Origin of the sequence: Chromohalobacter beijerinckii (genome assembly GCF_023061185.1) — a bacterium.
GTDB lineage: Bacteria > Pseudomonadota > Gammaproteobacteria > Pseudomonadales > Halomonadaceae > Chromohalobacter > Chromohalobacter beijerinckii.
Map to the genome: position 1 here is coordinate 57,672 of NZ_JAKGAK010000002.1, position 113,149 is coordinate 170,820.

Below are 113,149 nucleotides of genomic sequence, written 5' to 3' on the forward strand. Positions count from 1 at the left end.
ACCTGGGGCGTGGCCAGAACCGCCTCGGTGGTTCAGCATTGGCGCAGGTGTATGGGCAAGTCGGTGATGTGTGTCCCGATCTCGAGGATGCCGAGGACCTCAAGGCCTTCTTCGCCGTCATTCAGGGTCTCAATGCCGATGGCAAGCTGCTCGCCTACCACGACCGCAGCGACGGCGGCTTGCTGGTGACCTTGCTGGAAATGGCCTTTGCGGCGCGCGGCGGGTTAGAGATCAAGCTCGATTGGCTGATCGACGACTCCTACGAGGCCTTCGACGCTTTGTTCGCCGAGGAGCTGGGCGCGGTGATTCAGGTCAACCGTCGCGATACCGAGTTCGTGCTTGCCCAACTGGCCGCGGCCGGTCTCGAGACCTGCGGTGTGGTGGCGCGGCCGCGCTACGACGATCAGGTGCGCGTCACACTCTTCGAAGAGCCGCTTCTCGAAACCACGCGGGCCATCGCGCAGCGTACCTGGACCGAGACCAGCTACCGCATGCAGGCGTTGCGTGATAATCCGGATTGCGCGAAGTCCGAATTCGACGCCTTGCTCGACCTGCGCGATCCGGGGCTTTCGGCGCAGCCTAGCTTCGATGTCGACGAGGACATTACTGCGCCCTATGTCGGGCGTGGCGAGAAGCCACGCGTGGCGGTGCTGCGCGAGCAGGGTGTCAACGGCCATGTCGAGATGGCGGCGGCCTTCGACCGCGCCGGTTTCGCGGCCATCGACGTGCATATGAGCGACATCCTCGAGGGTCGCGTCGATCTGGAAGACATGAAAGGGCTGGTCGCCTGTGGCGGCTTCTCCTACGGCGACGTGCTCGGCGCCGGCGGTGGCTGGGCCAAGTCAGTGCTTTTCAATAGCCGCGCCCGCGATGCCTTTGAAGGTTTCTTCCAGCGTGATGACAGCTTCTCGCTAGGTGTGTGCAACGGTTGCCAGATGCTTTCGCAGCTCAAATCGTTGATTCCCGGTGCCGAGAACTGGCCGCGTTTCGTGCGCAACGAGTCCGAGCAGTTCGAGGCGCGTGTGAGCATGGTCCAGGTCGAGAAGAGTCCCTCGATTCTGCTGGCCGGGATGGAAGGCTCGCGCCTGCCGATCGCCGTGGCGCACGGCGAGGGCCGCGCCGAATTCCGTGACAGTGGTCACTTGCGTGGCATGCAGACCAGCGATCAGATCGCCATGCGCTATGTGGACAACTACGGCCAGGTAACGACGCGTTATCCCGCCAATCCCAATGGCTCTTCCGCGGGCATCACGGGGCTGACCACGCCGGATGGCCGCGTGACGATCATGATGCCGCACCCCGAGCGCGTGGCCCGTGCGGTCACCAACTCCTGGCGTCCGCCGGAGTGGACGCAGGACGGCGCGTGGATGCGGATGTTCCGCAATGCCCGCGTCTGGGTTGGTTGATGTAGGGATTGACGCCAGCGTCGTGGCGTGACGATGAAAGCCGGCTTGCCCCATGTTCTATACGACGGGGCAAGCCGTTTTTTATACGGGGGAGTCACTTTTACTGGGTATATCTGCCAGGGTTTCGCGATTTCAGGCGTGAAAAAGGGAGAGCGTTAAGCCCTCTCTTCAGATCGTGCGTAGGACGGTAAGGCCATCAACAGTAGTGTCCTTGCTGAGCTCGTCGTGACCACCTTTCAGGTTTCCGGATAAAGCGACCAATATCTCGTCCGAATCCTGTCGAGACAGAGTCTGAGCTCGCCATCCAACGCACGATCTTCGACCACCGGGGCGAAGCCTTCGCGCAGGGTGTCGACCATGGCGGCGAGCGGGACGGGAAGGGGGTCGCCGCGCAGATGAACGCCTTGGAGTCCGGCGAGCAGCGCGGCGGCGGCGACCTGTTCGGTGAGTTCGAGCACGCGCAGGGCGTCGCGGGCGGCGATGGTGCCCATGCTCACCTTGTCCTGGTTGTGGCACTCGGTGGAGCGCGAGAAGACGCTGGCGGGCATGGTGCCCTTGAGCGCTTCGGCGGCCCAGGCGGAGGCGCCGATCTGGACGGCCTTGAAGCCGTGATTGATCATCGCGCGTTCGGCCGGGGCGCCGGAGAGGTTGTTCGGCAGGCCGTGGTTGTAGCGGGTGTCGACCAGCAGCGCCAACTGGCGGTCGAGCAGGTCGGCGACATTGGCGGTCAGCGTCTTGAGACTATCCATAGCGAAGGCAATATGGCCGCCGTAGAAATGGCCGCCATGCATGACGTCTCCCGCATCCGGATCGATCAACGGGTTGTCGTTGGCGCTGTTGAGTTCGGTCTCGATGAAGCCGCGCAGCCAGCCGAGGCTGTCCGCTAGCACGCCCAGCACATGCGGGGCGCAGCGCAGCGAATAGCGATCCTGCAGGCGCTGCTGCGGTGGCAGGCTTGCCACGTCCAGATCCGCTCTCAGCCATGCGGCGACACGGGCTTGGCCGGGGTGCGGTTTGGCCGCGAACAGCCGCGCCTCGAAATGATTGGGATTGCCGCGCAAGGCCGCCACGTTGAGCGCGGTGATACGGGTGGCGAGTTTCAGCAGGTATTCGGCGCGGCCGAAAGCCTGACACGCCAGCGCGGTCATCACCGCGGTGCCGTTCATCAGCGCCAGTGCTTCCTTGGGGCGCAGCGTGAGCGGTTCCCAGCCCAGTTCGGCGTGCGCCTCGGCTGCTGTTCGCACTTCCCCCTGCCAGATCACCTCACGTTCGCCACACAGCATGGCGGCCACGTAGGAGAGCGGCGTCAGGTCGCCGCTGGCGCCAACCGAACCTTCTTCGGGAATGCGGGGCAGCAAGTCTTCCTGGAGGCAGGCATGAAGACGATCGAGCAGCGCGAAGCGTACGCCGGAAACGCCCTGGCAGAGCGACTGCAGGCGAGCGGCGAGCACCGCGCGCGCCGATTCGGAGTCGAGAAAACGGCCTAGTCCGCAGCCATGGAATGTATATAGCTGACGTGGCAACGTCTCGACTTGGGAAAGCGGAATCGCGGTGACACAGGAGTCTCCGTAGCCGGTGGTGATACCGTAGATTTGCCCTTCGCGATCGAGCATACCGTCGACGATCGCCGCTCCCTGATCGATTCGCTTGCGCCAGAGCGGATCGGTGTCGAGTTTGGATTCCACGCGGCGCTCGGCGAGGGTGATGATCGAATCGATGGATAGCGGCTCGGGGCCGAAAACGACAGGGGAGACGGAGATTGGCATGGAAACGACATCCGAGGAGAAGAAGATCGCCGAGTCTAGCTTGGTGATCCGGTCGTGAACCAGCGGATGCCGTTGGACAAAGGTGGAATATGGCGATTATTCCGACCTCAAGTTGGTCTTACCGCCGTATAGAAAAAGCGTACCGATGGCTCGTCAGCGAGCAGCGGTGCACTGCCTTCCTTGAAGGGTGCGTAGTGGGGCATCTGCATGTGGTGCTCGAAGGCGTCGCGGTCGCGATAGACTTCGTGGAGTACGACGAGATTGTCACTGCCTTCCGGCGTCAGCACGTCGAAGGCCAGGCAGCCTTCCTCATTGGCCAGGGATTCGTTGGCGTCGTTGTGCGCCAAGGCGAGAAATGCGGGTATTTGGCCTTCTTTAATACGGAACTCGGCGAACACTACGAAATGGGATTGAGTCGAGGACATGAAGGATCTCCGAATAACGGATGTCAGTGAAAAGTACCGATAACAATCTCAGATGTCTCGTGGCGCGTTGTCCGAGGTTCCGAGATGGGCTTCCAGCTCGTCGAGCAGATGACGGTAGTCGGCGACGAGATGGTCGTAGCGCCCGAAATCATGGTCGCATTTTTTGCAAAAGACATGATATTGACCCTCGCGACCGGGAGGGAAACGCTTGGCGCGACTACCGCATTCAGGACAATCGGGACTGCTTGGTGCTTGCATAGGGCCTCCTGGCTGGGAACATTAATGCGATACGGGTGGTCGTGGGCATCCGCGCCTCAATCATGACGTCGGGGCGCGGGGGAGCGAGATCAAGGTCTGTATTGCCATCTAGCCGATCTTGTCGCCGGTGGTAGGATGCGCTTTTTTGATTCGATTGGAAGTTTGCCATGAGCGCGCCCTCGCTTCGTCCTTATCAGCAACAGGCCGTGTCCCGGGTCGTTGAGCACTTTCGCGAGAGTGACGATCCGGCCGTGGTGGTGTTGCCGACCGGTAGTGGCAAGTCGTTGGTGATCGCCGAGTTGGCGCGTCTGGCTCGGGGGCGCGTACTAGTGCTGGCCCACGTGCGCGAGCTGGTCGAGCAGAACCATGCCAAGTACCTGGCTTACGGCCTGGAGGCGGATTTATTCAGCGCTGGCTTAGGGCGTAAGGAGAGCGAGCGTCAGGTGGTCTTTGGCTCGGTGCAGTCCGTGATCAATAGCCTGGCGCGTTTCGAGGCACATGACGAGTGGGGCGCGTTCACCCTGTTGGTCATCGACGAATGTCACCGCATTCCCCCGCCTGTCAGTGACGACGCCCGCCCGAGTAAGGCGCCGTCGAGCTATCATCGCGTGATCGCGCATCTGCGCAAGCACAATCCGCGTCTCAAGGTGCTGGGGCTGACCGCGACGCCGTATCGCCTGGGGCAAGGCTTCATCTATCACCGCCATCATCATGGCATGGTGCGTGGCGACGCCGAGAGCTTCTTTCAGGATTGTGTGTTCGAGCAGCCGCTGCGGCTGATGGTCAAACAGGGCTATCTGGTCGCGCCCAAGCGCGTGGATGCAGCGCTCTACGCCGAGGATGGTCGGCAGACCCGTTACGATTTCTCGCGCCTGGTACCGGGACGCGATGGCGGCTTCGAGGAAGCCGAGTTGAATCGCGTCGTTCAGGGGCATCGAGCGACGCCGGGCATAATCGCCGAGGTTATCGAGCAGGCGCGCGAGCGGTGTGGCGTGATGATCTTCGCGGCCACCGTGGCTCACGCCGAGGAAATCGTCGGTTACCTGCCGGCCGAGCAGGCGGCGTTGATCGTCGGCTCGACGCCGACGAAGGAGCGCGAGCGCTTGATTGCGGCCTTCAAGGCGCGTGAGATCAAGTATCTCGTCAACGTGGCGGTGCTGACCACCGGATTCGACGCGCCGCACGTGGATTTGATCGCCATCCTGCGACCCACGGAGTCCGTCAGTCTGTATCAACAAATCGTCGGGCGTGGGTTGCGCTTGTCCCCTGGCAAGGAAGACTGTCTGATCCTCGATTACGCGGGCAATCCCTGGGATTTATATGCGCCGGAAGTCGGCGAACCGCGCCCCGATTCAGACTCTGAACCGGTTCAGGTGGAATGCCCGGCGTGCGGGCACGCCAATCTGTTCTGGGGCAAGCGTGATGGCGATCTGGTCATCGAACATCACGGCCGCCGCTGCCAAGGTCTGGTGGAGGACGCGGATGGCCAGCGCCATCAGTGCGACTTTCGCTACCGCTTCAAGGTATGCGATCAGTGCGGCGCGGAAAACGACATCGCCGCGCGGGCTTGCCATCAATGCGGTGAGCGCATGGTCGATCCCGATGACAAACTCAAGGCGGCCTTACGACTCAAGGAAGCAAAGGTGCTGCGCGTGTCGGGCATGCAGCTGCAATCGGTGCTCAACGGGCGAGGGCTACCACGCTTGAAAGTGACCTATCACGATGAGGACGGCGCCACGCTTGATGAATGGTTCGCGCTGGAAACGCCCGCGCAGCGTCGCGCCTTCACGCTGGCGTTCTTGCGCTACCACCTGCGCGCCCCGGGCAGCGATTGGCAGCCACGCTCGGCGGATGAGGTCATCGCCGACGAGCATCGACTCAAGGCCCCGGATTTCGTCGTGGGACGCAAGGTAGGCCGCCATTGGCAGATCCGCGACAAGCTTTTCGACTATGTGGGGCGCTATCGTAAGGCTGATGGGTGATGCGTCATCAATATGCGCATTCTTTGTAATTGCTAATGCGATAGTGCTATCAAGGGGTTATGATGAAAGGGCAAACCCACTAGCGGAGAAACGACATGACTTGGACCACTCCGGCAGTCAAAGAGATCTGCATCGCGCTGGAAATCAACGATTACATGCCCGCCGAATTCTGAGGCGGCGTTGTATATTCATGTACTCGGGGCGGCCGCCGGTGGCGGCCTCCCTCAGTGGAACTGTCGTTGCGATGTATGCCGGCTGGCGTGGGCGGGCGACCCGCGCGTCACGCCGCGAACCCAATCTTCTCTGGCCGTGAGCGCCGATGGCCGCTCGTGGGCCTTGATCAATTGCGCCCCCGAGGTGCTGACCCAGATACGCCGGACCCCTGCGCTGTTTCCGCGGCAGGGGCGGCGTGACACTCCGATAGCCTCGATCTTGCTGACCAACGGCGACGTCGACCATGTCGGCGGTCTGCTGAGCCTGCGTGAAAGTTCGCCCTATCGCCTTTATGCCACGTCGGAAATTCATGCCGCGTTGCGCGACAGCCCGATCTTTAACGTCCTCAATCCTGATCATGTCGAACGCGTTGGCGTCGACCTGGAGCAGACCCTGACGCTCGCCGAGGGGCTCGAGGCGCGCATATTCGCGGTGCCCGGCAAGGCGGCGCTGTACCTGGAGGGCGAGGACCCCGACATTGGCAGCGAAGGCGAGGCCACCGTGGGCGTGGAGTTTCGCGTCGGCGCGCGGCGTGCCTATTACATTCCCGGTTGCGCCGCGCTGAACGAACGCCTGGCGGCACGTCTCGAGGGCGCCGATCTGGTGCTGTTCGACGGCACACTATGGCGTGATGACGAGATGATTCGCGCCGGTGTCGGCCACAAGACGGGGAGCCGCATGGGGCACATGTCGATGGCCGGCGAGTCGGGCAGTATGGCCGCGTTGTCGTCGCTGAACATCGGACGACGTGTCTTCGTTCATATCAATAACACCAATCCGGTCTTGATCGACGATTCCCCGGAGCGCCGGGAGGCCACGCGTCACGGGTGGGAGATCGCCCACGACGGCATGGAACTGGAATGCTGATGAGTGATATTGAAACCCCGATCCACGAGGCGCTGAGCGCGGACGAACTGGAAGCACGTTTACGAGCGATCGGCGAGCAGCGTTACCATCATCGCCACCCCTTTCAGCTCATGTTGCAAAACGGCGAACTGAATCGCCGCCAGGTACAGGCGTGGGCCCTCAATCGCTATTACTATCAGTCGATGATTCCGCTCAAGGATGCCTCGCTGATCGCGCGCCTCGACGACCCGGCGCTGCGCCGCGCGTGGCGCGCCCGGCTGGTGGATCACGACGGTGAAGCCGAGGGCGAGGGCGGTATCGCGCGCTGGCTGAAGCTCACCGACGGGCTGGGGCTGGATCGTGAGATGGTGGTCTCGACCCGGCGGATTCTGCCGGCCACGCGCTTTGCGGTGGAGGCCTATCTGCATTTCGTGCGCGAGCGCAGCGTACTGGAGGCCATCGCCTCGTCGTTGACCGAGCTATTTTCACCGCTGGTGATCGGCCAGCGGGTCAGTGGCATGCTCGAGCACTACGACTTCGTCTCTGCCGAGACTCTGGCCTATTTCGAGCCACGTCTGACTCAGGCGCCGCGAGATGCGGAAATGGCTCTCGATTACGTCAAGCTACATGCCCGCCGACCGGATCAGCAGCAGGCGGTGCTCGACGCGCTGATCTTCAAGTGTCAGGTGCTGTGGACACAACTGGACGCCTTGCATCACGCCTATGTCGCGCCCGGCCATGTGCCACCCGGGGCCTGGGATGGCGAAGCGCAAACAGAGGCGTTATGACGGCAATTCAGGAAAGCGACATCGTGCGCCTGCCGCGCGGCGTCAGGCTGCGTGAAGATAAGCAGCGGGGTGGCTGGGTATTGCTGGCGCCCGAGCGTGTCTTTCAGCTCGATGGCATTGCGCAAACCGTGGTCAGCCAGGTGGACGGCGAGTGCAGCGTAGGCACGATTATCGATCGGCTGTGCGAGACCTATCAGGCGCCGCGTGAGCGTATCGCCGAGGACGTGACGGCCATGTTCGCTGGGTTGGTCGAGAAACGTGTCCTGGAGGTCGCATGACACATTCGCAAGCGTATGACGTGCAGCCGCCTATGGGGATGCTGGCGGAGTTGACGCACCGTTGCCCGCTGCAGTGCCCGTACTGCTCCAACCCAGTGGCGCTGGAACGCCGTCGCCAAGAGCTGGATACCGCGACCTGGCAACGCGTCTTCGCCGAAGCCGCCGAGCTTGGCGTGCTGCAAGTCCATCTCTCGGGCGGCGAGCCCGCGCTGCGCCCCGACTTGCCCGAGCTGGTGACGGCCTGCGTTGACGCGGGCTTGTATTCCAATCTGATCACGGCCGGCGTCAACATCGACCGCCCCCGGCTGGAGACCCTGGCGGACGCGGGCCTCGATCACGTTCAACTGTCGTTTCAGGGCGCCACGCCCGAGGTAACCGATCACGTCGCCAACATGACCGGCGCCCATGCGCGCAAGCGTGCCTTCGCCGCCGAGGTGACGGACATCGGGTTGCCGTTGACGTTGAACGCGGTGATTCACCGCGCCAACCTGCATCAGATCGATGAATTCGTGGATCTGGCCGTGGAATTGGGTGCGCGGCGTCTGGAGATTGCCCATGCGCAGTACTATGGTTGGGCGCTGGTCAATCGCGCGGCCCTGATGCCGAGTCGCGAGCAGGTCATGGAAGCTGTCGAGCGAGTGGAGGCCGCGCGTGAGCGCCTGCAAGGGCGTCTGGTCATCGACGCCGTGGTCCCGGATTACCATGCGCGGCTGCCCAAGCCCTGCATGAATGGCTGGGGACGCCAGTCCCTCAACGTGACGCCCTCGGGCAAGGTGCTGCCGTGCCATGCGGCGGAGACGATCCCGCACCTGGAGTTCTGGAATGTCGCGGATCATGGGCTGCGGGAAATCTGGTACGACAGCCCGGCCTTCAACGCCTATCGCGGTACGGATTGGATGCCCGAGACTTGCCAGAGCTGCGAGCGCAAGGAAATCGACTGGGGCGGCTGCCGTTGTCAGGCGCTGATGCTCACCGGCGATGCAACACAGATGGACCCGGTGTGCGAAAAGTCTCCGTATCACGACGAGGTCCAAACCTTGGCGGTGCGCGATGCCTCGGGTGCGTCCGAGTTCACTTATCGGCGCTTTGCGCGGACGACCGAGAGCGCCTGACGGCCCATCGACACGTCTTGCATGACGCGGGCGTGTTCGCCTCCCGGCAGCCTTGCTACACTGCGCGTTTGTCGAAGGTCGCGCCGTGAGGCGCAATCGAGGAGAGCGTCACGCGTGAGTGATACCGCCGAGCCCGTCAGTGCCGATACCGCCTTGGCCGCGTCCCAAGCGGCGGTATTGGCGCGCCTGCACGATCAGCCCATCACCGAGCTGCCGGAAGATCTCTACATTCCGCCCGAGGCGTTGCGTGTCTTTCTCGAAACCTTCGAAGGGCCGCTCGATTTATTGCTGTACCTGATCCGGCGTCAGAACCTCGACATCCTGGGTATCGACGTAGCGGCGATCACGCATCAGTACATCGAATACGTCGAGCTGATGCGTGCGCTGGAGATCGACCTGGCCGGCGAGTATTTGCTGATGGCGGCGATGCTGGCGGAGATCAAGTCGCGCACGTTGTTACCGCGTCCACCCAAGGGGGAGGACGAAGACGCCGAAGACCCGCGCGCCGAACTGATCCGCCGCCTGCAGGAATACGAGCAGTTGAAGCTGGCCGCCGAGGGATTGGATGAATTGCCGCGCGAAGGGCGTGATTGGGTAACGGCGCAGGCTGCACTGCCCACGCTCGAGACCCGCGTGGTTCATCCCCAGGTCGAGCTGGATGAGCTTCTGCACGCCCTGTCGGGACTGCTCAAGCGGGCCGAGTTTCAGCAGTCTCACCAGATCAGCCGCGAGGTACTATCCACCCGCGAGCGTATGCTACGTGTCATGGAACAGTTGGACGGCCAACGTTATACCCCGTTCGAGGCGTTGTTCACGCTCGAGGAGGGGCGCGCGGGCGTGGTGGTGACTTTCATGGCGATTCTCGAGCTGGCCAAAGAGGCGATGATCGAGATCGCGCAGAACGCGCCGCTGTCGCCGATTCATGTGCGTGCCCGGCTGGTGGCTGAAGCGGTCGACGACAGCCCCGCGACGGACGATGACGATGGCGGAGAAAGCGCCTTCGCCAATGCCGAAGAGGATCCCTGATGAACGAGGCGACGACGTCTCTCGACGAAGTCTGCGAAGCGGCGTTGTTGGCCGCCGGCGAACCGCTGACTTCCGAACGCCTGGAGAGCCTGTTCGATGAGCGTGAGCGCCCATCGCGTGGTGAGCTGCGCGATGCCTTGGCGCGTCTCGGCGAGCGCCTAGAGCATAGCGCTCTGGAACTCATCGAGACCGCCTCGGGGTTTCAAGTCCGCATTCGTGCACGTTTTTCGCCTTGGATATCGCGGCTGTGGGATGAAAAGCCGCAGCGTTATTCGCGCGCGTTGCTGGAGACCTTGGCGCTGATCGCCTATCGTCAACCCGTCACCCGTGGCGATATCGAGGAAGTTCGCGGGGTCTCGGTGAGCAGCTCGATCATGCGTACCCTGACCGAGCGGGGATGGATCCGCGTCGTGGGGCAGCGTGACGTACCGGGTCGGCCCTCGGTCTATGCTACCACGCGTGCTTTTCTCGACGACTTCGGCCTCAAGACCCTCGATGCTCTGCCGCCGATGCACGAGCTCAAGGAATTCGAGACACGTTTCGAGGAAGCTCTGGGACACGATAAGGAGGCGCTGGGGCACGATGATGCGGATCATTCATCGGCGCGTGACAGTCACGCCGACAACGTCGAGAATACGACACCGGTAGAGGATGCGTCGCAGGCAACGTCGTCATCCGAGGCCGAGCTAGATACGACAGATACGACGACGGCCGGGATGGCCGACGATCAGCACGCCGGGACGGCGTCCGAGCGGTCGGGAGTGAGTTTCGCCGAACTCGAAGCTCGCCTGGCCGAACGCGCCCGCCGACGGGAAGAGGAAGCCGGAGCATCGCCTGCTGAGGGTGACGCCAACACTTCCGACGTGGCGGACGCGGAACATTCAACAGACGAGACAACGTTCGATTCATGAACACGCCTACCGAAAAATTGCAGAAGGTGCTGGCCCGCGCAGGCTTCGGCTCGCGCCGTGAGATGGAAACCGCCATCGCCGATGGCCGCGTCAAGGTCAATGGCCAGGTCGCCACACTGGGCGATCGCATCGAGACGCGTGACCGGGTCACCCTCGACGATCGCCCCGTCAGCCTGCGCGATGCCGAGGAAGTGCCGCGGCGCGTCATCATGTACAACAAGCCCGAGGGCGAGCTTTGCACGCGCCGCGATCCCGAGGGGCGTCGGACTGTCTTCGATCGCTTGCCACGTCTCAAAGGGGAGCGTTGGATCGCCATCGGTCGCCTGGATATCAACACCAGCGGTCTGTTGCTATTCACCACCGACGGTGAGCTTGCCAACCGCTTGATGCATCCCTCCACGCAGGTCGAGCGCGAATACGCGGTACGCGTGATGGGCGGCGTTCGCCCGGAGAACGTGACTGCCATGACCGAGGGCGTGATGCTCGAGGATGGTCCGGCGCGTTTCACCGATGTTCAGGAGTTCGGCGGCGAGGGCATCAATACGTGGTTCCACGTGGTGATTCTCGAGGGGCGCAATCGCGAGGTGAGGCGTCTCTGGGAGTCTCAAGAGCTCACGGTGAGCCGTCTCAAGCGAGTTCGTTACGGCAACATCTTCCTCGATAAGCGCGCCAAGGCGGGTGAATGGGTCGAACTTTCCCAGGAAGAGGTGGACGACCTGGCGCAACTGGCAGGTCTGTCGGCGCGCAAGGTACCCGCGTTGACGCCCGACGAGCAGAACCGTTGGAGCCGTGATAAGAACAAGCGTCGCCCGGTCAATGCGATGCGCAAGCCGAAGAGCTCGCGGCGCTCGCGGTGAGCGGCTTTTCAGCAAAAAAATCTTGTCAATGTCGAGTGTTATCAGTACTATGTGCGCCCTATCGGGACGGGTCGTTAGCTCAGTGGTAGAGCAGTTGGCTTTTAACCAATTGGTCGTAGGTTCGAATCCTACACGACCCACCATCGGCAATCGCCTTTGAATGGCGTGGTGCGATGACACGTTTCGAAGACCCGGCGGCGGGTCGTTAGCTCAGTGGTAGAGCAGTTGGCTTTTAACCAATTGGTCGTAGGTTCGAATCCTACACGACCCACCATTGCCGCCGACAACTGTCTGAAAGGACAGGTTATGGGTCGTTAGCTCAGTGGTAGAGCAGTTGGCTTTTAACCAATTGGTCGTAGGTTCGAATCCTACACGACCCACCAGCATTCAACCCCGTCTCGCATGAGTCGGGGTTTTTGCGTTCTGGGCGCTTGTGGCGGTGGCGACATTCGTGTGAGCACGATGCTGGCAAGCCGGCATCGACGGGCAGTATCATGAAATCGGGTGCGGTGTGTCCGCGAAGAGATCGCGGCGCGACGCTTCTCGTTATGCAGGGGGAGCCCCTGCCAGTCACAGTGGTAGACACGATGACGATCATGACACCGAAAGCGCCTGAGGCAGCCTCGTCGCTGGCCCGTGCGTACTGCCCGGTCACGCCGAGTGCACAGGCGCGTGCGCAGACCGAAACGATCAAGCGTTTGTTGAGCGAGCGTAATGCCACCTTGGTGGCGCATTACTACACCGACGATGCCATTCAGCAACTGGCCGAGGAAAGCGGCGGCTGCGTGGCCGATTCCTTGGAGATGGCGCGCTTCGGCGCCCGACATCCGGCCACGACCTTGGTGGTGGCCGGCGTTCGCTTCATGGGCGAGACCGCCAAGATCCTGTCCCCCGAAAAGCACGTGCTGATGCCTACGCTAGAGGCGACTTGCTCGCTGGACGACGGCTGTCCAGCGGATGAGTTCGCGGCGTTCTGCGATGCGCATCCCGAGCGCACGGTCGTGGTCTATGCCAATACCTCGGCGGCGGTCAAGGCGCGCGCGGATTGGGTGGTGACCTCGTCGATCGCGGTCGAGGTCATCGAGCATCTCCACGCCCGTGGCGAAAAGATCTTGTGGGCGCCGGACAAGCACCTGGGACGTTATATCCGCGAGCGTACTGGTGCCGACATGCTGCTCTGGGATGGCGCCTGCATCGTGCACGAGGAGTTCAAGGCTCAGGGCGTGCTGGATCTCAAGAAGGTCTATCCCGATGCCGCCTTGCTGGTGCATCCCGAGTCGCCGCTGGGGGTGGTCGAACTGGCCGACGTGGTGGGCTCGACCTCGCAGTTGATCAAGGCCGCGCGCGAACTCGACCAGCAACGCCTGATCGTGGCCACCGACCGCGGTATTTTCTACAAGATGCAGCAGGCGGTGCCGGACAAAACGCTGTTCGAGGCGCCCACGGCGGGCAATGGCGCGACTTGCCGGAGTTGCGCGCATTGCCCGTGGATGGCAATGAATGACCTGGATCGCCTTGAGCGCGCCCTCAGCGAAGGCGGTGGCGAGATTTATATCGAGTCAGCGCTACGTCAGCGTGCCCTCAAACCCTTGGAGCGGATGCTGGACTTCGGACGCTGACACGCTGGCGCCGCCGTCGCGAGTAGTCAGCGTGTCTCGGTATGGACCACGCGCATCGATAGATCGACGGCCTTGACGTCCTTGGTCAGCGCGCCGATGGAGATGCAGTCGACACCGGTTTCGGCGATCTCGCGCAAGGTCGCCTCGCTGACATTGCCGGAGGCTTCCAGGCGGCTGCGTCCGGCATTGCGGGCGACCGCTTCGCGCAGCGTCTCGAGGTCGAAGTTGTCGAGCATGACGGTATCGGCCCCGGCTTCCAACGCGGCGTCTAGCTCGTCGAGCGTTTCCACTTCTACCTCCACTGGCAAGTCGCTGGCGATGCGGCGTGCGGCCGTCACCGCTGCGGTGATGCCGCCACAAGCGGCGATGTGATTTTCCTTGATCAGGAAGGCGTCGTGCAGGCCCAGGCGATGATTGTGGCCGCCGCCGCAGGTGACGGCGTACTTTTGCGCCAGACGCAGGCCGGGCAGGGTCTTGCGGGTGTCGAGCAGTGCCACGCCGGTGCCGGCGACCCGTGCGGTATAGTCACGCGTGCGCGTCGCCGTGCCAGACAGTGTCTGCAGCAGATTGAGGGCCGCGCGTTCACCGGTCATCAGGCTGCGTGCGGGGCCTTCCAGTTCGAGAAAGACCTGATCCGGCGCGAGGGCGTCGCCATCGGCGGCGTGCCAAGTGAGCTTGACGCTTGGGTCGAGACGCCGATAAAGCTCGTCGACCCAGGCCACTCCGCACAACACCGCATCCTCGCGGGCCACGACGCGTGCCCAGGCCCACTGCTTGGCGGGGATCAACTGCGCAGTGATGTCGCCGGGGCCGACGTCTTCGGCCAGCAGGCGGGCGGCACTGGTGCGGATGTCCTCCGCGAGAGCTTCGCGATATTGCATGTCGGGCGCCTTCCTTTGATGTGCGACAATATGTGCATTATATCGGGATCACGACGGTTCGGTCATGGGCGCGTTGACCATCTGGGTTCTTGACGCCGGAGACATCCCGAAAGACGCGTCTCGAGAAGACAGGAGCAGGTATGCGGGTCGACAATCACTGGCTGATCCCGGCGCGACACGTCGTCTCGCCCAATCACAACGCGCGCCCCGAGGGCGAAGTGTCGGCAGTTGTCCTGCACTCCATCAGCCTACCGCCGGGATGCTTCGGTGGCGAGGCCATCGAGCGTTTGTTCACCAACCGTCTCGATCCTGCCGCGCATCCCTACTTTGCCACGATTCACGCCTTGCGAGTCTCGGCGCATGTGCTGATCCGCCGCGATGGCGAAGCGGTACAGTTCGTGGGCTTCGACCGCCGTGCCTGGCATGCCGGACGCTCGCGCTGGTGGGACGGGCATCGCGAACGTCGCGAGCTCAACGATTTCAGCATCGGCATCGAGTTGGAAGGCGACGATATTCATGCCTATCGCGACGCACAATATCGCTGTCTGGTGCGCGTATTCACCGCCTTGCGAGCACAATATCCTGCTTTGAGTGTCGAGCGGATGACCAGTCACGCGCATATTGCGCCGTTGCGCAAGACCGACCCCGGCCCGGCCTTTGACTGGGCCTATTTTCATCGTTGTCTCGAGGAGATGGTGGACACAGCGTCCTGCTGAACTGCATGCGTGTAAATTCACTACATCGTGTAAGACTTTGTTGTACCCCTGCGATGTCTCCTAAACGGGCATGGTCAATAAGCATTTTGCAAGTCGCTTGCGGCCTATCGAATTGGCAGCAGACGGCGTTTGCGGTATCGTCGTGCCCTGAATTCGTGCGTCTTGCACGCCCCTCTGTAAGGAAATTACAGAAAGTTTTCTCGGAGACACGACCCAAAGAAGGTCGCGCCCGCACTGAAGAGCGCCACAGGCCCCATCGCGATGCGTAGACGGGCCATGACCGACATACAATCTTCATTCGGAGAGACGTCTATGAGTCTGGAGGCAAGAAACGATCTCGATCCGATCGAAACCACGGAATGGCTGGATTCCTTGGCCTCGGTCATCGAGCATGAGGGCGAAGAGCGCGCTCGGTACATCATGAGCCGCTTGGCGGATCGTCTGCGTCGCGATGGCTCTTCACCCCCCTTTTCCGGGACCACGCCGCATCGCAATACCATTCCGATGCATCGTGAAGCCAAGATGCCCGGTGACATGTTCATCGAGCGCAAGATTCGCTCGGCCATCCGCTGGAATGCGATGGTGCAAGTGTTACGCGCCAATAAAAAGCACAAGGGCCTGGGCGGTCACATCGCCAGCTATCAGTCCAGTGCCACGCTCTATGAAGTGGGTTTCAATCACTTCTTCCGTGCTGACAATGGCGACCACAAGGGCGATTTGCTGTATATCCAGGGGCACGTCACGCCGGGCATCTATGCGCGTTCGTTCCTGGAAGGCCGTCTGACGCAGGAGCAGATGGATAACTTCCGTCAGGAAGTCGATGGCGAAGCGCTGCCTTCTTACCCCCACCCGTACCTGATGCCGGATTACTGGCAGTTCCCTACGGTCTCCATGGGACTGGGGCCGATCCAGGCGATCTATCAGGCCCACGTGATGAAGTACCTGCATTCGCGTGAGCTCGAGGATATGAAGGACCGCAAGGTCTGGGCCTTCCTCGGTGACGGCGAGTGCGATGAGCCGGAATCGCTGGGTGCGCTGCATCTGGCCAGCCGTGAGAAGCTCGACAACCTGATCTTCGTCATCAACTGCAACCTGCAGCGTCTCGACGGGCCGGTGCGCGGCAACTCGCGCGTCATCGATGAGCTCGAAGGGGTCTTCCGTGGCGCCGGTTGGAACGTGATCAAGGTCGTCTGGGGCGGCCAGTGGGACCCGCTGTTCGAACAAGACACCAAGGGCATGCTGCAAAAGCGCATGGACGAGGCGGTCGACGGCGAGTACCAGAACTACAAAGCCCAGGGTGGCAAGTACACCCGCGATCATTTCTTCGGCAAATACGATGAAACGGCGGAGATGGTCAAGGACTACTCCGACGAGCAGATCTTCCGTCTCAATCGTGGCGGCCACGATCCGCAGAAGGTCTACGCGGCCTACCATGAAGCGGTCAACAACGCCGGCAATCGTCCCACCGTGATCCTGGCGCACACCGTCAAGGGCTATGGCATGGGCGGCGGCAGCGGCGAGGCCGACATGGAAGCTCACCAGATCAAGTCGATGGATACCGACGCGCTCAAGACGTTTCGTGACCGTTTCGGCGTGCCGATCTCTGATGAGCAGATCGAAAGCGGTGACATCCCGTATTACAAGCCCGACGACGATAGCCCGGAGATGAAATACCTGCATCTCCAGCGCGAGAAGCTGGGTGGCTTTTTGCCGGCGCGCAAGAACGATTTCGAGGCACTCGAGATCCCCGGGCTCGACGATAAGATGTTCGCCAGTCAGCTCAAGGGCTCCGGCGACCGCGAAGTCTCCAGCACCATGTCCTTTGTGCGTGTGCTCAACGGCTTGGTCAAGAACAAGCAACTGGGCTCGCGCGTGGTGCCGATCATTCCCGATGAAGCGCGTACCTTCGGGATGGAAGGCATGTTCCGTCAGCTCGGCATCTACGCCGCCGAAGGCCAGAAATACGAGCCGATGGATGCCGGCCAGATCATGTACTACCGCGAGGACCAGAAGGGTCAGATCCTCGAGGAAGGCATCACCGAAGCCGGTTCCATCTCTGCGTGGATCGCGGCGGCGACGGCGTATGCCAACCACCATCTGCCGTTGATTCCGTTCTACGTCTATTACTCGATGTTCGGCTTTCAGCGTGTCGGTGATCTGGTCTGGGCCGCCGGCGACCTGCAGGCGCGCGGCTTCATGATCGGCGGTACCGCCGGGCGCACGACCATCAATGGCGAGGGGCTGCAGCACCAGGACGGCCACAGCCATATCCTGATGTCGACCGTGCCATCGTGCCGTGCCTACGACCCGTGCTATGGCCACGAGGTCGCGGTGATCCTGCAAGATGGCCTGAAGCGCATGTTCCAGGACAAGGAAAACTGCTTCTACTATCTGACCGTGATGAACGAGAACTACCCGCACCCGGAGATGCCGAAGGGCAGCGAGGAAGGCATCGTTCGCGGCATGTACCTGCTTCAGGAAGGCAAGAAGGACGGTCGCAAGAAGCAACCACGCGTGCAGCTCATGGGCAGCGGGACGATCCTGCGCGAAGTCGAAGCCGCCGCCGAGATGCTGGCGGAAGAGCACGACGTCGTCGCCGATGTGTGGAGTGTGACCAGCTTCAACGAGTTGCGCCGCGAAGCGCTCGAATACGACCGGCTGCAGTTCCTCGACTACGATGAAAAGCGTGAGAAGCCGTGGGTGTCACAGCAGCTGAAAGATGTCGAGGGGCCGGTCATCGCCTCGACCGACTACATGAAGCTCTACGCTGATCAGATTCGTGCCTGGGTACCGAGTGACTTCCATGTGCTGGGGACCGATGGTTTCGGGCGTTCCGACACGCGTGAAGCGTTGCGTCGTTTCTTCGAAGTCGACCGCTACTACGTGACCATTCAAGCGCTGCGCGCGCTGGCCAACCGCGGTGAGATCGACGCCAAGGTCGTCAATGATGCCATGAAGAAATATGGCATCGACCCCGCCAAGCCCAGCCCGCTGGTGTCTTGAGCCCCGTTGATGTCTTGGACCTAAGGGTCCCATCAAGGTGCCGTCACCGCCTGAGTGCGGTGGCGGCCATGGCCAGATTGCCTGGCCTGGTCGCGTCACCCGGTCGGTATCGAGGACCGGAGCGATCAGGCCACCAGAATGGAAAGGAGCGCGACCTTGAGTAGCGAAATCATCAAAGTTCCCGATATCGGCGGTAGTGAAGGCGTCGAAATCATCGAGGTGGCGGTATCTGAGGGCGATGTCATCGCGCCCGAGGACACCATGATCACGCTGGAATCCGACAAGGCCAGCATGGATGTCCCTGCGCCCAAGGGCGGCAAGGTCGTCAAAGTGCTGGTCAAAGAAGGCGACAGCGTCTCCGAGGGCGACGATATTCTCGAGCTCGAAGCGGAAGGCGGTGGCGACGATGCCGGTGACACGTCCTCGCAGGACGAGGATCAGTCACAGGACGAGAGCGCCGAGAAGCAGGAAACGGCTGAGCCCGAAAAGGCGGCACCGAAGAAGAAATCTACCGGTGGCGGCAAACGCACCGTCGAGATCAAGGTGCCGGATATCGGCGGCAGCGAAGGCGTCGAAATCATCGAGGTTCCGGTCAGTGAAGGCGATGAGGTCAGCGCGGAAGACTCGCTGATCACGCTGGAATCCGACAAGGCATCGATGGACGTGCCGAGCCCCTACAGTGGCAAACTCGTCTCGCTGGCGGTCAAGGAGGGCGACAGCGTCTCCGAAGGTGACCTGATCGGCAGCATGGAGATCGCTGGCGAAGGTGACGACGAAGACGACGATACCGACGAAGCGCCGGCGGAAGGCGACTCTGACAGTGCCGAGTCGGACGCGGACACCGAGGATCAAGACGCCGGCGAGGATACCGAAGAAGGCGGCGACGAGGGAGGCCGCAAGGAACTCCGCGTCCCGGATATCGGTGGCAGCGAGAACGTGCCGATCATCGAATTGGCGATCAGTGAAGGCGACGAGATCGACGCGGAAGACACGCTGATCACGCTGGAATCCGACAAGGCCTCCATGGACGTGCCCAGCCCCTACAAGGGCAAGGTAGTCGAGGTCTCGGTCAAGGAAGGCGATAGCGTCTCCGAGGGCGACCTGATCGGCTATATTGAGGCGGCCGGCGCTCCGGGGGTCGGTAGCAAAAAGCCGGCCAAGAAAGCCGATGCCGGTAAGAAGGCCGACGCTAGCAAAGCGGACCAGAAGGCTGACTCCAGTCAGCAAGCGTCTAGCGCCTCCAAGTCGACGCCGTCTACCAAGCAATCCACGGGCGAGCCGAGTCCCGAGGCGCGTCACAAGCAAGGCGACGACAAGACGGCGGGTGCTCATGTGCATGCCGGGCCGGCGGTGCGCATGCTGGCGCGCGAGCTGGGCGTCGACCTGGCCCAGGTCACACCCACCGGGCCCAAGAATCGTGTGCTGAAGGAAGACGTGCAAGGTTACGTCAAGAACGCCCTGCAGCAGCGTTCCAGCGGGGCCGGAAGCTCGGCCGCGCCGAGTGGCGGTGCGGGTATCCCGGCGGTGCCGGACATCGACTTCAGCCAGTTTGGCGAGGTCGAGGAAAAGCCCATGGGCCGACTGATGAAGGCGGGCGCGGCCAACCTGCATCGCAGCTGGCTCAATGTGCCGCACGTCACCCAGTTCGACGAAGCGGACATCACCGAACTCGAAGCCTTCCGTAAGTCGATGAAGGACGAGGCTGCCAAGCAGGACGCCAAGCTCACGCCGCTGCCGTTCATGATCAAGGCCTGTGCCTACGCCTTGCAGAAGTTCCCGCAGTTCAACGTCAGCCTGAAGAGCGACGGCGAAACGCTGGTGCAGAAGCATTACGTGCACATCGGCATCGCCGTGGATACGCCGGACGGCCTGATGGTGCCGGTAATCCGTAACGCCGACCAGAAATCGCTGATCGAGCTGGCCAAGGAATCGGTCGAACTGGCCGGCAAGGCGCAGTCGAAGAAGCTCAAGCGCGAGGAGATGAGCGGTGGCTGCTTCACCATCTCCAGTTTGGGCTCCATCGGCGGCACCGCCTTCACGCCCATCGTCAACGCCCCGGAAGTCGCCATCCTCGGCGTTTCCAAGGCGCAGACGAAACCGGTGTGGGACGGCGCGGAGTTTGCCCCAAGGCTGATGATGCCGCTGTCGCTGTCCTACGACCACCGAGCGGTCAACGGCGCCGACGCGGCTCGCTTCACGGCCTTCTTGGCCCAAGCGTTGAGTGATATTCGTCGCCTGCTGATGTGACCCAGTCGCGTCGACGATGTGACAAAAGCGGCCCTTGCGGGGGCCGCTTTTTTTATATCGCGATAAACGGTGACGTCTGTGACGCGCGCGACGAAAGTACAATGCTTCAGGCAACTCCATGAAAAAAGCGAATTATGGCGCCTAGAGCAGGTCTAGCCCGGGGCGGGCGTGCTTGTGCCGCTTGAGCCGTGCAGGTATCGTCATGGGCCATTCCCAAGGCGATGGCGTGTGCTTCATGGAGCATGCCATAGCTAATAACGAACATGTGATGACTCGTTCAAGGAGCACTATCGATGCGTTTGATCTTGTTGGGCGCCCCGGGCGCAGGCAAGGGCACCCAGGCCCAATTCATCTGCGAGCATTTCGACATTCCGCAGATCTCTACCGGCGACATGTTGCGTGCGGCGGTCAAGGAGGAAAGTGAACTGGGACTCAAGGTCAAAGAGATCATGAACAGCGGTGGTCTGGTGTCCGACGATATCATCATCTCGCTGGTCAAGGAGCGTATCGCCCAGCCGGATTGCGCCAACGGTTTCTTGTTCGATGGTTTCCCACGCACGATCCCCCAGGCCGATGCCATGAAAGATGCCGACGTAAAACTCGACCATGTGCTGGAAGTGGCCGTGGATGACGAGGAAATCGTCAAGCGCCTGGCCGGCCGTCGGGTTCACCCGGGCTCGGGACGTGTCTATCACGTCGAGTACCAGCCGCCCCAGGAAGAGGGCAAGGATGACGTGACGGGTGAAGCGATCGTGCTGCGCGACGACGATCAGGAATCGACCGTGCGCAATCGTTTGTCCGTCTATCATGAGCAGACCGAGCCGCTGGTGAAGTATTACCGCGAATGGGCGCAGCAAGACCCGCAAAGCGCGCCAACCTACCACCGCGTGGAAGGTACTGGCAGCGTCGAGTCGATCCGCCAGCAGGTGCTCACAGCGCTCGAGGGATAAGTTTCTCCCCGCCGTGCGGCTTTTCAGTGGGAGAGAACTTGTTCCCGATAGGGGGCTGCCAGCTTCCATCGTGAATAAATTTACTCCCACTACGTCATGTCCTGGCTAGAATCTGAAAGAAGCTAGCCATGACGCCAAGGCGTTTCGACATGCCTGCGGGCATCATAGAGTCACGCTCTGGGCCAGACCCTGGCCCTTTACCGTCTCGTTGACGACCTGCGTCAAGATTGCATCGGGCGGTGCGCCGGGCGTTTTGCCAATGACTGATGGCACGTTTATAGTGCGTGCTCACCCGCTGCTCAATGATCGCCGATGCCTACTCTGTTGGCCCTGGATGCCTCTACTAGCGCCTGTTCTTGCGCCCTGTGGCGCGATGGCCATGTCATCTCCCGTTATCGTGACGCCCCGCGTCAACACACCCAACTGCTGATGCCGATGGTCGATGACGTGCTGGCCGAGGCAGGCGTCGGTCTCTCCGATCTCGATGCGTTGGCTTACGGTCGTGGGCCGGGCTCGTTCACCGGCTTGCGTATCGCTGCCGGGACGGCGCAGGGGCTGGCTTTCGCACTCGAGTGTCCCTTGATCGGTGTATCTACTTTGGAAGCCCTGGCGCTTGCTGCGCATCGGCGTCTCCATGCGCGCTATGTGGTGGCGGCAATGGACGCGCGCATGGACGAGATATACGCCGCTGCCTATCGTTGCCACGACGGCACGCTCGAGCCACTCGTGGAGGAAGCCGTGTTGATACCGGAGCGGTTGCGCCTGCCTGCGGCCTTTCACGATGTCGACTGGGTTGGCATCGGCTCGGGCTGGACCTTACGCGAGCGTATGCCCGTCGAGGTGCAATCGGCGCTCGGCCAATGCCTGAGTGAGCCGCAGCCTGCCGCCGAAGACATGGTGCGACTGGCGGCACAGGCCTGGGAGGCGGGGGAGCGTCCCGCCGCCGACGAGGCGGTCCCGGTGTATTTGCGCAATGAAGTGGCGTGGAAACGCGCCTAAGCGTTTCTTAAGCTCCCGAGAATAATAATGGCGTGCTCGCACGCTCGTACGCAGCGTCATTTTTTCGTTGCTTCAAGGACATTTCATGGATTGGTTGCACGTCGTTGCGCTGGCCATCATTCAAGGCCTTACCGAATTCCTGCCCATTTCGTCATCCGCTCACCTGATTCTCCCGTCGCAGTTGCTGGGCTGGCCCGATCAAGGATTGGCCTTCGATGTGGCTGTACATGTCGGCTCGCTCGCCGCGGTGATGCTGGTCTTCCACCGTGAAGTGACTCGAATCGTGCGTGATTGGGTGTCGCAGTGTCGCGGCGGGCCGGCAACGCCGGAAAGCCGCCTGGGCTGGGCGGTGATTATCGGGACGCTGCCGGCCGTGGTCATCGGTTTCTTGCTGGAAAACGTCATCGAGTCGTACCTGCGTGCCTCGTTGGTGATCGCTATCACCACGCTGCTCTTCGGTTTGCTGCTGTGGTGGGCGGATGTACGCGGTAGCCGCCGCCATGCGTTGACCGCGATGTCGCTGCGCAATGCGCTGATCATCGGGCTCGCTCAGGCTTTGGCATTGATACCTGGGACGTCGCGGTCGGGGATTACCATTACCGCCGCCTTGCTGTTGGGCTTTACCCGCCAGGCCGCCGCGCGTTTCTCGTTCTTGTTGTCGATCCCACTGATTCTCGCCGCTGGTTCGCTCAAGGGCATTGAGCTTGTCGAAGCGGGCGAGGGTGTGGCCTGGGGTACGATCATCGCGGGGACGCTGATGTCATTCGTCGCGGCGTGGCTGTGCATCAAGTTGTTTCTCGCCGCGCTGGATCGCATCGGCATGTTGCCGTTCGTCATCTACCGTCTGATTCTGGGCATCGTTCTGTTGGTGTGGGTTGCATGAACGAATCCGTCGTCGCCATGGGCGAGCCATTGCGCGACCTGGCCGCGCGGCTGGGGCTGCCCTGGCAAGCCGAGGGTGACGCCACCGCTGCCTTGCGATTGGTGATGACGCCTGAAGGATTGGCGCTATCGGGTGAGGCGCGGCGCTACGGTGCGCCGATTCGGGTCGACTTCACCGCCGGCAAAGTCGCGCACCGGCGCCGCTTCGGCGGTGGGCGTGGGCAACTGATCGCCAAAGCATGCGGACTGGCGCACGGTGTGACGCCGAGCATCGTCGATGCCACGGCGGGGCTGGGGCGTGATGCCTTCGTGCTGGCGAGTCTCGGCGCCGAGATTTTATTGATCGAGCGCGTGGCGGCGATATACGCCCTGCTCGAAGATGGCGTGCGGCGTGCCCGAGCGGATGAAGAGGCCGCCGAGATCGTGGCGCGCATGCGGGTGGCGAATGGCGATGCCGCGCGTGAGCTGGCGACGCTGGTGGCGCTTCACGACGTTGCGCCGCAGGTGGTGCATCTCGACCCCATGTTCCCACACCGTGACAAGAGCGCGTTGGTCAAGAAGGAGATGCGCGTCTTCCGCGAACTGGCCGGTGACGATGACGACGCGTCACGTTTGCTGGAGGCTGCCCTGGACGTTGCTACGCACCGGGTAGTGGTCAAGCGCCCCCGCCGCGCGCCGCCGCTTGAGGGCCCGGCACCTGATCACGTGCTCGAGGGCAAGACCAGTCGCTACGATCTCTACGTGCATCGCAGCCTGAAATCCGCGTGACGATAATTTTCACGCACCTGATACTACGATGACCGGCGATTACTACGATGACCGGCGATGTACCAACTGGGTCAGGCGGTGGTGCAGGCTGGGATCGAAGAGTGCTTGCCCGCGACGCTGAGCGTTTTCGAGCGAGCTGTCATAGCATAGTTTGTCGTTTTCCTGCCATAACCAGCCCTGAGACTCGAGGGTGTCGAGCAAGCCGCTGAACAGGCGTTTGTCGAAGAACTCCGGTGCGTTGAGCCCGGAGAGCAGGGTGAGGCGTTCAGCCAACTGACGGCTTTGTTCCTCTAGCGCCTCGCGGGTCAGGGTGCCGCTTCCTTCGCGTAGCAACACGGCCAACAGCAGATAACCGCGCTCCAGGGTTGGCTGTACCAGCCGACCTAGCAGGCGTAGATGCTCGCTGCTGGCCAGGTGCCCCGCCGGGCGCTCCCAACCGTGATCGGTCTCAATCAGCAGGTCTTCGGATGCGAGTGCCGCCAAGGCGCGTTCCAGCCGCGTTGCAAAGGCATCGACGGGCAGGTGAAACTCATGCGCGAGTACCGGCCACGCGGGCCCCAAGAGAGTCAGCAGCTCCTCGGTATTGAAGCGTGCGTTATGCCGATACGCGAAGGCGACCAGTGCCATGTCGATGTACAAGTGCAAGACGTTGTTGCGATACCACGTCAATAAAGTGGCCTGTTCTGGCGTGGCGAGTACGAGTTCGCCGAGTGCCTGCTGGCGGCGTTCGATGAACTCCAATTGAGCGGTATGGGCGATCCAGTCCCGAGGCTCGCCTTCGGGCAGAGTGATTCGCTCACCGCCCGGGAGATGCTGCCTCAAATCCACTAGCAAGCGCATATGACGCTCGAGCAGGTCGGCCTCGATGGCGTGGTGCGAATTGGCCAGAAGCCCCAGGGCGACCAACGAAACCGGCGTGATGGCTGCTGCCGCGTTGATGCGCTGGCCCAGGCTGGCGCCCAGCGCGGGCACGGCCTGGTTCAGCCAGTCGGGGCGTGTTTGGCGGCGGTTGTCTCGCCAATCGGGTACCTGGCGGTCGAGAAAGCCGCTGAGCATGAGCGGCTCGCCGACATTGACCGTGACATGCCCGTATGACTGTCGCAGCCGGCGTACGATGCGCAACAGGTCGAAGGGCGACTCCTTCTTCTTGTGCCCGCCACGCAACTCCTTGAGGTAGCTACCGCTTTCCAGCACCTTCTCGTATCCCACGTAGACGGGAACGAAGGCGACCTCGCGGCGGGGGTCGCGGGCGAAGGAGCGCAGGGTCATGGCGAGCATGCCAGGGCGCGGCGCCAGCATGCGCCCGGTGCGCGAGCGTCCGCCCTCGATGAAGTATTCCAGTGGGTGCCCGCGCGAAATCAGACGATGCACGTATTCGTTGAATACCGCTGCGTAGAGGCGATTGTCACGAAAGCTGCGGCGCAGGAAGAACGCCCCTCCTCGACGTAGCAGCGCGCCGATTACCGGCATGTCGAGGTTGCGGCCTGCCGCGATGTGCGGCGGCATCAATCCCTCGCGAAATAGTGCGTAGGACAACAAGAGATAGTCGATATGGCTGCGATGACAGGGCACGTAGATCAATTCGTGATCGCCGGCCAGCGCCTTGACGTCATCGAGCCCGTTGACGGTGACGCCGTCGTAGAGACGGTTCCAGAGCCTGCGCAGCAGTTGGTAGAGGAAGCGCAGTACCGGGTAGGAGGTGTTGGAAGCGATCTCGCGGCCATAACGCAGTGCCCGGCGTGTTTCACGCTCGGGGCTGGTGCCACGGGCGGTGGCCGCGTCGGAGATCGCCTGGCGCACTTGTGGGCTGTCGACCACGCCGCGGATCAACGTATTGCGATGCGAGAGATCGGGACCCAGCACACGGGCGCGTACACGACGAAAGTGAACGCGCAGCACGCGTGCCGTCTTGCGCTGGGCGACCGGTAACGGACGTGTCTCGATCAACGTGCGTAGTTGCAACGGGGCGCCGATATGTACCTGCACGTGCTTGCCATTGACCGCCATCGACAAGAGTCGGCGCAGGCGTCCGCTCCACTGCCAGCTATCCGCCGCGAGCAGTTTCCAGAAGCCGAAGTCCTTGCCCGGGGCGCGTCCCCAGAACACGCTTACCGGTACTAGCTGGACATCTCGATCGGGCGCGTCGGCTAGCTCTGCCAGCAAGGTGTCGAGGTGCAGCGAGCGTCGTCCGTGTACCTGCGTCAGCCCGCGACTGAGCCGGGGTAGGGCGATACAAGCGGGAAGGCGTGTCTCGCCGAGCACGACACTGCCTCGGGCACTGGGAAGGCCCTCGCGGCGTGTCATCAGTTCGAGTGCCAGCCTGTCCGAGAAGGCGGGGTGCGGCAACACGTAGAGTGTGGGCCGCATGGCATCGAGTGTGGGCTGCTGCGCTTCGACATGATGGTAGTCGAGCCAGTGGTCGAGCAGCCTGCGGCACAGGGCGCGCAAGGGAGCGAGGAACGTGCGTAGAACAGCCATCCATTAGCCTTGAAGGAACGCGATGAAGCAGTATAGCCAGTCAGGCCGGGTAGGCCCAAGGCTGGCGCTTTTCAGCGACGTTGCAAACATGCGTCAATGGTGCATGATCAAGCCGCCGCGCAGGCGGCGAATTCAAGGAGACACCATGCGCGGACGTTGGCAGGTAGGCAATCGTTTCACCTTGTTGCCGGAAGGCAAACGCTTTCTTCCCGCCTTGTTTACAGCCATCGATGAAGCGCGCGCCACGCTTTATCTCGAATTGTACCTGATGGAATCGGGAACGCTCGCCACACGCGTGATCGATGCCTTGTGTGCAGCGGCCGGGCGCGGTGTCACGGTGCTGGTACTGCTCGATGGGTATGGTTCGATGAAGCTCGCGCATGCTGACCGCGAGCGTTTGCGTCAGGCCGGCGTGGCGCTACGTTTCTTCAATCCGCTGGCCTGGCATCAACTGGGCAAGAATCTGTCGCGCGATCATCGCAAGCTGCTGATCGTCGACGAGAAGCTGGCTTTTACCGGTGGTTTCGGCGCCGTCGATTCCTTCGTCGAGGCGTGGTATGAAGTCGCCGTACGTATCGAGGGGCCGGTCGTCGCGGATTGGGTCGGCCTGTTCGCGCAACTCTGGGAGTCGCCATTGACGCGCCGCAAGGCGGCGCCGCGTCACTGGCCTACCTCGCGCTCCATCGCACCACTCACGGAGAATATGCGCGGACGGATGATCAGCGGGCGTGGGCATCGTTACCAGGCGATCCGGCATTCGCTGCATCAGCGTATTGCCACTGCCGAGCGGCGGTTGTGGCTGTGCACGCCCTACTTCGTGCCGACCTTCAGCCTGCGCCGGCGCCTGATCCGCGCCGCGCGCCTGGGCCTTGACGTGCGGCTATTGCTGCCGGGCTCGCGCCACGACCATCCGAGCATTCGCTATGCCGGGCAACGTTTCTACGCGCGACTTTTGCGGGCCGGGGTACGCATCTACGAGTTTCAGCCGACCTTCATTCACGCCAAGTTCGTGCTGGTCGACGATTGGGCGTCGATCGGCTCGTGCAACTTCGATCACTGGAGCCTGCAGTGGAATCTCGAGGCTAACCAGGAAGTCGAGGATACGAGATTCGCCCGCGACGTGGCGGCTCTGTTCGAGCGTAACTTCGCCGCCAGCGAGGAAATCCATTGGGAGCAGTGGCGCTATCGCCCCTGGACTCAGCGCTGCCGTGAGTGGGTTTTCGGCACCCTCAACGGGTGGATGACGCGGTTGCGCTGAACGCGTGCCTAGCGGCGACCCTTACTGCCTGGGCGCCCGGCGGGTTTCTTCTTGCGCGGCGTGGGCTTGGGTTTTTCCTCGGGAACACGGTAGTGCAGATAGAGATCCAGGATCAGCTCGGGTAGCTGCTTGACGAGTGCTTCGGCCCGGGCGTCGTCGGTGATCAGTTCGTGCATGTCGGGTTCGTCTTCGAAGAGGCCCGATAGCGCCATGAAGGGGAGCAACAGCTCCGCGACGCGGGCTTCGTCGTGCTCGAACCAGGCGCCTTCATGGAGAAACACACCTTCCATGAAGCCAGCGCACCAGTCGCCGATGGGCGTTTCTTCGGGCGGCAGGCCGTCGAGTTCCAGGTCGAAGGGCAGCTCCGGCAGGTGACCATGCTCGAGCGCATCGATGGCGTTTTGCTTGAGCGCTTCGCACAGGCCGAGCATCTGTTCGCGCTGCGCGGCGTCGGTGAATTGCGGCTCGCCGTGAAAGAGTTCGGCGATCCAGGTGGCCGCCGGGGTTTCGACCGGCGCGATCGCCAGGGCGACGAGGAATCCGTGTGCGCCAATCAAGTCGAGCGCTTCGGGATCGACGTGATCGGATTCCAGGAAATCGTCGAGGGTCTCGAGCGCTGTGTCGTCGAGCAGTGGCATGGGGGGCGACGTCTCGGACATGAAAAGCCTCTTGAAAGGGAGCGGTCGGTGAGTGGTGGACGCCTGTCGCGTTGCGCGGCATTCTAGCATCCCATGATGTCTGTCACCTTGCCCTCTCCCGATAATGATTGGTTAGTGTCGCTCGATGAGCCGGCCCTCCACGAAGCGTTATATGAGCGCGTCGAGGCGGCTTGGCGCGTCGCTCTCGATGTTCATCCTTCCCTGCCGCGCCCCGCCGTGTGGTTGGACCTGCGTGGCAAAGGGGCTGGCCAGGCGCATTTTTCGCGCGGAGGTCTACGCTTCAATCCGGTCCTGCTGCGCGAGAATCGCCAGGCGTTCATGGAAGACGTCGTGCCGCACGAGATGGCGCACTGGCTGGTCTTTCATCTCGATGGACCGCCCACCCGTCCGCATGGTCATGAATGGCGGACCGTCATGCAGCAGCTCTACGGTTTGCCGCCACGTACCACGCACCGTTTCGATGTCTCCCGGGCGAGTCCCGCACCTTATCGTTATCGTTGTGGCTGCGACACCGAGCATCATTTTTCCGCGCGACGCCACGCTCGGGCTCGACGTGGAACGGCGTACCACTGCCGATATTGTCGACAGCGACTTCGCTTCGTTGCGCAAAACGCTTGTGACAATGACGTAACTCAATGAATTAAAAAGAAAAATCGGTAATACCAAGGTCTGATAGGGAGCCAGGGGGGCTAGGGGTATATGCTGGTGACACATTCTTGGACGGTCACGTTGGCAAGCGTGTGGCCGATCATCCATTTCTCGACCTTTGCGAGGAAGCCATGACCGAACAGCAGAAAGTCTACCCGGTGGCGGAGGATTTCGCCGCCAATGCTTGGGCGGATAACGAGACGTATCTGAGCCTTTATCAGCGCTCCGTCGACGATCCCGAAGGCTTCTGGGCGGAACAGGCCGAGTCTCTGGATTGGTTCAAGGCGCCGACCAAGATCAAGAATACTTCATTCGCTTCCTCCAACGTGGATATTCGCTGGTTCGAGGATGGCGAGCTCAACGCCGCCTACAATTGTCTTGATCGCCATCTCGAGACCCGCGGCGATCAGCCAGCGATCATCTGGGAAGGCGACGATCCGGGGCAAGACAAGACCATTACCTACCGCGAGCTGCATGCTGAGGTGTGCCGCTTGAGCAACGCACTCAAGGAAATGGGCGTCACCAAGGGCGATACCGTGACGCTCTACATGCCGATGATCCCCGAGGCATCGGTGGCGATGCTGGCGTGCGCGCGTATCGGTGCGGTGCACTCGGTGGTCTTCGGCGGCTTTTCGCCGGATGCCTTGGCACAGCGCGTGGTCGATGCCCAATCGCGTGTGGTAATCACCGCCGACGAGTCGGTGCGCGGTGGCAAGCATGTGCCGCTCAAGGACAACGTCGATGCTGCCATGACCCGCGACGGCACCGATATCGTCGACAAAGTGCTGGTGGTGCGCCGCACCGGCGGCGAGATCGAATGGCACGACGACCGCGACGTCTGGTACCACGAGTGGGTCGAGCGCCAGTCCAGCGAATGCGAGGCGGAGAAGATGAACGCCGAGGATGCGCTGTTCATCCTCTACACCTCTGGCTCCACTGGGCGTCCCAAGGGGCTCAAGCACACCACCGGCGGCTATCTGCTCTATGCGGCGCTGACGCATCGCTATGTATTCGATTACCACGAAGGGGAAGTGTACTGGTGTAGCGCCGATGTGGGCTGGGTCACCGGACATAGCTACATCGTCTATGGCCCGCTGGCCAACGGCGCGACTACGTTGATGTTCGAGGGCGTGCCAAGCTATCCCTCGCATGGTCGCCTCGGCGAAATCATCGACAAGCACCAGGTATCGATCCTTTACACCTCCCCGACCGCGATCCGCGCGTTGATGGCGCATGGCGAGAACATCATGGATTCCAGCCAGCGTGACAGCCTGCGTGTGCTGGGATCGGTGGGCGAGCCGATCAACCCCGAGGCCTGGAGTTGGTTCCATCGTGTGATCGGTAACTCGCGCTGCCCAATCGTCGACACCTGGTGGCAGACCGAGACCGGCGGGATCATGATCACGCCGCTGCCGGGGGCCACCGATCTCAAGCCGGGCTCCGCCACGCGGCCGTTCTTCGGCGTGCGCCCGGCGCTGCTCGACAATGATGGCAATGTGCTCGAAGGCGCTACTTCGGGCAACCTGGTGCTCCTCGATTCTTGGCCCGGTCAGGCGCGCACCATCTGGAACGATCACGAACGCTTCGTGCAGACGTACTTCTCCGCCTATGAAGGCGTCTATTTCACGGGTGACGGCTGCCGCCGCGACGAGGATGGCTACTACTGGATCACGGGCCGCATCGACGACGTGCTCAACGTCTCCGGGCACCGCATGGGCACCGCAGAGATCGAATCCTCGCTGGTGGCACACAGCGCCGTGGCTGAAGCCGCTGTGGTGGGGTATCCCCACGACATCAAGGGGCAGGGCATTTACATTTACGTGACCCTGGGTGACGACGTCGAACCTAGTGAGGAGCTACGCAAGGAATTGACGCAATGGGTGCGCAAGGATATCGGGCCGATCGCGACGCCCGATGTCATTCAGTGGGCGCCAGGGCTGCCGAAGACCCGTTCCGGCAAGATTATGCGGCGTATCTTGCGTAAGATAGCCGCTAACGAGTGCGAGGGCTTGGGTGATACCAGTACGCTGGCTGACCCGAGCGTGGTCGATGAGTTGATCGAGCACCGCGCCAATCGTTGATACGCGTTGGGGTGGGTATCTAGCGTCGGTTCGTTCGACACGGGGCGGCACGCCAGCTCGCCTCGGGTGCCCGCCCGACTTTCGCCGGCCGATGGCCGGCTTTTTCGTGCCACCAGGAACGTTCGGGGGTGCGTCGACGCAAGGCTTGGGTATTGTCTACAGCATGGGGTAACATGCTGAAAACAAGAAGTGAACCTGATGCTTGCCGATGACAATCGCGGCACGACCGTTCGCTCCAGGGGGATCCGGAGGAGACACAATGGCTTTTGCCCAGAAATTCATCGTCGCCGATGACCACCCGCTATTTCGTGCCGCGCTCAACCAGGCGTTGCGCCAAGTAGCGCCACAGGCGGAGATCGTCGAAGCCGATACCATGGAGGCGACGTCCGACATGGTGATGCGCCATCCCGATGCCGACCTGATCTTGCTCGACTTGCACATGCCGGGCGCACATGGCTTTTCGGGACTGATCCAACTGCGCGGTCAGTCGCCCGAGGTGCCCGTGGTCGTCATTTCGGGCAGTGAGGAGCCGCCGGTAGTGCGTCGCGCCATCGACTATGGTGCCTCGGGTTTCATTCCCAAGTCCTCGTCACTGGATGTTATCGCCGAGGCGATCCGCCAAGTGCTCGAAGGGGAGGTCTGGTTGCCCGAGGAGATGGCCGATGTTCTCGGGGAGTCGAACGAAGATGAAGCGCGCTTCGCCGAGGCCATCGCCTCGCTGACGCCGCAACAGTTTCGTGTGCTCAACATGTTGAACGAAGGCTTGCTCAACAAACAGATCGCCTATGAGCTCAATGTCTCAGAGGCGACCATCAAGGCGCACGTTACGGCGATACTCCGTAAATTGGGGGTGCATTCGCGCACGCAGGCGGTCATCGCCGCACAGAAACTCGAGGTCGAACCGCCCAAGGTCGAGTCCTAGAGCGCCTTAGCGGCAGCATACGAGGCCGTGTGAGAGACAAGAAGCCGTTCCCTTGGTTTTTAAGGGAACGGCTTCTTCGTATCTGTGCGCGCTCTCAGGGCATGCAAGACAGCCTATGAAGGCGGCTGGCGGCCCAGGAAATCGCGCATGGCGTTCACGGTTTCTTCACTGCAGTGATGCTCGATGCCTTCGGAGTCGGCACGTGCGACTTCTTCGGGCACACCGAGTGCCCGCAAGGCATCGAGTACCACCCGGTGGCGTGCCATGACGCGCTTGGCGAGCGCGTCCCCCTCATCGGTCAGGAATATCCCGCGATAGGGGCGAGCGACAGCAAGCCCGTCGCGTTTCAAGCGTGCGATGACTTTCGACACCGCCGCCGCGCTGACGCCGAAACACTCGGCCAGATCGCTGGCACGTGCTTCGCCCAGTTGCGTATGCAGATGCGCGATTTCCTCGACATAATCCTCGACCAATTCGGTCTGATGATCCTGCCGGACGCGTTTGAAATATTCGTGCTTGGGCTGAGACTTCATGCAACCCCTGCTTTCAGTGTCCCGTGAACGTAGAAAATAGCACGTACGCGTTGAGGGCGACGATCAACGTGCACACAATACCGCCCACCACGGTTACCGATTTGTGATTGACCAGGTTGCCCATGATACGGCGATTGGCGGTGAAAAAAAGCAGTGGGATGAGTGCGAACGGAATTCCGAAGCTAAGAATCACCTGACTGGCGACCAAGGCCTTCTGCTCGGACACGCCGAGCATGATGATCACCAGCGCCGGCAGCATGGTCACTAGACGGCGTAGCCACAGGGGGATCGTAAAGGCCATGAAGCCTTGCATGATCACCTGTCCCGAGAGCGTACCGACGATGGACGACGATAGACCAGCGAGTAGTAGGGCGGCGCCGAAAACATGGCTGGCCGTGACCTGGCCGAGCATCGGTGCCAGTAGTTTATAGCTGTCACTAATGGTGGCGACATCAAGATGGCCATTGGCATGAAAGGCAGCCGCCGCCATGGCCAACATGCTGAGGTTGATCATGCCGGCGATGGCCATGCCGATGATGACATCCAGGCGGTAGTAACGCATCAAGCGTATGCGATGGGCGTCGTCTTTCACCTGAATCCGTTGCTGCGACAGTGCCGAGTGCAGGTAGATGACATGCGGCATGACCGTAGCGCCGAGTATGCCCGCTGCCAGATAGAGCGAATAGCTATCCGGGAAGCCGGGAATGAGCAGACCCTCGAGCAGCGGCGTCGGTTGCGGCCGGCTGAGCACCAGCTCGAGAATGAAACCGCCCGCCACGGCCAGGATCATGGCGCCGATGACGATTTCCATGAGTCGGAAGCCGTAGCGGTAGAGATGCAGCGCCAGATAGGTGATCGCCCCGGTGAGCAATGCGCCTTCCATCAATGACAGCCCAAACAGCAGGTTGAAGGCCAGCGCTGCGCCGAGAAACTCGGCGAGGTCGGTGGCGATGGCTACGACCTCTGCTTGTATCCAATAGGACCAGACCACGGGGCGTGGATAGCGTGCGCGAATCACCTGGGGCAGGTTGCGCCCGGTGGCGAGTCCCAGACGTGCTGACAGGGTCTGGATCAGCATGGCCATCAGGTTGGCGACGAGCACTACCCACAGCAGTGTATAGCCGTAGCGCGATCCCGCTTCGATATTGGTAGCGAAGTTGCCGGGGTCGATATAGGCCACCGCCGCGATTAGTGCAGGACCGAAGAAGGCCGTCCATCCCCAGCGTTGTGCCTTGCCGTTGAGTGTCGATGCCGCTTGCGCGCGTATTGCGCTGTCAGAAATTGTACTCAGCATGGTAGCAACTCTAAGTTAACCATGGTTAATCGAATGTCTGAAGGTTAACTTAGAGACCCAGGGTTGGCCAATAGCGGTTGGGTCGAGAACCGATTGAGTTTGACTATTACCGATACTCGGCCCTGAGCGTCCGCGCTAGCGATCCTGACGAGCGGCACGATTGGCTTGCAGAGTGCGTGTCAAAAGTGCCCGCAAGGCGGCGGGGCGCACCGGTTTGAGCAGCAATTGATAGCCATTGCGGCGAATCTCCTCGGCGACCTCGTCGGTACGGTCGGCGGTGATCACGATACCGGGAACGGGGCCCTCGCAGAGCTCCTCGAGCGCTTCCAAGGCCATCAAACCAGTGACCTCGTTGTCCAGGTGGTAATCGGCGAGAATAGCCTCGGGATCGCTGTCCAGATGGCGCAGAACCGACTTGGCCCCACCGATGGACGTGGCGGTGAAGACTTCGCACTCCCAGCCCTCGAGCATCGCTTTCATGCCTTCGAGAATCAGGGTCTCGTTGTCGATGCATAGGACTCTAGCGCCCGCGAGTTTGTTGCCAGGACGCCGCGTAGGCGTGTCCTCGGTACTTTTTTCCTGCTGGCGTCCCTCGACGCGAGGCACCGACACAGAGAATACGGTGCCGATATTTTCCCACGAACGAATCTTGATGGGATGCTCGAGCACTCGGCTCATACGGTCGGCGATGGACAACCCGAGCCCCAGGCCTTTCTCGCTTTCCTTGTGACGCGAGGCCTGATCGAGGCGCCGAAATTCCTGGAAGATTTCCGTCTGCTTGGCCTCGGGAATGCCCGGACCGGTATCCCAGACCTCGATGCTCAATTGCTCGCCCTGGCGCCGGCAACCCAGCAGCACCCGTCCCTGCTGTGTATAGCGCAGCGCGTTGGAGAGGAAGTTCTGCACGATGCGCCGCAACATCTGGGCGTCGCTGTCCACCCAGGTCCCGGTGGCAACGACATCCAGGTCGAGCCCGCGATCCGTAGCCATGACTTCGAACTCGGCACGCAGCGGCCGCAGGATGTCGGTCAGCGGGAACTGCGTACGGCGAGGTGTCAGGGCGCCGGCATCGAGTTTGGAGATGTCGAGCAACGTGCTCAAAAGCTCCTCGGCGGCCTGTAGCGAATTGTCGATATGGCCGATGGTATGACGCAGCTCCTCGGCCTCGACCTGCTGCCCCAGTGCGGAGGTGAACAGGCGCGCGGCGTTGAGCGGTTGGAGCAGGTCATGACTGGCGGCGGCCAGAAAACGTGTCTTCGAGGCGTTGGCCTCCTCGGCGACCTGCTTGGCTTGGCGCAGCGCCGACTCGGCCTCGGCACGCACGCGGTTTTCCTGGCGCAGGGCCGCGTTGGCTTCCGATAGCGCCTGGGTTCGCTCGCGGACGCGTTCCTCGAGATTTTCGTTGGTTTCGCGTAGGGCGATTTCTGCCAGACGCCGCTCGGTAATGTCCTGATAGAGAGCGAAGAACCCGAGCACGCTCTCGCCCTCGCCGAAGTGGGGCGTGTAGGTCACCAGCATGTAACGCACACCGCCGTCGCCGTCGTCCTGTGAGATTTCGAAGCTCACCCGCTCACCGGCCAGAACACGATGCATCCACGGCGAACGTTCGCGGATGACCTGGGCGGGCATGACGTGGTCGAAGCGTTCGCCGATCGCTTCGTTGCGGTCGATGCCCATCGCCGCTTCATAGGCACGGTTGGTGAAGAGGTAGCGGCATTCCTTGTCGAAATAGGCGATCAGCGCCGGCACATTGTCGGTGTAGATGCGAATGTTGTTCTCGGAGCGAATCAGCGCCTCTTCGGTGCGTTTTTGCTGAGTAATGTCCTGGTAGGTGTAGACGAAGCCGCCGCCTGGCATGGGGTTGCCTTGAACCTCGAGCACCGTGCCGTCCTGGCGGTAACGCACGTAGCGGTGAGGTTGCCCCTGGCGGATGTTGTCCATCAACAGCTCGACGTGCTCCTCAGGGTCGCCAGGGCCGTATTCGCCGTTATGCGCGTTGTAGCGCAGAATCTTGTCGAACGGCGCGTTGACCCGGATCAAACTGTCGGGGAAACGAAACAGCTCCAGATAACGCTGGTTCCATACCACCAGACGCGCGTTCTGATCAATCACGCTGATGCCCTGGTTGATGTTCTCGATGGTCGCTTGCAGCAGGGCGCGGTTGAACTCCAGCACCTGCGAGGCTTCGTCGACGATCGAGATGACATCGGAGATGCCAATGCCCCTTCCTTGCAGCGCCGAATTGACCACGATGCGTGCCGAGGACGCCCCGAGTACCGAGGACAATAGCCGTTCGGTGAACTGAATGACGTCGATCGAGGCGCGGGTATTGTCATCCACAGACTGGCCGCCACGGCGTGAATAGTCCTCGAAGGCGCGCTGTACTTGGCTGGTCCCCAGGAAGCGCTCGCAGAGAACCTTGAGATCGCCCACCGTGGTGGCCCCGGTCCAGGGGCGGTTGACCGAGGTCTGGCGGGTTTCGACGCTATCGACGAATAGTGAGGCTTGGATGCGCTCGACGACGCGCTGTGGGGTGATCTGAGAAACAAAGATGTAGCAGAACAGGTTGAGACCCAGCGAGAGCATCACGCCATGGGTGAAGCTGTCACCCACGTTGAGCCCGAACAGATGCGTCGGTGCCAGCCAGTCGAGCCCCAAGGGACCGCTAGTCAGCCAGGTCATCGGCAGCAATTCGGCTTGCACCAGCGCCGGTAGCAATAGTGTGTAGGCCCACACCGCGAAACCAACGTTCATGCCGGCAATGACACCGAGGCGGTTGCCACGTTTCCAGTAAAGCCCGCCCAGCAAGGCAGGCGCGAATTGGGCGGCCGCGGCGAATGACAGCATGCCCGTCGAGGCCAGGGTGCTGTATTCGGCGATCAGGCGATAAAAGATGTAGGCTAGCAGCAGGATGACGACGATGGTCGCGCGTCGCGCACGTAGTACCAGCTTGGCGTAGTCGCCTTCGGTGACGAACCAGCGTAGACGGAACAGTACCGGGATGATGATCTCGTTGGAGATCATGATCGACACCGCTACGGCGGCCATGATGACCATGCCGGTCGCTGCCGAGAGCCCGCCGATGAAGGTGAGCAGTCCCAGCCATTCGCTACCGCCGGCCATGGGCAGCGCCAGCATGAAGGTATCGGGATTGACGTCGCCATCGGGAAACATCGTCAGGCCCGCTGCAGCGATGGGTAGCACGAAGAAGCCGATGGCGGCCAGGTACACCGGAAATAGCCAGCGGGCACGCTTGGCGTCATCCGTATGAGTGTTTTCCACCACGGCGAGGTGGAACTGGCGCGGCAGGCAAAAGATGGCCAGCATTGCCAGCAGCGTCTGTGCCCAGAAGCCGTGGCCGAAATCCTGCTCGGTCAGTTGGCGTTGCAACTCCAGATAGGTATCGGCGCGGCCGAAGAGGTCGCCGAGGCCGTCGAACATGCCCCAGGTGACATAGGCGCCGAGGACCAGAAATGCGAGTAGCTTGACCACCGATTCGAAGGCGATGGCGTGAATCAGCCCCTCGTGATGCTCGGTGGCATCGGTATGTCGCGTGCCGAAGAGAATGGCGAACAGCGCCATGACGGCTGCGATATAGAAGGCCGTATCGCCGAATACAGGGGCACGAGTCAGGTCGGCGCTGTCGGTCAGCACAGTGAACGCCGAGGCCACGGCCTTCAGTTGCAAGGCGATGTAGGGCAGCGTGCCGATCAAGGCCACTAGACTGGCGAACGCTGCCAAGGACTGGGTCTTGCCGTAGCGCGAAGCGATGAAGTCGGCTATCGAGGTCACGTTCTGGCGTTTAGCGACGCGGATCATCTTGGCTAACACAGGCCAGAACAGCAGGAAGGTCAGAATCGGGCCGACAAAGATGCTGGCGAATGACCAGCCTGACGTAGCGGCCTCGCCGACAGCGCCGTAGAACGTCCACGACGTACAGTAGACCGCCAGCGCGAGGCTGTAGACGATGGGGCGCCGTCTGCCCGGTCCATGGCGCTTGGCCTGGCTGTCGCCACGCCAGGCGATGGCAAACAATACGGCAATGTAGATCAGCGATACGACGATCAGTAGCCAGCCAGCAAACATGCTCTCTCCCCTATGTTTGCGGCCATTCTAGGGTAATCCGCTGGCGCGCGTCAGTCGTCCGTATGATCAGGAGGTTTCACATAGGACCTGGTAAAGCGGGGTGTCGGTGCCAATGTCATGCAGCGCGGAGGCATCTGGTTGACGCTCATCGCCGACCAGCGGCACCCATTCCCGTTCACCGCAGTTCATCAGGTAGGCCTGATGGGTCACGCGGTCCGTGACCTGTTTCTCGAAACGATAGAGGATGAATTCCACCATGTGTTGGCCGTTGGCCTCGGTGGTGCGTAAATGATCGCGATCGATTACCTCGAAGGCGACGGGTAAAGGGAAAAAATACGTCCAGGGGCGCCAGAACATTGAATCGTATTTGACGTCGACGACCTCGGCGGAGTCGGGCAGTTGCTGCTGCTTGGAGGCTAGCCAACTGTATTCATAGTAGATCTGATAGCTGATCATTCCTACGCCTGCTAGTGCCGGCACGATCCAGCGGGGTAAGCGCTTGCCGCTAAGTTGTCGCAGGATCAATCCGATCCCCGCCGCGCCGAGGCCGGCAAATATCACCGCGATCAATTGCCAAATCATAATGTCTCCCTGCAACGAAATCGGGCTTCCCCGTGGGAAGCCCGATGATGTGACCCCATGGCCCGGGCCCGCCGAGCCAGTGGGTATTATGGCTTAGTGGTTGACGGCACCACCAGCACCTTTGGGATAGCGCACGCTTTCCACCAGTTCCTGAATCTCCCGAGGCGGTTCCTCGGACGACTTGGAAACGAGGTAGGCCACTGCGAAGTTGATGATCGCACCCACCGCGCCGATGGAGAGCGGTGAAATGCCGAGTACCCAATTTTCAGGCGTGTCCGCCAGATTATTGGTGCCGGGGATGAAGAACCAGCCTTTGTAGATGAAGATGTAGACCAAGGTGAAGGTCAGCCCTGACAACATCCCCGCGATGGCTCCCTTATTATTCACCCGCTTGGAGAAGATCCCCATCATCAGCACCGGGAACAGCGAGGCAGCGGCGATGCCGAAGGCCAATGCCACGACCTGTGCCGCGAATCCTGGGGGATTGGCACCGAGGTAAGTGGCAACCACGATGGCGATCGACATCGAAATACGAGCCGCTTTTAACTCCCCTCGTTCCGTTATGCCTGGGTTTATGGCCCCTTTTATCAAGTCATGACTAATCGCCGAGGAAATGGCCAGTAGTAGCCCGGCAGCGGTAGAGAGTGCCGCCGCCAGACCGCCGGCGGCGATCAGCCCGATGACCCAGGAGGGCAGGTTAGCGATCTCCGGGTTGGCGAGTACAAGAATATCGTTGTTGACGGTTAACTCGTTGCCTTCCCAACCACGGTCCTCGAAATCGGCACCATCGTTGTAGAACTGAATGTTACCGTCGTTATTCTTGTCCTCGAAGGTGATCAGCCCTGTTTCTTCCCAGGTCCTAATCCAATCGGGACGATCGCCGTAGGCGATGGCGTTGGAGGCGGCGGCGTCGTAGTTCTCGACCTGACCGGCCATGTCGGGATAGATGGTCGTCATCAGGTTCAAGCGTGCCATGGAGGCCACCGCCGGCGCGGTCAGGTAGAGCAAGCCGATGAATACCAGGGCCCAGCCGGCTGACCAGCGCGCATCCGCCACCTTGGGAACGGTGAAGAAGCGCATGATGACGTGTGGCAGGCCGGCCGTTCCGATCATCAGCGAAAGCGTGAACAACACCATGTTGAGCTTGTTGTCCACCATCGCCGTATAAGCATCGAAGCCCAGTGCGGTCACCACTTCGTTGAGCTTGGACAGTAGCGGTTCGCCCGAAGCACTATGATCGGAGAACAGGCCTAGCGGCGGAAGCGGGTTGCCAGTCAGTTCCAGCGAGATAAACACTGCCGGAATGGTATAGGCGACGATCAGGACGATGTATTGAGCCACCTGAGTGTAAGTGATGCCTTTCATGCCACCCAGCACGGAATAGAAGAATACCACGACGGCGGCAATGATCAGGCCGGTAGTCGCATCGACCTCAAGAAAGCGTGAAAAAGCGACGCCAGCGCCGGCCATTTGACCGATGACGTAGGTCAGGGACGCCACGATTAGGCAGACGACGGCAACCATGCGTGCCGTGCGGCTGTAGAAGCGGTCGCCGATGAATTCGGGCACCGTGAACTTGCCGAATTTCCTCAGGTAAGGCGCCAATAGCAAGGCCAACAGCACATAGCCACCGGTCCAGCCCATTAGAAAGGTGGAGTTGGCATAGCCACCAGCAGCAATGAGACCCGCCATGGAAATAAAGGAGGCGGCCGACATCCAGTCAGCCCCGATCGCCATGCCGTTGGTGATCGGGTGTACGCCGCCACCGGCCACATAGAAATCCTTGGTTGAGCCCGCCTTGGCCCAGATGGCGATGCCAATGTATAGAGCGAAAGAAGCGCCGACGAATAGGATATTGATGGCAAATTGACTCATGCTGGCTTACTCCTCGAGTCCGTATTGCTTGTCCAGCCGGTTCATCTTCCAGGCATAGAAGAAGATCAGGCCAATGAACGCCAGAATGGAACCCTGTTGAGCAAACCAGAAGCCCAAGTCAGTGCCACCGACGGGAATGCTGGATAGCAGCGGACGCAGCAGGATCGCGCACCCGTAAGAAACGAGTGCCCACACGATCAGACAGCCGGTTATTAGACGCACGTTGGCTTTCCAGTAAGCTTCGGCATTGGATTTTTCATCTGCCATGGTGTCGCTCTCCACTGGTAGGGATATGTTGGTGTTGTGATGAGAGTGTGCGAGACGCTTCAAAGCAATCGCAGGTATAGAACACTCTGTAGGGTAACGTCATTGATACGATAGTGGCGCTAGACTTTTATCGATAATGACTGTGCTGTCCGTCGAGTGTTAACTACCTGGGATTGCCTTGAATAGCCATACTGATGATAGTGGCCAATGACGGCGAAAAAAGAACTCCATACTTTGGTATCAAGCCATTAGTTTAAAGAGTCATTTTTTGAATTATCATGTTTTTCATGAGGTTGTGATAGGGAGTGAGGATTTGTAGCAGGCTTATAAAAAAGGCGTAAGTGAGCCTGGTGGAGCATAAGTCAATGGCGGTTTTTGGGATGCGATATCAGCGTAGAACGATAGTCTATGTGTCGTAATAAAAGTCAGCTTTGCTACTCTTGATCACGTAATATGGTAAGCAATCTTTCGGCCGTGTTACCGAAAAGTATAAGGAACATGAAGCGGTAATGATGACACCAAGTCGTGCCAGGGTCGGCACAGGACGAGGGTACTACCATGGTCGACATCAACCTCTCGCAACCACCTTTCAGCTTGCTCGATGAAAAAGGGCGGCAGCGTGTCCGGGACGGAGTCGATCTCGCCTATTTCAATGAGGGCGAGGTCATACTCGATGCCGGCCAACCCGGCGAGCATGTATTCCTGATTCACAAAGGTGAAGTGGCGGAGCTCGATCTCAACGCTAGCGAGAGGGAGCGGCGTATCGGCCACTACACGGCGGGCGATCTGTTTGGGGCGATCAGTATCCTCAACGGTACGAGCCGTTATAGATTCCAGGCCGAGCAGGAAAGCCTGTGCTATTTGCTACCCCGCCGGCTTTTCGAAGATATTTGTACCGCGTACCCCGCCTTCGATGACTACTTCCGCCAGCACTTGGCCGAAAAGGCGCGCCATGTGCTCGAGCGGCGGGCGGAAGGGGGCATGAGCATGGCACGCTTCATGCTGGCACGGGTGGCGGAATGCATGCGCGAACCCGTCGTGGTCGACGGGCATACCACGATTGCCGAGGCCGTCACGCACTTGCGCGAGCGTCATGCCGATAGCTTGCTGGTCAGCCATGCGGGGCGCTGCGGTATGGTCACCAAGACCGATCTTCTCGATGCGTTGGTTCAGCAAGGCTTGCCGCATTCCGCCGAAGTGGGCGGCATCGCGCATTTCACGCTGATCACCTCGCATGCCGACGACTATCTCTTTACCGCGTTGGTGAGCATGACGCGCCATGAGGTGGCGCGTGTCGTGGTCATGGAGGGCGCGCAGGCGGTGGGCGTCGTCGAGTTGACCGATGTGCTGGGGTATTTTTCGAGCCGCGCCCATGCCGTTAGCCTGCAGATCGAGCAGGCGGAGGATATCGAGGCGTTAGCGCGTGCCAGCGCGCGTCTGCCTCAGTTGATTCAGACATTGACGGCGCAAGGCGTGAAGTTGCGCTTCGCCATGGAGCTGCTGGCGGCGCTCAACGGTCGGATCATCCACAAGGCGTTCCGGTTCTTGATGCCTGAGGATCGTCAGTCTCAGTCATGCCTGCTTGTCATGGGCAGCGAGGGGCGCGGTGAGCAGATTCTCAAGACCGACCAGGACAACGCTTTGATCCTGGCCGACGGTAGCGACTGGCCGGGGATCGAGGCGGCGATGCAAGGGTTGACCGATACGCTGGGCAGGCTCGGCTATCCGCCTTGCCCGGGCAATATCATGGTCTCCAATCCGCAGTGGGTAGCGAGCGAGTCGGCATGGCGCGGCAAAATCGCCCGCTGGGCTTCGAGTCGCGATCCGGATGCATTGATGAATCTCGCCATCATGCTCGACGCCCATGCCATCGCCGGTAACGCGAGCTTGCTCGAAGGTCTTCGTGAGCACTTATTCGCACGCGGCTCCCACGATGAGTTGCTGCTGTCGTACTTCGCGCGGGGCGTATTGCGTTACTCCACGCCGCTGACCTTGTTCGGCACTCTCAAGCGCCCGGAGCATGGCATCGACATCAAGAAAGGAGGAATTTTTCCCATCGTGCATGGCGTGCGCACGCTGGCGCTGGAACGCCGGGTCGCCGCTACCTCGACGTTTGCGCGTCTCGATGCATTGGTCGATGACGGTCGCCTCGACCGGCCTTTCGCTGACGATCTGGGCGAAGCCATGGCACTGTTTTCCGAGCTGCGCCTGCGTCAGCAGTTGGAAAGCCTGGAGGGCAACGACGCGTCGCAGGAGCCCAATCGCGTGGTCGTTCAGCGTCTCAGCGGCTTCGAGCGTGACTTGCTGCGCGAGGCGTTGCATACGGTCAAGGAATTCAAACAACGCTTGTCACAGCGTTTTCATCTTGAATATTGAGGTGCTCGTCAGGCAAGGGCCGCGAGTGGGTCGAGTCAAACCCCGCGGACCATCGTCAGAGGCATACGGGAGGTTGCGATGATAAAAGCATTGCGTCGTGCCGGTGATCGGCGCCGCCAACTGGGCGGGCACCACGCCTGGCGTTTCGAGCCGTATTGCGGCAGCGAAGTCATTGCTCTGGATTGCGAGACCACCGATCTTGACCCGCGGCGTGCGGAATTAGTGGCGCTGGCGGCGGTCAAGGTGCGCGATGGACGTGTTCTGACCAGCGAGTCGTTGGACTTGCGCCTGCAGCGGCCGGAGAGCTTGTCGGGCGACTCCATCCGCATTCATGGCTTGCGCGGTGTCGATCTATGGGGCGGCGAGGCGTTGGGCGATGCACTCGACCGTTTGCTCGATTTCATCGGCAATCGCCCGTTGGTCGGCTGGTGCATCGATTACGATGTGGCAGTCATCAATCGTCACCTGCGTCCGCGTACGGGATTCGATCTACCCAATCGGACGCTGGATGTCTGTCGGCTGTATGTGCGTGAACGTCGGCGCGTGCAGCCAGACATCGAGCCGGATGTGCGTTTCGAGGCTATGAGCGAGGCCTTGGGCGTGCCGGTCATGGGGCGCCATACAGCGTTGGGCGATGCCGTGACCACGGCACTGATGTATCTGCGCCTGTGTCACGGGCGCGCGATCAGCGCCTGAGCGGCTGGGCCCGATACTTCGTCGTAGTAGCCTGCGGTGATAACATGGGGTGCTTCACTCACCACGGCAGGCCAAAGCGCTATCGTCATGCATGCACTCAACGGCCAAGACAAACTGGCATTCAATAAGTTGCAAAAACGCCTGCGGCGCCAGGTGGGGAACGCCATCGTCGACTACGGGATGATTCGAGACGGCGACAAGGTCATGGTATGCCTCTCCGGCGGAAAGGATTCCTACACCATGTTGGATATCCTCATGAACCTGCAGCGTAACGCACCCGTTTCGTTCGAGCTGGTGGCCGTCAACCTCGACCAGAAACAGCCAGGGTTCCCCGAGCACGTGTTGCCCGAATACCTGGACGGCGTGGGCGTGCCTTATCACATCGTCGAGCGCGATACCTATTCGGTGGTCAAGGAGAAAACCCCGGAAGGCAAGACTACCTGCGCGCTTTGCTCGCGCTTGCGGCGTGGCACGCTCTATGGCTTCGCCGAAGAGATTGGGGCCAACAAGATCGCGCTGGGCCATCACCGCGAGGACATGCTGGAGACATTGTTCCTCAACATGTTCTTCGGCGGCACACTCAAGTCGATGCCCCCCAAGCTACTCTCCGACGACAATAAGAATGTCGTCATTAGGCCCTTGGCGTATTGCCGTGAGGCCGATATCGCCGAGTACGCCGAGTGGCGCGAGTTTCCGATCATTCCCTGCAATCTGTGCGGTTCGCAGCCCAATCTTCAGCGCCAGGTGGTCAAGGAGATGCTCGCGGAGTGGGAAGAGAAACACCCAGGGCGCCTGGAGGCGATGTTCAAGTCGATCACCAATGTGGCGCCGTCGCAGTTGGCCGACCGCGACCTCTTCGATTTCGTGGGGCTGGAAGACAAGCAACGCGAGTTCCAGAGCAAGCGCATCGAGGCACTCGACGTGCTGACTCGCGAGGCTTGATGCTCACTCGCGAAGCGACGTCTCGCCGCGCGCTAAGGCAGCGAGGCGCTCGCCTTCGAGCAGCGTAATCTCGCGGCGCGCTACTTGGATCAATCCGGCCTGCTGAAAACGACTCATTAGACGGCTGATGGTTTCCACTGCCAGGCCTAGATGATTGCCGATATCGGCACGTGCCATGGGCAGGCGAAAACGAATAGGGGAGAAACCGCAGCGCTTAAAGCGGTGTGATACGTCGATGATGAAGCTGGCGAGGCGTGCCTCCGCCGTGTGGCCGGCGAGCCGGCAAAGCCAATGCCGGTCGTCGTGAAGCTCGCGGCTCATGCTGCGGTAGAGCGCATGGCGCAGCTCGGGTAGATCAACGGAGAGGCGGTCCAGTTGATCGAAGGGAATCGCGCATACGGCAGTGGTTTCGAGCGCTTCGACGAGCCCCGGATGACCACCGCTGGCGAGGCCATCCAGACCGACGAGTTCTCCGGGCAGGTAAAAGTGCGTGATGCGCTCCTCGCCGTGGGCTTGCGCGACGCTTTGCTTGAGGCTGCCGCAGCGTACCGCGAAGAGGTGCGTGAAAGGCGTCGTGGCGTCGAAGAGCGTGTCACCGCGCTTGAGGGGCGCACGTCGTCGGATGATGGCGTCGAAGTCGTCAAGATCGTCGAGCCCCAGTGCCAGTGGAAGACACAACGAGTTGAGCCGGCATGTCTGACAATGGGCATGCATCGGCGAGGCCGGAATGGCGTTGTCGTCGGTCATGGCGTTTTCTCCTAGGGCGAACCTACCTTAGGTTAGCGCGTGTACCCCGTCAAAGCCGCATAGTGACGCACCCTACCACCCAATGAGACACGGCTGATATGAGCTTCGAAAATGCCTATGCCGCGACGCCACGCTCGCTGACGTCGCTGCACGCGAGCGGCGTTTCGTCCACCATCGCGGCGCAGCATTATTACCTGGACGGCCTGGGCCCTCTGGAAGTGCGTGGCATGCCGTGTGTGGGACGTTTGTTGCTGACCCATGGCGCTGGTGCAGGGCAGACGTCGCGCTTCATGCAGCGCTTGCGAGAGTCGCTGGCGCTGCATGGTGTGCAGGTTTGGGCCATCGACTTCGCCTACATGCAGCGGGTATGGCATGAAAATCGTCGGCGTCCGCCGCCGCGTGTCGAGAGCCTGGTCGACGAACTGGCCGCATGGCGAGACGCGTTGACGTCGCTTGCCGGCGAAGCGCCATCGCCGCTGTGGCTGGGGGGCAAGTCGATGGGCGGGCGCGTGTCGAGTTTGCTGGCGGCGCGTGACGAGGCGCCGGGCTTGGCGTTATTCGGTTATCCGTTTCATCCCCCCGGCAAGCCCGAGCGCACGCGGTTGGCGCATTGGCCGAACCTGACCTGTCCCACCTGGGTATTGCAAGGCACGCGGGACCCGTTCGGGACGGAGGGCGAAGTTCGTGAATATGCCTTGCCGGCGACGGCGCATGTACATTTTCTCGACGATGGCGATCATGATTGGCAGCCGCGACGGCGGGCTGGGCATGATCAGGCGGCGTTGATTGAGGAAGCAGCGCGTGTCGTGGTCGCCGCCATGTCAGCAAGTGAATGAATCAGATGAATGTAATCGGTTGACTTTCCACAGCCTCTCTGTAGAATGCAGCGCCACGTGACCAGGGGTGGTTAGCTCAGTTGGAAGAGCACCAGCCTTACAAGCTGGGGGTCACTGGTTCGAGCCCAGTACCACCCACCATCGCGTGAAATGCGTTTCAAGTGATGGGGACACGTAAAGAAGAATATAGCGGACCGGTAGTTCAGTTGGTTAGAATGCCGGCCTGTCACGCCGGAGGTCGCGGGTTCGAGTCCCGTCCGGTCCGCCAGTTCTTCATCGGAAATCTGACAATGTGTGGTTAGCGTTGTATTCAGCGGACCGGTAGTTCAGTTGGTTAGAATGCCGGCCTGTCACGCCGGAGGTCGCGGGTTCGAGTCCCGTCCGGTCCGCCACGATTTCCTCGCCTAAGCGTCATTGACGATACGGCATGCAGCAGCAATAGCAGTACCTAGTATTATGCGATCCGGGTGGTTAGCTCAGCTGGTTAGAGCACCAGCCTCACATGCTGGGGGTCACAGGTTCGAGTCCTGTACCACCCACCAATCCGATTCAAATCGGACAATGCGGACCGGTAGTTCAGTTGGTTAGAATGCCGGCCTGTCACGCCGGAGGTCGCGGGTTCGAGTCCCGTCCGGTCCGCCACGATCGCCATCGGCCAACCCCGAGTCATTGACTTGGGGTTTTGTCGTTTGGGCCTTTCTTTTTCATGCGCGGATGCTCCTGTCGCGCTGCTTCCTAAGCGTCTTCCTCGACCGAGATCGCGTCGTTCTGATGTGCCTGGCACCAGGCGAGGGCCTGCGGATAGACGTCTTTCACGGCATCGGGGTGCGTCAGCATGTCCAGGTGGCCGTAATCTCGCCCCTGACCGTTCTCGCGTCCCAGTACACGTAATACATGCCGATGCGGGCCGCATTCCTCAACGAAGCGTGCCACGTCTCGCGGGTGCCCCAGCGCCCGGTCGCGATGCCCGGCCAAATGCAGCGTAGGTGGCAACCCGCCCTGGGCCAGGGCGGCAACGTAATCGAAGTCATCCTCGGGGTCCCGCCACGCCGTCTCGCGCACCCAGGCGACGCTGTCTGCGTGGCTGGCCGCGTATTCGTCGTCGCTGCCCCAGCGTAGCGAGCGTGCCGGCAGATAACCGCACACACGGCGTGCCAGCGGCGCGAGCCCTTTCCAGATCAGGTCGATATAGAGCCATTTGCTGGGGTTCTGGACCCGCACTCGACGCTTGGTGCCGAAATAAACCTGGCTGGCGATACGCTCGCGACTGCCGGGGAAGCGCGCCAGGTGCGCAGCGATCAAGACGCCACCCCAGGAATGCGCCATGACATGGCAGCGCGATTGCCCGCTCAGGTTCAGACAGGCGGCCAGTGCGGCGGCGACTTCGTCGATGACGACCTCGCGCTGCGAGAACGATACGCCGCGTGCCGGACGCGGCGAGGCGCTGCTGCGACCGCGTTGATCGATCACCATGACCTCGTGGCCCTGCTGGGCGAGCCAGGGTGCCATTCCCTTGCCGCTACGGCTGTGGAAGATGCGCCCCGACTCGATGGCGCCATGCCAGCACAGGATGGGCAGGCCGTGTATGCGCTCTGGCTGAAAGCGGATGAGATTCAGCTCACCGCCAGTGGCGATGGGAATGCGGTGTTGAGAGCTTTGATAGTCCATTCGGGGCTCGCTTGTCTCGCGTGAGAAGGCAGTAATGCCTGCGCCCTTGGTCGGGATTGTCTCCCGTGGCGCCTTCGCTACACTGTTCATACAGTTGTTTGAAAATGTATGGTGGTTTAAAACCGAGTGCAAGCGAGGACGCGCCGTGACTCAGTATCCGCATCTCTTCCGCCCATTGACCGTGGGGCCCGTGACGCTCGATAACCGCATCCTGATGGGCTCGATGCATACCAATCTGGAGGAAGCTCCGGATGGCTTCGCGCGCCTGGCGGCGTTCTATGCCGAGCGGGCACGAGCGGGCGTTTCGTTGATCGTCACTGGCGGTATTGCACCGACTCCCGAGGGTGCGGTGTTCGAAGGCGCTGCTAAATTGAGCGAGCCGCAAGAAGTCGAGGCGCACCGGCAGGTGACCCAGGCGGTGCACGCCGAGGGCGGCCATATCTGCCTGCAGATCCTGCACGCCGGACGTTATGCTTATTCGCCTGCGCTGGTGGCGCCCTCGGCGCTCAAGGCACCGATCAACCCGTTCACGCCCCGTGCGTTGAGCGGCGACGAGGTGACAGAGCAGGTCGAGGCCTACGTCAATTGCGCCAAACTGGCTCGCGAGGCGGGATACGACGGCGTCGAAGTCATGGGATCGGAAGGTTATCTGATCAATCAGTTTCTGTGTCAGCGCACCAATCACCGCGACGACGAGTGGGGCGGAGCGTTCGAGAACCGCATGCGCTTCGCGGTGGAAATCGTGCAGCGCATTCGCCGGACACTGGGCGATGACTTTTTGATCATCTTTCGCCTGTCGATGATCGATCTGGTCGAGGACGGTAGCAGTCATGATGAGGTCGTGGCCTTGGGGCGCGCGATCGAGACGGCGGGCGCCAACCTGATCAATACCGGGATCGGCTGGCACGAGGCGCGGGTGCCGACCATCGTCACCAGCGTGCCTCGGGCGGCGTTCACGGAGGTGACGCGACGGCTGCGTGAGGTCCTCACGGTGCCGCTCATTGCCACCAATCGCATCAATATGCCCGAGGTCGCCGAGCGCGTGCTGGCCGAGGGGCATGCCGACATGGTCTCGATGGCTCGCCCCTTTCTCGCCGATCCTGAATGGGTGACCAAGGCGCGCGAGGGGCACGAGGCGTTCATCAATACTTGTATTGCCTGCAACCAGGCCTGCTTGGATCATACTTTTCAGGGCAAGTTGACCTCGTGTCTGGTCAATCCGCGCGCCTGTCACGAGACCGAATTGACGCTCGCGCCCGTGGCGATGCCGCGTGACATTGCAGTGGTCGGCGCTGGACCGGCGGGTCTGGCGACCGCCGTGTCGGCGGCGCAGCGCGGTCATCGCGTCACGCTTTTCGAACGTGAGGCCGAACTCGGTGGTCAATTTCGCTATGCGCAGCGTATTCCCGGCAAGGAAGAGTTCCGCGAGACACTGCGTTACTACCGCAGCATGCTTGAGTCACTGGACGTGACGGTGTGCCTGAATACCTTGGCTAAGGTGGAGCGCTTGCAGGACTTCGATGTCGTGGTGCTGGCATCGGGGGTCGCGCCGCGGGCGTTATCGTTGCCCGGTAGCGAGGACCCGCGCGTGATGGACTATCCCACGGCGATCATGCACCCCGAGCGTGTCGGCACGCGCGTGGCGATCATAGGCGCCGGAGGGATCGGCTTCGATGTCGCGGAGCTCTTGACCCATGCCGAGCACCCTGCGTTGGACCGCGATGCGTGGTGTGCCGAGTGGGGCGTCGACTTATCGTTGGCGGCGCGAGGCGGCCTCGTTACACCGCAAGCGCCGAGTGTGCCCCGCGAGGTAACCCTGCTCCAGCGCAAGACCAGCAAGCCTGGCAAAGGGCTGGGCACGACCACTGGCTGGGTACATCGCGCCGCGCTGCGCCAGCGTGGGGTGCGCATGCGCAGTGGCTGCGAATATCTCGGCATCGACGCTGCAGGGCTGCATATCGTGCGTGACGGACAACAAGAATGCCTCGATGTGGAGACGGTCGTGGTGTGTGCCGGCCAGGTATCGGTGACGGATCTCGAGGCGCCGCTGTCGGCAGTCGGCTGCGAGGTGCATGTCATCGGCGGTGCGCAGGAGGCGGCGGAGCTCGATGCCAAGCGAGCCATCGATCAGGGAACTCGCCTGGCGGCACGCCTATAAGAGGGTGTTTACAAAAGGACTGCGCTCGCCCGTTTTGTAACTCCCCCTCTAAGAAAAGTACGTGGGTAAGAAGGCGCGTGCTGGCAGGCTTCCGGTGAGAGGCGGCGATGAGTAGACTGGATCGGGACGCAATTTTTTGCAGGATAACGGCAGGCGTTGGCACCCGGCGCCTGGCGTTGCGTTTCAAGCGTCTCTCCTTCTCGCCACATATGAGGACAACAAGGCATGGAATCCGACTGTACGCCGCGTTTTCTGGCCAGCGACAATACCTCCGGCATCTGTCCCGAGGCGCTCGACTATCTGTTGCGCGCCAACGCTAGCGATGATCTTGCTTATGGTAATGATGCCTGGACCCAGAAAGCTGCTGACCGCTTTCGTCGTTTCTTCGACTATGACTGCGACGTTTTTTTCGTCTTTAACGGCACCGCCGCCAACTCGCTGACGCTTGCCTCGATGGGGCAGAGCTATCACAGCGTCATCTGCCATGAATTGGCGCATATCGAAACTGACGAGTGCGGCGGGCCGGAGTTCTTCTCCAACGGTGCCAAGCTACTGACATGCTCCGGTGCGGATGGCAAGTTGACGCCCGAGGGAATCGAGTCGTTGGTAACGCGGCGTAGCGACATCCATTACCCCAAGCCGCGCACGATCTCGCTGACTCAGGCCACCGAGGTGGGCACCGTGTATACCCGCGATGAGTTGATGGCGATTCGTGCCATGGCGGATAAACATGGTCTGCACGTGCATATGGACGGGGCGCGCTTCGCCAATGCCTGTGCCTCGCTCGAGGCCACACCGGCGGAGCTCACCTGGCAGGCTGGCGTCGATGCGTTGTGCTTTTCGGGGACCAAGAATGGCTTGCCGATGGGCGAGGCAGTGGTGTTTTTCAATCACGCTCTGGCGGAAGATTTCGGTTACCGCTGCAAGCAAGCGGGGCAACTGTCCTCCAAGATGCGCTTCATCACTGCACCTTGGCTGGGGCTGCTGGAAAGCGGCGCCTGGTTGCGTAACGCTGAGCATGCCAATGGCATGGCACGTTATCTCGCGGAGGGCTTCGCTGCTTTGCCGGGAGCTGAGTTGATGTTTCCCGCCCAGGCTAACAGTGTCTTCGTGACGTTGCCCGTCGCAGTCCTCGAAACACTGCGCCAGCGCGGTTGGACGTTTTACACCTTCATTGGCGCGGGCGGCGCGCGTTTCGTCTGTGCCTGGAATACCACTCAAGCATTGCTCGATAGGCTGCTCGACGATGCGCGCGACGCATTGTCGGCCGCCTAATCGACACGCCAGGGCGAGGGCATTGATGTGCTCTCGCCTTGCCTGCCTTTTTCGGATTTCAACGAACCAATGGCCGTTTGTGGGCTCTCATGTCCAGGGCCGTGCCGCTTCGTTGAAAGGAAATGCGTTTCGTACCGCCCCTTTCTTCTTCATCCGTCTACGCTGATACATAGACAGTCCAGAATCCGATGAGCGACCCCGCGTCGTGAAAGGAGGCGTTTGATGAGTATCTTCGATCATGTTCAGAACCGTTACGAGCGCGTTCAGCAAGAGGAGATGAGTCTTCAGGAGTATCTGGAACTCTGCCGTCGGGAGCCCAGTGTCTATGCGAGCGCGCCGGAGCGCATGCTCGAGGCGATCGGCGAGCCAGAGGTCATCGACACCGCCAAGGATTCGCGGCTGTCACGTATCTTCAGTAACAAGGTCATCCGTCGTTACCCGGCGTTTTCCGAATTTTACGGCATGGAAGAGGCCATCGAGCAGATCGTGGCGTATTTCCGACACGCTGCGCAGGGGCTGGAAGAGAAGAAACAGATTCTGTATCTGCTGGGGCCGGTAGGCGGTGGCAAATCTTCGCTGGCCGAAAGGCTTAAGCTGTTGATGGAGCATGTACCGTTCTATGCCATCAAGGGCTCGCCGGTCTTCGAGTCGCCGCTGGGGCTGTTCTCGCCGGAGGAAGACGGCGAATTGCTGGAGAAGGAATATGGTATCGCACGGCGCCACTTGCGGGCGGTGATGTCGCCATGGGCCGCCAAGCGCTTGCAAGAATACGGCGGTGATATCTCTCAGTTTCGTGTCGTGCGGCTCTATCCGTCGCGTCTTAACCAAATTGCCGTCTCCAAGACCGAGCCTGGCGACGAGAATAACCAGGATATTTCCTCGCTGGTGGGCAAGGTCGACATTCGCCAGCTCGAGCTCTATTCCCAAGACGACCCGGATGCCTACAGCTTCTCCGGTGGCTTGTGCAAGGCCAACCAGGGGCTGATGGAATTCGTCGAAATGTTCAAGGCGCCGATCAAGGTCTTGCATCCGTTGCTGACGGCGACGCAGGAGGGTAACTACAACCCCACCGAGGGCATGGGGGCGATTCCTTTCGATGGCGTTGTCCTGGCGCACTCCAACGAAAGCGAATGGCAGACGTTTCGCAACAACCGCAACAACGAGGCCTTCCTGGATCGCGTCTACATCGTCAAGGTGCCGTACTGCCTGCGTGTTTCCGAAGAAATCAACATCTACAAGAAGCTGCTCGAACATTCGTCACTGAATGCCGCGCCCTGTGCACCGGACACGCTGCGCATGCTGGCGCAATTCTCGGTACTTTCACGCCTCAAGGAGCCTGAGAATTCGAGCATCTATTCCAAGATGCGGGTCTATGATGGCGCGAACTTGAAGGACACCGATCCCAAGGCCAAGTCGCTACAGGAGTATCGCGATGCGGCCGGCGTCGACGAGGGGATGGAAGGTCTGTCGACGCGTTTCGCCTTCAAGATTCTCTCCAAGGTCTTCAATTTCGATACCCATGAAGTTGCTGCCAATCCAGTGCATTTGTTGTATGTGCTGGAGCAGCGACTCGAACAGGAACAATTGCCCAAGGAAACCTTCGAGCGCTATCTGCGTTTCATCAAAGAGTACCTGGCGCCGCGTTACGTCGATTTCATCGGCAAGGAAATCCAGACCGCCTACCTCGAGTCGTACAGTGAGTATGGGCAGAACATCTTCGATCGCTACGTGACCTACGCCGACTTCTGGATTCAGGACCAGGAATATCGCGACCCCGAGACTGGTGAATTGTTCGATCGACAGGCGCTCAACGAAGATCTGGAGAAGATCGAGAAGCCGGCCGGTATCTCCAATCCCAAGGATTTTCGCCACGAGGTGGTCAACTTCGTATTACGCGCACGTGCCCAGAACAACGGCATGAATCCCAGTTGGCAGTCCTACGAGAAGCTCAAGGGCGTGATCGAGAAGAAGATGTTCGCCAACACCGAAGAGCTTTTGCCGGTGATCTCCTTCAACGCCAAGGCCTCGACCTCGGATCAGAAGAAACACGAGGACTTCGTGGCGCGCATGGTCGATAGGGGATATACCGAGAAGCAGGTACGCTTGCTGTCGGAGTGGTATTTGCGGGTTCGTAAGTCGCATTAATCGCCCGGATGTGCCGGGCATTCACTGGCGTCGGCCCGGTCTTGCCATCGCCGGCGATTGGACAAGAGGAGGTCGCCATGACCTACTTCATTGATCGACGCGCCAATGCCAAGCACAAGAGTGCCGTGAACCGGCAGCGTTTCCTGCAGCGCTACCGCAGTCATATCAAGCGCTCGGTGGAGGAAGCGGTCAATCGGCGCTCGATCACCGACATGGAGCGAGGCGAGAAGGTTTCGATCCCTGCCAAGGATATTTCCGAGCCGGTGTTTCAGCACGGCCCCGGTGGCTCACGCACGATTGTCAGCCCTGGCAACAAGGAATTCGTCGAAGGGGATCGGCTGCGGCGTCCGGGCGGTGCTGGGGAGGGCGGTGCGGGGGAAGGCGGTGCGTCCAATCAAGGCGAGGGCATGGACGAATTCGCGTTTTCCTTGAGCCGCGAGGAATTTCTTGATTTCGTCTTCGACGGTCTGGCGCTTCCGCATCTGGAGCGTAAGCAACTGCGGGATCTCGACGAGGTGCGACCGGTACGGGCCGGGGTTACCCGCGATGGCGTGCCGTCGCGGATCAACATCGTGCGGTCGATGCGCGAGGCGCAGGCCCGGCGTATCGGCATGCGGGCGCCTATCAAGCGTGCCTTGCGTGAAGCCGAGGAAGCGCTTCAAGAAGAGGAACGCAAGGACCCGGTACTACGCAATCCGACGCGCATTCACGAGCTCAAAGCCGAAATCGAGCGTCTTGAAAAGCGCTTGGAGGCGGTGCCGTTCATCGATACCTACGATTTGCGCTACAACAACCTCGTCGACCAACCCCAGCCCACCAACAAGGCAGTGATGTTCTGTGTCATGGATGTCTCCGGCTCCATGACACAAGGCCACAAGGACATCGCCAAGCGTTTCTTTTTGCTGCTGTATCTCTTTCTGGAGCGCAACTACGAGAAGGTCGAGCTGGTGTTCATTCGTCACCACACCGCGGCCAAGGAAGTCGACGAGGAGGAATTCTTCTATTCCCGGGAAACCGGGGGGACCATCGTCTCCAGCGCGTTGACCCTCGTCGATGAGATCATCACCCAGCGTTATTCGCCCGCGCAGTGGAATCTCTACGTCGCTCAAGCCTCCGACGGCGACAACTGGGACGATGACTCGACGACCTGTCGAGACCTACTCATGTCGTCGTTGATGGCCAAACTGCAGTACTACACCTATGTGGAAATCACGCCGCATTCGCACCAGGCGCTGTGGGAGGAATACGACCGCGTGCAGGCGCACCACCCTGAGCGCTTCGCGATGCAGCAGATCGTCGAGCCAGGCGATATTTATCCGGTCTTTCGCAAGCTGTTCCGCAAGCGTATAGCGCAATGAGGCACCGCGCCGAGGAGGTGACATGAGTACCGTATCGACCCCCATTGCCACCGGTTCGGATTGGAATTTCGAGATTCTGACGGCCTATGAACGCGAAATCGCCCGGTTCGCCAAGGAATATCGCCTGGATATTTACCCCAATCAGATCGAGATCATTACCTCCGAGCAGATGATGGATGCCTACGCCAGCGTGGGCATGCCGGTGGGTTACCATCACTGGTCTTTCGGCAAGCAGTTCCTGTCCGTCGAACAGGCTTATCGGCGCGGTCAGATGGGGTTGGCCTACGAGCTGGTCATCAACTCCGACCCCTGTATCGCCTATCTCATGGAAGAGAACACCTTGATGATGCAGATCCTGGTCATGGCGCATGCGTGCTACGGCCACAACTCGTTCTTCAAGGGCAATTATCTGTTTCGCACCTGGACCGATGCCTCGGCGATCGTCGATTACCTGGTGTTCGCCCGCAAGTACATCGCCGAATGCGAACAGCGTCACGGCGTCACGGCGGTGGAACAGCTCCTGGATGCCTGTCATGCCCTGCAGAACTACGGGGTCGATCGTTACAAGCGCCCCTCGCCGATCTCCTCGGAGGAAGAGGCGCGCCGCCAGCAGGAACGTGAAGCCTATCTCCAGGCGCAGGTGAACGCCCTGTGGCGCACGATTCCGGGGAAAGCGCCAAGCGATGAGTCGCAGGCGTTCGTGGAAGATGGCGACGATCCGCTGGGACTCCATCAATACGGGCATTATCCTCCCGAGCCGCAGGAAAACCTGTTGTACTTTCTGGAAAAGAACGCGCCGCTTCTCGAATCGTGGCAGCGGGAAATAGTACGCATTGTGCGTAAGCTGGCGCAGTATTTTTATCCACAACGCCAGACCCAGGTGATGAACGAGGGGTGGGCGACGTTCTGGCACTATACGTTGATGAACCGGCTCTACGATGAGGGGCTGATCGACGAGGGTACGATCCTCGAGTTTCTGCATTCGCATACCGCCGTCGTGCAGCAGCCGGGGTTCGATAGTCCGCATTTCAACGGTATCAACCCCTATGCTCTGGGGTTTGCGATGTTTTCAGACATCCGACGGATCTGCGAGGCACCCGACGAAGAAGACCGCGAGTGGTTCCCGGAGATCGCCGGCAGCGACTGGCTGGAGACGGTGCATTTCGCGATGCGCAACTTCAAGGACGAGTCGTTCATTCAGCAGTTCCTGTCCCCCAAGGTGATTCGCGATCTCAAGCTATTCAGCCTCGACGACGACGATCGCGATGAGATGCTCACCATCAGCGCCATTCACGATGAGCGTGGCTATCAGCGCGTGCGCGAGGCGCTTTCCACGCAATATGCCTTGTCGCTGCGTGAGCCCAATATTCAGGTCTGGGAGGCCGATATTCGTGGCGATCGTTCGCTGACCTTGCGTCACGTCCAGGATGCACGCCGGCCATTGGGCAAGACTCTGTATCCGGTCTTGCGCCACCTGCATCAACTGTGGGGGTTTGCGGTCAAGCTGGAATCGGTTGAGGACGACGAGGTCGTGCGCCGCTATCAGTGGCCGCTCCCCGGTGACGCGCGAGACAGTGGCTGAAACGCGTCGCTAGCCGCGGCGCGCAGGGCTGATATACTGGCGCTCGCGCCGTCGGCGAAGTGTCGTGCCGGTGCGTCTTTGAGCGTGCCGGCCGTAGGCTGGCGCGACGCCCCGAGTGCAGTAGGCAGTGTAGGAGAGTGTCATGCAAAGCGCGGTGATTTTGATCGACGTGGAAAAGGGCCAGATCAATGCGGTTGCCCAACGGTTGGCCGAGCTGGAGGGTATCAGCGAGGTGTTTTCCACTTGTGGCCGTTATGACCTGGTGGCCATCGCCCGCACGCGCGACTTCGAGTCGCTGGCGCAGCTCGTGACCGAGCGCCTGATGGAGGTCAAGGGCATTCGTGAAACGGAGACACTCAACGCCATGCAGGTGCATTCGCGTCACGATCTCGAAACCATGTTCTCGTTGGGTTGGTAGCGGCGTCCTCGTCGTCTAGGGTAATCGCTCACTTCACGTTTCGTTTTCGCAGGACAAGGATACGTCGCCGGCATGATCGCCGTTATTTCCTATCAGTTTCGGCGCTTAGTGCGTGGCGCGGGCATTTCCTTAATCTTCGCCGTGGTGGGATCCGGCCTTTGGTATTGGCAGGAGCGCGATGTTCGCGACCGGCTTAGCTGGATGGGCGTGCCCGAGTGGCAAACCACCAGTTGGCAGGGGTTCAATCGGGTGCTGCGCAGTGACGCCTTCCTGGTAGGGTGGTCGGATATTCGGGTCAGCCCTTTATGGGTCAGTTATGCGCTCCATGAAACGCCTGATGCGCCGATCGGTGATCGTCCGCACGGTTTTGCGCGGGACTGGCGCTCGTTGTGGCCGGTCATCTCTGACCAGTACACGCACAGCGGCTACGACCGTGGCCACCTGGCCCCTAACTATGCCATTGCACGCGTACATGGGCGTGCGGCCCAGCTCGACACCTTCCAGATGACCAATATTACGCCGCAGCGCCCCGATTTGAATCGGCGCGTTTGGCAACGTCTCGAAGAGGTCGTGATGGATGATTTTCTGCCACGCTTCGAGCAACTTCGCGTGGTTACCGGTCCGGTCTTCGATGGACGCTTCATGCATCGGGTGGGGTTCACCCAGGTGCCATCGGCGTTTTACAAAATCATCGTGGTGCCTGGAGAGCACCCGCGGGCATTGGCGTTTTTGATTCCGCAGACGGTGAGTGGCGACGAGCCGCTCGACCGCTTTCTGGTCAGTATCGACGAGCTCGAAGCAAGAACGCGGCTCGATTTCTTCCCGCGTTTGCCGGAAGGCGTCGAAACGCCCTTGGAAGCGAATATCGAGACAAAGGGGTGGGCATTGCAACGCGTCGCACGGCGGCCCGGGCGTTACCAATAGCAGTCGTTATCAATAAATAATAGAGGTATTACAGAGAGGGGCGTTCACAGAAAGGGGAGTACGACACTTCGTAAAGCAGCATGCACGGTGGTGCCCAGGAGAGGACTTGAACCTCCACGTCCATACGGACACTAGCACCTGAAGCTAGCGCGTCTACCAATTCCGCCACCTGGGCGTGACATGCACTTTACTGATGTTTCTGATGGTGCCCGGAAGAGGACTTGAACCTCCACGTCCATACGGACACTAGCACCTGAAGCTAGCGCGTCTACCAATTCCGCCATCCGGGCGTTGCCTCGCATCGGTCTGGCGGGAGATCGATGGTGCCCAGGAGAGGACTTGAACCTCCACGTCCATACGGACACTAGCACCTGAAGCTAGCGCGTCTACCAATTCCGCCACCTGGGCAAGGCGCGGTGTATATTACCCATTTTGAGCGTGAATGCAAGCCACGAAACCATGCTCCATGCCTTGTTTCGTGAAAGGCAGGTAGCCGCCATGGTTGGGTCGACTGGCTGTGCCCGCTATACTGGCGGCATGATTGAATTTCATAACAACGCCATCGGCGCACGACGTTTACTTGCCACCTCGCCTGTAAGGAAGTCATTACCATGAATCATTGGAAGCTCAGTGACGATCCGCATGCGGAACGTGAAGCGAGTAAATACGATAATCCGGTCCCTAGCCGCGAATACTTGTTCGCTCGCCTGGAAGAATACGGTAAGCCCATCACACCCGAAGATCTCAGTCGCATGCTGGCGGTGGACGACGAAGAACGTCTGGAAGGCGTGCGTCGGCGGCTTGCCGCGATGGAGCGTGAAGGTCAGATACTCCGCAATCGGCGCGGAGCCTTCGCGCTGATCGATAAGCTCGATCTTATCAAGGGGCGGGTACAAGGCCACCGTGACGGCATGGGCTTCTTGATCCGAGAAGACGGCAAGAAGCCCGATCTGGTGATGCCGCCACGTCAAATGCGACGTGTCTTCGACGGCGACCAGGTGCTGGTGCGTGTCAGTGGCCGCGACCGGCGCGGGCGCGACGAAGCGACCATCGTCGAGGTCATTGCCCGCAACACGCAGTCGCTGGTGGGTGTCTACCGCCAGAATACCGCCGAATTCGGCGTGCTGATTCCCGAGAAATCGCGCATCACCCAGGAAGTCATCATCCCGCATAGTGTCAGCGGCGGTGCGCGTGACGGACAGATTGTCTCGGCCCGTATTACCCAACAACCGGCGACGCGCGTACAACCGGTGGGCGAGGTCACGGAGGTGCTCGGCGAGCGCATGGATCCCGGGATGGAAATCGACATTGCCATCCGCAGTTACGAGATTCCTGCCGAATTTCCGCCCGACGTGCATGCCGAGATAGCGGATATGTCGACGTCCGTGGACGAGGCCGACAAGCAGCACCGCATCGACTTGCGCGACGTGCCGTTGGTAACCATCGACGACGAGTCCGCCAAGGACTTCGACGATGCCGTCTGTGCTTGGAAGACCAAGTCCGGGAGCTGGAAGCTGCTGGTGGCGATCGCCGACGTGTCACACTATGTTCGCCCGGGCAGTGCGCTGGATCAGGAAGCGATCACGCGCGGTACCTCGGTCTACTTCCCCGGCCAGGTCGTGCCGATGCTGCCGGAGTTGCTCTCGAATGGGTTGTGCTCGCTCAATCCCGAGGTCGACCGTCTGGCGCTGGTCTGCGAGATGAACATTTCGCCGAATGGGGCGATCAGCCGTTATCGTTTCTACGAAGCGGTCTTTCAGTCCCACGCGCGCCTGACTTACAACAAGGTCGCCGGGATCCTAGATGATGAAGGCCCTGAAGGCGATGCACTGCGTGAGCAGTATCGCGATCTCGTGCCGTCGCTCAAGAACCTCAAGAGCCTCTACACGGTCTTGAGGGAAGCCCGTGAAGCACGTGGCGCCATCGACTTCGAGACGACCGAGACGGAGATCGTCTTCAACGATGCGCGCAAGATCGAGAAGATCGTGCCGCGTTCGCGCAACGACGCACACAAGATCATCGAAGAATGCATGCTGGCCGCTAACGTGGCGACGGCGCGTTTTCTCGACAAGCATGATCTGCCGGCGCTGTACCGCATCCACGAGAAGCCCTCGCCGGAACGCCTGGATAAGTTACGTCTGTTCCTTAACGAGCTGGGGTTGTCTCTGGGTGGCGGCGACGATCCCTCGCCGCAGGACTATCGAGACCTCGCCGAGACGATCAAGGGCCGCCCTGACGCTGACGTCATCCAGACGGTGATGCTGCGTTCGATGAGTCGCGCGGTCTACTCGCCGCAGAACGATGGTCACTTCGGTCTGGCGTATCCCGCTTATGCGCACTTCACTTCGCCGATTCGGCGCTACCCGGACCTGCTCGTGCATCGCGCCATTCGCTCGGTGATTCGTGGCCCGCGGCAGACCAACACGGTACTGCGTGCCGAGGGCGCGCCGGTGGAGCCGCCTAGCAAATGGGCACCGTATAGCTTCGAGCAAATGCTCGAACTCGGTGAGCATTGCTCGATGACCGAGCGTCGTGCCGACGATGCCACGCGTGACGTGGAGGACTGGCTGAAGTGCGAGTTCATGTCGGACAAGCTCGGTGAGATCTTCGAGGGCACCATCGCCTCGGTGACGCAGTTTGGCGTTTTCGTGCGTCTGGACGACGTCTATGTCGAGGGCTTGGTCCACGTGACCTCGCTGCCGTCCGATTATTATCACTACGAGGCCGAGAAGCACCGTCTCAAGGGTGAACGTAGCGGCATGTCCTATCGACTGGGCGATGGCGTCACCGTGCAGGTAGCACGTGTCGACCTGGACGATCGCAAGATCGACTTCGAGCTGGCCGACGAGAAACCACGTCCGCAGAATCCTGCTCGGCGCAAGAAATCCTCTACCGGCGGCGCATCGGGACGTGGCAAGCAAGGCGCAGGACAAGCCGGTAACGCGACGAAGAAGGAGCGTGATGGTAAGCCGCGTCGGCGTTCGCGAGGCGGCAAGGGCAATGGTAAGAGTGACAAGCATTGAGTAAGCGCCATGCAACGGGCAGTGGAGCATCATGAAAGCTAAACCTTCCCGGGCGCGCATCGCGACGCCTGAGGGCCTGGACGCCGTGTATGGCGTGCACGCCGTGCGCGCATTGTTCGAACGTGGCCAGCCGCCACGCGAGCTCTGGTTACAGGAAGGGCGTGCCGAGGCACGTTTGGATAGTCTGCTGGAGAGTGCCCGTCAGGCTGGCACCAAGTGCGTCGGCGTCGCCCGAGAAACGCTGGATGGCGTGGCAAAAGGCGCCGTGCATCAAGGCGTGATTGCCTTTGCCCCGCCGCTGCAGGCCGAAAGCGAGGAAGCGCTGTGGTTTCGTCTCGGCGCTTGGCAGCAGCCGTCTCCGCCGTTGCTGTTGATTCTCGATGGGGTGACCGATCCGCATAACTTCGGTGCCTGCCTGCGCAGCGCCGATGCGGCAGGGGCGCACGGTGTCATCGTGCCCAAGGACAAGGCCGCGCCCCTCAATGCCACGGTGCGCAAGGTTGCCTGCGGTGCTGCCGATGCTATGCCCGTTTATCAGGTCACCAACTTGTCGCGGGCGATGGCGCGCCTCAAGACGCATGGGGTATGGATCGTCGGTACGGCGGGTGAGGCGATGCAAAGCCTTTACGAGGTCGACTTGATGGGGCCTGTGGCCATTGTCATGGGCGCCGAAGGCAAAGGCATGCGCCGGTTGACGCGTGAGGGCTGCGATCTACTCGCCAAGCTGCCCATGACGGGTAGCGTGTCGAGCCTCAATGTCTCGGTTGCCACGGGTGTGTGTCTGTTCGAAGCCGTGCGTCAACGCCATGCTTCTTGATGCCCTTTCGGGCGAGACAAGTTGCAAGCACGCGGGGTGATCACTACAATTGGTCGGCTTTCCGGGCATCGTTTCGCGTGTCCGGAAACATTGAGACTTTCTCTCCTTGCTTCTCGCGGTCCTGTAGTCCTTGTACTTGGTACTTGTGAATGACGGGCCTCGTGGAAGCTGTCAAACCGTAAGGAGCTATCATGCGTCATTACGAAATCGTGTTCATGGTCCACCCGGATCAGAGCGAGCAGGTGCCGGCCATGGTCGAGCGCTATACCGGGCTCGTTACCGAAAACGGCGGCACTGTGCACCGTCTGGAAGATTGGGGGCGTCGTCATCTGGCCTACCCGATCAACAAGATCCACAAGGCCCACTATGTACTGATGAACATCGAGTGCAGCGGCGAAACTCTCGACGAAATCGAGAATATCTTCCGCTTCAACGATGCCATCATTCGTAGCTTGGTGGTGCGTTGTAAAGAGGCGGTCACCGAAGCGTCTCCGATGATGAAGCCGGCCGAAGAAAAGCCGCGTCGTCGTGAAGAGAAAAGCGAGCGTCCGAACGCTGAGCGTTCCGAAACGAACGCTGATGCCGACGCCGAAGCTGAAGCCAACTGATTCGTACCTCTGGAGGATAAACCATGGCACGCTTTTTCCGTCGCCGTAAGTTTTGCCGCTTCACCGCCGAAGGCGTGAAGTACATCGATTATAAGGACCTTGATACTCTCAAGTCTTATATCACTGAAACCGGTAAGATCGTACCCAGCCGCATTACTGGCACCAAGGCTCGTTATCAGCGTCAGCTGTCCACGGCCATCAAGCGCGCTCGTTATCTGGCGCTGCTGCCCTATACCGACAGCCACCAGTAAAACAAGGCGACTGGCGCGATGCAGGCACTGGCCCGTTGGGTAATGCGCGGTACGCCGCAGGCGGCGATGGTCGCATTGATTGCGGCGTTGATTCCCTGGTTGTTCTGGCTGAGTGCCGCCGTTGCTGCGTTGGTGACGTTACGTCGCGGCTTGGGCCCTGGTCTGCCTGTTGTGATTGCCGCTGCGTTGCCAGCTGGCTGGTGGTGGGTCCAAGGGGATGCCGTCCCGCTTGCCAGCGTTTTGTTGGTAACGCTGATGGCGACCATACTGCGCGCGCGGATGCGTTGGGGGGAGACCCTGATTGCCGGCATGCTGGTCTGTGTGGTGCTGGTGCAGTCCGGTATCTTCCTGCCACCGGGTGGGGCGGGTCCGCTGCTCGAGCAGGTACGCCAGAATTCGGCAGACGTCGACGCCATGCTCACCGAGTTGAGTGCTCAGGGTGTCTCCAGCGAACAGCTGGCAGGCATGTTGATCGGCGGCGTTACAGGGCTAGTGGTACTGCTTGCGGCAGTCGCTTGTTTGGCACTAGCGCGTAGTTGGCAAGCCGGGTTGTATAACCCCGGTGGCTTTCGTGACGAGTTCCATGCGCTGCGCTTGAACACCAAAGAGCTTTTGTTGCTGGTGGGCGTTGGCGTATTGGGCGTGCTGGTATCCATGCCGATGGCAACGATGCTGGCGTGGATACCCTTGCTCGTGGCGGGCATTGCGCTGGTGCATGGTTGGATTGGATTGAAGGGGATGAGCGGGTTCTGGTTGGTCGGCTTTTACGCATTGCTGCTGACGACCTGGCCCACGATTCTGGTTGTGCTGTTGCTGGCCGTTGTCGATACTTTCGCGGATTTCCGCGCACGCTTGGCCGGCAACCACTGATGAGAGGTTAACGAGATGGACGTCATTCTGCTCGATAAGATTGGCAAGCTGGGTAACTTGGGTGACCAAGTCGCTGTCAAGGCCGGTTACGGTCGCAACTACTTGGTGCCTTACGGTTTGGCCGTGCCGGCCACCAAGGAAAACGTTGCCGCTTTTGAAGCGCAACGTGCCGAGCTCGAAGCGCAAGCCGCAGAGCGTAAGTCCGAAGCCGAAGCGCGCGCTGAACAGCTGGCTGAAATCGAGTTGTCGTTGGTCGCCAAGGCCGGTGATGAAGGCAAGCTGTTCGGTTCCATCGGCCCGCGCGATCTGGCCGACGCACTGACGCAGGCGGGTCTCGATGTGGTCAAGAGCGAAGTGCGCATGCCGGAAGGTCCGATTCGCCGGACCGGTGAGTATGACATTACGCTGCAGCTGCACGCGGAAGTCGCTACTAGCGTTCGCATCGTAATCGTGGCCGAGTAAGCGACCACCGCCAGGCGACGACATGCCGGCATGGGGCGCGAAGGGTAACCTTCGCGCCCTTTTTGTGCCATGAGCCAAGGTTTTGGGGTACGTGAAGGTACGGTTTATGAGATGCAACGGTATGGCTATCACGGCATCATAGGGGTGACCGACACGGTTAACGTGTGGGCTCTCGCCGACCTTCGATATCGACCGGTCAGGAAACGAGCATGAGCGAATACGTCGAGCACGACCAGGAAACCGCGGCTCTCAAGGTGCCGCCGCACTCGCTGGAAGCTGAGCAATCAGTGCTCGGCGGGCTGATGCTGGATAACAGCGCCTGGGATACGGTCTCCGAGCGTCTGACCGCCGACGATTTCTATCGCTACGAACATCGTCTGACCTTCAATGCGATGGCGCAGCTCGCCGAAGCAGGGCATCCGCTCGATGTGGTCACGCTCTCGGAGGCGCTGGAAAACCGCGATCAGTTGGAAGGTGTGGGCGGACTGGCTTACTTGGCCGAGCTGGCGCGCAACACGCCATCGGCGAGTAACATTCGCGCATATACCGATATCGTGCGCGAGCGTGCCACCTTGCGTAAGTTGATCCAGGCCGCCAATCAGATCGCCGAAGGGGCCTTTGCTCCGCAGGGCCGGCCCTCCGATGAGTTGGTCAACGAGGCCGAGCGCCTGGTGTTTCAGATCAGCGAGGATCGTCCCAAGACCGGTGGGGCGATCGGCATGAGCGACCTGCTCAGCAAGGCTGTCGATCGTATCGACGAGCTTTTCAACATGCAGGGCGAGATGACGGGGCTTTCTTCCGGCTTCCGAGACCTGGATGAGATGACATCAGGGTTACAACCGTCGGATCTGGTGATCATCGCCGGACGTCCTTCCATGGGCAAGACGACATTCGCCATGAATGTGGTCGAACATGCGGTCATCTCTAGCGACAAGCCGGTAGTGGTGTTTTCCATGGAGATGCCCGCCGATGCCTTGATGCTGCGCATGCTGTCCTCGTTGGGGCGTATCGACCAAACGCGCGTGCGGACCGGGCAGTTGGAAGACGAAGACTGGCCGCGCTTGACCTCGGCGGTCAATTTGCTCAAGGACAAGCAGCTCTTCATCGACGATACGGCAGGGCTTTCACCCAACGAGATGCGTTCACGTACTCGGCGTTTGGCGCGCGAGCACGGGAACATAGGCATGATCATGATCGACTATCTGCAGCTCATGCAGATCCCTGGCTTTTCCGAGAACCGTACCGGTGAGATTTCCGAAATCTCGCGCTCGCTCAAGGCCTTGGCTAAAGAGTTCAACTGTCCGGTCGTCGCGTTGTCGCAGCTCAACCGCTCGCTCGAGCAACGGCCCAACAAGCGCCCGGTAATGTCGGATCTTCGCGAGTCGGGGGCTATCGAGCAGGATGCTGACGTCATCGCCTTCGTCTATCGTGATGAAGTCTATAACCCCGACAATCCTGACAATCATGGCTTGGCTGAACTGATCATCGGCAAGCAGCGTAACGGTCCGATCGGGACCGTTCACATGGCCTTCATTGGCAAGTACACACGCTTTGAGGATCTTGCTCCCGATAGCTACGGTCAGCATATGGGCTAGTGATGATGGCAAGGCAAACAGGCCGGTGTTGCCTTATAATGCCGGCTCGCAAGTGAACAGGAGGGGAGATGGCGAGCGGATTTCAACGTGGCAAGAAACGTACCCCGAAACTCGAGGGGCGCGGCCAACTGGAAAGCGTCGAGCGTGAAGGGCCGTTCAAGGAATGGTTGGGGATGCCCGATCTCTACCGTTATTCCCTGGTCGTCGATGGTGAAACCTACAGCTATCAGACCGAAGACGCCGAACTTCCCGTCTCGGTCGGTGACCGTGTGGTGTTTCGTTACAAGGAAACCCGTGCGGGAAACTGGGTCGATCGAAATTCGCTCGGGGTGGCGATCGATCCCTCCACCTACCAGCGAGATTCTTGAGGCGTTAGTCTCGGTGGGCCAATGTCACATGAACGTCATGTGGCGTTGGCCTAATGAGACCCATGACCGATACTCTTGCTCCCGCTTCCAGTGATCAGTCGTCTGCACCGGCGCTATCCGATGTTGTGCGTGAAGAACGTATCGACGTTCATTTCCAGCCTATCGTGGCTATCCGCTCTGGGGGCGTATTCGCTTATGAAGCGCTGTCGCGTGGCCCCAGCGAAAGTATTTATGCCCATCTTCTGACGATGTTCGAAGCGGCCAGAAAGCAATCACTGCTAGCGCCGCTGGAAGCCGTCTGCCGACAGCATGCCATTACCGCTTGGGCGGCGGAAAGGCTCGACGAGCTGTTGTTCATCAATGTCTCTCCCGAGGTACTGCTAGATCCTCAGCATCGCAATGGTGAAACCCTGCGTTTGCTCACACGGCTGGGTATACCCACGCACCGCCTAGTAATAGAGCTTACCGAACAGTCGCCGGGCATCGACCCCGATCTCATGGCGGAAGCCGTGCGTCACTATCAATCGATGGGATTCACGATTGCGCTGGATGATCTGGGCGAGGGTTATGCAAGCTTGCGGCTCTGGTCACAAATTCGCCCTGACTTCGTCAAGCTTGATCGGCATTTCGTGAGTGAGTTGGATCGTGACTATGTCAAGCGGCGGTTCGTACGGGCATTTTTGGACGTTGCTCACGGGATGGGGTCTCGCGTGATCGCGGAGGGCGTCGAACGTGAAGAAGAGCTCGATTGCTTGCACGAGCTGGGTGTGGACTACTATCAAGGCTGGCTGTTCGCGCGGCCATCACCGACACCGAAAGCTGAGCGTGCCGCGCTGAACGAGCATCTTGCACACTTGGTCGCGCGCCAGAAAAGCCCCTCGCAGACAGGTATGGGTCGGCATATTTGCAAGGTGCTTCCTTCGCTTGGCATAACGGTAACGGTGGCCGAGGCAAGCGAGCGCTTCAGTTCCATGGCGGATGTAGGGGCGATGGCTGTGGTCGATGATCAGGCCATTCCCATTGGTGTGCTCACGCGTGAGGCAGTGATGGCGCTGGTGGGAAAACGCTTCGGCTTCGATTTGCATGGCCGAGACCCAGTGACCAAGGCGATGCATGTAGCGCCGTTGTGTGTCGAAGTCACGGAGCCGCTCGATCAAGTATCGCGCAAGGTGACGGGGCGAGGAATCGACCAACGCGACGAGCCATTCGTGGTTACCCAGCACGGGCGCTATGTGGGCATGGGTCAGTTAGTGGCGCTGCTGCAGCAAATCACTGAGGAGAAGGTGGCGATCGCACGCCAGGCCAACCCGCTGACCCAGCTGCCAGGCAATGCGCCAATCCGAGCGGCGCTCGATGACTTCGTCGGCGAGCGCAAGCCATTCGTCGCCTGTTATTTGGACCTCGATTATTTCAAGCCATTCAATGATCGTTTCGGTTATGTCATGGGCGACCAGGTGCTGCTGGATGTTGCAGTCACGCTGGATACCATGAAAGGTCAGCACGATTTCCTGGGACACCTGGGAGGGGGCGACTTCGTATTGTTGCTTGAGTCTCGAGAAGACTTGCATGGCTTCCTTGCGGCCTTGCAGCAAGCATTCGTGGCGCGTTTTACGCCCCGTCTGCCTGTTGAGGTGGTTCGAGACAACGGGTTCATGGCGCAAGATCGGTTTGGGCAGGAGCGCTTTTTTGCGTTGCCACGCCTGTCGGTGGCGGCATTGTGTGTGCCCGCCGGTCAGGCTCCGCATAGCTTTGGCGATTATTGGAGCTCTCTCAAGCAAAGCGCCAAACGTGCTGTCAATGGGCGACTTGTCGTAAGGTTCAAGGAGGAAACGTTAGCGTCGAAACACGGTCTAACTCTTTAGTTGCGTACTGGCATCAATGTTGGAGTCATTAATGCGGCGTGCAACGCGACATGCACCCCTTGCCTCTACCAGACTTATTGCAACATGCCTGTCATCTGAACAAGGCAAGCTGGGCGTACGCTGTGGTAGGTAGCGTATGTCGTGTCGAATTTTATTTTCTCAAGGAGAACGCTATGGAAATCAACGAACTCAAACACTTCGTAGATGCGGAGCATAACTTCGAGATTCGCGTTATCAGCCACGCGGGCAGTCGTCTGTACCGCGTTGAGGTGGAGGACATCGAAGGTCAGCGCTACCCGCTGATGCGACGTGGCAAACCAATGTTGTTTCGTGCCTTGGACGATGTCTATGCCGAGCTCAAGCAGGCAGGGATCCATCGTGCTTATCTCGTACAGTGGGTTGCCCATGATGAGATGATCGGTCGTGACACGCATTATCAATCCCCGCTGACTTCGCGCATGCCGTTGGTGTTTTGATCTCTCAAGCATGACTCACACAATGCGCGTTAAGCGCTCCATTCACCCACCGCAATGCTGAATTGATAGCCCGGCGAGCAGCCGGGGCCTGGGTGCGAAGGCACCGGGCATCCCTCCTTCTTCACGACGTTATCCTCTATTATTGCCGCGCGTTTGTTCAGGGCATGCCATGTAGGCAGCTCAATGCCGTGCTAAAGCTTAGACGCATCTTATGCAGGTATTATACAAATCGTTCTCATAGTATAACGCGATAAGCTTAACGTGCCCGTGGCTTGTTACACTGATAGGCCACGGTCTTTTACAGGAGAAGTTTCAATGGGGTCAGCTCCCTTCGGTGTCATGCTCGTCAATCTTGGCACGCCCGAGGCCCCGACGGCGTCAGCGGTGCGTCGCTATCTGGCGGAATTTCTCGGCGATCGACGCGTGATCGACCTGCCGCGCGCCAAGTGGCTGCCGATTCTGCATGGTGTGATCCTGCGCATTCGGCCGCCGCGTGTCGCCAAATCTTATGCCGCCGTGTGGGGGGAGGATGGCTCGCCGCTGCTAGCCATCGGACGCCGCCAGCAACACGCGCTGAAAGAGCGACTGGCGACGCGTATGGACACCGAAATCCCCGTCGAGCTGGCAATGACCTATGGCAAGCCCAGTATGGAGGAAGCTGGCCTGGCGTTGCGCGACGCCGGGGTTGAACGCATCCTGGTGCTGCCCCTGTACCCGCAGTTTTCCGCCACGACGACGGGGGCGGTATTCGACCGCTTGGCGCGCGCACTGGCGCCGTGCCCTCATTTGCCGGAGTTGCGTTTCGTGCGTGACTACCATAACCATCCGGCTTATATAGGGGCGCTGGCAGAAAGCGTTCGCGAGCATTGGGCGGCGCATGGCCGGCAACCGCGACTGCTGTTTTCCTATCACGGTATCCCCAAGCGCTACGCCGATGCCGGCGATCCTTATCCACGGCATTGCGAAGAGACCAGCCGTCTGGTGGCCGAGGCGTTGGGGCTCGAGGCGAATGAATGGCGACAGACTTACCAGTCGCGCTTCGGGCGCGAAGAATGGCTCAAGCCGTATACCGATGAGACCTTGAAGGCATGGGGCGCCGAGGGTCTCCAGGGTGTCGACGTGATCAGCCCCGCCTTTGCCGCTGATTGTCTGGAAACGCTGGAAGAGCTCGAAGTCGAGAATCGTGGTTATTTCGAGGAGGCGGGCGGCGGTACCTACCAGTACATCCCCGCGCTCAACGATCGTCAGGATCATATCGATCTGCTGGCCTCGCTCGTCGAGCAGCATACCCAGGGTTGGTAACAGACCTCTCGCTTTGTGTCGTTCCTCGATACGCAAGACGCCCGATGGCATAAAGCCATCGGGCGTCGTCTGTTGGACGTCAGGCGCAGTTCAGGGCAGTTTGGAACTGCCTTGGGGCGTTTCCTCGAGAGTGCGCTCATCGTCGTCTTCCTGAAGCTCCTCGGGGTTGCCGCGGGTCCTAGGGTCGCGTTCGAGCTTCTGATGCAATGCGCTCTTGCTCAGAAGATGTGCGGAGACTGGAGCAGTAATGAACAAAAAGATGGTGATCAGCAGTTCGCGCAGGCTGGGACCGCCGTCGAGCAGGCTGAAATAGGCGATCGAGGCTAGTAGTACACAGCCTACGCCCAGCGTGGAGATCTTCGAGGGACCGTGCAGACGCATGTAGAAATCCTTCATGCGCGCCAGGCCCAGCGAACCGATCAGGGCAAATATGCTACCGGCGATCAGGAAGAAGGCAATGATGCCTTCCATCAGGGTATATAACGCGATCATGATCCCTCCACTATTCGATAATATCGCCGCGCAGCAAGTACTTGCATACCGCCACGGTGCTCACGAAACCAAGCATGGCGATCAGTAGCGCCGCCTCGAAATAGGTGCGATGCCCCAGCCAGATACCGAACAACACGATCAAGGCGATGGAATTTACGTACATCGTATCCAGCGCCAGGATGCGGTCGGGTAGGCTGGGGCCGACCGCGACCCGGTATAGGTTGAGCACGATTGCGATTGCGAAAAGCGCCACGCTGATCTTGAGGGCAAAATCTAGCATTCGAAGATCTCCTTGAGCGGGCGCTCATAGCGCTCATGGATATGACGTTTCATGTCGCCGATATCATCCACATCCAAGACGTGGATCAACAGGGTCGTGCCATCCATACGCAGATGCGCCGAGACCGTCCCCGGTGTCAGGGTGATGGTGCTGGCCAGCATGGTGATCGCGAAATTCTCCTGTAGCTCGAGCGGATATTCGACGAAGGCAGGACGTGCTCGCCCTAGCGGGTCGAGTATGACCTTAGAGGCTTCCAGATTGGCGACCACGATATCGAGCAGGACCCGGAAGAAATAGCGCACCATGAGCCAAGGCTTCTTGATCCGGGGCTGTGCCTCCCAGAAAGGCTTGGTGATCAACGGGATGACGATGGCTAGAAAGCCGCCGAGCAGCCAGTGCCCCAAGGCGACGCCATTCATCAACAGCAGCCACACGATCAGTAGCAAGACGGACAACAGCGGCATCGGCAGCCACTTGCGAGGACGAATCATGCATCACCTCCAGTGTCGCCGCGAGCGATGATGGATTCTACATACGCATCGCGGTCGAGCAATTGGGCGGCAGTCGCCTGGGTGAACGCCGTAATGGGGCCGGCGAAGGCCACCATGAGTGGCGCACAGCTGATCAGCATGAGCGTGCCGGTGACGCGCAGTGGGCCGAGCGTGACACCGGTTTTCTCGCCCGACGCCCGCCAGAAGATGGTGGAGCCGGTGCGCGATAGCGCTATCAAGGAAGCGAGCCCGCTACCCAGAAGAATCGGCCACAGCCAATGCTGCTGGGCTGTCGTTGCTGACTGAAGCAGCATGGCCTTGCCGAAGGCGCCGGACAAAGGTGGCAAACCGGCCATGGCGATGGCGCCAGCGAAGAACATCAAGCCCAGTATGGCGGGCTGCGCCAGCGTGCGGGACTGGACGATGCGCGCCCCTGCCTTGCCGCGCTGCTGTGCAATGGCATCGACCAGCAGGAACAAGCCGCCACTGACCAGGGTAGTGTGAATCAAGTAATATAGCAGTGCGCCCAGCGCGGCTTCGCTGTGCATGCCGATACCCGCCAGCAGGGTGCCCACCGAGACCAGAATCAGATATGCCACCTGGGTGCGCATGTCGCGTGCGGATAGCACGCCTATGGCACCGAGCGCGAGCGTGGCCAAGCCTAGCCACCATACCCACGGCTGGGCGAGATTGGCCAAGGGGCCGGCCTGTTCGCCGAAGATCAACGTGTAAACACGGATGATTGAATAGATCCCGACCTTGGTCATGATCGCAAAAAGGGCTGCTATCGGCGCCGGCGCGGCGGCGTAGGCGCGCGGCAACCAGAAATATAGCGGCAACATGGCTGCCTTGAGCCCGAACACGATCAACAGCAACAGCGCGCCGGCCTTGACCAGTCCCAGGTCGGCGGTATCCAGCGTGGTCACGACCGCTGACATGTCGGCCATGTTGAGCGTCCCCATAGTGCCATAGAGGATGCCCAGCGCGATCAAAAACAACATCGACCCTAGCAAGTTGAGCGCCACGTAATGAAAGCCGGCATGCGTGCGTGCCTTGCCGCCGCCGTGCATCAACAGCGCATAGGAGGCGATGAGCAGTACTTCGAAGAAGACAAACAGGTTGAAGAGATCGCCGGTCAGAAAAGCGCCGTTGATGCCCATCAGTTGCAACTGGAACAGCCCGTGAAAGTTGGAGCCTTGCTCATCGTCACCGGCGCAGGCATAGAGCAAGCTGCCCAATGCCAGTACCGACGTAAGCATCACCATCAGGGCAGACAGACGGTCGAGTACTAAAATGATGCCGAATGGCGGTTGCCAGTCGCCCACAGCGTAATAGCGGATGGCGTCGTCGGTGCTTTCGGCAACCAGTAAGACCCCTACCACTACCAGCGCGATCGTGGAGAGTACGTTAGCGGTGCGGCGTAAGGTTAGCGCGCCGCCACGATGGATCAGCAATGCCACCCCAGTGAGCAGCGGCAGCAGGACCGGCAGAATGATCAAATGCTGCATCAGGACTTATCCTCCCGCGGCTCGTCGACACGGTTGCCGTTGACGTGGTCGCTGCCCACGTCACCGCGCACACGCATGGCGAGGATTACCGAGAAGGCGGTCATGGCGAAGCCGATGACGATGGCGGTCAGCACCAAGGCCTGCGGTAGCGGATCGGCATACTGACCAGCACCATCGCTGATCACGGCCGCACCGTCGGTGGTGAGCCCTCCGGTTGAGAACAAGAACAGGTTGACGGCATAGGACAACAACGTCAGGCCGACGACCACGGGAAAGGTGCGCCCGCGTAGCGCCAGGTACAACCCGCTGGCGGCCAGTATCCCCGTGGTGGTCGCGAATAGCGCTTCCATCACGCTTTCTCCTTCTGCTTGGAGGGGCGGTGCGATGTGGTCACCTTGCCCAGGTTGGCAAGAATCATCAGCGTGGCACCGACCACGGTAAGGTAGACACCGAGATCGAACAGCATGGCCGTGGCCAGCTCCACGTCACCGATCAACGGGATGTGGAAGTGGCCGAAGGCCGAGGTCAAGAACGGATACCCGAAGGCCCAGCTGCCGACCCCGGTCAGCGTGGCGATGGCGACGCCAGAGACGGCGATCGGCTGATACTGAAACGACAAGCGTTGCTGGGCCCATTCGACCCCATGGGCGATGTACATCAAGATCAGCGCCACCGCTGTCACCAGCCCTGCGATGAAGCCGCCACCCGGGGCGTTGTGGCCGCGCAGGAAGATGAAGACCGAGACCAGCAGAGCCATAGGCAGCAGCGATTGGGAAACCGATGCCAGGATCATGGGGTAGCGGTCCGGCGACCAGGGCCGCCCTTCGCTGTCGCTGGAGGGCATGAACAGGCGCAAGCGACTGAGCAGCTTGTAGATGCCGATCCCTGCGATGCATAGCACCGTGATCTCGCCAAGAGTATCGAAGCCACGGAAATCGACCAGAATCACATTGACCACGTTATGCCCGCCGCCGCCGGACACACTGTGCTCGAGGAAGTAGTCTGAAATCGAGTTCAAAGGACGCGTCAGCAGCGCATAGTTGAGGCTTGCCACCACACCGCCGAAGCCCGCCGCGAGCAGGACATCGCGCACGATGCGCGATGCACTCGACTCTTTGGGCGTCTTCTGCGGCAGGAAGAACAGTGCCAGCATCAGTAGGATCACGGTAACCACCTCGACCGCCAACTGGGTCAATGCCAGGTCAGGCGCCGAGAAGCGTGCGAAGGCCAGCGACGCCATCAAGCCGACTACTGAGAGCATGATCAGTGAAATCAGGCGGCGGCGATGCAGGAAGGCCGTCGCCAAACCGGCGAAACAGGTGATCGCGGCACCGACGATGAGCAATGGATCAGCCTTCTGAACGGCCAGCTCGCCTTTCAAGGTTTCGATTCCCATCAAGCTCATGCCAGACACGGCCAGGGCGCTGATGACCACCCACAGCATGTAGCGTTGCAGCGAACCGTTTTCGAGGGTATCGATGCCCCATTGAGTGAAGCGCACCAGGCGTTGAACGGCGCCCTCGAAGATTGCCAGCGAGTTGCGCGATGGGAATTGGCGGTGGAAGGTGAACAGGTGCTGGCGTAGCACGTACACCATGAAGCCACCGATCAACGCGATCGCGCTCATCAGCAAGGGCAGATTGAAACCGTGCCAGATGCTTAGGTGAAGCTCTGGAGCAGGCATCGTCAAGGCGGCATCGGCGGCCGTCGTCAGTATCCCTGTGGCGCTGAAGGCGGGGAAAAGCCCGATAATGATACAAACGATCGCCAGCACCAGGACTGGCAGGCGCATAGGAAAAGATGCCTCGTGTGGCGTTTTTTCCAGCTCGCGCGGTTTACCGTCGAAGAAAGTATTGCGCACGTAGCGTAGCGAGTATGCGGCGGCCAGGATGCTCCCGATGGTGGCTAAAACGGGGATTAGCCACGCCAAGCCGCCGAGAAGCGGTGTCTCAAGTGTCTCGGCGAGCATCATCTCCTTGGAGAGGAAGCCATTGAGCAGAGGAAACCCAGCCATTGAGGCCGCAGTGATGGTGGCCAGCGCGGTAGTCATTGGCATGTAGCGCCATAACCCCTTGAGCTTGCGAATGTCCCGCGTGCCGCACTCGTGGTCGACGATGCCGGCGGTCATGAACAGTGCCGCCTTGAAGGTCGCATGATTGAGAATATGGAAAAGGCCAGCGACCACCGCCATCTGGCTGTTGAGGCCGAACAGCATCGTGATCAGTCCCAGGTGGCTGACCGTCGAATACGCCAGGATCGCCTTGAGGTCGAGCTTGATCAGCGCGAAATAGGCGCCGAACAGCATGGTCACCAGCCCGGTCAGACTGACCAGGTAAAGCCACTCTTGAGACCCGGCCAGCGCCGGATGTAGGCGGGCCAGCAGGAAGACCCCGGCCTTGACCATGGTCGCCGAGTGCAGAAAGGCCGATACCGGTGTCGGTGCCGCCATGGCCTGGGGAAGCCAGAACTGGAACGGAAACTGTGCCGACTTGGTGAACGCGCCGAGCAGAACCAACAGCAGCGCCGGCAGGTAACGCGGGTCCGCGAGGATGACATCGCGGCTGTCTAGCACCGTCTGCATGTCGAAACTGCCCACGATCTGGCCGATCAGGATAAAGCCAGCAAGCAGTGCCAGACCCCCCATGCCGGTGACGGCCAGCGCCATACGAGCGCCTTTGCGCGGTGCCGATTGGTGGCTCCAGAAGCCGATCAACAAGAATGACGACAGGCTGGTCAACTCCCAGAACATCCATAACAGGATCAGGTTGTCTGCCATCACGATGCCCAGCATCGAGGTCATGAAGAGCATCAAATACGCATAGAAGCGCGGCATGTTGTCCGCTTCGGCCAAGTAGTGGCGCGCATAGAGGATGATCAGCAGCCCGATTCCCAGGATCAGCAACACGAACAATAGCGAGAGCCCATCGAGGCGCAAGGCGAGATCCAGGCCCAAGGCTGGCACCCACGAGAAAGCCAAGCGCGGAACCTCGCCAGCGAGCACGCCGGGCGTCTCGCGTAATGTGACCAGCAGTGCGATGAGTGGCATCGCGGCGGTCAACAGCGCGCATTGATGGCGTCGCTGGTTAGAACTCAGCAATGGCAAAAGACTGCCGAGCAGCGGCAACAGCACGATCAGTAGCAATGACATGCAACTTGCTCTTGTCGTTTAACGTTTGAGGGTACCCGCGACCGTCCGGGCGGAGGTTCGGATACGAGTATGGACGGCGGCAGCGCGAACGTCAGTCGCGAACGACGGGTGGGTCCGTCAGATAAGGGCGTCTGATGCCTCGGGGTGCCAGCATCCAAGCAGGGGTGCGGTCGGTTGCATCGCCGGCTGGCATGAGTGACAGACGATGGGCACCGTAATGGCAGGGCATGCGCAGCGGCAGGCAGCCGGGCAGGGAGTGTCCTGTCATGGTGTCTCTCCTCCTTCGGAACGCTTCGGCGCGAAGCTGTGCGTACAGCGGCTTGTATTGCTTGATGATTTGTTGCGTCGGGCGCCAAAACGAGATGGTTGATCGAATGTACCATGTCCCTTCCTGGCCTCGCCATAGCCTTGATGGCGAAAGATGCAGCGGTGCATGCTTTTCAGGGCATGAGGGCTCTGGTGGCGACGTCGTCGCCTAGGTAGCATGGCCCCTACATGGCAGCCATGCCTGCCTGATTTGACCTTCATCGTCGTCATTGACAAGGATCGACATATGCAACGACCCATTTGCAGCCTCGCATTGGGGCTTTTTCTGGCGGGATGCCAAGGCATGGCGACCAGCGATACTGCGGTGTCCTCGGCCCAGGTCGACAGCACACCGGCGAAGGCCTCGAATACCGGCACCAGCGACACTAAGGATGGAGACACTACGGATAAAGAGGTCCGCCAGGATTTCGCTGCTTGGGTAGAGGACTACCGAGAGCATGCGGCTGCGGAAGGCATTGATGCCGTCACGCTGGCGGCTGCCTTCGACGATGTCCGCTTTCAGCCGCGTATTGTTGAGCTCGATCGCTCGCAACCGGAGTTCTCCCGGCAGGTGTGGGCATACTTGGACACGGCGGTCTCCGATCAGCGTATCCGCCAGGGACGTGCAAAGCTCGCCGCGCATCGCGCCGCCGCGATGCGTGCAGAAAACCGTTACGCGGTACCGGCCGAGATCTTGACGGCGATTTGGGGAGTAGAAAGCAACTACGGCAGCCATTTCGGCAGCTTCTCGACCATCGATGCGCTGGCTACGCTTGGATTCGAGGGGCGGCGCCAGGATTTCGCCCGTCGCGAACTGCTCGCGGCCTTGAAGATTCTGCAGAGCGGCGACATCGACCGCGAGCACATGCGTGGCTCGTGGGCGGGCGCCATGGGGCATACACAATTCTTGCCGTCCAGCTTCCTCGCCTATGCGGTCGATGCCGACGGTGACGGCCGCCGTGATATCTGGGGCAGCGTGGACGATGTGATGGCCTCGACGGCCTATTATCTTGAGGAGGCCGGCTGGCAAGCAGGCCAACCCTGGGGCGTGGAAGTCACTTTGCCCGACGATTTTGATTATGCGCAAACCGAGCTGTCGGTGCGTCACTCCAGCGATGAATGGCGGGCCCAGGGCGTGACCGCTCGCGAGGGAGCATGGCCATCGTTCGACGAGGCTTCAGTGATTGCCCCGGCGGGGGCACGCGGCCCAGCGTTTATGGTGGGCCCTAATTTTCGGGTCATCATGCGCTATAACGCCTCCACCAGCTACGCCTTGGCTGTCGCGACACTGGCCGAACGCATTGCGGGAAAAGAGGGCATCCAAGGTGAGTGGCCGCGTGGTCTCGAACCGCTTTCGCGTAGCCAGGTCAAGGAAATGCAACGCCGCCTCAATGCTTTGGGCTTTTCCACTGGCGGCTCGCCGGATGGAATCGTGGGGCCCAATACCCGAAAGGGGCTGCGCGCTTATCAACGTAGCCAAGGTACCACGCCGGATGGCTTTCCCACGCCGGCACTGCTCGAGGCATTGCGCGACGCTTAATAAGCGTGAGCGCATCGTCATCAGGCCTGCGCCGCTAGTGTCAGACGTGGGCAGTACTCATGACACGCGAGGGCGTGGCGGAATCGCTGTCGGCTTCGATCTGCGGGAGAGACGAGGCGACGTGCTGAATGGCGCTGACCACATCATTGGCCCCGGCGCGAATCTTGTCGATGGCTTGTCCGGCTTCTCCAGCCATGCGCACGCCGTTCTCCACACTGCCCAGGCAGGCCTGCATGCCACCGTTCACTTCCTGGGTAAGGTCACGCAGGCTAGCGATGGTGGCGGTGATATCGCGGGTGGCTTGCGAGGTACGTATCGATAACTGACGAACTTCATGGGATACCACCGAGAAGCCACGGCCATGTTCGCCGGCGCGGGCAGCTTCGATGGCAGCGTTGAGCGCCAGCAGGTTGGTCTGCTCGGCTATCTCGTGAATGCTTTCGATCACCGTGGTGATGTCGTCTGAGCGTTGTTCCAACGTGGCGAGCTGTTGCGAGGTACTGGCGACCTGATCGGCGATACGGCGGATTTCGGTGACGGTGTCGTTGATGATGCGCGAGCCGTCGTTCGCCGACGCTTCGGTTGTCGAGGAGATGCGATAGGCCATTTGAGCGCTTTCGTTCTCGCGCGTCACACGGTCGGTAATGTCGGTGGCGAACTTGACCACCTTGTAAAGATGGCCATCGGGATCGAAAACCGGGTTGTAACTCGCTTCGAACCATAGAGGGCGGCCCTGCTTGTCGACACGCTTGAACTGCCCCGACATGAATTCACCGGCATTCAGGTGGGTCCAGAAATCGCGATACTCCTGGCTGGCGGCGTAGTCTTGCGCGCAGAAGATCCGGTGATGGGCCCCGCGGATGTCGTCGAGCGTGTAGCCCACCGTGTTCAGGAAATTGTCGTTGGCGGTCAGGATGTGCCCGTCCGGCGTGAACTCGATGATCGCCATGGCCCGGTCGAGGGCGTTGAGGCGACTTTTCATGTCCTGTTCGTCGCGCACTCGCGCGGTGATATCGGTCGCTGTCTTGACCACGCGGATCACCTTTCCGTGGCGGTCACAGATCGGATTGTACGAGGCTTCCAGCCAGAGAGGCTGACCATCGTGGGTCCGGCGCTTGAAGCGCCCGGCGATGAATTCGCCTTGCCGCAGTCGCTCCCAGAAGGCTGCATACTCGTGGCTCGCGGCCAGCTCGGGTGCGCAAAGGCGACGATGATGCTGGCCGATCAGGTCATCGGCACGATATCCGGTGGCATCGAGGAAGTTGGCATTGGCAGAGAGAATGCGGCCCTCGGGCGAGAACTCGATGACGGCCATGGCGCGGTGAATGGCGTCGAGCACGGCTTCATGATGGTGCGGCGAACGGAATAGGGCCATCTCCTGAGTACCTCTTATTATCCTTGGCGCGGCGTCGTCGTGATTTACCACTGCATATCGACAGTATTGGCCGTAGTTTAAGGTCCCGGCCGCGAATAAGCAAACCGAAGAGAGTTAGCGACTGGGCCGTCTGGCATGGCGCGGCGGTGTGGCGACCGCGTCACCAGGAAACGTTTTAGAACAGTCGTGCGAGCAGGGCGGTCACGGCGGTTTCGACGCGCAGGATACGCTCGCCCAGATGTACACCTTCGAAGCCGAGGGCCGAGAAGCGTTCGACTTCGTAAGGCACGAAGCCACCTTCGGGGCCGACAGCCAACGTGACGGGTTCGTCGAGGCCGCGCGGGCAGGTTTCGGCCATGCCGGGATGAGCGATCAGCGCGCGCCGTCCACTCAACTGCGCGGGTAAGCGATCTTCGATGAAGGGTTTGAAACGCGGCTCGAATGTCACGCATGGCAGGTGCGTGTCGCGTGCCTGCTCGAGCCCGAGGATTAGGTGATGGTGGATCTTTTCGGAAGTAAGTTCCGGCGACTGCCAGTAGCTTTTTTCGACGCGCCGGGTATGCAGCAGGGTAAGCTGTTTCACCCCCAGCGCGGTGACGTGCTCAAGCGTGCGAGCCAGCATGCGTGGACGCGGCAGCGCCAACAGTAGGTGGACCGGTAGCGGTGCAGGGGGTTCGCGATCCAAAGTGACCGTGAAGATCGCGCCCGTGTCATCCAGTGATTGTAGCCTTCCGCGCCCCAGCGCGCCGCCGACCAGCCCCACGCTCAGTTCGTCGCCAGGCACGGCGCGGTGTATGTCGCGCAGGTGGCGTAGGCGTACGGGGTCGCGCAGATGCATGCGCTGGGTATCGAGGCGGTCGTTGTCGTCGAAGAGGATGAGGTTCATGAAAGCTCCGCGAATGGCGCGCGTAGTCTACTATCGTGCCTTTGTGATGTCGTGGGTAGCTTGCGCTGCTCGAATGTCGGTGCACAATGCAATGAAAGCCTCAGTAAGGACTGCGCCGTGCGCGTGATACGCAAATATGCCAATCGTCGTCTCTACGATACTCAGCAGAGTCACTATGTGACGTTGGAGGATTTGCGTCGTCTGGTGCTCGATGAAGTCCCGTTTCGCGTCGAAGACGCCAAGAGCGGTGAAGATCTGACTCGCCCCATCCTGCTGTCGATCATCACCGAGCAGGAGCAGCGCAACGACAACGATGCCGATGTCTTCTCCAATGCCTTGCTCGAACAATTGATTCGCATTTATGCCATGGGGCAGTCTTTGCCGTTGGCCCGTTATCTCGAACAAGGCACGCAACTGATGCTCGAGCAGCAACGCCACATGCAGGATCAGTGGCAGCAGGCGATTCGCCACTCGCCAGTGGAGACTATGCAGGAGCTGGCTGAAGAAAATCTGCGTTTCTGGCAGCGCATGATGCATCAGCATCAGGCGCCCGACGATGATATGCCGGAACGCTGACACCTCGCTCTGTCGTGGCGCACGCTTTCTGCCATAATGGTTCGATCTTTTTCGTCATAGCTCCATAAGGTCTTATCCAGATGAAGGTTTTGATCATCGGCGGCGGTGGCCGCGAGCACGCACTCGCCTGGAAGGCGGCCCAATCCCCACGGGTCGATGCCGTCTTCGTGGCGCCGGGCAACGCCGGCACCGCGCGCGAGTCGAAACTCACCAACGTGGATATCGCCGCCAACGATTTGTCGGGGCTGGAGGCCTTCGCGCATGACAACGGCGTGGAGTTGACCATCGTGGGCCCTGAAGCGCCGCTGGTCGAGGGTGTGGTCGACCGTTTCCGGGCGGCGGAGCTGGCGATCTTCGGTCCGACCCAGGCCGCTGCCCAATTGGAAGGTTCCAAGGCCTTTGCCAAGGATTTTCTCGCCCGCCATGCGATCCCCACCGCGGACTACGCCACCTTCAGCGACGTTGAACCGGCGCTGGCCTATGTGCGCGAGCAGGGCGCTCCGATCGTCATCAAGGCCGACGGGCTTGCCGCCGGCAAGGGAGTGATCGTGGCCATGACGCTGGAGGAAGCCGACGCGGCGGTGCGTGACATTCTAGCCGGTAATGCCTTCGGCGATGCCGGCGCGCGGGTAGTGATCGAAGAATTTCTAGAAGGCGAGGAGGCTAGCTTCATCGTCATGGTGGATGGTGAACATGTGCTCCCCATGGCCACCAGTCAGGACCACAAGCGTGCTGGCGATGGCGATACTGGCCCCAATACCGGCGGCATGGGCGCCTATTCGCCGGCGCCTGTCGTCACTCCGGCGGTCGAGCAGCGCATCATGGATGAGGTCATCCTGCCAACCGTACGTGGCATGGCGGCCGAAGGACGGCCCTATACCGGTTTTCTGTATGCCGGGCTGATGATTTCGCCACAAGGCGCGCCCAAGGTGATCGAGTACAACTGCCGGTTCGGCGACCCGGAAACCCAGCCCATTCTGTTGCGCTTGAAGTCGGACCTGGTGGCGCTGTGCCTGGCAGCGACCCAAGGGCAGCTCGCGGCCCAGCAATGCGATTGGGACACTCGCGCGGCAGTAGGCGTGGTCATGGCGGCTGGCGGCTATCCCGGCGATTATCGCAAGGGCGATGTCATCGAAGGCCTGGACGGCGCCGAGGCCGTGGGCTGCAAGGTGTTCCACGCCGGTACTGCCTTGCGCGACGATGGGCGGGTCGTGACTAGTGGTGGCCGCGTACTATGTGTCACGGCCTTGGGAGCACGCGTCACGGTGGCGCGCGAGCATGCCTACGAAGGGGTGGCGGCGATCGACTGGCAAGAGGCATTGTATCGCCGTGACATCGCCCATCGCGCGGTGGCCCGTGAGCGCGATGACGCCAACGCATGAGGCGTTCGGTATGCCGCTCTACCAACGATAAGCGACGAGCAGGGTACACGACATGGAAGCTGTACGATTGAGCAGTGCCGCCGAGCGCGCGGCCAGCATGCGCCGAGTGTCGAGAGCTTCGCGAATCGGAGAGATGCGCCATGTCGCGTGAGTACCCGATCATCGCGGTAACCGGTTCCTCTGGCGCCGGCACCACGACCGTCAAGCGGACATTCGAGCGTATGTTCGCGCGCGAGGACATTCATGCGGCGTTTGTCGACGGCGATGCCTTTCATCGCTACACACGCGATGAGCTGGCGCGCATCTTCGAGGAGGAGCCCAGCCGCAAGTCCGAACTTTCGCATTTTGCGGTGGAAGCCAATCTGCTCGATCGCCTCGAGGGCCTGTTTCAGGAATATGGCGATCTAGGCATGGGCATGCATCGTCATTACATCCATGCCGAGGACAAGCAGCATATCGAGGCCGGTTATCAGGTGGGTACGTTCACCGAGTGGGAGCCGGTGCCCGGCGGCACCGACCTGCTATTCTACGAAGGTCTGCATGGTGGGCTGGTGACGCATGAATACGATATCGCCAAGCATGTCGATCTACTGGTCGGCGTAGCGCCGACGATGAATCTCGAGTGGATCCAGAAGATTCACCGTGACACCAATCTGCGTGGCCATTCTCAGGAGTCGGTGATCGATACCATCCTGGGGCGCATGCACGATTATGTGCGCTATATACAGCCGCAGTTCTCGCGTAGCCACATCAACTTTCAGCGTGTGCCGACGGTGGATACGTCTAACCCTTTTGAGGTGCAGGACATTCCCACCGATGCCGAGTCCATGGTGGTGATTCGCTTTCGCGACCCGCATTCGGTGGATTTTCCGTATCTACTGACCATGATTCGCGACTCCTTCATGACGCGCCCACATACCTTGGTCGTACCGGGCGCGCGCATGTCGTTGGCAATGGATTTGATTCTGGCGCCGCTGGTGACGCAGTTATTGGATCAGCGCCGCTTCCGCTAGGCACTCTCTGAAAAGCGCCTGCGCTCGATCATACGGTGTTAAAAATAGGCTCAAAAGACTCATTTACTACGTGTAAACTCCGTTTTTTCGCCAATTTTTGCCTTGTCTGATCATCGCTCGTCAGCTTTTCAGATGAGGCCTGGCCAGCTGTTTCTACATCGACACGAAGAGGAAGGCTCATGGATTGTCTGTTCTGCAAGATGGTCGATCGCGATATCGAGCCGGATATCGCCTACGAGGATGATCACGTATTGGCGTTTCACGATGTCAATCCTCAGGCGCCTACGCATATCCTGATCATTCCCAAGAAACACATTGCCACGCTCAACGATATCGAAGAAGGGGATCTAGCGTTGATCGGGCGGTTACAGCATACCGCTGCACGTTTGGCGCGGGAGCTGGGTTTTGCCGAGGACGGTTATCGCGTGGTGATGAATTGCAATGACCATGGCGGCCAGTCGGTCTATCATGTGCATATGCATTTGATGGGCGGTCGTCGCTTCACTTGGCCAGCGGGCTGACCGTAACGCGCCAGCATCTTGCGCGTTTCTTCCCAGCGATGGACGCATCGATGCTACCGGGCCGCTCGCATCTCGAGTGGCCCGGTTTCACGATGGCCGCGTTTTACACTCCGCTTCGTTGCATGGAGACTCCTACATGTCCCGTCAGCTATCCCGCACCGATAACTTGATCCAGCAGTTCGATACCATCCTGCGCACGCTGGTACCGCACGCCGCCAGCGCCTCACGTGCCAACCCCGCCGTGGGCACGCAGGATGCCGAAATGACCGACGCCGAGCGTCGCCATGCTGCGGGGCTGATGCGCATCAATCATACCGGCGAGGTGTGCGCTCAGGCGCTCTATCAGGGCCAGGGGGCAACCGCCAAGCTGCATGAGACGCGCGATCAAATGGAGCGGGCGGCGGCCGAGGAAATCGATCATCTTGCCTGGTGCGATGAACGCCTGCGCGAGCTCAATGACCGGACCAGCTATCTCAATCCGGCGTTCTACGCAGCGTCTTTCGGCATGGGTGCGTTGGCCGGCAAGCTGGGTGACAACATCAGCCTGGGATTCGTCGCTGCCACCGAAGAACAAGTCGGCCGCCATCTCGATGATCACATGCACAAACTGCCGGTGGGCGATCGCCGCTCGCGAGCGATACTCGAGCAGGTGCGCACCGACGAGGCGCACCACGAACGTTGGGCGCTGGAGGCGGGTGGCTCGCGCTTTCCTGCTCCTCTCAAGTTCGGCATGCGGATGATGTCGCAGGTGATGACCCGATCGGTTTATAAGCTATAAGTGCATTGTAGCTATAAGCGCGAAGCCGGACGCTAGAAGAAGTCCAAAAAGCGCCCCCATCCTGGCCAGGCCAAGGTGGGGGCGCTTTTCTTTCAGCTTCAAACTGACGGCTCAGGGCTGAGCCGCGAAACGGTAGGTCAGTCGAGGTTGCGCGAGTAGAAAATCTCCAGCATTTCCTTGCGCAGGCGGTCCTCGATGTTGCGGGCTTCCTCGAAGGTCAGGTCGCGGCGCGTGCTGCCGAACAGATAGTTGTCGAGTTCGAAGTCTTTCAGCAACATCTTGGTATGGAACATGTTTTCCTGATAGACGTTGACGTCGACCATCTGATAAGCACGCTTGGTATCTTCCGCCAGGTAGTCCTGGATGGACGTGATGTCATGGTCGATGAACAGCTTGCGGCCGTCGACGTCGCGTGTGAAGCCGCGCACGCGATAATCCGTGGTCACGATGTCGGAATCGAAACTATGGATAAGATAGTTCAGCGCCTTGAGTGGGCTGATCATGCCGCAGGTGGACACGTCGATGTCCAGTCGAAAGGTGCTAATGCCGTTGTCCGGATGCGATTCCGGATAGGTATGCACCGTGACGTGACTCTTGTCGAGATGCCCGAGTACGGTTTCGGGTAACGGCCCCGGGCCCGGCTCGATATGCTCGGGATCGTGCTCATCGAGTTCGTGCTCGGCGATGAGGATGGTCACGCTGGCACCGTGTGGCTCGTAATCCTGGCGCGAGATGTTGAGCACATGCGCACCGATGATATTGGTGACGTCCTTGAGTATCTGTGTCAGGCGTTCGGCGTTGTAAAGCTCGTCGATGTAATCGATGTAAGCTTTGCGCTGCTCTTCCGTCTTGGCATAGCAGATATCATAGATATTGAAGCTCAGCGAGCTGGTCAGGTTGTTGAACCCGTGGAGTCGGAGATTATCGGTCACGTCCGAGCCTCCCAATTGGCAGGTTGGTACTGAACCCGACGAACAGGCGCCGGAACCCGAGCAGATGCGTATACAGGAAGGCGCGTATTATGCACATCCACCGTGACCGGCGCATCTGTCGATTGCAAAATCTTCCACGCCGCCATGCTCACCATTTCGCCAAGCACGAGCTGCACTGAGTGCTTCATGCCTCGGCGTCGGCGATCTCGTAGGAGTGCGTCATCTCGACGCCGCCGCGCGCGAGCATGATGGACGCGCTGCAATACTTGTCGGCGGAGAGTTCCACCGCGCGCTTGACCTGGGACTCCTTGAGGCCGTGCCCCGTCACCTTGAAATGCACATGGATCTTGGTGAACACAGAGGGAGTACCCTCGGCACGTTCAGCCTCGACGCTCGCCACGCAGTCGGTCACGGAGGCACGCGCCTTTTCGAGAATCTGCATGACGTCGAACGAGGTGCAGCCGCCCAGGCCCATGAGCATCATTTCCATGGGACGTGCACCGGTGTTGCGACCGCCGTGCTCGGGGTTGCCATCGAGAACCACACTGTGGCCGCTGCCGGCCTCGGCGATGAACTGACGGCCATCGGTCCACTTGATGCTGGCTTTCATGGGCTGGGATTCCTCATCTGTCTGCGTGTGCCACGCGTCTGGAGCGTGGCCTGAAAACGTTGCATGGTAACGGGATTGGCGAGTCTGTGTCGCCTCTCGCCGCGAGCGCCGCCATGGTCATTCACTCAATGTGGGGATGCCTGCGGCCGAACTCAAATGCCGCGCAGATGGGCGTCCAGCGCCTCGAGGCGCTCGGGGGTGCCAACATCCACCCAGCCACCGCGATGATGAGTGCCGCCGGTACGTCCCGCCATGATCGCCTCACGGAGCAGGGGCGCCAGCTTTGCGGGCGAGTCGTCAGGCAGTGAGGCGACGAGCGCGGGGTTGAGTATCGCCAGCCCCGCGTAGGTCAGCCGGGGTGTGCTTTCGAGCCGCACGCGCCCCGCGTCGTCGAGGGCAAAGTCGCCCTCGGCGTGATGGTCGGGATTGTCGACCAGTATCAGATGTGCGAGGTCGCCCTTTAGCTCGGGAAGCGTTTCTAGAGCGACATCGCACCAGACGTCGCCGTTGATGAGTAGAAAGGGCGCGTCGCCCAGCAAGGGGAGCGCGTGACGAATGCCGCCTGCCGTCTCGAGGGGCGTCGTCTCGTGGCTGAAGGCGAGCGATACACCGAAGCGTTGGCCGTCGCCGAGCGCCTCGACGATCTGCTCGGCGCGGTAGCTGACGTTGATCACGACGTCGGTGATGCCCGCTGCCGCCAGCCGCTCAAGATGGTGCACGATCAATGGCTTGTCGGCGACCGTCAGCAGCGGCTTGGGACAATGATCAGTAAGGGGGCGCATCCGTTTCCCCAGGCCCGCGGCGAGGATCATGGCCTTCATGAAATACGTTCCTCCAGGGGATGGTCGATGCCCCGGCGGTCGAGTTCGCGGCACAGCGCGGGGGTGAAGGTGGTGTCTATCCAGGTGAGAAATTCACCGTACGCGGGCACTGCCGCGAGCCCTTGCCGTAGATGTGCCAAAAAGTGCGGCAGCCGCTCCAGATAGCGTGGCTTGGCATCGCGCAGTGTCAGGCGGCAGAAAATCCCCAGCACCTTGAGCGAGCGCTGCACGCCCATGGCCTCGACCTGGTGATGAAAGGTGTCGGCGTCGATGGGCGGCAGTCGCCCATCCTCCTGCGCGCGTTGGCGGAAATTCTCGATGAAGTCGGCCATGTGCACCTGTGACCACAGGCGATAGCGTCCGCGTAGCAGCGATACCAGGTCGTAGCTGATCGGCCCTTTGACGGCATCCTGGAAGTCGATTAGCCACAGGGCGTCCTCGTGCAGCATCAGGTTCATGGCATCGAAGTCGCGGTGGACGGCGACCCGGGGCTGGGCGAGGGCGCTGTCGATGAGTGACTCGCGCAGAGCGGGCCAACTGGGCGGTACGGGAATCTCGAGCAGCTTCGTGAGGCACCACTCGGGGAAAAGATCCAGCTCACGCGCTAGCAGGGCGTGGTCATACTCGGGCAGGTCGTCGCAGGGCGCCTGGCGTTGCAGGCGTTCCAGCAGATGCAAGGCACGTTCGAACCAGGTGCGGGCATCGGCATCGTCTCCCAAGTGATGATGCATGACGTCGTCGCCCAGGTCTTCGAGCTCGACGAAGCCGGCCTCGAGATCGACGGCATACAGGGCAGGAACCGGTAGCCGAGCCGCGCGCCAGGCGCGGGCGATGTCCACGAACGCTTGGCTGTTCTCGTGCTCGGGTGGAGCATCCATCAGTACGCGCTGGGTCCCGTCGGGCAGACGGAAACGGTAGTAATGGCGGAAGCTGGCATCGCCGGCGACGTCGTCCAACGGACAGGCGTCGAAGGGCAGGGCGTGTTGCCGGGCGATCCAGCGTTGCAGGGTTTCCGAGCGCTCGTTCATGCAGGCTCCTCGTGGGTTGCGTGTTGACGGGCCTGGTTCGCCGCCGCATGCTGGGCGTCGATTCCCTGGCGCGTCCTTCACTCGTCGCGCATCGCCGACGCTCATGGCGCCGCGTGATACGTCTGCGCGCCGCACTTGGTGTGTCTTCGCAAGGCAGACGCACGCGACAGGGGCTGTATAATACCGATTCCACTCGGCAAGGACACAGAGGACCATGGGCAAGCGATTCTTCTGGACTGCCCTCTCAGGCTTGATGACCGCCGCTGCCCACGCGGCGCCTCCCGCTCCCCTGCCCGCGCAGCAGCTGGACTGGCAGCCTTGGGGCGATAGCGCGCCGCAAGGCGCATTGTGTAGCGGACGCTACGTCGAGCCGGGCTATCAGTTGCCCGCTGGCGATACGCCTCAGCAGATCCGCACGGATTCGGCTGAAGCGGCCTATGGTGACGATGGCGGTACCATGCTGTCCGGTGAGGTAGCACTGCGGCGTGGCGAGACGCAACTCGAATCGCCGCGCGTGCGTGTCAACGCCGCGCGCGATCGCGCTTTCGCCGAGGGTCCGACGGCAGTTCGCAATCCAGGGCTGCTGGTGCGCGGCGGCGATGCCAGCATGGCGCTGGATAGCGACGCCGCCCAAATCGACAATGCACATTACGTCATCCACGATCAGCGCTTGCGTGGCGACGCCATTGAACTTCAACGCCTGGCCGACGGCCGCTATCGCCTCGACGATGCCAGCTTCACCACCTGTGAACCGGGTAGTCGCCTGTGGCGCATGGTGGGCAGCGACGTGACTCTGGATCGTGAAGAGGGCTTCGGTACCGCGACCAATGCACGCTTGGAGATGGGTGACGTGCCGGTATTCTACTGGCCATGGGTGCGCTTCCCCATCGACGACCGTCGGCAGAGCGGTTTTCTATGGCCGACGCTGGGCTTTTCGGGCGATGGACTCGACTACACCCAGCCCTACTATCTCAACTTGGCGCCCAATTACGATGCCACTTTATCACCGCGCTGGATGAGTGAGCATGGTGCCATGCTGGGCGGTGAGTTTCGTTACTTGTTCGGTAACGATCAAGGGACGGTCGAAGGGGCCTATTTGGCCAGCGACCGGGGCGGCGCAAGCGACAACCCCAACGATCCCGATGACGCCTTCGAGGACGAGGCGCGCTGGTACATCGATTATCAACATGCGGGACGCTTCTCGTCGCAGTTGGATTATCAACTGGCCTATGGTGCGGCGAGCGACGGGCGCTACTTCGATGATTTCGGCCGCAATTTCGCCGAGCAGGATACCGACCACCTGGCGCGTCTGGCGCGCATGACGTATCGCGGCGATACCTGGCGCCTCGATGCGCGTGCCCAAGGTTATCAAAAGCTCGACTACCCGCTCGATGAGGATGACAAGCCATTCTATCGGCTGCCCAGCCTGAGCGCGGATGCCCGCTGGAGCCAGGACAGCGGCTTCTACCAGGAGTGGAATTCCAACGCGACCTACTTCTGGCGCGATCTCCATGGTGTCGACAGCCAGGGGGTCTGGACGGATGAGGAAACCGGTAACCGGCGTAGAATTCCGCTGCGTGAGGCCGCCAATGGCTCACGCGTGCACTTGACGCCGGCGCTGGGGTGGCGCGCCGATCCCAGTTGGGGGTTTTTCGAGCCCCGCGCGCAGCTTTGGCAGTCGAGCTATCAACTCGATTACGGTAATCGGCAAACCGACCGCGACGAGGATCCTTCCTTGGTGGCACCGGTGTTGTCGATGGATTCAGGGCTGATCTTCGAGCGCGATGCCTCACTGTTCGGCACCGATTGGCGCCAGACCCTGGAGCCGCGACTCTATTACGCCTATGTGCCTGAACGTGACCAGAGCGACCTCCCCGACTTCGACACCAGCGAGCGTGCCGTCTCCTGGGGGCAACTGTGGTCGCCTTACCGCTTTTCCGGCGCCGACCGCCTGGGCGATGTCAACAAACTGTCCTATGGCGCGTCCACTCGCTTTTTGGAAGACGACACCGGACGCGAACGCCTGTCGCTTTCGGTGGGGCAGAGCAGTTACTTCTCCGATCGCAACATCGACATGAACGGCGACCCCGACACATTGCCGGACCGCGAGCGCAATTATCAGGACTGGTACAACGCCACGCGGGACCGTTCGCCGGTAATCACGGAGTTGGAGTGGCAGATGACCGAACGCTGGCGTAGCCGCTATTCCTGGTTCTACGATCCCGATCGGAGCATGACCGAGAAAGCCTCGGCGTATCTGCAGTATCAGGATCCCGCCGGCCACGTATTGAACCTTGGCTACAATTGGCAACTCGAAGGGTTCCAGCCGCAGGACGATGCCGAGGATCGTCTGGGCTACAATCGCGAGGATTACGATGTGTCCTTCGCGTACCAAGCGACGCCGAGTCTGGATTTGATAGGTCGTTTCTTGTATGACAACACCAACGACCGCGCCCTGGAGCAATTGGCGGGTGTCCAGTTCAACGACTGTTGCTCCGCGGTACAACTCGTCTGGCGCGAGTGGGTCGAAGACAATGACACTGCCAATACCATCGATGACGACTACACGGATCGCGGACTGTTCCTGCGCTTCGTGTTCAAGGGCTTGGGTGGCGTTGGCCAGGAAGCCGATAGTTACTTCGAGGAAGCCATCCCCGGTTATCGGGCGACTACCTTCTAAGCCACACTGGCATCTATTCACCGCCGGTTCAGGCATGCACCGGCGACAAGACAGTAACGTAGAGAGGACTTCATGCGCTTGAGATCGTTCGCCTCCCTGGGCTTCATGCTACTGATGGTGTTGACGCCACTGGTGGCGCTGGCACAGCCCCAGCCGCTGGATCGCATCGTGGCGGTCGTCAACAAGGATGCGATCATGCAGAGCCAGCTCGAGGATCGCGTTGCCCAGGTAAGTCAGCAGATGGCCAGCCGCAATGTGCCCGTGCCGGACAAGGAAGACCTGCGCCGCCAGGTGCTCGACCGCATGATTGTCGAGCAGATCCAGCTGCAGATGGCTGATCGCGCCAATGTGAGCATCGACGATACGCAGCTCAATGCCGCCGTGCGCGATATTGCCGAGAATAATGACATGTCACTGGATGAGTTCGCCGACTCGCTTGAGGCAGACGGCATGTCGTTGGCGGCGGTACGCGAACAAGTACGCCGCGAAATGCTGCTGCGCCAAGTGCAGCAGAGCCAGGTGGCCAGCCGCGTCAACGTTACCGATCGTGAAGTGGATCGCTACCTCGAGCAGCAAGGTGAATCTTCCAATACGGCTTATCATCTGGCGCACATTCTCGTCTCGCTACCCGAGTCGCCCACGCCTGAGCAGGTCGAGCAGGCGCAGGCCGAGGCCCGCGATCTGTATCGCCGGCTACAAGATGGCGCCGACTTCCAGCAACTCGCCACGGCGGATTCCGATGGCGAACAGGCGCTTTCCGGTGGTGATCTGGGTTGGCGCCGTGGTGACCAGTTGCCAACGATCTTTGCCGATGTGGTGCCCCAACTCGCCGACGGCGAAGTCAGCGAGCCGGTACGTAGCCCTAGCGGTTTCCACTTGGTCAAGCGCATCGAGACGCGTGGTGGCCAGGGCGAACAAAAGACGGTGATTACCGAGAACCAAGTGCGTCATATTCTGATTGGCACCAACCCGAATCGTAACGACGAACAGGCCGAGGCACTGGCCGAGGACATTCGTCAGCGGATCGCGGGGGGCGAGAGCTTTGCCGAGCTGGCGCAGCAGTACAGCGACGACGATGGTAGCGCCCTCGATGGCGGTGAGTTGGGCTGGGTGCGTCCCGGGCAAATGGTGCCGGCGTTCGAGGATGCCGTAAGCGACATGGACGTCGGCGAGCTGTCTCAGCCGGTGCGTTCGCGCTTTGGCTATCATGTGATCGAGCTTGAAGATCGTCGTCAGAAAGATGTGACGCGTGATGCCCAGCGCGAGCAAGTCCGTCAGACCCTGTTCCAGCGCAAGGTGAACGACGAACTCGAAGCCTGGACGCAAGAAATCCGTTCCGGCGCGTATATCGATAACCGCCTGGAAGACGGCCAGCAGTGATGACGTCTTCTCCGGTGCTGGCATTGACCACCGGCGAGCCGGCGGGAATCGGCCCGGATTTGACGCTGGCACTGGCGGCGGCCTGGCAGGATCACGAGACGCGCCTCGTCGCCATCGGCGATCCCGAATTGTTGGCCGAGCGCGCCGCACGCTTGGCGTTGGCGGTGCGCATCGTCCCGCTGGCCGACGGAGCGCCGGTACCTGCGCCGCGTGACGGTGTCTTGCCGGTGTGGCCGGTGCGGCTGCGAGCCCCCTGCGAGGCCGGTCGGCTCGATCCCGCCAACGCCGCCTATGTGCTCGAAACGCTGGATGTCGCTATAGCGGCATGCTGTGATGGTCATGCCGATGCCATGGTCACCGCACCCTTGCACAAGGGCGCGATCATCGAGGGCGGCTATCCGGGTTTTACCGGTCACACTGAATACCTCCGCGATGCCTGTGGCGTCGAAGAGGTGGTGATGATGCTGGCCACCGAGCGCACCGAGCCACCCTTACGCGTGGCGCTGGCGACGACGCATCTCCCTCTACGCGCGGTGGCCGATGCCATTGATGCCGAGAGTTTACGTCGCGTGACAACGATTCTGGACGCGGATCTACGTCGCCACTTCGGCATCGCGCGGCCGCGCATCCTGGTATGCGGTCTCAATCCGCATGCCGGCGAGGAGGGGCATCTGGGCGTCGAAGAGCGTGATATCATCGCGCCGGCGCTGGCTGAGCTGCGCCGGGAAGGGCTGGATCTCGTCGGTCCCTTGCCCGCCGACACGTTGTTCACGCCACATCACCTTAAAAACGCCGATGCCGTGCTCGCCATGTATCACGATCAGGGCTTGCCGGTACTGAAATATGCCGGTTTCGGCGAAGCCGCCAACGTGACGCTGGGGCTGCCATTGATTCGCACCTCGGTCGATCACGGTACGGCGCTCGACTTGGCCGCGAGTGGCCAGGCAGACGCCGGTAGCTTGCGGGTGGCGCTCGACGTCGCCGCCAGGATGGCCTGCAGCGGCCATGTCGCACCTGAATGAATGCCCGATTGCCCCAAGGAATATGCCACGTCCATGTCCAGTCATCCCCCGGCCCACCAGGCCCGTAAACGCTTCGGCCAGAACTTCTTGCGTGATCCCGGCGTTATCGCGCGCATCGTGCATGCCATCGCGCCGAGGTCCGAACAGCGCTTGATTGAAATCGGCCCCGGGCAAGGCGCGTTGACGGAACCCTTGTTGGATGCCGCTGGCGCGCTGGAGGTTATCGAGCTGGATCGTGACTTGATTCCGGGGCTGCGCGTGCAGTTCTTCAATTATCCGGCGTTCGCCATCCACGAAGGGGATGCGCTCAAGTTCGATTTCGCCGCGCTCGCTGCGGAAGGGGAAACGCCCGGCAAGCCGCTACGAGTTATCGGCAACCTGCCTTACAACATCTCCACGCCGCTGATCTTCCATCTGTTAACGGCGCGCGACGTTATCTCTGACATGCATTTCATGCTGCAAAGGGAGGTCGTCGAGCGTCTGGCGGCGACACCGGGCAGCTCGGCATGGGGACGCCTGTCGGTGATGACGCAGTATTATTGCCAGGTGGACAATTTGTTCGTGGTGCCACCAGAAGCCTTTACGCCGCGTCCCAAGGTCGAATCGGCGATCGTGCGCCTGGTACCGCACGCCGAGCCGCCGCATGTCGCGCATGACGAAGCGTTGTTTGGCGAGATCGTGCGCGAAGCCTTTGGCCAACGTCGCAAGACGCTGCGTAACAACTTCAAGGGGCGTCTCGATGACGCGGCCTGGGACGTGTTGGAGATAGATGCAGGGCGCCGCCCGCAGACACTGCACGTCGGAGAACTGGTGCGTATTGCCAACCATGTCGCGGGAGCGACGCCATGAGTGAAGTGGCCGCCGATATACAGGTGGAGGTCGAGCCTGCCTATCAGGCAAGTGAGTCCGCCCCCGCCGAACAGCGTTATGTCTTCAGTTACACGATTACCGTGCACAATCGCTCGATGCGCTCGATCCAGCTGCTGGCACGTTATTGGCAGATTACTCAGAGCAGCGGCAAGGTGCAGGAAGTGCGCGGCAAAGGGGTGGTCGGGCAACAGCCATTGATCGGCCCCGGTCAGCGCTTTCGTTATACCAGCCGCGCGGTGCTCGATGGTCCGGTGGGCGTCATGGAAGGTAGCTACACCTGTCTGGACACGACCGAGCAGCGCGCCTTCGAGGTCCCCATCGCGGCTTTCCGTCTTGCGGGGCCTAACCAGATACACTGAGTATGGTCGGGAGAAATATGTCGACGTACGCCATCGGCGACTTGCAGGGCTGCTATGCGGAGTTCGCGGCGTTGCTCGAACGGATCGCCTTCGATCCACGACGTGATCGCCTGTGGCTAGTAGGCGACCTGGTCAACCGTGGACCGGGATCGCTCGATTGCCTGCGCGCCGTGAAGGCGCTGGGTGACAGCGCCCGGGTCGTGCTGGGCAACCACGATTTGCATTTGCTGGCGGCGGCCTGGGCCGATGCGCCCCTCAAACGTTCCGATACGCTGCAACCGATTCTCGAGGCCGATGATCGCGACGAGCTTCTCGACTGGCTGCGTCGCCAGCCGCTGCTGGTGCATGATGCCTCGCTCGACGCCGTCATGGTGCATGCCGGATTGCCGCCGCATTGGTCGTTGAAGCAAGCAAGCACCTACGCCGCCGAGGCCGAGGCGGTGTTGCGTGGCGATGCGGTGAGCGATTTCCTGGCGTCGATGTATGGCAATTCGCCGGCGCGCTGGACGGACGACCTTGAGGGAATCGAGCGCCTTCGGGTGATCGTCAATACCTTCACGCGCATGCGTTTCATCGCCGCCGACGGCACACTCGACTTCGATGCCAAGGAAGGGTTGGATAGCGCGCCAGAAGGTTTCGCGCCTTGGTTCACCTATACGCGTCATGACGATCCGCGTATCGTCTTTGGTCACTGGGCGGCGCTTCAGGGCATGACCCCCGACGCGCGCGTGCGTGCCCTGGCGCTGGACACCGGCTGCGTGTGGGGTAGCGAGCTGACCGCGGTTGACCTGGAAAGCGGTGAACGCTACGTCGAGCCGGCCCATCCGCGGCGTTGATCCCGACTCTGCCAAGGAGCATTCCCATGTCCCACGAGAAAAGCTTTACTCATCTTGCCCCGACCACGTTGGCCCAATGGCTCGAGAGTGCCCATGAGCTGACGCTGGTCGATATCCGCGACCCGTTGAGTTATTCGCAAGGGCATATTCCCGGCAGCCATCACCTCGATAACGCCAGCGTGGCGGAATTGTTCGAGCGCGCACCGCGTGAACGCCCCATGGTGGTTGTCTGCTATCACGGCCATTCCAGCCAGCAGGCGGCTACCTGGCTGGCAGCCCAGGGCTTTAGCGATGTCTATAGTCTGGACGGTGGCTTCACCGACTGGGCGGCGCGTCATCCCGAGCAGGTCGAGAGCTGAGCCGATGAACGCGCCTCGCGATGTGCTCGAAGGCTTCGTCGTCTACCGAGTAGGCGGGGCGGTGCGCGATGCGCGTCTGGGTTGGCCAGTCACCGATGAAGACTGGGTGGTGGTCGGCGCCACGCCGAAAGAACTCACTGCGCGGGGATTCATTCCGGTGGGGCGCGACTTTCCGGTCTTCCTGCACCCGGTGACCCATGAGGAGTACGCCCTGGCGCGTACCGAGCGCAAACAGGGCCACGGCTATACTGGGTTCGTGGTTCACGCCAGCCCCGAGGTGACCCTCGAGGAAGATCTGGCGCGCCGTGACCTGACCATCAACGCCATGGCGGAAGACCCTGAGGGACATCTGGTCGATCCTTTCCAGGGCGCGCGGGATCTCGACGCGCGCGTGCTGCGTCATGTCTCCGAAGCGTTCGTCGAAGACCCCTTGCGTGTGCTGCGCACGGCGCGCTTTTGGGCGCGCTACCGGGATCTGGGCTTCGTTATCGCCGATGACACGAAGCGCCTGATGCGTCGACTATGCGACAGCGGCGAAATCGGTCACCTCGTCGCCGAGCGTGTCTGGCAGGAGACCGTCAAAGCGCTGGCTGAGCCGCGTCCCATCGCCTACTTCCGGGCACTGCAAGAGTGCGGGGCCCTGGCCGTATGGATGCCGGAACTGAATGCCGACGCTGCTCTCGACCTTGGTGAACAAGCCATGGCGACACTGCCTGCCAGCGATGATCCTGCGATGTGGCGTTGGGCACGGTTGCTCGAAGCACTGGCCGACGATGTGCGTGAGGCCTTGTGCGAGCGTCTGCGCGTGCCCAATGCGTGGCGCGACCTGGCCCGTCAGGTAGCACGTACCCGGGCGTTGCGGCAGAAGTACGATGATGCCGGGCTGACGGGTGCTGACGTGATGGCCTGGTTCGATGCCATCGATGCCTGGCGGCGGTCCGAACGCATCGCGACGCTGCAACGTTATCTGGCGCTGGAAGCCCCGGACTTGGGCAGGCTCGTCGAGGTTGCCTGGGGGGTAGCGAGCGAGATCGAACCGCGCACGTTGCTCGAGGAAGGTTATCGCGGCAAGGCGTTAGGCGAAGCGCTGGCGCAACGTCGCCTGGACAGTATCGAGAACGCGATCAAGCTGTAGTCCTGGGTACGATCGAGATGCGCGCAACGGGAAGATAAAACCGCGATATGCAAACGCAGAAGGGGCCACCAAGGCCCCTTCTGCGTTTTTATGCGTTGCGCGCGCGGAGGTTACACGAACAGCCCGATGATCAACGCGACGGCAAGCCCCACCAGCCCGATCAGGGTTTCCATCACCGTCCAGCTCTTCAGGGTCTGTGCCTCGGTCAGGCCGAAGTAACGGTTGACCAGCCAGAACCCAGAGTCGTTGACGTGACTGAGTACCGTGGCGCCGGAGGCGATGGCGATCACGATCAAGCCAAGCACTGGACCTTCCAGTCCTAGCGTGGAGATCAAGGGCGCCATCAGTCCGGCGGCGGTGATCATTGCAACAGTGGCGGAGCCTTGAACCACGCGCACGGCGGTGGAAATCAAGAAGGCGAGCAGAATCGGCGGTAGGGCACTATCGGCCATCATCTGGCCCATGACATCACCAACACCGGAATCGATAAGCATCTGCTTGAAGACGCCACCGGCACCGGTGACGAGAATGATGATGCCGGCCGGTTCGAGCGCCTTGGTGGCGACTTCCATGACATTCTCGCGGCTCATGCCACGGCGCGTACCCAAAAAGACGAACGACAGCAGTGTTGCCAGCGTCAGCGCCACGAAAGGATGACCCACGAACGCCAGGGTGGTGACGATTGGATTGTCGTCGGCCAGCACTGCGCCGGAGACGGTGTTGAGCACGATCAGCACCAGCGGCAGCAGAATGATGGCGAGGATCAGCTTGAAGCTCGGCAACCCAGTGCTATCGATCTCGTCTTTGGGCAGCTCCATGTAGTCAGGAATGCCCGCGTCGATATGCTTGGCGATATAACGCCCGAAGATTGGCCCCGCGATGATCATGGCCGGCAGGCCCGCCATGGCCCCGAAGAGGATGACATAGCCCAGGTCGGCGCCGATCAGCTCCGCCACGGCAATCGGCCCCGGTGTCGGGGGAATGAACGAATGGGTAACTGCAAGCCCGGCGAGGAGCGGGATACCATAGTAGAGTAGGGAGCGCCCGGTGCGGCGGGTCAGGGCATAGATTAGCGGCACCAGAATGATGAAGGCGACATCCAGGAACACCGGAATCGCCACCAGAAAACCGGTGACCCCCATGGCCCATTGCGAGCGGTTTTCCCCGAAGCGATTGAGCAACGTGCTGGCCAGGCGATCGACCCCGCCGGAGACTTCCAGCATTTTGCCAAACATCGCGCCAAGACCGACCACGGTCGCGACGAAGCCGAGCGTTCCCCCCATGCCGTCCTGCACGGATTGAAGAATGGCATCGAGATCCATGCCCGTGGTGAGGCCGACGATCAGGCTGACGGTCAACAGCGCGACGAAGGCATGCAGGCGCAGTCGCATGACCAGATACAACAGCAATATGATGCCGCCCAGCGCGGAAAGAAGCAGGGTGGTGGCGTTATCCATGTGAACGAAACCTCTATTGGAGGCGCGACCGGCAACGAGGGGGATGCGGCGATGGTCGCGTTGTGCCTTGGCGTCGGATTTAGGAAAATGCATGTTACCGGTAACATTCCGTGCGCAACAATGCTCCGAAAGGCGAATAGAGAAACGAGGAAAGATGAATATGGACGAATCGACGAGCAATCCGCAGCGGATCATCGTCATGGGTGTGTCGGGCTGCGGTAAGACGTCGGTCGGTGAACGTTTGGCCGAAGCGCTCGATGGGCGTTTTATCGACGGTGATACTTATCATTCGGCGACCAGCGTGGCCAAGATGTCGCGCGGGGAACCGCTCAACGATGAGGATCGTGCCGGCTGGCTGACGCGTTTGTCCGAGTTGGTGCGGGAAGGGCGCGATAACCGGGAAACCGTGGTGATTGGCTGTTCGGCGCTCAAGCGCGAGTATCGTGACTTGTTGCGTGGCGGCGATGATGCGCTGTGCTTCGTGCATCTAGCCGGTACGCGCGAGGTGCTGCTGGAGCGTCTGAAGGCGCGTCAGGATCACTTCTTCAAGGGGGAGGCCATGCTCGATAGTCAACTGGCCACACTCGAGTCACCGGGAAAAGACGAAGCGGTTACCGTTAACATCGATGCGTCGTTGGACGATGTCGTTGCTCTCAGCGTGCAGGGTGTGTCGCAGCGCGGTACCCAGCACGCCTCGTGAGCGAGGCGTGTTGTCAGGTACTTTGACGCAGAGCGATCTCGAAGCCCATGTCATGGCGAGAAGGATTGCGCGGGGCTCCCTGCAAGCGCTCGACGATCAGGCGCGCGGCCTGTTCGCCAATGGCGCGACGAGGCGTGATGACGGTGGTAAGCGTCGGCCAGGTGGCATCGGTGATGTCGAGGCCGTTGAAGCCCGCCAAGGCCAACTGCCCGGGCACATCGAGACGCCGCCGCTGACATTCGAACAAGGCCCCGGCCGCCAAATCATCGTTACAACAGAACACGGCATCCATGTCCGGCCAGCGTTCGAGCATGGCTGAAAGCAGTTCCCCGCCAAGGCGATAGGACGAGGGGCGCGGTGTCGTTTGGCAGCGTTGCGTCGAAAGCCCCGCCGCTTTCAAGGCATCTTCCCAGCCGGCCAGCCGCTGCTGCACTCGGTAATCGAGTCGTGCGCCGCAGAATCCGATGCGCCGATAGCCGGCAGCGATCAAGGCCTCCCCGATAGCACGCCCCGCCACGCGTTGATCGAGGCCGACGTTGATGTCGAGCGGGTTATCGGTTAGCTCCATGGTTTCCACCACCGGCAGACGCGCACGATTCAGAAGGCGTTGGGCGTAGTCGGTGTGTCGGGTGCTGGAGAGCACGAAGCCGTCGACGCCGTAGGCGAGGAAGGTATCGATCAGCCGCTCCTCCTCGAGGATCGAGTACCCGGTGTGGCCCATGAGCACCTGATAGCCGGCCTCGCGGAGCCCTTCATCGACGCCCCGCTGGACCTCGGAGAATACCGAATTGGAGATCGATGGCACCAGCAATGCCACGCTCAGGCTGCGTCCGCTGGAAAGCGCTCCGGCTTGGCGGTTGGGGATGTAATCCAGCACGTCGATGGCTTCTTCGACGCGCAGTCTCACCGTTTCGGAGACGCGCTGCGGCTCGCGCAGGCAACGCGAGACCGTGACTTTGCTGACGCCGACGCGTTCGGCGATATCCTGAAGCGTGACGCGACCCGATGAACGACGCGGCATGTGTGTCCCCATCTCCTTGTTATGTTATGCCGCAATGTTAGCGGTAACGTTTTCGGAGATTAGCATCCTCGTCTGGACATGACTGTTGGGCCATGGTCGCAAGCGGCGTCAGAAAGATAGCAAGAGCAGGATCAACGGCGGCGAGAGTAGCGATAGCAAGAAGCCGTTGACGATGGCGATGGGCACGCAGGCCACGCCACCGTGCTGCTGAATGACGGGCAGGGTGAAGTCCATGGACGTGGCGCCGCCATAACCGATGGCCAGTGGTGTGGCGCGATGGATGACCAGGGGAATGAGCAGGAAGGCGAACAGTTCCCGTGCGAGATCGTTGAAGAAGGCCACGCCGCCAAGCACGGGGCCGAGCTGGTCGCCGATGAGTATGCCGGAGAGTGAATACCAGCCAAAACCGGCGGCCATGGCGAGGCCTTCATTCCAGCGTAGATCGAGCAACGGGGCGGCCAGCAAGCCCCCCAGCAGAGAGCTGAGCGCCACACTAATCGCGATGACCAGACCATGGCGATTGAGCAGGATTTGTTTGAGCGGCATGCCCGAGTTGCGCAATTGGCAGCCGATCAGAGCTAGTAGCAGGTAAAGCGTCCATTCGGCGAGCGGCTCCGCCCAGGCATGTACCGCCCTGGCGTCCCAATGGCTGGCCCCCACGCCGAACATCGTCCCCAGTACGACCACGCCAGCGAGCGACAGCGACCCGAGCAATGCTGAGCCGGTGCTGGTCGGTGCGTTGGCGACGCGCGGCGACTCACCGGCACGCAGGCGGCTGCGGCGTGACAGCCAGGCCAACGCCAGCAAGTTGAGCGGGGTGATGATCGCGAACAAGGTCGCGGCCTGGCCGCTCATGCGCGAGAGCTGGCCCAGCAGGTCCTCGAGGCCGGCGAGACTGACGCCCATCAAGAACAGGATGACGTAGACCGAAGCGTTCACGCCGCGCTCGATCAGGGCCAGAGCGCCGCGATGACGAATCGGGATGAGATAGCCCACGATCAAGGGCAACAAGATCAACAGCAATCCGGCCAGCATGCCCGCTCCTGGGTAGTGTAAGTCGTCTCGGAAGCGGCCACTCTATGTGAGCCGGGGGGAGCATGCAAAAGCTTTTGCTTATGGGCGGTTAGCGCTTTTCATCGCGTTGCAGTTCGGTCAACACCATATGACTCGTCAGCTCGCCGTCGCGGTAGTATTCCACGCTGATCAGCAAGCCGGGTGTGGTCGATGAAAAGGCCAGGCGTAGGCGGCGGTCGGGCTTTTCAGGATTCCATCCATCGATCCAGCGTACTTCGAACTCGCCGGCCGGGACCTCGAGCGTTTGTGGTGCCGCGACGCGATAAGCGAAATGCTCGGTATGTCCCTTGTGGTCGGCATACGTCAGTTCGCATGGCGTGGATTTGTCATCCTGACAGGGAACGTCGTCCAGCTCACGGGACAGCTGGAACAAGGTGCTCTGGCGATCGGGCAGGTCGGTGAGATCGCGTGCCGAGAGGTGATAACGTTCCCCGAGGCCGAGCAACGAATAGCCGCTGGCATAGTGCCAGGCTTGCACGTCCTCATCCTGGAGGCGGAATTTGCCGCGTTCGTAGCCCTCGGCGGTGAGCACGCTGGCATGCATTTCGCTCTGCCAGTCGTTCCCGCCAAGGTGGCTCAAGCGATGCTGGATATCGGCATCCGGCCAGCCGTCGAGGCTCAGGTGATAAGTGGCGCTGAAAGGGATAGGCGTGTTCTGGGCGTTGGCAGCGCCGGCCAGGCCGCTCAGGACCACCACCAGCACCTGCATCACTAGGCGCGATAATCCAGGCATGGGTTCCTCCGCCGTTGGGCTTTGAGCATGTGGCGATGAATGCAGCCGGCAATGGATGGGGGAGCAGGGCGTGACAGGCTTTCGCGTGCGATGCGCCGCGTCAGGCGCTACGCTGAAAGTAGCGGCATGGTATCACTTTTCTCTTCCCTTTCAGGAGGCTGACGCATGGCCAGCATACTGTTGATCGCCGGGGATTTCGTCGAAGACTACGAAATCATGGTGCCGTTTCAAGCGTTGCAGGCGATGGGGCACAGCGTCGAAGCCGTGTGCCCGGACAAGAAAAAGGGCGACAGTATCAAGACGGCGATTCACGACTTCGAGGGCGACCAGACCTATTCCGAAAAGCCCGGCCATCACTTCAGCCTGAATGCTAGTTTCGCCGATATCGACGCTTCCGGCTACGACGCGCTGGTGGTGCCGGGTGGACGCGCCCCCGAATATCTACGTCTCGATGAGCGGGTACTGGCGTTGGTGCGTCATTTCATGGAAGCCGACAAGCCCGTTGCCGCGATCTGTCACGGCGCGCAGTTGCTCGCCGCTGCAGTATCGCTAAGCGGACGACGTGTCTCCGCCTATCCTGCCTGTGCGCCGGAGGTGCGCTTGGCGGGCGGCGAATTCGTCGAGCTCGCGGCGGATCAAGCAGTGACCTGTGGTCGGTTGGTCTCGGCCCCGGCCTGGCCAGCGCACCCCGAATGGCTGAAGCAGTTCAACGTCTTGCTTTGAGTGTCCGAGTCGGGTGCTCGGCCTGTTTTAGCGCATGGTGTCGAGGTCGTCGCGGGTGGGCAGCGCCGTGTAAGCGCCGGGGCGCGTCACGGCGAAGGCCCCGCAGCGGCAGGCATGCTGAATGGCATCTCGCAAACGGGTCTCGTCTTGGCACCAGTCGCCGAGCGTGGCGGCGGTGACATCGGCCTCGGCTAGTTGCGCCAGCAGGCCGCCGACGAAGGCGTCGCCTCCGGCGGTGGTGTCTATGGCCGTCACTTCGGGCGGTGTGACATGAATGACCTTGCCAAGCCGATGCACGACGACCGGGGCTGGCCCATCGGTGATCACGATCAGGCGCACGCCAGCGGCCAGACGCCACTGCAACCAGGTATCGGCGTCGTGATCGCCGCGCAGCAGATCAAGCTCCTCGCGGGATAGTTTGAGCAGGTGTGCATGGTCGAGCAGGGCGGTGACACGGCCAATATCGACGCGATTATCGGGCCAAAGATTGTGGCGTAGGTTGGCATCGACGCTGATCAAGGCACCGCCGCGCCGAGCGATGTCGGCGATGCTTAGTGTGGTCTCGGCGATTGCGTCATCGGTGAGGCTGTTGCTGCACAGGTGCAGGATCGCCGGCTCGGCGAAGATGCCCGCGGGCAAATGCTCGAGACGATAAAGCAGGTCCGCCGCGGGTGGTCGGTAGAAGTCGAAACGCCGCTCGCCCTGGGCGTCGCGCGAGACGAATGCCAGGGCCGTGCGCGCCTCGCGCGTGCGGCGAACGTCCTCGACCGAAACGCCATGACGCGCGAGTTCCTCGACGATAAAGTCGCCGAAGCGATCCTCGCCGAGCATGCCCAGGAAACGGCTCGTCATCCCCAGGCGGGCACAGGCCACAGCGACATTGGCCGGCGCGCCGCCCGCATAGGGCGTGAAGGTTTCGGGGATGTCGTCGGTGGCACCATCCAGTCGATTTGACAGCATGTCGACGAGTGCCTCGCCGAAGGCAATGAGCGGTGTCATGACGTCTTTCCCCGTGATTTCTTGTTGTTGTCCGATGCCTTGCCGTTCGGCGCCGATGCAGGAAAGTGCTCGCGGACCAGCGACAGCAGGCCTTGGGTCGAGGCATCGAAGTCCCCGACGTTGGTGTCGATGCGCTCGCTGATCTCGCCGGCGATACGCTTGCCGAGCTGTACGCCCCATTGATCGAAGGAGTTGATGTTCCAGATCACCCCCTGGACAAATACCTTGTGTTCGTACAGCGCGATCAGTGCGCCAAGGTTCTTGGGCGTCAATTCATCGAGCAGCAGTGTGCTCGAGGGGCGGTTGCCAGGGCAGCTGTAGGGATCGAGCTGGCTGCCGTCCTGGCTGCCTTCCATGAAGGCGTTGGCCTGCGCCAGCATGTTGGTGAGCAGGGCGAAGTGGTGATCCTCGAATTCCGGCTCGGGCTTGAGCGAGGCGATGAAGTCGATGGGCACGTAGCGCGTACCCTGGTGCAGCAGTTGAAAGAACGCATGCTGGCCGTTGGACCCCGTCTGCCCCCAGACGATGGGGCCGGTCTTGTAATTTACCGGCTGGCCGAAGATATCCACCGACTTGCCGTTGGATTCCATGTCGAGCTGCTGAAGGAACGACGGTAGCTGATGCAAGGCCTGGTCGTAGGGCACGATGGCATGCGTCTCGGCGCCGATGAAATTGATGTACCAGATGCCGATCAACGCCATGAGTACCGGCATGTTCTGCTCGAACGGTGCCTCGATGAAGTGCTGATCCATCTCGTAGGCACCTTCGAGGAGTTCCATGAATCCTTCGAAGCCGATGGACAACGCGATGGGCAGTCCGATCGACGACCACATCGAGTATCGCCCGCCGACCCAGGCCCAGAATTCGAAGACGTTTTCCTCGCGGATACCGAATTCCATCGCGGCCTTGCGGTTGGTCGAGGCAGCGATGAAATGCGCACCAACATCGGCATCTTCGCCGGCATTGTCGAGGAACCAGCGTCGCGCGGTCTTGGCGTTGAGCAGCGTTTCCTGGGTAGAAAAGGTCTTGGTCGAGACGATGAACAGCGTGGTCGCGGGGTCGAGTGCTCTGAGCACTTTCTGGATGTGTGCGCCGTCGACGTTGGAGACAAAGTGAAAGTTGAGTTCGCCGTGACGGTGCTTGAGCAGCGCGCGGCAGGCCATGTTGGGCCCCAGGTCCGAGCCGCCGATGCCAATGTTGACCACGTCCTTGATTCGCTCGCCGCTGTAGCCCTTCCACTCGCCGCTGCGTACTTCTTCCGAGAAGCGCTTGATCTGCTCGCGCGTGCTCTGGATCTCGGGCATGACATCCTTGCCATCAGCATAGACCGGCTCATCGCCCAAATGACGTAGGGCAGTATGCAGGACAGGGCGATCTTCGGTGACGTTGATGATATCGCCTGAGAACATCTGCGCGCGACGCTGGACCAGCGCCGAGTGATCGGCGAGCTCGATCAGTTTGGCGAGCACGGCATCCGAGACGTGGTGCTTGGAGTAATCCAGGAACAAACCGCCGACGCGCAGGCTCATCTTGTCGAAACGCTTGGGGTCGGCGGCGAAATAATCACTGATGCGATCATTGGCGGTCTCGCGGTGGAGACGTTCGAGAGCGCGCCAGGTGACGCTGCGCGTGAGTTGGAACATGGCGTCATCCTTCTTCATGAATCGAGCGGCATGACCACGCGGGTCGGTTGGATGAATCGTGTCAGCTTGCCGTCGGGCCCACAATGCTCATTCGACGAAAGCCGCATGCGAAACGTCGGCTAGGCCACACGGTGACTGCGAGCCTCTTCGAGCAATGCGAACCAAGTGGCCCGATCCAGCGTCAGGTTACTGTCACGGTGCAAGGCTTGAATACGACTTTCCTTGAGGGTGCCGATGACTGGCGCGGGGTGGCCCGGCAAGCGTCGTAGCCAAGCCAGGGCCAATCCGGCGGTGCTCGACTCGAACTCTTCGGCGAAATGCTCCAGCGCGCTGCCCAGGACATCCTCGAAGACCAGTCCTCCACCTAGTGGCGACCAGGCCATAGGCGCAAGGTCGTCGGCGATCACGGCATCATAGAATCCATCGAAAAGCACTTCCGGACGTGCCAGCGACAGCTCAAACTGATGTGCGCCGAGCGGGTGGCGCATGGCGGCCTGCAGGCGTCGCCACTGCTCGGGCAGGAAGTTGGAAACACCCACTGCGCCGACCTTGCCGGCGTCGATGGCGGCATCCAGTGCGGCTGCAGTGGCAGAGGCATCGAGTAGCGGATCGGGGCGGTGTAGCAGGAAGTGATCGAGGCGCTCGACGCCAAGCTGCTCCAGCGAAGCATCGATTCGCGCATTCAGATACTCGGGGGAGGTATCGTAATGCTTGACCCCGAAACGCGATGTGTCACGTGCGGGCAGCACGATATCGGTTTTGGTGATTACCTTGACGCGGGCCTTGAGCGCTGGGCGTCGTGCCAAGGCCTCGCCGAACAGTCGTTCACACTCACGATTGCCGTAGATATCAGCGTGATCGAACCAATCGAGCCCTTCATCGAGGCGTGCTTCGATCCAGTCGGCCAAGCGCGTGGCGCCTGCTAACTCGGGACGCTCGTGAAGGCGCATCATGCCTAGCACGAACGGGACATCGAAAGTCAGCTCATCGCTCATTGCGCAAGGTCCTCTCGGGTCAGGGTGGTGGCCAGGAGATGCTGGGCGCCAGGCACCAGCCATACGGGATCGATGCGTGTACAGGCCGCTTCGATGCACAGGAAACGGTAACCGACGTCGGTGGGCGTGTCGTCGGGCAAGTCGGCGTCGGGATGCCAAACTACCGTGGAGTCGCTGCCTTGCTTGGCAATCTGAAGGCGACGTGCGCCGTCGTCGAGCACGACTGGACGATTGGATTCGTAGATACGATCCAATGGACCGCGCACGCCGAGCTCGCCTTGTTGATGCGCCTCGGAAAAGTCCTGGCGCTTGTCCAGGTAGCGCGCGCCGGCCAAGCCCTCGATACGGCATTGGTGCGTATGCGCGACACTCAGGTAGCTATGCAATGCCGCAGTCAGTTTCACGGGTGTTTCACCGAGGTGTTCGGTAATCAGCTCAACATGCAGGCGCCGGGCGCTAGCGTGGATCATCACACGGGGCGCGAGTTGTTCGTCGAGGCGCGTTGTCGGCGACAGGTGTACTTCAACGCCTTCTTCCTCCTCGTCGATACCGTCCAGTCGCCACTCGGCTTGGCGGGCAGTACCGTGCATGGGGCCGCGACCGTCCGGCGACTCGTCGGCAAACCATGGCCAGCACACCGGAATGCCGCCGCGGATCGTACCCGGCAATGCTTGTGGCGTGGGCGTTACCCACAACCAGCCATCCTCCGTGCCGGGTGCAGGTTGGGCGCCAGCGGCTGGCCCGGCTTCGGGGGCGAAAGGTAAGTCGCCTGCAGCTCGCCCGGGTTCGGGGGCGAAAGGCAAATAGTGCAATATCTGGGCGCCTTGCAGCGAGACCGCCAATTCGCCCCAGTCGGCATTGAACAACAGCACGCGGCGTTCTTGCCATTCGGCTTCGCGCTGCCCCTGAGTCGCATCGAGCAACTGACGCAGGGAATCGGGAATCATGTCACCTCCTCGTTATGTAACGCTTCGCAGGCACCCAGCAGGCCATTCCAGGGTGCCGTGACTACCCACACGGGAATGTGAGCAGTGTACGCGTGCATACGCCCTTTGTCGGTGAAGGCGTCGCGGAAGTGGCTATGGGGTAGCCAATCGAGAAGGCGCGGCAGGATACCGCCACACAGATAGACGCCGCCGCGCGCACCGAGCATCAAGGCCGCATCGCCGCTGACATCGCCGAGGATTTTGAGAAAGCGTTCGAGAGACTGGCGCGCGAGTGGGTCGCCAGCGCGTGCCGCGCCGGTCACCTCGGCGGGCGTGTTGTAGTGGGCAATCTGCTTGGCTAGATACGCATTCGCGCGATAAAGATCCAGCAAGCCTTGACCACAGAGAATACGCTCCACCGAGACGCGCCCGTAGTGCTGGTGAAAGTACGCCAGCAGCTCGCGCTCATGTGCATCGGTGGGCGCGAAGGACACGTGCCCACCCTCGGTGGGAAGGGGTATCCAGTCGTGCTGACCGGGAAAAAGACCTGCCATGCCCAGGCCGGTGCCAGGGCCAAAAATCAATCTTGTGCTGCCTGGCGCGGCTTCGCCGGCCCCTAGCGGGACCAGGTCCTTGGCATCCACGTGGGGAACACCGAGTGCTTGCGCGGTGAAGTCGTTGATGACCTTGAACAGCTCGAAGCCGAACTCCTCGGTGACCTGGCGCTTGGAGAAGCACCAGGCGTTGTTGGTCATGCGGACTTCATCGTTGTGTACGGGGCAGGCGAAGGCGAGGCAGGCTTCGCGGGGTACTTCCGCACCCACCTCGTCGAGGTAGGCGCGAATCGCTTCGGAGAGTGTTGGATAATGCGCACAAGGAAGCGTTCGAATGGCCTGAAGATCGAACTCTCCCGGCGTCACCAAGGCGAAGCGGGCATTGGTGCCGCCGATGTCGCCAATCAAGGCAGGTCGGCTCATTCAAGCATCCTCGCCTTGAATGTGCGCGCCTTGGCGAGCTAGGTCGTCGGCCTCGAAGCCGCCCAGCACGCTGCAGCCTTCCTCGCCGCGCATGGCGAGCTGACGGAAGCCGCCGAACAGTTCGCGCCCCAGCCCTACATGGTAGTGGTCGAGATCGCCGACAGCCTGCTCGCGTTGCGCCCAGGTCTGTGCGTCGAGTTTTACTTCCAGGCTACCGTTGTCGGCGTCGAGGCGCACGACATCGCCGTCGCGAAGCTTGCCCAACGGGCCACCGTCGAGGGCCTCGGGTGTCATGTGGATCGCCGCGGGGACCTTGCCGGAGGCGCCGGACATGCGGCCGTCGGTCACCAGCGCGACCTTATAGCCGCGGTCCTGCAGGACACCAAGATAGGGCGTGAGCTTATGCAGCTCGGGCATGCCGTTAGCCTGGGGGCCCTGAAAGCGGACGACGGCGATGACGTCGCGGTCCAGTTCGCCAGCTTCGAAGGCGCCCTGGAGATCGTTTTGATCCTCGAAAATCCGGATGGGCGCCTCAACCAGGCGATTTTCTTGCTTCACGGCGGAGATCTTGATTACGCCGCGTCCCAGGTTGCCGTCGAGCACCGTCAGCCCACCGGTCGGGGAGAAGGGGTTCGATACCGGACGCAGGACGTCCTCGTCGAGGCTTTGCTCGGGGCCTTCACGCCAGATCAGTTCGCCGTCTTCAAGGAAGGGCTCTTTGGTGTAGGCCGTCATGTCGGTACCGAACGCGGTCGGGATGTCGCTGTGGATGAGCCCGGCCTTGAGCAGTTCACGGAACAGGAGGCTCATGCCGCCTGCGGCTTGGAAGTGGTTGATGTCTGCCTGGCCGTTGGGATAGACGTGCATCAGGCTCGGTGTCACCGCGGAAAGGTCGGTGAAGTCGTCCCAGGTCAAGGTCAGCCCCGCAGCAGCGGCCATGGCCACCAGGTGCAGGGTATGGTTGGTGGAGCCGCCCGAGGCGAGCAGGCCGACGATGGCATTGACGATGGCACGGGCGTCGATCTGCTTGTAGAAAGGCCGATAATCGCCACCCGGCTCGGTGTTGCGAATCGTCTGTTGGGTGGCGAACTGGGTGAGTGCCTCGCGCATCTCGGTACCGGGATTGACGAACGATGTGCCCGGCAGGTGCAGACCCATCATCTCCATCATCAACTGATTGGAGTTGGCGGTACCGTAAAAGGTGCAGGTGCCGGGGCTGTGATAGGACTGCGACTCGGCTTCCAGCAGGTCTTCACGCGTCGCCTTGCCCTCGGCAAACAGCTGGCGGACGCGGGCTTTTTCCTTGTTGGGCAGGCCGCTGGGCATCGGGCCGGCGGGCACGAAAGTGGCCGGCAGGTGGCCGAAGCGCGCCGCTGCAATGAACAGCCCCGGGACAATCTTGTCACATACCCCGAGGTAGAGCGCGCCATCGAACATGTTGTGCGACAGGCCTACCGCCGTGGCCATGGCGATGACATCGCGTGAGAACAGTGACAGCTCCATGCCGGGCTGGCCCTGGGTCACGCCGTCGCACATGGCGGGGACGCCACCAGCGAACTGGGCGGTCGAGCCCATTTGTCGAGCGGCATCCTTGATGGTAGCGGGGAAGGTCTCGAGGGGCTGGTGCGCCGACAGCATGTCGTTGTAGGCCGAGATGATGCCCAGGTTGGCGGAGTTCATCAGCTTGAGCTGATTCTTGTCCTGGCTGCCGCAGGAAGCGACACCATGAGCAAGGTTTCCGCAACTGAGATCGCTGCGGTGGACCCCGCGCTTGTACTGATCGTGCATGCGCTTTTCGTAGAGCGCCCGGCGTTCCTTGGAGCGTTCTTCGATGCGGCGAGTAACGTCGGCAACGGTCTGATTCAGTGGCATGTCAGGACCTCATCAAGTGCGTTGGGTGATCATGTAAGTAAATTTAGCAAAAAATACCTTGATGGTCGTGCGTCTTTTGCCCAAATTAAGGGGATAGCTGTAGTATTCTTCCAAAAGATACTTATCGTATCCTTGGGGTCACGCCAATCAAAGGAGGAAGCCATTATGACGCTGCGTATTGCAATCAACGGGTTTGGGCGTATCGGGCGTAACGTCCTGCGGGCTCTCTACGAAAACGGTTATCGCGACCGCGTCGAGGTCGTGGCCATCAACGATCTGGGCGACCCGTCGCTCAACGCCCACCTACTCAAGCATGATAGCGTGCATGGGCACTTCATGTTCGAGGTGGGGCACGACGACGAGTCGCTGAACGTCGATGGCGACCGCATTCGCATATTATCCGAGCGTGATCCGGCCGCCTTGCCTTGGACATCGCTGAATGTCGATCTGGTCATGGAGTGCACGGGGCTCTTCACCAAGCGTGACGCCGCCGCCAAGCACCTCGAGGCTGGTGCCGAACGTGTGTTGATCTCCGCACCCAGCGGCGATGCCGATGCCATGGTGGTGTTCGGTGTCAACGAGGACGTGTTGACCAGTGAGCATCGTGTGGTTTCCAACGCCTCTTGCACCACCAATTGCCTGGCGCCGGTCGCCAAGGCGCTCAACGATGCGGTGGGCATCGAAAATGGCTTGATGACGACGGTGCATGCTTACACCAACGACCAGAATCTGTCCGATGTCTACCACAAGGATCCCTACCGGGCGCGTAGTGCGACCCAGTCGATGATTCCTACCAAGACGGGCGCTGCGGCGGCCGTAGGACGAGTGTTGCCCGAGCTCGAAGGCAAGTTCGATGGTTTGGCGGTCCGCGTGCCGGTCATCAATGTGTCGCTGGTCGATCTGACCTTTACTGCCGGCCGTGAAACCACTCAGGAAGAAATCAACGCCATCGTCGAGAAGGCGGCCGAGGACTCTCCGGTACTGGCCTCCAACGCCCAGCCACTGGTGTCGATCGACTTCAACCACGATGCGAACTCGTCCACCTTCGATGCCAATCACACGCGCGTCAACGGCCGTCTGGTCAAGGTGATGGCGTGGTACGACAACGAGTGGGGTTTCTCCAACCGTATGCTGGATACGGCACTGGCAATGCACGCGGCCAAGTAAGGTCGTCGTCGGTGACGTAACCACCCCGTGTGGGAGCGTCCGGATACACGTCTCGCGCACTCACGGCTCCGCTCGATCGTTGTCCGTTCGCTCTCGCTCCCCATCGGGTACGTCAGGTACCCGGGAAATCAGGCGCCTCAGGGCGCCTTTTTTCTGCCGGGACACTCAAGATTCGACACCCCCCGGCCGATGTTCAAAGTAAGGCAGCACCGCATTGCCATTGGCGTATTGCAACTTTCGTGACGATGCCTAAGCTCCTGCCCTGTAGAGAATGACGAAAGTGCCATTATGGTTCCAGAATCACGTCATGGTCGGGTTTATCCCCTTCCTGTGATAGACTATGAAGGGCATGCATCATTTCTCATCAACGGAACGGGCATCATGCGCGATTTTGTGCAACAGGCTCATCGGCTAGTCGGTGTCATGCTGCGCGACGGACACCGCAATCGCCAAGGAAAGATCACCGGTGTCGATCAATCGCGTGACACGCCTGCCGTCTACGTCGCTTGGTCGGGGCAGTCCCGTTGCGAGCGTGTGACGTTGAGCATTGAAGAGCTGCGCACCCTGGTGTCGGCCTATCTCGAAACGCATGATCGCCGACCCGTTGAGCAAGCCGAGCCGGAGGCGTCACCGGTCTCGCCGCCGCAGCGGCGCACCGGCGGGGTACGGTAGCCCGCTTGTGCCTTCGTCGAGTCAGCGGTCGTGTGAATTCGTCACGAAGCCTGTGAAGTGGGGCGATGACTCATTATGGACATACCGGCCGCGAAGGGTTTCTCCACGCTTCCCAGCGATTGCGATGCATTGCTGGAGGGCTCTCCCGCCATCCTATATGCGACCGGCCCCGGCTGGTGGCGTAACGATCTGCACTACGTCAGCTATAATCTCGCCACGCTGATCGGCGCTACTCGGGCGCAACTTCAATCTACTCCGACTTTGTGGCTCGAGCATGTGTGCGATGCCCAGGAAGTCGAAGCATGCCTGTTCGCGAGGCTGGCGGCGGGCGAGTCGCGTATTCGCCTGTATTACCGCATCGTGTGCGCCGAAGGGCATGTTCGCCACATGCAAGACGATATAGCGGTGCAGCGTGACGCCGCGGGCGATGTGATCGAGTTGATCGGTTCTCTGGCCGATATCAGCGAGACGCGGGTGGCGCTGGCCCGTCTGGAGGCACTAGCAGACAGCGAGCGTCGTTATCGTTTTATCGTCGAAAATGTCAGCGATGCCATCCTGTTGATGGATGCTGATGGGGAATGCCGCTTCGCGTCGCCGTCGATACGCGACCTGCTCGGGCATCGTCCCGAAACCTTGCATGAGCGTGGATTGTTGGAATTGTTGCCGCCGGATGATGCGCCGCGCGTGCAGCGCCTGATTCACGATGCCTCGCGTCATGGCGAGCCGCTGCGCATGGAGCTCCGCATGCGTCACCGGCTAGGTCATTATGTGTGGCTGGAGACTTGCTGCTCGCCTTATTTGAATCCTGCCAGTGAACGCTACGAGTGGATCCTCGCGGTGGCCCGCGACATTACCGACCGCAAGCATCGCGAGCATCGTCTGCATGAGCTTTCGACAACTGATAGCCTCACCGGGGCGCTCAATCGTGGCGCTTACTTGAGTTGCTTGCGTAGTGGCCTGGAGGCCGCCGATCATGTGTCGCAACGTGTTTCCCTGGTGATTTTCGATATCGACCATTTCAAGACGATCAACGACACTTGGGGGCATGCGGCCGGCGATCTGGTGTTGGCTTGTGTGGGCGAGATATGTCGCACTGCGTTGCGCGATCACGATGTGTTCGGACGCATCGGTGGTGAAGAATTCTCGCTGATGTTAACCAGTCAGTCGCTAAACGACGCGGCGTTGCTGGCCGAACGACTGCGCAAGAAATTCGAAAGCGTACGGGTCGAATTTCATGGCGAATGGCTGAGTTTCTCAGTAAGTTTTGGTGTGGCGGAACGCCAATCCCGCGAGGGGATGGAGTCGCTGCTACACCGTGCCGACATGGGGCTCTATGCCGCCAAGCACAACGGCCGCAACCGTGTGCATCAAGCGCCACCGCAACCCGTATGAACACGACGTTATGCAATTACCCGACTCTCGTATGCCACATCGCCGAGCGTTAGCCGGACACGGCGTAGTAATCAAGGAGAAAAACATGATGCGAATTCTGCTGGCCTGTTTGCTGAGCATGCTGAGCCTCGGTGCCTGGGCGGAGACCGTGGAAGGCCCGAAGGTCGTCGGCGAGACGTTCGAATACTCCACTGGTGGGGAAACGTATCAGGGGTATCTGGCACGCAACGTCAATGACGAGGAGCCGCGCCCGGCGGTGTTGTTGGTGCATGAGTGGTGGGGCCTCAACGATTACGCCAAGTCACGCGCTGACCAGTTGGCGGCGCTGGGTTTCGTCGCCTTGGCGGTCGATATGTACGGTGAAGGTAAGAATGCCCGGCATCCCGACGATGCGCAGGCGTTTTCCAAGCGTGTGATGAGCGATTGGCCGACGGCGCGCGCGAGCCTCGAAGCGGCCATGGCCAAGCTGCGAGAACAGCCCTACGTGCGTGGCGATCGCATGGCGGCGTTGGGATATTGCTTTGGTGGCGGCGTGGTGATGAACATGGCGCTGGCGGGCATGCCCATCGAGGCGGCGATCAGTTTCCATGGCAGCCCTACTCAAGCGGTCTCCGACCCGCAGCCCTTCGATGGCATCGTGCAGATTCACAATGGCGAAGCCGATGGCCTTGTCGAATCGGATGCGCTGGAGTCGATGGCACAGACGCTAAGCGATCAGGGCGCTGAGGTGCGCGTGGTGCAGTATCCGGGCGCCAAGCATGGTTTCAGCAATCCGGGATCCGATGCCAAGGCTGACGAGTTCGATCTGCCCTTGGGTTATGATGCCGCCGCCGACGCGGCCTCTTGGCAATCGGCCCTGGTGGCACTGGATCGTGCTCTCAACCAAGACTGACATACAATCCAGCGGCGCCATGCCGTGCCGCTAGATTGCTGCCGGGCGTGAATCAGGCGCGCCGAGAGAGTGCCAGAACGCGCTTGGCGAGTTCGATCATGTCGGCGTCGCCGGTGTTTTTGTCGGGGACGTCGGAAAGCTTGATCACCGGGATCCAGTGCTGCCCCTCTGGGCGCGCCTCGGTCATCTTGATGACCATGTTC

Annotated in this window: 101 protein-coding genes, 11 tRNA genes and 1 pseudogene (2 of these 113 only partly in view); 72 read left to right on the plus strand and 41 right to left on the minus strand. The window is 60.9% G+C overall.

All coding sequences use genetic code 11. The features are described 5' to 3' along the window. Positions 1 to 1,406, plus strand: partial view of a phosphoribosylformylglycinamidine synthase gene (gene purL / locus L1075_RS02325; RefSeq protein WP_246939613.1) — the final stretch only. Its footprint begins 2,521 nt before the window's first position; 1,406 of the gene's 3,927 nt are visible here — the last part of the coding sequence; the start codon falls outside the window, past its left edge; its stop codon occupies positions 1,404 to 1,406. A gap of 236 nt (positions 1,407 to 1,642) precedes the next feature. Here the strand turns inward: purL and L1075_RS02330 are convergent, their stop codons facing one another. From L1075_RS02330 to L1075_RS02340, 3 genes are all read right to left on the minus strand, one after another. Beyond that, entirely contained in the window at positions 1,643 to 3,172 is a 1,530-nt protein-coding gene (locus L1075_RS02330) for an HAL/PAL/TAL family ammonia-lyase (protein WP_246939616.1), read from the minus strand. 107 nt (positions 3,173 to 3,279) lie between these two features. Beyond that, entirely contained in the window at positions 3,280 to 3,597 is a 318-nt protein-coding gene (locus tag L1075_RS02335; RefSeq protein WP_246939619.1) for a putative quinol monooxygenase, read from the minus strand. Between the two features lie 48 nt (positions 3,598 to 3,645). Then, on the minus strand, positions 3,646 to 3,855 hold the full coding sequence (locus L1075_RS02340) for a hypothetical protein (protein ID WP_075370089.1): 210 nt from the start codon (positions 3,853 to 3,855) through the stop codon (positions 3,646 to 3,648). Between the two features lie 167 nt (positions 3,856 to 4,022). On the opposite strand from L1075_RS02340, the gene radD reads away from it, so the two are divergent. The 13 genes from radD (at position 4,023) to nadA (ending at position 13,487) form a co-directional block, all read left to right on the plus strand. Further along, on the plus strand, positions 4,023 to 5,837 hold the full coding sequence (gene radD / locus L1075_RS02345; RefSeq protein WP_246939622.1) for a DNA repair helicase RadD: 1,815 nt from the start codon (positions 4,023 to 4,025) through the stop codon (positions 5,835 to 5,837). Between the two features lie 95 nt (positions 5,838 to 5,932). Then, a complete protein-coding gene (gene pqqA / locus L1075_RS15845; RefSeq protein WP_075370104.1) occupies positions 5,933 to 6,010 on the plus strand; it encodes a pyrroloquinoline quinone precursor peptide PqqA in 78 nt (25 codons plus the stop codon). A 7-nt stretch (positions 6,011 to 6,017) separates the two neighbouring features. Further along, a complete protein-coding gene (pqqB, locus tag L1075_RS02350) occupies positions 6,018 to 6,917 on the plus strand; it encodes a pyrroloquinoline quinone biosynthesis protein PqqB (RefSeq protein ID WP_246939626.1) in 900 nt (299 codons plus the stop codon). Beyond that, a complete protein-coding gene (gene pqqC, locus L1075_RS02355) occupies positions 6,917 to 7,684 on the plus strand; it encodes a pyrroloquinoline-quinone synthase PqqC (RefSeq protein ID WP_246939628.1) in 768 nt (255 codons plus the stop codon). The genes pqqB and pqqC overlap by 1 nt, the downstream gene beginning before the upstream one ends. Beyond that, positions 7,681 to 7,962 (plus strand): pyrroloquinoline quinone biosynthesis peptide chaperone PqqD, encoded by a 282-nt coding sequence (gene pqqD, locus L1075_RS02360; protein ID WP_075370092.1) that lies wholly within the window; start codon positions 7,681 to 7,683, stop codon positions 7,960 to 7,962. The genes pqqC and pqqD overlap by 4 nt, the downstream gene beginning before the upstream one ends. After that, entirely contained in the window at positions 7,959 to 9,074 is a 1,116-nt protein-coding gene (pqqE, locus tag L1075_RS02365) for a pyrroloquinoline quinone biosynthesis protein PqqE (protein ID WP_246939631.1), read from the plus strand. Before pqqD ends, pqqE begins: the two co-directional genes overlap by 4 nt. 153 nt (positions 9,075 to 9,227) lie before the next feature. Next, entirely contained in the window at positions 9,228 to 10,100 is an 873-nt protein-coding gene (locus tag L1075_RS02370; protein WP_246939931.1) for a segregation and condensation protein A, read from the plus strand. Further along, positions 10,100 to 11,011, plus strand: coding sequence for an SMC-Scp complex subunit ScpB (gene scpB / locus L1075_RS02375; RefSeq protein ID WP_246939634.1), 912 nt, complete (start codon positions 10,100 to 10,102; stop codon positions 11,009 to 11,011). The genes L1075_RS02370 and scpB overlap by 1 nt, the downstream gene beginning before the upstream one ends. Beyond that, a complete protein-coding gene (gene rluB, locus L1075_RS02380; RefSeq protein ID WP_246939637.1) occupies positions 11,008 to 11,868 on the plus strand; it encodes a 23S rRNA pseudouridine(2605) synthase RluB in 861 nt (286 codons plus the stop codon). Before scpB ends, rluB begins: the two co-directional genes overlap by 4 nt. A gap of 68 nt (positions 11,869 to 11,936) precedes the next feature. After that, positions 11,937 to 12,011 (plus strand) — tRNA-Lys (locus L1075_RS02385). A 56-nt stretch (positions 12,012 to 12,067) separates the two neighbouring features. After that, positions 12,068 to 12,142, plus strand: a tRNA-Lys gene (locus L1075_RS02390). A 34-nt stretch (positions 12,143 to 12,176) separates the two neighbouring features. Further along, a tRNA-Lys gene (locus L1075_RS02395) sits at positions 12,177 to 12,251 on the plus strand. A 204-nt stretch (positions 12,252 to 12,455) separates the two neighbouring features. Beyond that, positions 12,456 to 13,487, plus strand: coding sequence for a quinolinate synthase NadA (gene nadA, locus L1075_RS02400; RefSeq protein ID WP_246939640.1), 1,032 nt, complete (start codon positions 12,456 to 12,458; stop codon positions 13,485 to 13,487). Positions 13,488 to 13,513: 26 nt separating this feature from the next. Here the strand turns inward: nadA and nadC are convergent, their stop codons facing one another. Beyond that, on the minus strand, positions 13,514 to 14,368 hold the full coding sequence (gene nadC, locus L1075_RS02405) for a carboxylating nicotinate-nucleotide diphosphorylase (RefSeq protein ID WP_246939643.1): 855 nt from the start codon (positions 14,366 to 14,368) through the stop codon (positions 13,514 to 13,516). A 140-nt stretch (positions 14,369 to 14,508) separates the two neighbouring features. Here nadC and ampD point away from each other — a divergent pair, with 140 nt between their 5' ends. The 7 genes from ampD (at position 14,509) to L1075_RS02440 (ending at position 23,933) form a co-directional block, all read left to right on the plus strand. Continuing rightward, positions 14,509 to 15,084: a 1,6-anhydro-N-acetylmuramyl-L-alanine amidase AmpD gene (gene ampD / locus L1075_RS02410; RefSeq protein WP_246939646.1), complete on the plus strand. Its 576-nt coding sequence runs from the start codon at positions 14,509 to 14,511 to the stop codon at positions 15,082 to 15,084. 312 nt (positions 15,085 to 15,396) lie between these two features. Next, positions 15,397 to 18,087, plus strand: coding sequence for a pyruvate dehydrogenase (acetyl-transferring), homodimeric type (aceE, locus tag L1075_RS02415; protein WP_246939649.1), 2,691 nt, complete (start codon positions 15,397 to 15,399; stop codon positions 18,085 to 18,087). Between the two features lie 156 nt (positions 18,088 to 18,243). Continuing rightward, complete coding sequence (gene aceF, locus L1075_RS02420) at positions 18,244 to 20,334, plus strand: pyruvate dehydrogenase complex dihydrolipoyllysine-residue acetyltransferase (RefSeq protein WP_246939652.1); 2,091 nt, start codon at positions 18,244 to 18,246, stop codon at positions 20,332 to 20,334. A 293-nt stretch (positions 20,335 to 20,627) separates the two neighbouring features. Further along, positions 20,628 to 21,284, plus strand: coding sequence for an adenylate kinase (gene adk, locus L1075_RS02425; RefSeq protein WP_040244585.1), 657 nt, complete (start codon positions 20,628 to 20,630; stop codon positions 21,282 to 21,284). 312 nt (positions 21,285 to 21,596) lie between these two features. Next, positions 21,597 to 22,283 carry a tRNA (adenosine(37)-N6)-threonylcarbamoyltransferase complex dimerization subunit type 1 TsaB gene (gene tsaB, locus L1075_RS02430; RefSeq protein ID WP_040244583.1) on the plus strand — a complete coding sequence of 229 codons (687 nt, stop codon included), beginning with the start codon at positions 21,597 to 21,599 and terminating at the stop codon, positions 22,281 to 22,283. 85 nt (positions 22,284 to 22,368) lie between these two features. Then, positions 22,369 to 23,166, plus strand: coding sequence for an undecaprenyl-diphosphate phosphatase (locus L1075_RS02435; protein WP_246939656.1), 798 nt, complete (start codon positions 22,369 to 22,371; stop codon positions 23,164 to 23,166). Then, entirely contained in the window at positions 23,163 to 23,933 is a 771-nt protein-coding gene (locus L1075_RS02440) for a class I SAM-dependent methyltransferase (protein WP_075370336.1), read from the plus strand. Before L1075_RS02435 ends, L1075_RS02440 begins: the two co-directional genes overlap by 4 nt. A gap of 42 nt (positions 23,934 to 23,975) precedes the next feature. On the opposite strand, the gene plsB is transcribed toward L1075_RS02440, so the two are convergent. Then, positions 23,976 to 26,411: a glycerol-3-phosphate 1-O-acyltransferase PlsB gene (gene plsB / locus L1075_RS02445; RefSeq protein WP_246939659.1), complete on the minus strand. Its 2,436-nt coding sequence runs from the start codon at positions 26,409 to 26,411 to the stop codon at positions 23,976 to 23,978. A 145-nt stretch (positions 26,412 to 26,556) separates the two neighbouring features. Here plsB and L1075_RS02450 point away from each other — a divergent pair, with 145 nt between their 5' ends. Beyond that, the gene (locus L1075_RS02450) at positions 26,557 to 27,669 is read left to right on the plus strand and encodes a phospholipase D-like domain-containing protein (RefSeq protein ID WP_246939662.1); all 1,113 of its coding nucleotides are present in this window, start codon (positions 26,557 to 26,559) and stop codon (positions 27,667 to 27,669) included. Positions 27,670 to 27,677: 8 nt separating this feature from the next. Here the strand turns inward: L1075_RS02450 and L1075_RS02455 are convergent, their stop codons facing one another. Next, positions 27,678 to 28,328 carry a YecA/YgfB family protein gene (locus tag L1075_RS02455; RefSeq protein WP_246939665.1) on the minus strand — a complete coding sequence of 217 codons (651 nt, stop codon included), beginning with the start codon at positions 28,326 to 28,328 and terminating at the stop codon, positions 27,678 to 27,680. A 72-nt stretch (positions 28,329 to 28,400) separates the two neighbouring features. On the opposite strand from L1075_RS02455, the gene L1075_RS02460 reads away from it, so the two are divergent. The 3 genes from L1075_RS02460 (at position 28,401) to L1075_RS02470 (ending at position 31,979) form a co-directional block, all read left to right on the plus strand. Continuing rightward, positions 28,401 to 28,967 (plus strand): SprT family zinc-dependent metalloprotease, encoded by a 567-nt coding sequence (locus tag L1075_RS02460; RefSeq protein ID WP_040244571.1) that lies wholly within the window; start codon positions 28,401 to 28,403, stop codon positions 28,965 to 28,967. 140 nt (positions 28,968 to 29,107) lie between these two features. Beyond that, complete coding sequence (acs, locus tag L1075_RS02465) at positions 29,108 to 31,057, plus strand: acetate--CoA ligase (RefSeq protein ID WP_246939934.1); 1,950 nt, start codon at positions 29,108 to 29,110, stop codon at positions 31,055 to 31,057. A gap of 259 nt (positions 31,058 to 31,316) precedes the next feature. Further along, on the plus strand, positions 31,317 to 31,979 hold the full coding sequence (locus L1075_RS02470) for a response regulator (protein ID WP_040244569.1): 663 nt from the start codon (positions 31,317 to 31,319) through the stop codon (positions 31,977 to 31,979). A 113-nt stretch (positions 31,980 to 32,092) separates the two neighbouring features. Here L1075_RS02470 and mntR read toward each other — a convergent pair. The 6 genes and pseudogenes from mntR to L1075_RS02500 all read right to left on the minus strand — a co-directional run. Then, positions 32,093 to 32,515, minus strand: a pseudogene (gene mntR, locus L1075_RS02475) (manganese-binding transcriptional regulator MntR); the annotation flags it as partial. 10 nt (positions 32,516 to 32,525) lie between these two features. After that, positions 32,526 to 33,806 carry an Nramp family divalent metal transporter gene (locus L1075_RS02480; protein WP_040244565.1) on the minus strand — a complete coding sequence of 427 codons (1,281 nt, stop codon included), beginning with the start codon at positions 33,804 to 33,806 and terminating at the stop codon, positions 32,526 to 32,528. A gap of 135 nt (positions 33,807 to 33,941) precedes the next feature. Continuing rightward, positions 33,942 to 37,892, minus strand: a complete 3,951-nt coding sequence (locus L1075_RS02485) for a hybrid sensor histidine kinase/response regulator (protein WP_040244562.1) — start codon at positions 37,890 to 37,892, stop codon at positions 33,942 to 33,944. 66 nt (positions 37,893 to 37,958) lie between these two features. Continuing rightward, positions 37,959 to 38,474 (minus strand): hypothetical protein, encoded by a 516-nt coding sequence (locus L1075_RS02490; RefSeq protein ID WP_040244560.1) that lies wholly within the window; start codon positions 38,472 to 38,474, stop codon positions 37,959 to 37,961. 93 nt (positions 38,475 to 38,567) lie between these two features. Then, complete coding sequence (locus L1075_RS02495) at positions 38,568 to 40,349, minus strand: sodium:solute symporter family protein (protein ID WP_040244559.1); 1,782 nt, start codon at positions 40,347 to 40,349, stop codon at positions 38,568 to 38,570. A 6-nt stretch (positions 40,350 to 40,355) separates the two neighbouring features. Beyond that, positions 40,356 to 40,616 carry a DUF4212 domain-containing protein gene (locus tag L1075_RS02500; RefSeq protein ID WP_246939668.1) on the minus strand — a complete coding sequence of 87 codons (261 nt, stop codon included), beginning with the start codon at positions 40,614 to 40,616 and terminating at the stop codon, positions 40,356 to 40,358. A 558-nt stretch (positions 40,617 to 41,174) separates the two neighbouring features. Between L1075_RS02500 and L1075_RS02505 the strand changes: the two genes are divergently transcribed. The 3 genes from L1075_RS02505 (at position 41,175) to ttcA (ending at position 44,630) form a co-directional block, all read left to right on the plus strand. Beyond that, entirely contained in the window at positions 41,175 to 42,992 is a 1,818-nt protein-coding gene (locus tag L1075_RS02505; protein WP_040244553.1) for a DUF294 nucleotidyltransferase-like domain-containing protein, read from the plus strand. A 78-nt stretch (positions 42,993 to 43,070) separates the two neighbouring features. Continuing rightward, positions 43,071 to 43,688, plus strand: a complete 618-nt coding sequence (locus L1075_RS02510; protein ID WP_040244550.1) for a 3'-5' exonuclease — start codon at positions 43,071 to 43,073, stop codon at positions 43,686 to 43,688. 87 nt (positions 43,689 to 43,775) lie between these two features. After that, positions 43,776 to 44,630, plus strand: a complete 855-nt coding sequence (ttcA, locus tag L1075_RS02515) for a tRNA 2-thiocytidine(32) synthetase TtcA (RefSeq protein WP_040244549.1) — start codon at positions 43,776 to 43,778, stop codon at positions 44,628 to 44,630. Positions 44,631 to 44,633: 3 nt separating this feature from the next. Here ttcA and fnr read toward each other — a convergent pair whose 3' ends face one another. Beyond that, the gene (gene fnr, locus L1075_RS02520) at positions 44,634 to 45,377 is read right to left on the minus strand and encodes a fumarate/nitrate reduction transcriptional regulator Fnr (RefSeq protein WP_040244546.1); all 744 of its coding nucleotides are present in this window, start codon (positions 45,375 to 45,377) and stop codon (positions 44,634 to 44,636) included. 98 nt (positions 45,378 to 45,475) lie between these two features. Between fnr and L1075_RS02525 the strand changes: the two genes are divergently transcribed. The 6 genes from L1075_RS02525 (at position 45,476) to L1075_RS02550 (ending at position 46,855) form a co-directional block, all read left to right on the plus strand. Beyond that, positions 45,476 to 46,213 carry an alpha/beta family hydrolase gene (locus L1075_RS02525; RefSeq protein ID WP_179861106.1) on the plus strand — a complete coding sequence of 246 codons (738 nt, stop codon included), beginning with the start codon at positions 45,476 to 45,478 and terminating at the stop codon, positions 46,211 to 46,213. 65 nt (positions 46,214 to 46,278) lie between these two features. After that, positions 46,279 to 46,354, plus strand: a tRNA-Val gene (locus L1075_RS02530). Between the two features lie 50 nt (positions 46,355 to 46,404). Further along, a tRNA-Asp gene (locus L1075_RS02535) sits at positions 46,405 to 46,481 on the plus strand. Between the two features lie 47 nt (positions 46,482 to 46,528). Continuing rightward, positions 46,529 to 46,605 (plus strand) — tRNA-Asp (locus tag L1075_RS02540). Between the two features lie 73 nt (positions 46,606 to 46,678). Beyond that, positions 46,679 to 46,755 (plus strand) — tRNA-Val (locus L1075_RS02545). A gap of 23 nt (positions 46,756 to 46,778) precedes the next feature. Continuing rightward, positions 46,779 to 46,855, plus strand: a tRNA-Asp gene (locus L1075_RS02550). Positions 46,856 to 46,948: 93 nt separating this feature from the next. On the opposite strand, the gene L1075_RS02555 is transcribed toward L1075_RS02550, so the two are convergent. Next, positions 46,949 to 47,881 (minus strand): alpha/beta fold hydrolase, encoded by a 933-nt coding sequence (locus L1075_RS02555; protein ID WP_246939671.1) that lies wholly within the window; start codon positions 47,879 to 47,881, stop codon positions 46,949 to 46,951. A 145-nt stretch (positions 47,882 to 48,026) separates the two neighbouring features. Between L1075_RS02555 and L1075_RS02560 the strand changes: the two genes are divergently transcribed. The 7 genes from L1075_RS02560 to L1075_RS02590 all read left to right on the plus strand — a co-directional run bounded on the left by L1075_RS02560 (position 48,027) and on the right by L1075_RS02590 (position 57,741). Further along, on the plus strand, positions 48,027 to 50,039 hold the full coding sequence (locus tag L1075_RS02560) for an FAD-dependent oxidoreductase (RefSeq protein ID WP_246939674.1): 2,013 nt from the start codon (positions 48,027 to 48,029) through the stop codon (positions 50,037 to 50,039). 225 nt (positions 50,040 to 50,264) lie between these two features. After that, positions 50,265 to 51,314 (plus strand): threonine aldolase family protein, encoded by a 1,050-nt coding sequence (locus L1075_RS02565; RefSeq protein ID WP_040244544.1) that lies wholly within the window; start codon positions 50,265 to 50,267, stop codon positions 51,312 to 51,314. Positions 51,315 to 51,536: 222 nt separating this feature from the next. Further along, a complete protein-coding gene (locus L1075_RS02570) occupies positions 51,537 to 53,459 on the plus strand; it encodes a PrkA family serine protein kinase (protein WP_040244542.1) in 1,923 nt (640 codons plus the stop codon). A 77-nt stretch (positions 53,460 to 53,536) separates the two neighbouring features. After that, positions 53,537 to 54,817, plus strand: coding sequence for a YeaH/YhbH family protein (locus tag L1075_RS02575; RefSeq protein WP_040244540.1), 1,281 nt, complete (start codon positions 53,537 to 53,539; stop codon positions 54,815 to 54,817). A 22-nt stretch (positions 54,818 to 54,839) separates the two neighbouring features. Then, on the plus strand, positions 54,840 to 56,399 hold the full coding sequence (locus L1075_RS02580) for a SpoVR family protein (RefSeq protein ID WP_040244538.1): 1,560 nt from the start codon (positions 54,840 to 54,842) through the stop codon (positions 56,397 to 56,399). A gap of 142 nt (positions 56,400 to 56,541) precedes the next feature. Then, positions 56,542 to 56,817 (plus strand): Lrp/AsnC family transcriptional regulator, encoded by a 276-nt coding sequence (locus tag L1075_RS02585; protein WP_040244535.1) that lies wholly within the window; start codon positions 56,542 to 56,544, stop codon positions 56,815 to 56,817. Positions 56,818 to 56,889: 72 nt separating this feature from the next. Next, positions 56,890 to 57,741 carry a DNA/RNA non-specific endonuclease gene (locus L1075_RS02590; RefSeq protein WP_040244534.1) on the plus strand — a complete coding sequence of 284 codons (852 nt, stop codon included), beginning with the start codon at positions 56,890 to 56,892 and terminating at the stop codon, positions 57,739 to 57,741. 88 nt (positions 57,742 to 57,829) lie between these two features. On the opposite strand, the gene L1075_RS02595 is transcribed toward L1075_RS02590, so the two are convergent. From L1075_RS02595 to L1075_RS02605, 3 genes are all read right to left on the minus strand, one after another. Next, positions 57,830 to 57,916: transfer RNA gene (locus L1075_RS02595), tRNA-Leu, on the minus strand. 28 nt (positions 57,917 to 57,944) lie between these two features. Next, positions 57,945 to 58,031 (minus strand) — tRNA-Leu (locus tag L1075_RS02600). 31 nt (positions 58,032 to 58,062) lie between these two features. After that, positions 58,063 to 58,149, minus strand: a tRNA-Leu gene (locus L1075_RS02605). A gap of 203 nt (positions 58,150 to 58,352) precedes the next feature. Between L1075_RS02605 and rnr the strand changes: the two genes are divergently transcribed. The 11 genes from rnr to hemH all read left to right on the plus strand — a co-directional run bounded on the left by rnr (position 58,353) and on the right by hemH (position 69,375). Beyond that, positions 58,353 to 60,764 (plus strand): ribonuclease R, encoded by a 2,412-nt coding sequence (gene rnr, locus L1075_RS02610; protein ID WP_040244532.1) that lies wholly within the window; start codon positions 58,353 to 58,355, stop codon positions 60,762 to 60,764. Positions 60,765 to 60,795: 31 nt separating this feature from the next. After that, a complete protein-coding gene (rlmB, locus tag L1075_RS02615) occupies positions 60,796 to 61,581 on the plus strand; it encodes a 23S rRNA (guanosine(2251)-2'-O)-methyltransferase RlmB (RefSeq protein WP_040244529.1) in 786 nt (261 codons plus the stop codon). A 191-nt stretch (positions 61,582 to 61,772) separates the two neighbouring features. Next, on the plus strand, positions 61,773 to 62,189 hold the full coding sequence (gene rpsF, locus L1075_RS02620) for a 30S ribosomal protein S6 (protein WP_040244528.1): 417 nt from the start codon (positions 61,773 to 61,775) through the stop codon (positions 62,187 to 62,189). 23 nt (positions 62,190 to 62,212) lie between these two features. Continuing rightward, a complete protein-coding gene (rpsR, locus tag L1075_RS02625; RefSeq protein WP_040244525.1) occupies positions 62,213 to 62,440 on the plus strand; it encodes a 30S ribosomal protein S18 in 228 nt (75 codons plus the stop codon). Positions 62,441 to 62,458: 18 nt separating this feature from the next. Next, on the plus strand, positions 62,459 to 63,310 hold the full coding sequence (locus L1075_RS02630; protein ID WP_040244522.1) for a hypothetical protein: 852 nt from the start codon (positions 62,459 to 62,461) through the stop codon (positions 63,308 to 63,310). Positions 63,311 to 63,325: 15 nt separating this feature from the next. Continuing rightward, on the plus strand, positions 63,326 to 63,772 hold the full coding sequence (rplI, locus tag L1075_RS02635) for a 50S ribosomal protein L9 (RefSeq protein WP_040244521.1): 447 nt from the start codon (positions 63,326 to 63,328) through the stop codon (positions 63,770 to 63,772). Positions 63,773 to 63,981: 209 nt separating this feature from the next. Next, positions 63,982 to 65,367 (plus strand): replicative DNA helicase, encoded by a 1,386-nt coding sequence (gene dnaB, locus L1075_RS02640; RefSeq protein ID WP_040244519.1) that lies wholly within the window; start codon positions 63,982 to 63,984, stop codon positions 65,365 to 65,367. Between the two features lie 68 nt (positions 65,368 to 65,435). Continuing rightward, complete coding sequence (locus tag L1075_RS02645; protein WP_040244516.1) at positions 65,436 to 65,735, plus strand: hypothetical protein; 300 nt, start codon at positions 65,436 to 65,438, stop codon at positions 65,733 to 65,735. Between the two features lie 62 nt (positions 65,736 to 65,797). Then, complete coding sequence (locus L1075_RS02650; RefSeq protein WP_246939677.1) at positions 65,798 to 67,597, plus strand: bifunctional diguanylate cyclase/phosphodiesterase; 1,800 nt, start codon at positions 65,798 to 65,800, stop codon at positions 67,595 to 67,597. Positions 67,598 to 67,770: 173 nt separating this feature from the next. Next, on the plus strand, positions 67,771 to 68,073 hold the full coding sequence (locus L1075_RS02655) for a DUF6482 family protein (protein ID WP_246894334.1): 303 nt from the start codon (positions 67,771 to 67,773) through the stop codon (positions 68,071 to 68,073). 315 nt (positions 68,074 to 68,388) lie between these two features. Continuing rightward, positions 68,389 to 69,375 (plus strand): ferrochelatase, encoded by a 987-nt coding sequence (gene hemH / locus L1075_RS02660; protein ID WP_246894333.1) that lies wholly within the window; start codon positions 68,389 to 68,391, stop codon positions 69,373 to 69,375. Between the two features lie 90 nt (positions 69,376 to 69,465). Here the strand turns inward: hemH and L1075_RS02665 are convergent, their stop codons facing one another. From L1075_RS02665 to L1075_RS02695, 7 genes are all read right to left on the minus strand, one after another. Continuing rightward, positions 69,466 to 69,867 (minus strand): Na+/H+ antiporter subunit G, encoded by a 402-nt coding sequence (locus L1075_RS02665; protein WP_075370213.1) that lies wholly within the window; start codon positions 69,865 to 69,867, stop codon positions 69,466 to 69,468. 10 nt (positions 69,868 to 69,877) lie between these two features. Beyond that, on the minus strand, positions 69,878 to 70,147 hold the full coding sequence (locus L1075_RS02670; protein ID WP_040244506.1) for a K+/H+ antiporter subunit F: 270 nt from the start codon (positions 70,145 to 70,147) through the stop codon (positions 69,878 to 69,880). Then, positions 70,141 to 70,638: a Na+/H+ antiporter subunit E gene (locus L1075_RS02675; protein ID WP_246894332.1), complete on the minus strand. Its 498-nt coding sequence runs from the start codon at positions 70,636 to 70,638 to the stop codon at positions 70,141 to 70,143. The genes L1075_RS02670 and L1075_RS02675 overlap by 7 nt, the downstream gene beginning before the upstream one ends. Next, the gene (locus tag L1075_RS02680) at positions 70,635 to 72,149 is read right to left on the minus strand and encodes a monovalent cation/H+ antiporter subunit D (RefSeq protein WP_246894349.1); all 1,515 of its coding nucleotides are present in this window, start codon (positions 72,147 to 72,149) and stop codon (positions 70,635 to 70,637) included. The genes L1075_RS02675 and L1075_RS02680 overlap by 4 nt, the downstream gene beginning before the upstream one ends. Beyond that, the gene (locus tag L1075_RS02685) at positions 72,146 to 72,496 is read right to left on the minus strand and encodes a Na+/H+ antiporter subunit C (protein ID WP_040244499.1); all 351 of its coding nucleotides are present in this window, start codon (positions 72,494 to 72,496) and stop codon (positions 72,146 to 72,148) included. Before L1075_RS02685 ends, L1075_RS02680 begins: the two co-directional genes overlap by 4 nt. Next, positions 72,496 to 75,294, minus strand: a complete 2,799-nt coding sequence (locus L1075_RS02690; RefSeq protein WP_246939680.1) for a monovalent cation/H+ antiporter subunit A — start codon at positions 75,292 to 75,294, stop codon at positions 72,496 to 72,498. Before L1075_RS02690 ends, L1075_RS02685 begins: the two co-directional genes overlap by 1 nt. A gap of 91 nt (positions 75,295 to 75,385) precedes the next feature. Then, a complete protein-coding gene (locus tag L1075_RS02695) occupies positions 75,386 to 75,562 on the minus strand; it encodes a hypothetical protein (RefSeq protein WP_175575915.1) in 177 nt (58 codons plus the stop codon). 285 nt (positions 75,563 to 75,847) lie between these two features. Between L1075_RS02695 and L1075_RS02700 the strand changes: the two genes are divergently transcribed. Beyond that, positions 75,848 to 77,140, plus strand: coding sequence for a lytic murein transglycosylase (locus tag L1075_RS02700; RefSeq protein ID WP_246939683.1), 1,293 nt, complete (start codon positions 75,848 to 75,850; stop codon positions 77,138 to 77,140). A gap of 40 nt (positions 77,141 to 77,180) precedes the next feature. Here the strand turns inward: L1075_RS02700 and L1075_RS02705 are convergent, their stop codons facing one another. Then, a complete protein-coding gene (locus L1075_RS02705) occupies positions 77,181 to 78,515 on the minus strand; it encodes a methyl-accepting chemotaxis protein (RefSeq protein ID WP_246939686.1) in 1,335 nt (444 codons plus the stop codon). A gap of 175 nt (positions 78,516 to 78,690) precedes the next feature. Beyond that, complete coding sequence (locus L1075_RS02710; protein WP_246894328.1) at positions 78,691 to 79,401, minus strand: 16S rRNA (uracil(1498)-N(3))-methyltransferase; 711 nt, start codon at positions 79,399 to 79,401, stop codon at positions 78,691 to 78,693. 117 nt (positions 79,402 to 79,518) lie between these two features. Here L1075_RS02710 and phaR point away from each other — a divergent pair, with 117 nt between their 5' ends. The 5 genes from phaR (at position 79,519) to coq7 (ending at position 83,671) form a co-directional block, all read left to right on the plus strand. Next, positions 79,519 to 79,977, plus strand: coding sequence for a polyhydroxyalkanoate synthesis repressor PhaR (phaR, locus tag L1075_RS02715; RefSeq protein ID WP_040244492.1), 459 nt, complete (start codon positions 79,519 to 79,521; stop codon positions 79,975 to 79,977). A gap of 80 nt (positions 79,978 to 80,057) precedes the next feature. Further along, positions 80,058 to 81,359 (plus strand): phosphoribosylamine--glycine ligase, encoded by a 1,302-nt coding sequence (gene purD, locus L1075_RS02720; protein WP_246939689.1) that lies wholly within the window; start codon positions 80,058 to 80,060, stop codon positions 81,357 to 81,359. A gap of 140 nt (positions 81,360 to 81,499) precedes the next feature. After that, on the plus strand, positions 81,500 to 82,372 hold the full coding sequence (locus tag L1075_RS02725) for a phosphoribulokinase (protein ID WP_075370205.1): 873 nt from the start codon (positions 81,500 to 81,502) through the stop codon (positions 82,370 to 82,372). Between the two features lie 179 nt (positions 82,373 to 82,551). Then, entirely contained in the window at positions 82,552 to 82,893 is a 342-nt protein-coding gene (locus L1075_RS02730) for a histidine triad nucleotide-binding protein (protein ID WP_040244487.1), read from the plus strand. Positions 82,894 to 83,029: 136 nt separating this feature from the next. Next, positions 83,030 to 83,671, plus strand: a complete 642-nt coding sequence (gene coq7, locus L1075_RS02735) for a 2-polyprenyl-3-methyl-6-methoxy-1,4-benzoquinone monooxygenase (protein WP_040244485.1) — start codon at positions 83,030 to 83,032, stop codon at positions 83,669 to 83,671. Positions 83,672 to 83,808: 137 nt separating this feature from the next. Here the strand turns inward: coq7 and speD are convergent, their stop codons facing one another. The 4 genes from speD to L1075_RS02755 all read right to left on the minus strand — a co-directional run bounded on the left by speD (position 83,809) and on the right by L1075_RS02755 (position 87,062). Then, entirely contained in the window at positions 83,809 to 84,603 is a 795-nt protein-coding gene (speD, locus tag L1075_RS02740) for an adenosylmethionine decarboxylase (protein WP_040244482.1), read from the minus strand. Between the two features lie 184 nt (positions 84,604 to 84,787). Further along, the gene (locus L1075_RS02745) at positions 84,788 to 85,213 is read right to left on the minus strand and encodes an OsmC family protein (protein WP_040244480.1); all 426 of its coding nucleotides are present in this window, start codon (positions 85,211 to 85,213) and stop codon (positions 84,788 to 84,790) included. A 152-nt stretch (positions 85,214 to 85,365) separates the two neighbouring features. Continuing rightward, positions 85,366 to 86,034 (minus strand): N-acetylmuramate alpha-1-phosphate uridylyltransferase MurU, encoded by a 669-nt coding sequence (gene murU / locus L1075_RS02750; protein WP_040244477.1) that lies wholly within the window; start codon positions 86,032 to 86,034, stop codon positions 85,366 to 85,368. After that, complete coding sequence (locus tag L1075_RS02755; RefSeq protein ID WP_246939692.1) at positions 86,031 to 87,062, minus strand: aminoglycoside phosphotransferase family protein; 1,032 nt, start codon at positions 87,060 to 87,062, stop codon at positions 86,031 to 86,033. The genes murU and L1075_RS02755 overlap by 4 nt, the downstream gene beginning before the upstream one ends. A 214-nt stretch (positions 87,063 to 87,276) precedes the next feature. On the opposite strand from L1075_RS02755, the gene L1075_RS02760 reads away from it, so the two are divergent. From L1075_RS02760 to L1075_RS02795, 8 genes are all read left to right on the plus strand, one after another. After that, complete coding sequence (locus tag L1075_RS02760; RefSeq protein ID WP_246894323.1) at positions 87,277 to 89,742, plus strand: LPS-assembly protein LptD; 2,466 nt, start codon at positions 87,277 to 87,279, stop codon at positions 89,740 to 89,742. 72 nt (positions 89,743 to 89,814) lie between these two features. Continuing rightward, on the plus strand, positions 89,815 to 91,122 hold the full coding sequence (locus L1075_RS02765) for a peptidylprolyl isomerase (protein WP_246939695.1): 1,308 nt from the start codon (positions 89,815 to 89,817) through the stop codon (positions 91,120 to 91,122). Beyond that, positions 91,122 to 92,144: a 4-hydroxythreonine-4-phosphate dehydrogenase PdxA gene (gene pdxA / locus L1075_RS02770; RefSeq protein ID WP_246939698.1), complete on the plus strand. Its 1,023-nt coding sequence runs from the start codon at positions 91,122 to 91,124 to the stop codon at positions 92,142 to 92,144. Before L1075_RS02765 ends, pdxA begins: the two co-directional genes overlap by 1 nt. 33 nt (positions 92,145 to 92,177) lie before the next feature. After that, entirely contained in the window at positions 92,178 to 92,993 is an 816-nt protein-coding gene (gene rsmA, locus L1075_RS02775) for a 16S rRNA (adenine(1518)-N(6)/adenine(1519)-N(6))-dimethyltransferase RsmA (protein WP_040244468.1), read from the plus strand. Continuing rightward, positions 92,990 to 93,373, plus strand: a complete 384-nt coding sequence (gene apaG / locus L1075_RS02780) for a Co2+/Mg2+ efflux protein ApaG (protein WP_040244466.1) — start codon at positions 92,990 to 92,992, stop codon at positions 93,371 to 93,373. The genes rsmA and apaG overlap by 4 nt, the downstream gene beginning before the upstream one ends. 17 nt (positions 93,374 to 93,390) lie before the next feature. Beyond that, positions 93,391 to 94,209 carry a symmetrical bis(5'-nucleosyl)-tetraphosphatase gene (locus tag L1075_RS02785; RefSeq protein WP_040244464.1) on the plus strand — a complete coding sequence of 273 codons (819 nt, stop codon included), beginning with the start codon at positions 93,391 to 93,393 and terminating at the stop codon, positions 94,207 to 94,209. 26 nt (positions 94,210 to 94,235) lie between these two features. After that, the gene (gene glpE, locus L1075_RS02790) at positions 94,236 to 94,568 is read left to right on the plus strand and encodes a thiosulfate sulfurtransferase GlpE (RefSeq protein ID WP_040244462.1); all 333 of its coding nucleotides are present in this window, start codon (positions 94,236 to 94,238) and stop codon (positions 94,566 to 94,568) included. 4 nt (positions 94,569 to 94,572) lie between these two features. Then, a complete protein-coding gene (locus L1075_RS02795; RefSeq protein WP_040244461.1) occupies positions 94,573 to 95,703 on the plus strand; it encodes a tRNA nucleotidyltransferase/poly(A) polymerase-related protein in 1,131 nt (376 codons plus the stop codon). 110 nt (positions 95,704 to 95,813) lie between these two features. On the opposite strand, the gene L1075_RS02800 is transcribed toward L1075_RS02795, so the two are convergent. After that, entirely contained in the window at positions 95,814 to 97,160 is a 1,347-nt protein-coding gene (locus L1075_RS02800) for a GntT/GntP/DsdX family permease (protein ID WP_246939701.1), read from the minus strand. Between the two features lie 160 nt (positions 97,161 to 97,320). Here L1075_RS02800 and L1075_RS02805 point away from each other — a divergent pair, with 160 nt between their 5' ends. After that, positions 97,321 to 97,860, plus strand: coding sequence for a gluconokinase (locus L1075_RS02805; protein ID WP_246939704.1), 540 nt, complete (start codon positions 97,321 to 97,323; stop codon positions 97,858 to 97,860). Between the two features lie 13 nt (positions 97,861 to 97,873). Here L1075_RS02805 and L1075_RS02810 read toward each other — a convergent pair whose 3' ends face one another. From L1075_RS02810 to L1075_RS02820, 3 genes are all read right to left on the minus strand, one after another. Next, positions 97,874 to 98,881: a LacI family DNA-binding transcriptional regulator gene (locus L1075_RS02810; protein WP_246939707.1), complete on the minus strand. Its 1,008-nt coding sequence runs from the start codon at positions 98,879 to 98,881 to the stop codon at positions 97,874 to 97,876. 108 nt (positions 98,882 to 98,989) lie between these two features. Next, entirely contained in the window at positions 98,990 to 99,916 is a 927-nt protein-coding gene (locus L1075_RS02815; RefSeq protein ID WP_246939710.1) for a LysO family transporter, read from the minus strand. 88 nt (positions 99,917 to 100,004) lie between these two features. Further along, complete coding sequence (locus L1075_RS02820) at positions 100,005 to 100,688, minus strand: hypothetical protein (protein ID WP_246894313.1); 684 nt, start codon at positions 100,686 to 100,688, stop codon at positions 100,005 to 100,007. A 165-nt stretch (positions 100,689 to 100,853) separates the two neighbouring features. Here L1075_RS02820 and L1075_RS02825 point away from each other — a divergent pair, with 165 nt between their 5' ends. After that, a complete protein-coding gene (locus tag L1075_RS02825; RefSeq protein ID WP_040244455.1) occupies positions 100,854 to 101,411 on the plus strand; it encodes a DJ-1/PfpI family protein in 558 nt (185 codons plus the stop codon). Between the two features lie 27 nt (positions 101,412 to 101,438). Here L1075_RS02825 and L1075_RS02830 read toward each other — a convergent pair whose 3' ends face one another. The 6 genes from L1075_RS02830 to edd all read right to left on the minus strand — a co-directional run bounded on the left by L1075_RS02830 (position 101,439) and on the right by edd (position 108,823). Then, complete coding sequence (locus L1075_RS02830; RefSeq protein ID WP_040244454.1) at positions 101,439 to 102,410, minus strand: carbohydrate kinase family protein; 972 nt, start codon at positions 102,408 to 102,410, stop codon at positions 101,439 to 101,441. Next, positions 102,407 to 104,053 (minus strand): glucose-6-phosphate isomerase, encoded by a 1,647-nt coding sequence (gene pgi / locus L1075_RS02835; RefSeq protein WP_246939713.1) that lies wholly within the window; start codon positions 104,051 to 104,053, stop codon positions 102,407 to 102,409. The genes L1075_RS02830 and pgi overlap by 4 nt, the downstream gene beginning before the upstream one ends. A gap of 119 nt (positions 104,054 to 104,172) precedes the next feature. Beyond that, entirely contained in the window at positions 104,173 to 105,048 is an 876-nt protein-coding gene (locus tag L1075_RS02840; RefSeq protein WP_178997793.1) for an aldo/keto reductase, read from the minus strand. After that, positions 105,045 to 105,995 (minus strand): D-hexose-6-phosphate mutarotase, encoded by a 951-nt coding sequence (locus L1075_RS02845; RefSeq protein ID WP_246939716.1) that lies wholly within the window; start codon positions 105,993 to 105,995, stop codon positions 105,045 to 105,047. The genes L1075_RS02840 and L1075_RS02845 overlap by 4 nt, the downstream gene beginning before the upstream one ends. Continuing rightward, entirely contained in the window at positions 105,992 to 106,951 is a 960-nt protein-coding gene (glk, locus tag L1075_RS02850; RefSeq protein ID WP_246939719.1) for a glucokinase, read from the minus strand. The genes L1075_RS02845 and glk overlap by 4 nt, the downstream gene beginning before the upstream one ends. Further along, entirely contained in the window at positions 106,952 to 108,823 is a 1,872-nt protein-coding gene (gene edd / locus L1075_RS02855; RefSeq protein WP_246894308.1) for a phosphogluconate dehydratase, read from the minus strand. Between the two features lie 165 nt (positions 108,824 to 108,988). Between edd and gap the strand changes: the two genes are divergently transcribed. From gap to L1075_RS02875, 4 genes are all read left to right on the plus strand, one after another. Further along, a complete protein-coding gene (gene gap / locus L1075_RS02860; protein ID WP_040244442.1) occupies positions 108,989 to 109,990 on the plus strand; it encodes a type I glyceraldehyde-3-phosphate dehydrogenase in 1,002 nt (333 codons plus the stop codon). Between the two features lie 381 nt (positions 109,991 to 110,371). Beyond that, complete coding sequence (locus L1075_RS02865; protein ID WP_040244441.1) at positions 110,372 to 110,662, plus strand: hypothetical protein; 291 nt, start codon at positions 110,372 to 110,374, stop codon at positions 110,660 to 110,662. Between the two features lie 75 nt (positions 110,663 to 110,737). Continuing rightward, positions 110,738 to 112,054 carry a sensor domain-containing diguanylate cyclase gene (locus tag L1075_RS02870; protein ID WP_246939722.1) on the plus strand — a complete coding sequence of 439 codons (1,317 nt, stop codon included), beginning with the start codon at positions 110,738 to 110,740 and terminating at the stop codon, positions 112,052 to 112,054. Positions 112,055 to 112,139: 85 nt separating this feature from the next. Next, a complete protein-coding gene (locus L1075_RS02875) occupies positions 112,140 to 112,946 on the plus strand; it encodes a dienelactone hydrolase family protein (RefSeq protein ID WP_246939725.1) in 807 nt (268 codons plus the stop codon). Between the two features lie 52 nt (positions 112,947 to 112,998). On the opposite strand, the gene pncB is transcribed toward L1075_RS02875, so the two are convergent. After that, on the minus strand, positions 112,999 to 113,149 hold the 3' portion of the coding sequence (gene pncB, locus L1075_RS02880) for a nicotinate phosphoribosyltransferase (RefSeq protein WP_040244435.1). It continues 1,022 nt past the right edge of the window; the window shows 151 of its 1,173 coding nt (coding positions 1,023–1,173); the start codon falls outside the window, past its right edge; the stop codon is at positions 112,999 to 113,001.

Excerpts from the sequence above, each read along its gene's own strand:
- L1075_RS02330 (WP_246939616.1), bottom strand. The coding sequence starts at position 3,172 with ATGCCAATCTCCGTCTCCCCTGTCGTTTTCGGCCCCGAGCCGCTATCC.
- L1075_RS02335 (WP_246939619.1), bottom strand. The coding sequence starts at position 3,597 with ATGTCCTCGACTCAATCCCATTTCGTAGTGTTCGCCGAGTTCCGTATT.
- L1075_RS02340 (WP_075370089.1), bottom strand. The coding sequence starts at position 3,855 with ATGCAAGCACCAAGCAGTCCCGATTGTCCTGAATGCGGTAGTCGCGCC.
- radD (WP_246939622.1), top strand. The coding sequence starts at position 4,023 with ATGAGCGCGCCCTCGCTTCGTCCTTATCAGCAACAGGCCGTGTCCCGG.
- pqqA (WP_075370104.1), top strand. The coding sequence starts at position 5,933 with ATGACTTGGACCACTCCGGCAGTCAAAGAGATCTGCATCGCGCTGGAA.
- pqqC (WP_246939628.1), top strand. The coding sequence starts at position 6,917 with ATGAGTGATATTGAAACCCCGATCCACGAGGCGCTGAGCGCGGACGAA.
- pqqD (WP_075370092.1), top strand. The coding sequence starts at position 7,681 with ATGACGGCAATTCAGGAAAGCGACATCGTGCGCCTGCCGCGCGGCGTC.
- pqqE (WP_246939631.1), top strand. The coding sequence starts at position 7,959 with ATGACACATTCGCAAGCGTATGACGTGCAGCCGCCTATGGGGATGCTG.
- scpB (WP_246939634.1), top strand. The coding sequence starts at position 10,100 with ATGAACGAGGCGACGACGTCTCTCGACGAAGTCTGCGAAGCGGCGTTG.
- rluB (WP_246939637.1), top strand. The coding sequence starts at position 11,008 with ATGAACACGCCTACCGAAAAATTGCAGAAGGTGCTGGCCCGCGCAGGC.
- nadA (WP_246939640.1), top strand. The coding sequence starts at position 12,456 with ATGACGATCATGACACCGAAAGCGCCTGAGGCAGCCTCGTCGCTGGCC.
- nadC (WP_246939643.1), bottom strand. The coding sequence starts at position 14,368 with ATGCAATATCGCGAAGCTCTCGCGGAGGACATCCGCACCAGTGCCGCC.
- ampD (WP_246939646.1), top strand. The coding sequence starts at position 14,509 with ATGCGGGTCGACAATCACTGGCTGATCCCGGCGCGACACGTCGTCTCG.
- aceE (WP_246939649.1), top strand. The coding sequence starts at position 15,397 with ATGAGTCTGGAGGCAAGAAACGATCTCGATCCGATCGAAACCACGGAA.
- adk (WP_040244585.1), top strand. The coding sequence starts at position 20,628 with ATGCGTTTGATCTTGTTGGGCGCCCCGGGCGCAGGCAAGGGCACCCAG.
- tsaB (WP_040244583.1), top strand. The coding sequence starts at position 21,597 with ATGCCTACTCTGTTGGCCCTGGATGCCTCTACTAGCGCCTGTTCTTGC.
- L1075_RS02435 (WP_246939656.1), top strand. The coding sequence starts at position 22,369 with ATGGATTGGTTGCACGTCGTTGCGCTGGCCATCATTCAAGGCCTTACC.
- L1075_RS02440 (WP_075370336.1), top strand. The coding sequence starts at position 23,163 with ATGAACGAATCCGTCGTCGCCATGGGCGAGCCATTGCGCGACCTGGCC.
- plsB (WP_246939659.1), bottom strand. The coding sequence starts at position 26,411 with ATGGCTGTTCTACGCACGTTCCTCGCTCCCTTGCGCGCCCTGTGCCGC.
- L1075_RS02450 (WP_246939662.1), top strand. The coding sequence starts at position 26,557 with ATGCGCGGACGTTGGCAGGTAGGCAATCGTTTCACCTTGTTGCCGGAA.
- L1075_RS02455 (WP_246939665.1), bottom strand. The coding sequence starts at position 28,328 with ATGTCCGAGACGTCGCCCCCCATGCCACTGCTCGACGACACAGCGCTC.
- L1075_RS02460 (WP_040244571.1), top strand. The coding sequence starts at position 28,401 with ATGATGTCTGTCACCTTGCCCTCTCCCGATAATGATTGGTTAGTGTCG.
- acs (WP_246939934.1), top strand. The coding sequence starts at position 29,108 with ATGACCGAACAGCAGAAAGTCTACCCGGTGGCGGAGGATTTCGCCGCC.
- L1075_RS02470 (WP_040244569.1), top strand. The coding sequence starts at position 31,317 with ATGGCTTTTGCCCAGAAATTCATCGTCGCCGATGACCACCCGCTATTT.
- L1075_RS02480 (WP_040244565.1), bottom strand. The coding sequence starts at position 33,806 with ATGCTGAGTACAATTTCTGACAGCGCAATACGCGCGCAAGCGGCATCG.
- L1075_RS02485 (WP_040244562.1), bottom strand. The coding sequence starts at position 37,892 with ATGTTTGCTGGCTGGCTACTGATCGTCGTATCGCTGATCTACATTGCC.
- L1075_RS02490 (WP_040244560.1), bottom strand. The coding sequence starts at position 38,474 with ATGATTTGGCAATTGATCGCGGTGATATTTGCCGGCCTCGGCGCGGCG.
- L1075_RS02495 (WP_040244559.1), bottom strand. The coding sequence starts at position 40,349 with ATGAGTCAATTTGCCATCAATATCCTATTCGTCGGCGCTTCTTTCGCT.
- L1075_RS02500 (WP_246939668.1), bottom strand. The coding sequence starts at position 40,616 with ATGGCAGATGAAAAATCCAATGCCGAAGCTTACTGGAAAGCCAACGTG.
- L1075_RS02505 (WP_040244553.1), top strand. The coding sequence starts at position 41,175 with ATGGTCGACATCAACCTCTCGCAACCACCTTTCAGCTTGCTCGATGAA.
- L1075_RS02510 (WP_040244550.1), top strand. The coding sequence starts at position 43,071 with ATGATAAAAGCATTGCGTCGTGCCGGTGATCGGCGCCGCCAACTGGGC.
- ttcA (WP_040244549.1), top strand. The coding sequence starts at position 43,776 with ATGCATGCACTCAACGGCCAAGACAAACTGGCATTCAATAAGTTGCAA.
- fnr (WP_040244546.1), bottom strand. The coding sequence starts at position 45,377 with ATGACCGACGACAACGCCATTCCGGCCTCGCCGATGCATGCCCATTGT.
- L1075_RS02525 (WP_179861106.1), top strand. The coding sequence starts at position 45,476 with ATGAGCTTCGAAAATGCCTATGCCGCGACGCCACGCTCGCTGACGTCG.
- L1075_RS02555 (WP_246939671.1), bottom strand. The coding sequence starts at position 47,881 with ATGGACTATCAAAGCTCTCAACACCGCATTCCCATCGCCACTGGCGGT.
- L1075_RS02565 (WP_040244544.1), top strand. The coding sequence starts at position 50,265 with ATGGAATCCGACTGTACGCCGCGTTTTCTGGCCAGCGACAATACCTCC.
- L1075_RS02570 (WP_040244542.1), top strand. The coding sequence starts at position 51,537 with ATGAGTATCTTCGATCATGTTCAGAACCGTTACGAGCGCGTTCAGCAA.
- L1075_RS02575 (WP_040244540.1), top strand. The coding sequence starts at position 53,537 with ATGACCTACTTCATTGATCGACGCGCCAATGCCAAGCACAAGAGTGCC.
- L1075_RS02580 (WP_040244538.1), top strand. The coding sequence starts at position 54,840 with ATGAGTACCGTATCGACCCCCATTGCCACCGGTTCGGATTGGAATTTC.
- L1075_RS02585 (WP_040244535.1), top strand. The coding sequence starts at position 56,542 with ATGCAAAGCGCGGTGATTTTGATCGACGTGGAAAAGGGCCAGATCAAT.
- L1075_RS02590 (WP_040244534.1), top strand. The coding sequence starts at position 56,890 with ATGATCGCCGTTATTTCCTATCAGTTTCGGCGCTTAGTGCGTGGCGCG.
- rnr (WP_040244532.1), top strand. The coding sequence starts at position 58,353 with ATGAATCATTGGAAGCTCAGTGACGATCCGCATGCGGAACGTGAAGCG.
- rlmB (WP_040244529.1), top strand. The coding sequence starts at position 60,796 with ATGAAAGCTAAACCTTCCCGGGCGCGCATCGCGACGCCTGAGGGCCTG.
- rpsF (WP_040244528.1), top strand. The coding sequence starts at position 61,773 with ATGCGTCATTACGAAATCGTGTTCATGGTCCACCCGGATCAGAGCGAG.
- rpsR (WP_040244525.1), top strand. The coding sequence starts at position 62,213 with ATGGCACGCTTTTTCCGTCGCCGTAAGTTTTGCCGCTTCACCGCCGAA.
- L1075_RS02630 (WP_040244522.1), top strand. The coding sequence starts at position 62,459 with ATGCAGGCACTGGCCCGTTGGGTAATGCGCGGTACGCCGCAGGCGGCG.
- rplI (WP_040244521.1), top strand. The coding sequence starts at position 63,326 with ATGGACGTCATTCTGCTCGATAAGATTGGCAAGCTGGGTAACTTGGGT.
- dnaB (WP_040244519.1), top strand. The coding sequence starts at position 63,982 with ATGAGCGAATACGTCGAGCACGACCAGGAAACCGCGGCTCTCAAGGTG.
- L1075_RS02645 (WP_040244516.1), top strand. The coding sequence starts at position 65,436 with ATGGCGAGCGGATTTCAACGTGGCAAGAAACGTACCCCGAAACTCGAG.
- L1075_RS02650 (WP_246939677.1), top strand. The coding sequence starts at position 65,798 with ATGACCGATACTCTTGCTCCCGCTTCCAGTGATCAGTCGTCTGCACCG.
- L1075_RS02655 (WP_246894334.1), top strand. The coding sequence starts at position 67,771 with ATGGAAATCAACGAACTCAAACACTTCGTAGATGCGGAGCATAACTTC.
- hemH (WP_246894333.1), top strand. The coding sequence starts at position 68,389 with ATGGGGTCAGCTCCCTTCGGTGTCATGCTCGTCAATCTTGGCACGCCC.
- L1075_RS02665 (WP_075370213.1), bottom strand. The coding sequence starts at position 69,867 with ATGATCGCGTTATATACCCTGATGGAAGGCATCATTGCCTTCTTCCTG.
- L1075_RS02670 (WP_040244506.1), bottom strand. The coding sequence starts at position 70,147 with ATGCTAGATTTTGCCCTCAAGATCAGCGTGGCGCTTTTCGCAATCGCA.
- L1075_RS02675 (WP_246894332.1), bottom strand. The coding sequence starts at position 70,638 with ATGATTCGTCCTCGCAAGTGGCTGCCGATGCCGCTGTTGTCCGTCTTG.
- L1075_RS02685 (WP_040244499.1), bottom strand. The coding sequence starts at position 72,496 with ATGGAAGCGCTATTCGCGACCACCACGGGGATACTGGCCGCCAGCGGG.
- L1075_RS02690 (WP_246939680.1), bottom strand. The coding sequence starts at position 75,294 with ATGTCATTGCTACTGATCGTGCTGTTGCCGCTGCTCGGCAGTCTTTTG.
- L1075_RS02695 (WP_175575915.1), bottom strand. The coding sequence starts at position 75,562 with ATGACAGGACACTCCCTGCCCGGCTGCCTGCCGCTGCGCATGCCCTGC.
- L1075_RS02700 (WP_246939683.1), top strand. The coding sequence starts at position 75,848 with ATGCAACGACCCATTTGCAGCCTCGCATTGGGGCTTTTTCTGGCGGGA.
- L1075_RS02705 (WP_246939686.1), bottom strand. The coding sequence starts at position 78,515 with ATGGCCCTATTCCGTTCGCCGCACCATCATGAAGCCGTGCTCGACGCC.
- L1075_RS02710 (WP_246894328.1), bottom strand. The coding sequence starts at position 79,401 with ATGAACCTCATCCTCTTCGACGACAACGACCGCCTCGATACCCAGCGC.
- purD (WP_246939689.1), top strand. The coding sequence starts at position 80,058 with ATGAAGGTTTTGATCATCGGCGGCGGTGGCCGCGAGCACGCACTCGCC.
- L1075_RS02725 (WP_075370205.1), top strand. The coding sequence starts at position 81,500 with ATGTCGCGTGAGTACCCGATCATCGCGGTAACCGGTTCCTCTGGCGCC.
- L1075_RS02730 (WP_040244487.1), top strand. The coding sequence starts at position 82,552 with ATGGATTGTCTGTTCTGCAAGATGGTCGATCGCGATATCGAGCCGGAT.
- coq7 (WP_040244485.1), top strand. The coding sequence starts at position 83,030 with ATGTCCCGTCAGCTATCCCGCACCGATAACTTGATCCAGCAGTTCGAT.
- L1075_RS02745 (WP_040244480.1), bottom strand. The coding sequence starts at position 85,213 with ATGAAAGCCAGCATCAAGTGGACCGATGGCCGTCAGTTCATCGCCGAG.
- murU (WP_040244477.1), bottom strand. The coding sequence starts at position 86,034 with ATGAAGGCCATGATCCTCGCCGCGGGCCTGGGGAAACGGATGCGCCCC.
- L1075_RS02755 (WP_246939692.1), bottom strand. The coding sequence starts at position 87,062 with ATGAACGAGCGCTCGGAAACCCTGCAACGCTGGATCGCCCGGCAACAC.
- L1075_RS02760 (WP_246894323.1), top strand. The coding sequence starts at position 87,277 with ATGGGCAAGCGATTCTTCTGGACTGCCCTCTCAGGCTTGATGACCGCC.
- L1075_RS02765 (WP_246939695.1), top strand. The coding sequence starts at position 89,815 with ATGCGCTTGAGATCGTTCGCCTCCCTGGGCTTCATGCTACTGATGGTG.
- pdxA (WP_246939698.1), top strand. The coding sequence starts at position 91,122 with ATGACGTCTTCTCCGGTGCTGGCATTGACCACCGGCGAGCCGGCGGGA.
- rsmA (WP_040244468.1), top strand. The coding sequence starts at position 92,178 with ATGTCCAGTCATCCCCCGGCCCACCAGGCCCGTAAACGCTTCGGCCAG.
- apaG (WP_040244466.1), top strand. The coding sequence starts at position 92,990 with ATGAGTGAAGTGGCCGCCGATATACAGGTGGAGGTCGAGCCTGCCTAT.
- L1075_RS02785 (WP_040244464.1), top strand. The coding sequence starts at position 93,391 with ATGTCGACGTACGCCATCGGCGACTTGCAGGGCTGCTATGCGGAGTTC.
- glpE (WP_040244462.1), top strand. The coding sequence starts at position 94,236 with ATGTCCCACGAGAAAAGCTTTACTCATCTTGCCCCGACCACGTTGGCC.
- L1075_RS02795 (WP_040244461.1), top strand. The coding sequence starts at position 94,573 with ATGAACGCGCCTCGCGATGTGCTCGAAGGCTTCGTCGTCTACCGAGTA.
- L1075_RS02800 (WP_246939701.1), bottom strand. The coding sequence starts at position 97,160 with ATGGATAACGCCACCACCCTGCTTCTTTCCGCGCTGGGCGGCATCATA.
- L1075_RS02805 (WP_246939704.1), top strand. The coding sequence starts at position 97,321 with ATGGACGAATCGACGAGCAATCCGCAGCGGATCATCGTCATGGGTGTG.
- L1075_RS02810 (WP_246939707.1), bottom strand. The coding sequence starts at position 98,881 with ATGCCGCGTCGTTCATCGGGTCGCGTCACGCTTCAGGATATCGCCGAA.
- L1075_RS02815 (WP_246939710.1), bottom strand. The coding sequence starts at position 99,916 with ATGCTGGCCGGATTGCTGTTGATCTTGTTGCCCTTGATCGTGGGCTAT.
- L1075_RS02820 (WP_246894313.1), bottom strand. The coding sequence starts at position 100,688 with ATGCCTGGATTATCGCGCCTAGTGATGCAGGTGCTGGTGGTGGTCCTG.
- L1075_RS02825 (WP_040244455.1), top strand. The coding sequence starts at position 100,854 with ATGGCCAGCATACTGTTGATCGCCGGGGATTTCGTCGAAGACTACGAA.
- L1075_RS02830 (WP_040244454.1), bottom strand. The coding sequence starts at position 102,410 with ATGACACCGCTCATTGCCTTCGGCGAGGCACTCGTCGACATGCTGTCA.
- pgi (WP_246939713.1), bottom strand. The coding sequence starts at position 104,053 with ATGTTCCAACTCACGCGCAGCGTCACCTGGCGCGCTCTCGAACGTCTC.
- L1075_RS02840 (WP_178997793.1), bottom strand. The coding sequence starts at position 105,048 with ATGAGCGATGAGCTGACTTTCGATGTCCCGTTCGTGCTAGGCATGATG.
- L1075_RS02845 (WP_246939716.1), bottom strand. The coding sequence starts at position 105,995 with ATGATTCCCGATTCCCTGCGTCAGTTGCTCGATGCGACTCAGGGGCAG.
- glk (WP_246939719.1), bottom strand. The coding sequence starts at position 106,951 with ATGAGCCGACCTGCCTTGATTGGCGACATCGGCGGCACCAATGCCCGC.
- edd (WP_246894308.1), bottom strand. The coding sequence starts at position 108,823 with ATGCCACTGAATCAGACCGTTGCCGACGTTACTCGCCGCATCGAAGAA.
- gap (WP_040244442.1), top strand. The coding sequence starts at position 108,989 with ATGACGCTGCGTATTGCAATCAACGGGTTTGGGCGTATCGGGCGTAAC.
- L1075_RS02865 (WP_040244441.1), top strand. The coding sequence starts at position 110,372 with ATGCGCGATTTTGTGCAACAGGCTCATCGGCTAGTCGGTGTCATGCTG.
- L1075_RS02870 (WP_246939722.1), top strand. The coding sequence starts at position 110,738 with ATGGACATACCGGCCGCGAAGGGTTTCTCCACGCTTCCCAGCGATTGC.
- L1075_RS02875 (WP_246939725.1), top strand. The coding sequence starts at position 112,140 with ATGATGCGAATTCTGCTGGCCTGTTTGCTGAGCATGCTGAGCCTCGGT.